82 protein-coding genes, 2 tRNA genes and 1 pseudogene are annotated in these 99,029 nt (G+C 50.0%); 70 read left to right on the top strand and 15 right to left on the bottom strand.

Going from position 1 to position 99,029, the window contains the following annotated elements:
- Positions 1–198: 198 nt before the first annotated feature.
- From DW949_RS08100 to pckA, 5 genes and pseudogenes are all read right to left on the bottom strand, one after another.
- Positions 199–464, bottom strand: a pseudogene (locus tag DW949_RS08100) (type II toxin-antitoxin system YafQ family toxin).
- Entirely contained in the window at positions 454–735 is a 282-nt protein-coding gene (locus tag DW949_RS08095) for a type II toxin-antitoxin system RelB/DinJ family antitoxin (RefSeq protein ID WP_118022724.1), read from the bottom strand. The pseudogene DW949_RS08100 and the gene DW949_RS08095 overlap by 11 nt, the downstream one beginning before the upstream one ends.
- 1,140 nt (positions 736–1,875) lie before the next feature.
- Positions 1,876–2,364: a CBS domain-containing protein gene (locus DW949_RS08090; protein WP_118022723.1), complete on the bottom strand. Its 489-nt coding sequence runs from the start codon at positions 2,362–2,364 to the stop codon at positions 1,876–1,878.
- Positions 2,365–2,591: 227 nt separating this feature from the next.
- Positions 2,592–3,020: a hypothetical protein gene (locus DW949_RS08085; RefSeq protein WP_118022722.1), complete on the bottom strand. Its 429-nt coding sequence runs from the start codon at positions 3,018–3,020 to the stop codon at positions 2,592–2,594.
- Positions 3,021–3,041: 21 nt separating this feature from the next.
- A complete protein-coding gene (pckA, locus tag DW949_RS08080) occupies positions 3,042–4,625 on the bottom strand; it encodes a phosphoenolpyruvate carboxykinase (ATP) (protein WP_118022721.1) in 1,584 nt (527 codons plus the stop codon).
- 234 nt (positions 4,626–4,859) lie between these two features.
- Here pckA and htpG point away from each other — a divergent pair, with 234 nt between their 5' ends.
- From htpG to DW949_RS08055, 5 genes are all read left to right on the top strand, one after another.
- A complete protein-coding gene (gene htpG, locus DW949_RS08075) occupies positions 4,860–6,809 on the top strand; it encodes a molecular chaperone HtpG (protein WP_118022720.1) in 1,950 nt (649 codons plus the stop codon).
- Between the two features lie 270 nt (positions 6,810–7,079).
- Entirely contained in the window at positions 7,080–8,060 is a 981-nt protein-coding gene (locus tag DW949_RS08070; RefSeq protein ID WP_118022719.1) for an asparaginase, read from the top strand.
- A gap of 93 nt (positions 8,061–8,153) precedes the next feature.
- Complete coding sequence (locus DW949_RS08065; protein ID WP_118022718.1) at positions 8,154–9,185, top strand: S-layer homology domain-containing protein; 1,032 nt, start codon at positions 8,154–8,156, stop codon at positions 9,183–9,185.
- A gap of 13 nt (positions 9,186–9,198) precedes the next feature.
- Positions 9,199–10,371, top strand: a complete 1,173-nt coding sequence (locus tag DW949_RS08060; RefSeq protein WP_118022717.1) for an S-layer homology domain-containing protein — start codon at positions 9,199–9,201, stop codon at positions 10,369–10,371.
- Between the two features lie 29 nt (positions 10,372–10,400).
- A complete protein-coding gene (locus DW949_RS08055; protein ID WP_118022716.1) occupies positions 10,401–10,988 on the top strand; it encodes a hypothetical protein in 588 nt (195 codons plus the stop codon).
- 134 nt (positions 10,989–11,122) lie between these two features.
- Here DW949_RS08055 and DW949_RS08050 read toward each other — a convergent pair whose 3' ends face one another.
- Positions 11,123–11,776: an HAD family hydrolase gene (locus tag DW949_RS08050; protein ID WP_118022715.1), complete on the bottom strand. Its 654-nt coding sequence runs from the start codon at positions 11,774–11,776 to the stop codon at positions 11,123–11,125.
- A 164-nt stretch (positions 11,777–11,940) separates the two neighbouring features.
- Here DW949_RS08050 and DW949_RS08045 point away from each other — a divergent pair, with 164 nt between their 5' ends.
- From DW949_RS08045 to DW949_RS08030, 4 genes are all read left to right on the top strand, one after another.
- Positions 11,941–14,139: an LPO_1073/Vpar_1526 family protein gene (locus DW949_RS08045; protein ID WP_118022714.1), complete on the top strand. Its 2,199-nt coding sequence runs from the start codon at positions 11,941–11,943 to the stop codon at positions 14,137–14,139.
- Between the two features lie 15 nt (positions 14,140–14,154).
- Positions 14,155–15,024: a UTP--glucose-1-phosphate uridylyltransferase GalU gene (galU, locus tag DW949_RS08040; protein WP_118022713.1), complete on the top strand. Its 870-nt coding sequence runs from the start codon at positions 14,155–14,157 to the stop codon at positions 15,022–15,024.
- 144 nt (positions 15,025–15,168) lie between these two features.
- Positions 15,169–15,591 (top strand): SoxR reducing system RseC family protein, encoded by a 423-nt coding sequence (locus DW949_RS08035; protein WP_118022732.1) that lies wholly within the window; start codon positions 15,169–15,171, stop codon positions 15,589–15,591.
- 230 nt (positions 15,592–15,821) lie between these two features.
- Entirely contained in the window at positions 15,822–17,078 is a 1,257-nt protein-coding gene (locus tag DW949_RS08030; RefSeq protein WP_118022712.1) for an ATP-binding protein, read from the top strand.
- A 28-nt stretch (positions 17,079–17,106) separates the two neighbouring features.
- On the opposite strand, the gene DW949_RS08025 is transcribed toward DW949_RS08030, so the two are convergent.
- Entirely contained in the window at positions 17,107–18,147 is a 1,041-nt protein-coding gene (locus tag DW949_RS08025; RefSeq protein ID WP_118022711.1) for a hypothetical protein, read from the bottom strand.
- A 145-nt stretch (positions 18,148–18,292) separates the two neighbouring features.
- Here DW949_RS08025 and DW949_RS08020 point away from each other — a divergent pair, with 145 nt between their 5' ends.
- The 3 genes from DW949_RS08020 (at position 18,293) to rpmF (ending at position 20,751) form a co-directional block, all read left to right on the top strand.
- On the top strand, positions 18,293–19,933 hold the full coding sequence (locus tag DW949_RS08020; protein WP_118022710.1) for a nucleoside kinase: 1,641 nt from the start codon (positions 18,293–18,295) through the stop codon (positions 19,931–19,933).
- A gap of 90 nt (positions 19,934–20,023) precedes the next feature.
- Positions 20,024–20,530 (top strand): DUF177 domain-containing protein, encoded by a 507-nt coding sequence (locus DW949_RS08015; protein ID WP_118022709.1) that lies wholly within the window; start codon positions 20,024–20,026, stop codon positions 20,528–20,530.
- Between the two features lie 35 nt (positions 20,531–20,565).
- Positions 20,566–20,751 carry a 50S ribosomal protein L32 gene (rpmF, locus tag DW949_RS08010; RefSeq protein WP_014016180.1) on the top strand — a complete coding sequence of 62 codons (186 nt, stop codon included), beginning with the start codon at positions 20,566–20,568 and terminating at the stop codon, positions 20,749–20,751.
- A 514-nt stretch (positions 20,752–21,265) separates the two neighbouring features.
- Here rpmF and DW949_RS08005 read toward each other — a convergent pair.
- Both DW949_RS08005 and DW949_RS08000 read right to left on the bottom strand, forming a co-directional pair.
- Positions 21,266–21,496, bottom strand: a complete 231-nt coding sequence (locus DW949_RS08005; RefSeq protein ID WP_118022708.1) for a hypothetical protein — start codon at positions 21,494–21,496, stop codon at positions 21,266–21,268.
- Positions 21,497–21,965: 469 nt separating this feature from the next.
- Complete coding sequence (locus tag DW949_RS08000; protein ID WP_147349051.1) at positions 21,966–22,190, bottom strand: hypothetical protein; 225 nt, start codon at positions 22,188–22,190, stop codon at positions 21,966–21,968.
- A gap of 1,414 nt (positions 22,191–23,604) precedes the next feature.
- Here DW949_RS08000 and DW949_RS07995 point away from each other — a divergent pair.
- From DW949_RS07995 to secF, 15 genes are all read left to right on the top strand, one after another.
- Positions 23,605–29,085, top strand: coding sequence for an ESPR-type extended signal peptide-containing protein (locus DW949_RS07995; protein WP_118022706.1), 5,481 nt, complete (start codon positions 23,605–23,607; stop codon positions 29,083–29,085).
- Positions 29,086–29,951: 866 nt separating this feature from the next.
- Positions 29,952–32,822: an ESPR-type extended signal peptide-containing protein gene (locus DW949_RS07990; RefSeq protein WP_118022705.1), complete on the top strand. Its 2,871-nt coding sequence runs from the start codon at positions 29,952–29,954 to the stop codon at positions 32,820–32,822.
- Positions 32,823–33,509: 687 nt separating this feature from the next.
- Positions 33,510–33,854, top strand: a complete 345-nt coding sequence (locus DW949_RS07985) for a molecular chaperone Hsp90 (RefSeq protein ID WP_118022704.1) — start codon at positions 33,510–33,512, stop codon at positions 33,852–33,854.
- Positions 33,855–34,020: 166 nt separating this feature from the next.
- Positions 34,021–35,397, top strand: a complete 1,377-nt coding sequence (locus DW949_RS07980; protein ID WP_118022703.1) for an MATE family efflux transporter — start codon at positions 34,021–34,023, stop codon at positions 35,395–35,397.
- A gap of 93 nt (positions 35,398–35,490) precedes the next feature.
- Positions 35,491–37,152 carry an AAA family ATPase gene (locus tag DW949_RS07975; protein ID WP_118022702.1) on the top strand — a complete coding sequence of 554 codons (1,662 nt, stop codon included), beginning with the start codon at positions 35,491–35,493 and terminating at the stop codon, positions 37,150–37,152.
- A gap of 128 nt (positions 37,153–37,280) precedes the next feature.
- Positions 37,281–37,781: a crossover junction endodeoxyribonuclease RuvC gene (gene ruvC / locus DW949_RS07970; protein ID WP_075582054.1), complete on the top strand. Its 501-nt coding sequence runs from the start codon at positions 37,281–37,283 to the stop codon at positions 37,779–37,781.
- Positions 37,778–38,380 (top strand): Holliday junction branch migration protein RuvA, encoded by a 603-nt coding sequence (ruvA, locus tag DW949_RS07965; RefSeq protein WP_118022701.1) that lies wholly within the window; start codon positions 37,778–37,780, stop codon positions 38,378–38,380. The genes ruvC and ruvA overlap by 4 nt, the downstream gene beginning before the upstream one ends.
- Positions 38,381–38,382: 2 nt before the next feature.
- Positions 38,383–39,414, top strand: a complete 1,032-nt coding sequence (ruvB, locus tag DW949_RS07960) for a Holliday junction branch migration DNA helicase RuvB (protein ID WP_118022700.1) — start codon at positions 38,383–38,385, stop codon at positions 39,412–39,414.
- Positions 39,415–39,422: 8 nt separating this feature from the next.
- Positions 39,423–39,638 carry a DUF2905 domain-containing protein gene (locus DW949_RS07955; RefSeq protein WP_118022699.1) on the top strand — a complete coding sequence of 72 codons (216 nt, stop codon included), beginning with the start codon at positions 39,423–39,425 and terminating at the stop codon, positions 39,636–39,638.
- A 15-nt stretch (positions 39,639–39,653) separates the two neighbouring features.
- A complete protein-coding gene (locus tag DW949_RS07950) occupies positions 39,654–40,892 on the top strand; it encodes a SpoIID/LytB domain-containing protein (protein WP_118022698.1) in 1,239 nt (412 codons plus the stop codon).
- A 21-nt stretch (positions 40,893–40,913) separates the two neighbouring features.
- A complete protein-coding gene (gene queA, locus DW949_RS07945; RefSeq protein WP_118022697.1) occupies positions 40,914–41,933 on the top strand; it encodes a tRNA preQ1(34) S-adenosylmethionine ribosyltransferase-isomerase QueA in 1,020 nt (339 codons plus the stop codon).
- A gap of 12 nt (positions 41,934–41,945) precedes the next feature.
- Positions 41,946–43,052, top strand: a complete 1,107-nt coding sequence (gene tgt, locus DW949_RS07940; protein WP_118022696.1) for a tRNA guanosine(34) transglycosylase Tgt — start codon at positions 41,946–41,948, stop codon at positions 43,050–43,052.
- Between the two features lie 51 nt (positions 43,053–43,103).
- Positions 43,104–43,430, top strand: coding sequence for a preprotein translocase subunit YajC (gene yajC / locus DW949_RS07935; protein WP_233539539.1), 327 nt, complete (start codon positions 43,104–43,106; stop codon positions 43,428–43,430).
- A 30-nt stretch (positions 43,431–43,460) separates the two neighbouring features.
- The gene (gene secD / locus DW949_RS07930; RefSeq protein ID WP_118022730.1) at positions 43,461–44,696 is read left to right on the top strand and encodes a protein translocase subunit SecD; all 1,236 of its coding nucleotides are present in this window, start codon (positions 43,461–43,463) and stop codon (positions 44,694–44,696) included.
- Positions 44,693–45,625, top strand: coding sequence for a protein translocase subunit SecF (gene secF, locus DW949_RS07925; protein ID WP_118022695.1), 933 nt, complete (start codon positions 44,693–44,695; stop codon positions 45,623–45,625). Before secD ends, secF begins: the two co-directional genes overlap by 4 nt.
- A 158-nt stretch (positions 45,626–45,783) precedes the next feature.
- Here secF and DW949_RS07920 read toward each other — a convergent pair whose 3' ends face one another.
- On the bottom strand, positions 45,784–46,959 hold the full coding sequence (locus DW949_RS07920) for an MFS transporter (RefSeq protein ID WP_118022694.1): 1,176 nt from the start codon (positions 46,957–46,959) through the stop codon (positions 45,784–45,786).
- Positions 46,960–47,093: 134 nt separating this feature from the next.
- Between DW949_RS07920 and DW949_RS07915 the strand changes: the two genes are divergently transcribed.
- The 7 genes from DW949_RS07915 (at position 47,094) to DW949_RS07885 (ending at position 51,790) form a co-directional block, all read left to right on the top strand.
- Positions 47,094–47,170, top strand: a tRNA-Ile gene (locus DW949_RS07915).
- A gap of 148 nt (positions 47,171–47,318) precedes the next feature.
- The gene (gene deoC, locus DW949_RS07910) at positions 47,319–47,978 is read left to right on the top strand and encodes a deoxyribose-phosphate aldolase (RefSeq protein ID WP_118022693.1); all 660 of its coding nucleotides are present in this window, start codon (positions 47,319–47,321) and stop codon (positions 47,976–47,978) included.
- Positions 47,965–48,954: an MBL fold metallo-hydrolase gene (locus DW949_RS07905; protein ID WP_118022692.1), complete on the top strand. Its 990-nt coding sequence runs from the start codon at positions 47,965–47,967 to the stop codon at positions 48,952–48,954. Before deoC ends, DW949_RS07905 begins: the two co-directional genes overlap by 14 nt.
- Positions 48,951–50,066, top strand: a complete 1,116-nt coding sequence (locus tag DW949_RS07900; protein WP_118022691.1) for a S1C family serine protease — start codon at positions 48,951–48,953, stop codon at positions 50,064–50,066. Before DW949_RS07905 ends, DW949_RS07900 begins: the two co-directional genes overlap by 4 nt.
- Positions 50,063–50,542: a 23S rRNA (pseudouridine(1915)-N(3))-methyltransferase RlmH gene (rlmH, locus tag DW949_RS07895; RefSeq protein WP_059075742.1), complete on the top strand. Its 480-nt coding sequence runs from the start codon at positions 50,063–50,065 to the stop codon at positions 50,540–50,542. The genes DW949_RS07900 and rlmH overlap by 4 nt, the downstream gene beginning before the upstream one ends.
- Before the next feature lie 238 nt (positions 50,543–50,780).
- Complete coding sequence (locus tag DW949_RS07890) at positions 50,781–51,251, top strand: CBS domain-containing protein (RefSeq protein ID WP_118022690.1); 471 nt, start codon at positions 50,781–50,783, stop codon at positions 51,249–51,251.
- A gap of 14 nt (positions 51,252–51,265) precedes the next feature.
- Positions 51,266–51,790: a CBS domain-containing protein gene (locus tag DW949_RS07885; protein ID WP_118022689.1), complete on the top strand. Its 525-nt coding sequence runs from the start codon at positions 51,266–51,268 to the stop codon at positions 51,788–51,790.
- An 86-nt stretch (positions 51,791–51,876) separates the two neighbouring features.
- On the opposite strand, the gene clpB is transcribed toward DW949_RS07885, so the two are convergent.
- On the bottom strand, positions 51,877–54,468 hold the full coding sequence (clpB, locus tag DW949_RS07880) for an ATP-dependent chaperone ClpB (RefSeq protein ID WP_118022688.1): 2,592 nt from the start codon (positions 54,466–54,468) through the stop codon (positions 51,877–51,879).
- A 216-nt stretch (positions 54,469–54,684) separates the two neighbouring features.
- Here clpB and DW949_RS07875 point away from each other — a divergent pair, with 216 nt between their 5' ends.
- Positions 54,685–55,509 (top strand): tetratricopeptide repeat protein, encoded by an 825-nt coding sequence (locus DW949_RS07875; protein ID WP_233539538.1) that lies wholly within the window; start codon positions 54,685–54,687, stop codon positions 55,507–55,509.
- Here the strand turns inward: DW949_RS07875 and gltS are convergent.
- A complete protein-coding gene (gltS, locus tag DW949_RS07870; protein WP_118022687.1) occupies positions 55,493–56,755 on the bottom strand; it encodes a sodium/glutamate symporter in 1,263 nt (420 codons plus the stop codon). The genes DW949_RS07875 and gltS overlap by 17 nt on opposite strands.
- Before the next feature lie 116 nt (positions 56,756–56,871).
- The gene (locus DW949_RS07865) at positions 56,872–58,059 is read right to left on the bottom strand and encodes a nucleotidyltransferase family protein (protein WP_118022686.1); all 1,188 of its coding nucleotides are present in this window, start codon (positions 58,057–58,059) and stop codon (positions 56,872–56,874) included.
- 191 nt (positions 58,060–58,250) lie between these two features.
- Between DW949_RS07865 and DW949_RS07860 the strand changes: the two genes are divergently transcribed.
- The 7 genes from DW949_RS07860 to DW949_RS07830 all read left to right on the top strand — a co-directional run bounded on the left by DW949_RS07860 (position 58,251) and on the right by DW949_RS07830 (position 68,557).
- The gene (locus DW949_RS07860; protein WP_147349050.1) at positions 58,251–58,781 is read left to right on the top strand and encodes a hypothetical protein; all 531 of its coding nucleotides are present in this window, start codon (positions 58,251–58,253) and stop codon (positions 58,779–58,781) included.
- 29 nt (positions 58,782–58,810) lie between these two features.
- A complete protein-coding gene (locus DW949_RS07855; RefSeq protein WP_118022684.1) occupies positions 58,811–60,004 on the top strand; it encodes an acetate/propionate family kinase in 1,194 nt (397 codons plus the stop codon).
- A 109-nt stretch (positions 60,005–60,113) separates the two neighbouring features.
- On the top strand, positions 60,114–60,794 hold the full coding sequence (locus tag DW949_RS07850; protein ID WP_118022683.1) for an HAD family hydrolase: 681 nt from the start codon (positions 60,114–60,116) through the stop codon (positions 60,792–60,794).
- 826 nt (positions 60,795–61,620) lie between these two features.
- Positions 61,621–61,998 carry an endonuclease domain-containing protein gene (locus DW949_RS07845; protein ID WP_118022682.1) on the top strand — a complete coding sequence of 126 codons (378 nt, stop codon included), beginning with the start codon at positions 61,621–61,623 and terminating at the stop codon, positions 61,996–61,998.
- A 1,147-nt stretch (positions 61,999–63,145) separates the two neighbouring features.
- Positions 63,146–64,459: an S-layer homology domain-containing protein gene (locus tag DW949_RS07840; protein WP_118022681.1), complete on the top strand. Its 1,314-nt coding sequence runs from the start codon at positions 63,146–63,148 to the stop codon at positions 64,457–64,459.
- Between the two features lie 1,575 nt (positions 64,460–66,034).
- Entirely contained in the window at positions 66,035–67,375 is a 1,341-nt protein-coding gene (locus tag DW949_RS07835) for an S-layer homology domain-containing protein (protein WP_118022680.1), read from the top strand.
- A gap of 390 nt (positions 67,376–67,765) precedes the next feature.
- The gene (locus DW949_RS07830) at positions 67,766–68,557 is read left to right on the top strand and encodes an Rpn family recombination-promoting nuclease/putative transposase (protein ID WP_199595814.1); all 792 of its coding nucleotides are present in this window, start codon (positions 67,766–67,768) and stop codon (positions 68,555–68,557) included.
- Positions 68,558–68,789: 232 nt separating this feature from the next.
- Here the strand turns inward: DW949_RS07830 and DW949_RS13870 are convergent, their stop codons facing one another.
- Positions 68,790–68,921, bottom strand: coding sequence for a hypothetical protein (locus DW949_RS13870; RefSeq protein WP_255417808.1), 132 nt, complete (start codon positions 68,919–68,921; stop codon positions 68,790–68,792).
- Positions 68,922–69,322: 401 nt separating this feature from the next.
- On the opposite strand from DW949_RS13870, the gene guaA reads away from it, so the two are divergent.
- On the top strand, positions 69,323–70,858 hold the full coding sequence (gene guaA / locus DW949_RS07825) for a glutamine-hydrolyzing GMP synthase (protein ID WP_118022679.1): 1,536 nt from the start codon (positions 69,323–69,325) through the stop codon (positions 70,856–70,858).
- Positions 70,859–71,133: 275 nt separating this feature from the next.
- Here guaA and DW949_RS07820 read toward each other — a convergent pair whose 3' ends face one another.
- A complete protein-coding gene (locus DW949_RS07820; RefSeq protein ID WP_118022678.1) occupies positions 71,134–72,234 on the bottom strand; it encodes a hypothetical protein in 1,101 nt (366 codons plus the stop codon).
- Between the two features lie 160 nt (positions 72,235–72,394).
- Here DW949_RS07820 and DW949_RS07815 point away from each other — a divergent pair, with 160 nt between their 5' ends.
- The 27 genes from DW949_RS07815 to carB all read left to right on the top strand — a co-directional run bounded on the left by DW949_RS07815 (position 72,395) and on the right by carB (position 98,782).
- Complete coding sequence (locus DW949_RS07815) at positions 72,395–73,414, top strand: ATP/GTP-binding protein (RefSeq protein ID WP_118022728.1); 1,020 nt, start codon at positions 72,395–72,397, stop codon at positions 73,412–73,414.
- A gap of 292 nt (positions 73,415–73,706) precedes the next feature.
- Complete coding sequence (coaE, locus tag DW949_RS07810; protein ID WP_118022677.1) at positions 73,707–74,321, top strand: dephospho-CoA kinase; 615 nt, start codon at positions 73,707–73,709, stop codon at positions 74,319–74,321.
- 3 nt (positions 74,322–74,324) lie between these two features.
- Entirely contained in the window at positions 74,325–74,900 is a 576-nt protein-coding gene (locus tag DW949_RS07805; protein ID WP_118022676.1) for a lytic transglycosylase domain-containing protein, read from the top strand.
- A gap of 12 nt (positions 74,901–74,912) precedes the next feature.
- Positions 74,913–74,997: transfer RNA gene (locus DW949_RS07800), tRNA-Leu, on the top strand.
- 24 nt (positions 74,998–75,021) lie between these two features.
- The gene (locus DW949_RS07795; RefSeq protein WP_233539537.1) at positions 75,022–75,699 is read left to right on the top strand and encodes a hypothetical protein; all 678 of its coding nucleotides are present in this window, start codon (positions 75,022–75,024) and stop codon (positions 75,697–75,699) included.
- 133 nt (positions 75,700–75,832) lie between these two features.
- Complete coding sequence (gene rimP, locus DW949_RS07790; RefSeq protein ID WP_118022674.1) at positions 75,833–76,291, top strand: ribosome maturation factor RimP; 459 nt, start codon at positions 75,833–75,835, stop codon at positions 76,289–76,291.
- 15 nt (positions 76,292–76,306) lie between these two features.
- Positions 76,307–77,485, top strand: a complete 1,179-nt coding sequence (gene nusA / locus DW949_RS07785; RefSeq protein WP_118022727.1) for a transcription termination factor NusA — start codon at positions 76,307–76,309, stop codon at positions 77,483–77,485.
- Between the two features lie 8 nt (positions 77,486–77,493).
- Positions 77,494–77,754: an RNase P modulator RnpM gene (gene rnpM / locus DW949_RS07780; RefSeq protein ID WP_118022673.1), complete on the top strand. Its 261-nt coding sequence runs from the start codon at positions 77,494–77,496 to the stop codon at positions 77,752–77,754.
- Positions 77,751–78,077 (top strand): ribosomal L7Ae/L30e/S12e/Gadd45 family protein, encoded by a 327-nt coding sequence (locus tag DW949_RS07775; RefSeq protein ID WP_118022672.1) that lies wholly within the window; start codon positions 77,751–77,753, stop codon positions 78,075–78,077. The genes rnpM and DW949_RS07775 overlap by 4 nt, the downstream gene beginning before the upstream one ends.
- Entirely contained in the window at positions 78,074–80,548 is a 2,475-nt protein-coding gene (infB, locus tag DW949_RS07770) for a translation initiation factor IF-2 (protein WP_118022671.1), read from the top strand. The genes DW949_RS07775 and infB overlap by 4 nt, the downstream gene beginning before the upstream one ends.
- 17 nt (positions 80,549–80,565) lie before the next feature.
- Positions 80,566–80,913 carry a 30S ribosome-binding factor RbfA gene (rbfA, locus tag DW949_RS07765; protein ID WP_059075762.1) on the top strand — a complete coding sequence of 116 codons (348 nt, stop codon included), beginning with the start codon at positions 80,566–80,568 and terminating at the stop codon, positions 80,911–80,913.
- Positions 80,914–80,918: 5 nt separating this feature from the next.
- Complete coding sequence (locus DW949_RS07760) at positions 80,919–81,863, top strand: bifunctional oligoribonuclease/PAP phosphatase NrnA (protein WP_118022726.1); 945 nt, start codon at positions 80,919–80,921, stop codon at positions 81,861–81,863.
- Positions 81,860–82,741, top strand: a complete 882-nt coding sequence (gene truB, locus DW949_RS07755) for a tRNA pseudouridine(55) synthase TruB (protein ID WP_118022670.1) — start codon at positions 81,860–81,862, stop codon at positions 82,739–82,741. The genes DW949_RS07760 and truB overlap by 4 nt, the downstream gene beginning before the upstream one ends.
- A gap of 11 nt (positions 82,742–82,752) precedes the next feature.
- Positions 82,753–83,682: a bifunctional riboflavin kinase/FAD synthetase gene (locus DW949_RS07750; RefSeq protein ID WP_118022669.1), complete on the top strand. Its 930-nt coding sequence runs from the start codon at positions 82,753–82,755 to the stop codon at positions 83,680–83,682.
- Positions 83,683–83,839: 157 nt separating this feature from the next.
- The gene (locus tag DW949_RS07745) at positions 83,840–85,039 is read left to right on the top strand and encodes a PLP-dependent aminotransferase family protein (protein WP_118022668.1); all 1,200 of its coding nucleotides are present in this window, start codon (positions 83,840–83,842) and stop codon (positions 85,037–85,039) included.
- Positions 85,040–85,198: 159 nt separating this feature from the next.
- Positions 85,199–86,386, top strand: coding sequence for a PLP-dependent aminotransferase family protein (locus DW949_RS07740; RefSeq protein WP_118022667.1), 1,188 nt, complete (start codon positions 85,199–85,201; stop codon positions 86,384–86,386).
- Positions 86,387–86,462: 76 nt separating this feature from the next.
- The gene (gene recQ, locus DW949_RS07735) at positions 86,463–88,289 is read left to right on the top strand and encodes a DNA helicase RecQ (RefSeq protein ID WP_118022666.1); all 1,827 of its coding nucleotides are present in this window, start codon (positions 86,463–86,465) and stop codon (positions 88,287–88,289) included.
- Between the two features lie 5 nt (positions 88,290–88,294).
- On the top strand, positions 88,295–89,086 hold the full coding sequence (locus tag DW949_RS07730; RefSeq protein WP_118022665.1) for a thymidylate synthase: 792 nt from the start codon (positions 88,295–88,297) through the stop codon (positions 89,084–89,086).
- Complete coding sequence (locus DW949_RS07725) at positions 89,086–89,574, top strand: dihydrofolate reductase (protein WP_118022664.1); 489 nt, start codon at positions 89,086–89,088, stop codon at positions 89,572–89,574. Before DW949_RS07730 ends, DW949_RS07725 begins: the two co-directional genes overlap by 1 nt.
- 127 nt (positions 89,575–89,701) lie before the next feature.
- Positions 89,702–89,899 carry a cold shock domain-containing protein gene (locus DW949_RS07720; protein WP_059075770.1) on the top strand — a complete coding sequence of 66 codons (198 nt, stop codon included), beginning with the start codon at positions 89,702–89,704 and terminating at the stop codon, positions 89,897–89,899.
- A gap of 203 nt (positions 89,900–90,102) precedes the next feature.
- On the top strand, positions 90,103–91,044 hold the full coding sequence (locus DW949_RS07715) for an ornithine carbamoyltransferase (RefSeq protein WP_118022663.1): 942 nt from the start codon (positions 90,103–90,105) through the stop codon (positions 91,042–91,044).
- Positions 91,045–91,189: 145 nt separating this feature from the next.
- Entirely contained in the window at positions 91,190–92,365 is a 1,176-nt protein-coding gene (locus DW949_RS07710) for an iron-containing alcohol dehydrogenase (RefSeq protein WP_118022662.1), read from the top strand.
- A 70-nt stretch (positions 92,366–92,435) separates the two neighbouring features.
- Positions 92,436–93,404, top strand: coding sequence for a D-2-hydroxyacid dehydrogenase (locus DW949_RS07705; protein ID WP_118022661.1), 969 nt, complete (start codon positions 92,436–92,438; stop codon positions 93,402–93,404).
- A 13-nt stretch (positions 93,405–93,417) separates the two neighbouring features.
- Positions 93,418–94,293: an NAD(P)-dependent oxidoreductase gene (locus DW949_RS07700; RefSeq protein WP_199595812.1), complete on the top strand. Its 876-nt coding sequence runs from the start codon at positions 93,418–93,420 to the stop codon at positions 94,291–94,293.
- Between the two features lie 163 nt (positions 94,294–94,456).
- Complete coding sequence (locus tag DW949_RS07695) at positions 94,457–94,939, top strand: MarR family winged helix-turn-helix transcriptional regulator (RefSeq protein WP_118022660.1); 483 nt, start codon at positions 94,457–94,459, stop codon at positions 94,937–94,939.
- On the top strand, positions 94,936–95,454 hold the full coding sequence (locus DW949_RS07690; RefSeq protein ID WP_199595810.1) for a GNAT family N-acetyltransferase: 519 nt from the start codon (positions 94,936–94,938) through the stop codon (positions 95,452–95,454). Before DW949_RS07695 ends, DW949_RS07690 begins: the two co-directional genes overlap by 4 nt.
- A 118-nt stretch (positions 95,455–95,572) precedes the next feature.
- The gene (gene carB / locus DW949_RS07685) at positions 95,573–98,782 is read left to right on the top strand and encodes a carbamoyl-phosphate synthase large subunit (protein WP_118022658.1); all 3,210 of its coding nucleotides are present in this window, start codon (positions 95,573–95,575) and stop codon (positions 98,780–98,782) included.
- Positions 98,783–99,029 lie beyond the last annotated feature (247 nt).

Genomic DNA, 99,029 nt, shown 5'->3' with positions numbered 1-99,029 from the left:
AAAATTGGACTAGGGGTGACCACACCACAAAATCTGGACTAATACCAGAAAAAACTGCTCGCAAGGCCTGATGTAATGGGCTTTGTGAGCAGTTTTAATTTGGAAATGATATGTGCTATATTTTTTTCATTCAAAGTGAGGCTATTATATGATGACCATAAGCCGATGAGTATAGAGCAGAACAACAAATTATAAATATTAAAATAGATCAGAATGAGACCCTGTGCGAAAAAGAAATAGTTCTAACGCGTTAAAATCCTGCCGGTATATCAGAATCCAGTCAGGTTCAATATGACATTCACGAAATTTTCCGTAAGTGCATGATCACGGTATTTGGCATCAAGAGAAATCTGGTTTGCCAATGCTTCTACAACAGTTTCTAAATTTTTCAGATTCAGACCTCGTTTTCTAGCGACTTTTAAATCTTTTTTGAATCTGTTGGAGGCAATAATATCAAGCTTCATTATCTACATCCTTTACTAAGTCTGAGAAGCTATGATACCGTTTATAGTTTTCTGGATGTGTTTTCATTTCATCATATTCAGCCAGAGCGTTGCGGGTTTCTGCATTGAATGAATTACGACGGACGTCAAAGGGAATTCCATCGTACCGGACGGCACTTTTTAAGAACATGGTGATGGCTGAAGACATATTCAATCCTAGGTCATTAAACAATCCTTCGGCCTCTTTTTTTAGATTTTCGTCTACTCGGACATTGATGTTAGCAGTAGCCATTACAACTCACCTCTTTCTTCGCTTATCAATTCAATTATAATTCATAAAAAAGAAAAATGCAACATAATGCATGATAATGCTTTACATTTACTACACAATTTATCGGGATTTAGGGATGTTATCAATCTTTGCAGTACTTTTTCCCATGACTGCCGTCCATTGAACCGGGAAATCTGGAACAGGTATCTATGAAAATTGTAGGAGATGCAGAGTAAGAATTACTAACTGCTTGTTTTGACATATTCCATTTTACGTGTTATAATTATGTTATGTAATTACATAATTGAAACAAAAAATACTAAAAAGAAAAAAATTCTGATACCATCATAGGGCAGAATGATGGTATCAGAATTATTTGGAGACACACATGGCATGAGAGTGGCGGCGGCTCGTTATGACGATGTGCTAAATTTTTTTGCATTTTTGAGTATGGATATTGAAATTAGATAATACAAATTGATTTAAATTTAGCGTGTAGGAGTAGAATTACAACATATGAAGTTTTAGAAAATGCTGTCATGACAGGGGTCCAAAACAGGGGGCCACATTGGTATATATATAATGTGGACACCTGGCCCCCTCAAAACTGGCAGCCAGTCCCGACCGGGAAGAGCGGGGAGCTTGAGACTCCCCCGCTCAAACACGGTCACAGGAACTGGCCCGCGCGAGGGAAGGGCGGGAAAAGATAGTTTGGAGTTTGAAGTTTAGAGTTTGAAGTTTGACGAAGCCGGTTCGACGGACAGGGTATCTTTGCCGTCCCTGTGAAGGGAAGGTGCCCGGTAGGGCGGAAGGGTTCTTACTCAAATCCAGAGTTCCATCATGAGTCCGCTTTCCGCATATGGTGATGCAGCCGGTTCGACGTGCTACATCCTCGGACTCAGATACTGGAACTCGGATGATGTAAGGAACCTTCAGTCAGCAGAGCTGACAGCTTCATCTCTGCTGTCCGTTTCGGCGGCCGCCTTGCGCTTCCTTTCAGTCAGCACCTTGCGGGCCGAAAAGGCCCTTCATAGGGACGCCATGCTACACGGTGCTTCAAACCGGCATTTTTCACTTGTCCGCCATAGCACACAAGAGGCCGCCCCTCGAAGCGGTTGCTTCGTGGGACGGCCTCTGTCTCAAGCGGTGGGACGTACCCTGTCAGGTGGTCTGCTGTTTTGGATCGTCTTCTCCGTATTCTGTATAGAGTTGTTTCAAAATGCATTTCCGTTCGACCATGCCCAGGAGTTTCTTGTCTTTGACGATAGGGATGGCTTTCAGGTGTTCGGCGACCATGACGCTGGCCAGGTCTTCCATGGATGCATCCGGTCCGGCCATGACGACTTTCTGGGTCATGAGCTGTCCGGCTGTACAGGCAAAGAGTTTTTTGAATCCCTGTTCGTACTTTTTGAGGTTGCCATAGTATATGTTGGCTCCCAGGAGGTTGACGTATTGCGGAACGTGGGGCTTGACTTCTTTATACAGGAGGTCAGCATCGGTGACAATGCCGATGACGGCGTTGTCATCGTCTACGACGGGGATAGCCGTTATGTTGTGTTCGACGAACATATCGACGAGATCAAAAATCGTCGTATCTTTTTTGGCCGTAATGACATTTTTTTCCATGATATCTGCTGCTGTTTTTGTCATGGTGATCAACTCCTTTGTTATGTCGTCTCCCTTTGTCTATATTTATTATAGCACGTTTATGCTGGCATGGCAGGAAAAGACCGGTACGCTGGAGGGAAATCCCTTTTGCTCATAGCAACAGCCCTCGTCAGGCCATGGACGGGCCGGTTGACAAGGGCTGCTCTTTTATATGAAATTGTCATGAGACTCAATACCGATACATGGTTTGCTGAAAGGAGTTCTACCTGTCAGAATTTGAAGTCGATGATGGCCGAAACGCCGACACCCTGCACGCGGCTCAGGTTGGTCACATCCGTTGTCGCCACCGGGATGAGTGCCTTGGCACGGGCAATGTTGTTGAATTCGCCTTCAATCTGGGCTACGGCCTTGACTTTATCTACCTGGCCGGACGGTCCGACGACCTGGACGGCACCGATGTATTTTCCCGTGCCGCCGCTCAGGATGGGAACGACTTTGGTGGCATAGTCGGTGCCGACGCCGTTTTTCATGAGCAGTTTATTCAGGAACGTGTTGATTTCATCGCCGTACTTGGACACGAGGACGGAAATACCGCCGACTTTCAGGATAGAGCCGAGATTAAACGCCTGGACGGCGCTGCCGCCGGCAAAGCCCAGCAGGGATGCGACGGTAACGGCTGCAATGAGTTGTTTTTTCATAGAGACCTCCTTGGGGAGTACTTATGGCTGTGGTCCGGCATTGATGATATCTGCCGGCATATGAGGATATTTTTCGTGGAAATTGTCGAAAAACATCTTTGCCACTTTCTTTGCCATTGTATCATAGGCGTCGGGACTTGACCAGGTATCGCGGGGATTGAGGATCTGTGGCGGGACACCCGGGCAGGACTGGGGGATATCGACATTGAACCGCGTATCGTGGACGAAGTTCGCTTTTTTCAGTGTACCGTTCAGGGCTGCCGTGATCATGGCCCGCGTGTATTTCAGTTCCATGCGGCTGCCGATGCCGTAGGGGCCGCCCGTCCAGCCTGTGTTGACCAGGTAGACGCTCGTGTTGTGATGTTCAATCCGTTCGCCGAGCATGCGGGCGTAAATATCCGGATCCAGCGGCATGAACGGTTCGCCGAAGAGCGTCGAGAATGTCGGTACCGGCTCGGTGATGCCCTGTTCGGTGCCGGCGACCTTGGATGTAAAGCCCGTGACGAAGTGGTACATGGCGGCTTCCTTGCTCAGCCGGGAAATGGGTGGCAGGACGCCGAAGCTGTCTGCCGTGAGGAAGATGACCACCGTCGGGATGCCGCCGATACCGGGGATGGCCGCATTGGGAATATACTCGATGGGATAGCCGGCCCGGGTGTTTTCCGTGATTTTATGGTCAAAATAATTGGGCTTGCGCGTGTCCGGGTCGAGGATGACATTTTCTACCAGCGTGCCCGAACGGATGGCCTGATAAATATCCGGTTCCTTGTCGGGGTCGAGGTCTATGCACTTGGCGTAGCAGCCGCCTTCGAAGTTGAAAATGCCCCGGTCGGACCAGCCGTGTTCGTCATCGCCGATGAGTTTGCGGTCCGGATCGGCCGACAGAGTCGTCTTGCCTGTGCCGGAAAGGCCGAAGAAAATAGCCGTTTCCTTGGTGATGGGATCCATGTTGGCCGAACAGTGCATGGGCAGGACGCCTTCACGGGGCAGGAGGAAATTCATGACCGAAAAGACGCTCTTTTTGATTTCCCCGGCATACTGCGTGCCGGCAATGAGTATGCACCGCGTTTCGTAATCGACGAGGATGGCCGCTTCCGAATGGACGCCGTCCGCCGTAGGGTTGCATTTAAAGCCCGGTGTGACGATGATGGTGAAATCCGGGTCGCCGTACTGCAGCAGCTCTTCCTGGCTTGGCCGGATGAGCAGATTGCGGATGAACAGGTTTTCACTGGCCAGTTCCGTCACGACGCGGAACTTCTTGCGGCACTTCTTGTCAGCGCCGGCAAAGCCGTCAAAAATAAAGACTTCGCGGTTCTGCAGATAGGCCGTCATCTTGTCTTTCAGGGCGCGGAACTTGTCCTTTGTGATCGGGCGGTTGACGCTGCCCCAGGCGATGAGGTCGTGGATCCCCGGCGTATCGACGATGAATTTATCCTTTGGCGCCCGGCCTGTGAATTTTCCCGTTTTTACGACCAGTGCCCCTGTATCGCTGAGCACGCCTTCGCCGCGGCGCAGTGCCGCTTCCGTGAGGCATGCCGGGCTCAGATTGCGGTATACGGCAGACGGATTAATGATACCCGTACGTTCCAGTCCAAATGTTTCCATACAAAATCCCCCCAATGTATAATAGGTAATAAATGAGTAAAATGAAATACAAGTATGCCGTAAAGTGTACAATCTTATTATAAACGGAATTTGTAAACCGTTCAATGGTCTATTTCTCCTCTTGACACTTTGACTTTTTGATGTATTATAAAGAAAGAGAATTAGCACTCCTACAAAAAGAGTGCTAATAAAAAACTAAAGAAGCCGGGAGCTTCTGTAAAGGAGTATATAACTATGGCGAAAGAAACGTTTGAATTCCAAGCGGAAACGAAACAATTACTGGACCTGATGGTTCATTCTATCTATACCAATCATGAAATTTTCCTCCGTGAACTCATATCCAATGCATCCGATGCAATCGATAAGCTCCACTACGAATCGCTGACCAACCGCGATATCCTCGAAGGGGATACAGCTTTTGAAATCCATCTGACACCCGATGCCGATGCCCATACGCTGACCATTTCCGATAATGGCCTGGGCATGAATAAAGAAGACCTGGTGCAGAATCTGGGGACCATTGCCAAATCGGGTACGAAAGCTTTCCTGGAAAAATTGAAGGAAGCCCAGGACAGCGACTCGACGGACAAAGACCTCATCGGCCAGTTCGGCGTCGGTTTCTATTCGGCCTTCATGGTAGCCGATACGGTGACCGTCGTCACCCGCAAAGCCGGAGAAAAACAGGCATACAAATGGGAATCGTCCGGCGACGGCACATACAGCCTGGAAGAATGTGAAAAACCGAAACACGGCACGACCATCATTCTCCACCTGGGTAAAGATTTTTACGGTGACAAGAGCGAAGAAAATTACACCGACCAGATGACTATTTCCGGCCTGGTAAAGAAATATTCCGATTACATCCGTTATCCCATCACCATGGATTATGTGACCAAGGAAAAGCCGAAAGACGCTGATGGCAAGACCATCGAAGATGCGCCGGAAGAAGAAAAAGTCGAAACGCGGACCCTCAATTCCATGCAGCCCCTGTGGACGCGGAATAAATCGGACATTAAGCCGGAAGAATACAAGGATTTCTTCAAGCACCAGTTCTACGAATGGGAAGACCCCATGGAAATCTTCCATACCAAAGCCGAAGGGGCCGTCGAATATACGGCACTGCTGTTCATCCCCGGCAGCGCTCCTTTCAATCTGTATTATACGGACTATGAAGCGGGCCTGCAGCTGTACAGCCGCCACGTCTTCATCATGGATAAATGCAAGGACCTCCTGCCCGATTACCTGCGCTTCGTCAAAGGCCTCGTCGATTCGCCGGACCTGTCCCTCAATATTTCCCGTGAACTGCTCCAGCAGAGCCGGGAACTGAAACTCATCGGCCGCAATCTGGAAAAGAACATCCTCAAGACGCTGACCCGCACCCTGGAAAAAGACCGGGCCAAATACGAAAAGTTCTGGGCTGAATACGGCAAGTCCCTGAAAATCGGCGTATACAGCGGTATGATGACCGGTGAAAACAACGTCGATAAACTGAAAGACCTGCTGCTGTTCATGAGCTCCAAAGACGGCAAGCTCTGCACGCTGAAAGAATACGTGGGCCGCATGAAAGACGGCCAGCAGAAGATTTACTTTGCTACCGGCAAGGATAAGGCTGCCATCGATGCCATGCCGCAGATGGAACTGCTCCGCGACCGCGATCTGGAAGTCCTCTATATGCTCGACCCGGTCGATGAATTCGCCGTACAGGCCATCGGTGAATACGACGGCAAGAAATTCCATTCCATCAGCCAGGGCGATCTCGACCTCGACGATGACGAATACAAGGAAGAAAAGAAGAAGGCCGAAGACCTGGCCAAGAGCAACGAAGACCTGCTCAAGGATATCAAAGATGTCATTGGTGACAAAGTGGCCGACGTCCGTCTGTCGAACCGCCTGAAATCCGGCGCTGTCTGCCTCGTCGCCGACGCAGCCGGCCCGTCCATCGCCATGGAACAGGCCTTTGCCGCCGCCAATAACCCCATGCTCAAAGCCCGCCGCATTCTGGAAATCAACCCGAACCACGACCTCTTTGGCCGTCTCCAGACGCTCCATGCTGCTGGCAAAGATTCCCAGGATTTCAAGGATTACTGCAAACTCCTCTACGATCAGGCCCTGCTCCTGGAAGGTATCCTGCCCGATGACCCGGCGGCCTTTGCCAATAAAGTCGCCCAGATGATGGCCAAATAAAAAGCCTGTAAAACGCCGGGAGGCGCGTAGAACGACAATAGAAATATCATAGAATTAAAAGGAACGGAGAGACTGTCCCACAGAGCACCCGGTGCTTTGTGAGGCGGCCTCTCCGTTTTTGTTGATATAACGGATTTTTCAGCATAAAGTCCGTCATATATTTCTCTATATAGTATATCCTCGCTTTAAAGTAAAAATAGGAAGACTATGGCGAATATGGTATAATGAATGAAGTAATTCTGTATCATTTTATGACGGGGGGAAATCACTATGCTACCTGCTGTATATATTATCGGATGCGGCGGAACCATTGCCGGCCGGGCCGCATCCCAGTCTGAACTCATCGGCTATCAGGCCGGAGAAGTTTCTATTGACGATCTTATCCAGTCGGTACCGCAGATGACGGACTATGCGTCCATACGGGGGGAACAGTTCTGCAATATCGACAGCTCCAGTATGACCGAAGAATTGCTGCTGCAGTTGGCGCGCCACGTTCAGGATGTGGCAGACCGGGATGACGTAGACGGCATCGTCATCACCCATGGCACGGACACGATGGATGAAACGGCTTATTTTCTCCATCTCACGGTCCACACCCATAAGCCCGTCGTCCTCGTCGGGGCCATGCGTCCGGCTACGGCCATCAGTGCCGACGGTCCCATGAACCTGTTGGAAGCGGTGCGGCTGGCGGCGACTCCCCGAGCCGGGGAGTACGGCGTCCTGCAGGTCATGAACAGTACCATCTGTTCGGCCCGGTTCGTGGAAAAGACCGATACGACCCATGTCCATACCTTTACAGACGGCCAGTTGGGGGCTCTGGGATTTATGCAGGACGGAGTGCCCGTCTTCTACCAGAAGCCACTGCGCCGCCATACGTATGACTCCCGCTGGACCTGCCCGTCAGAAGACAACCTGCCGCCTGTCTGGATTCTGTACTGCCATATCGGCATGACCGGTGCTATCATCGAAACGGCGATGGAACGGGGCATACAGGGCATCGTTCTGGCCGGCATGGGCCACGGCAATCTGCCGAAATATCTCCTGCCAGACATCAAAGAAGCACAGCTCAAAGGGCTGGTCTTCGTCCGGGCGACGAGAGCCTCCGGCGGTATCGTCAGTCCCGTCCCCCTGTGGCCTCATATGATAGGGGCAGATAACTTATCACCGCAGAAAGCGCGGCTGCTACTGCAGCTGGCATTGCAGGAAACGAGTGATGAGGAACAAATCCAGCGCTGGTTCGGCGAGTATTGACCGGCTGGCTTGTGACATAGAATGGCATATGATACAATAATACAGATAGTGAGATTGCTACCTGTACATACTACATGGATAGGAGAGACGAACATGAAAAAATATACAAAGATTCTCATAACGGCAGCCGTAGCTGCTGCCATCGGAAGCAGTGTCCTGGCTGCCGGTACGACGAGCGGCCTGCGCGATATCGATAACTACTGGGGGAAACAGGCCGTAGAATATTTCTACGATAACCACTATGTCAGTGGTGCCAATGGATATTTCCATCCCGATGACCCCATTACCCGCGAAGGCATTGCCTCCATCATCAACAACATGCTCAATGAAAGCCCGGCCGTTCCCAAGACCAGCTTCAAAGATATCCAGGGCCGCTGGTCCCAGCGGGCCATCGATTCCCTCGTCGATAAACAAATCATGAACGGCTACAGCGACAATACCTTCCGCCCGACGCAGAACATCACGCGGGAAGAATTTGCCGTCATCGCCTATAATTATATGAGTTATAAAGGCATTACCGTCCAGGATACGGCCGTCCCCTACGACGATGAAAATGCCATCGCTCCCTGGGCGCGCAAAGCCGTCGATACCCTGGCTGCGGCAGGCTACATGAAAGGGGCCAACAATACGTTCCAGCCGAAAGCGGAAATTACCCGCGGTGAAGCCGTCAACGTCCTCTACCGCATCCTCACCAACGGCAAGGGCAGCTCAGCCAAACAGAATACCCTGGAAACACAGGTATTCAAAGACGTCACCGACGTCTACGGCTCCATCAAGAACTTTGCCAAAGACGGCATCATGTACTGGCAGGGCAATAAACTCCACGTAGGTGTCAAGACTCAGGCCAACCGGGACAAGCTGGAACAGGCTCTGGCCGAAGATTCCCAGATCGAAGGCGGCACCGTCATCGTACAGCGTTCGACCTACAGCTATAATGACTATAAGAATATCATGGCCCGGGCCGAAAAAGTATACCGCGCCAACGAACCGACCGGCTCCTTTGTCAAGACCGATGTCGATTATCTCAATGAAAAGGTATTGCTCACCGTAAACTCCATTTCCAAAGACACACAGACAGCACTGAATAAGGAAATCGGCGGTGTACTGCGTATCATCATTCAGTAGCAGGAGGGATATGATGAAACAGAAGAAACTGGCAGTCCTGCTCGCTGCCTTCAGCCTGTTTTCCGGTGTGACGGCTCTGGCAGAAGCGCCGTATACAGACTTGGGAAGCCTCAAGAGCCGTGCCGCCATCGATTATCTCTACGATAACCAGTGCCTGGATTTTGCCGCAGGAAAGACCTTTGCTCCCCAGCAGATCCTGACGCGGGGAGACCTGGCACAGCTCATATACAGCGTCGCTCTGAAATTGCCGGAAGCTCCGCTCGTTTTCAGCGATGCGCCGACACCGAAGGCCAATGATGCCATGGCAGCCGTAGCAGCTCAGGGCATACTCAAAGGCTATGAAGACGGATCCTTCCGTCCCGATGAACCGGTGACACGGGAAGAATTTGCCGCCGTTCTCTACCGTTATCTGAAATACTGCGGTCTGGAAGATATTGAAAATCAGGTACAGCCCTACGGCGACATTACGGCCGTTTCTCCGGAAAACCGCACAGCTGTGGAATATCTGCAGAAAAAAGACCTCATGACGACAGAAGATCATCTGTTCCATCCCCAGGAAGGCATGACTCGTGCGGCCGCTGCCGAAACGATGTATCACATGATGCATTCCGGCGCCGACTACGTATCCCACGTCGATGTGGAAAGCCAGGTCATCCGGGCCCTCAATGCCGAATACGGCAGTATGCCGGCCTTTTTCCAGCAGGGGACCCTGTACTGGGACGGAGATAAACTGGTTCTCGGGTTCAGGGGCTCGCCGCGCATGTTCCTGAAGCAGCGCCTGAAAAAAGATGTGACCCGCAATGACGTACTGGAACTGCGTCACGTCCGCTTTGCCCGTGTCGATTACGACCAGCTCATGACGAGAGCCATCAACTGCATCGTCTCCGAAGAAGGCGTGCAGAACTACGTCGGTTCCGTACCGGACTATAAGAATGAAAAAATCGATGTCATCGTACGCCGGCCCCTGGCCGATACGACCATACAGAAACTGGATGAACGAGTAGGCAAAGGCGTCGTGCGGATCCATGACGTGCGTACGGCGGCCATGCGTCCCCAGCCGGCAGGCACGGCGGGCGATACGAAAAAAGCCGATGCGGATACGGAAAAGGACCTGTCCCATTCGCCGCTCTACGATAAAGCGACCAATGCCGCCGTCGATGCAGTTATCCGCGATGCCATGAATTAACGAGAAGGGAGACGTGAAGTCAGTTGAAGATGCTCAAAAAACTTGCTATTGCAGCCTGCACCATGACCTTTATGGTATGCAACCTGGCCTTTGCCAAATTCGTTGTCCTCGACGATGTTCATTTTGATAAACAACATTCTGCCAAAAATTATAAAATCGTATCCGTCGATAACGGAATACCTACGGAAATCCACCTCAAAGCGGGCGATTATGGCTATACCCGCATGACGGTAAAGCAGAATAAAAAACTCGTGTATATCACGGACCTCCTGACAGAGGATGAAATCCATCACATGGAACGGGTCCGGGACGAAGACAGCGGGCGGATTTTTTACCTGTTTTCCCAGTCCAGGCACGCTACGGCTTTTGGCTATGACCCGGTCAAACGGACCTGGCAGGAATACATCAATTCAAAAAACTATTATGCCGGGTATGACAAACCCCATGCGAACCTGATTGTCAATAAAGACAACGAACTGGAACTTTCGTTCTTTGTATTCGGTGACGGTGTTCAAAACCATATCTATCGCTTCTTCTGGGACGACAAGGCCAACTGGTTCGGTTACCGCGATTTAGGTTATTACGTCTTCAAGGACGGTAAAAATCAAAAAGTATAGCCGTAAGCAGGCGTCATTTTCCTTAAATACAATAAAACAGGTACATACAGGCTGGTCACATTGCAGTCTGTATGTACCTGTTTTTGGCTTCCCAAAAGAGAAGACGATGAATCCGATAGGAAAAAGGTCCCGGCTTACTGCCCCAGGAGCAGGCGGGCCAGTTCATCGGGGTTCTGGACGAGATAATCGGGATGGAGCCGTTCCAGCTCGTCTTTGTCGCGGAATCCCCAGGTCACGAGAATGACGTCGAGACCGGCATTGCGGGCCGTCATGCTGTCTACTTCCGAATCGCCGATGTAGACGGCATCTTCTTTGGCACAGCCCAGCCGTTTCAGCGCTTCCCATACCATATCGGGTTCCGGCTTTTTCTGGTACTTTGGCGATTCGCCCATAGAAAAGGATACGAGATGGGAGAAGAATTCATCGTGGAGCTCACTGACAGCACCCTGCCCTTTGTTGGACACGATAGCCGTCTTGCGGCCTCCGGCCTGAAGGGCCGACAGCAGGGGAACGATGCCGTCATAGGGATGAGTATGGCCCTGGCAGTGGCTGCTGTACCAGTTTTTGAATTCCTCTGCCAGTGCCTGCTGCTGAGCCGGGTCCAGATCCGGCGCCGTCCGCCTGATGAGCCCGGTGTAGCCGTATCCCAGTGCGGCGCGGACTTCCTGCCGTGTCCGGACAGGCAGATGATGGGCCTCATAGACATGGGCCAGGGAAGTCGTCAGTTCATCCAGTGTATCGAGGACGGTGCCGTCCATATCAAAAATGATTGCTTTATACTGTTTCATATATACCGCCGTAATGGCGCAAAGCCTCCTTTAAGTAAGTTCGACCCATATTATACCATATTCTATTTCTTTCTGCTCTTTTCAGGTAAAACTGGAAGTTAAATTCTATCTATGATAGAATAGGAGCTAGAATTATTTTTTCAGTCACAGAGGGAGAGGATGAGATGTCTAGTTATTTGCCGTACATTATTGTGGCAGGGATTGGGGTAATCTTTTTCATTATTTGCATGATTCTCTTTTCCGGGAACAAAGCGGAAAAAAATCATCAGAAACAGGAAAAGGCAGAGCAGCAGAGTCTGGCTCAGAAGCGGGCAGAAGAAAAAGCAGCCTGGGCACAGATCGAAGCGCTCAATGATGAACGGGAAGCGAAACGGCGGACGAGCCATTCGCAGACGGCCCCGGTATCACGGATTTCTACAGTGACGGTCAGGGAACGCGCAGAAAATCCCGATGAAACGGCGTTTGTCACGACAAAAGGAGAAGCGGTACGGCGCAATGGGCAGATTGTCTATGAAGAAGCTCCGCAGAAAAACCGCAAGAAGAAGGAAAACTTCGATGCCACACGGGTCCTGTCCCGCGATGAAATCATCGAAGCCATGGATAAGGTAGATAAGGAAGAAGCGGCGGCCTACAAGGCAGAAACCGAAGAAGCCAAGAAAAAGAGAGAAGAAGAAGCGGCCCGTGAAGCTACGCAGGAAGAAGCGCAGCGCAAAGCCGCAGAAAAAGAAATGATACGCCAGAGGGAAGAAGCGACCCGCAAGCGCCGGGCGGCGGCTGCGGCACAGCACGCGCGCCTGGTCAGCGATGAAGAACCGGAAGATACGACCCTGGCCCAGATGGCGGCTGTCGTGTCGAAAGACCTGGCAGAAAAAGACCAGCCGGCCGGCAAAAACGCCCCGGCAGGCGATGCCGATGCGACGACGGTCATCCCGGCCGCTGCCGTAACGGCTGCCGCGGCGGCTGCTTCCGGAACAGCAGCGGCGGCAGCAACAGCTGCAACAGCTGCTGCTGCCCCTGCGACGGACCAGACTACGGTGGTCCGGACGGCTGCGGCTGTCCGCAAAGGCGCCGCGGCCGTTCATACGGCTCCGGCTGATGAAGGAGAAGGCAGTGCCCTGTCGGATAAAACGCAGATCATGAAACCCATCAAAACGCAGAAGCACGATACGGCCCCCGGCACCCTCGGCGATGAAACGCGGCGCATGCAGCCGCTGCAGGTCGATACGGCGGCAAAAGACACGGAAGGCCGGACGGCTCCGGCCGTTGCTCCGGCTTCGGCCCATACACGGCAGGAAAACAGCCGCGGCCGCAACAAGAGCCCCTGGGGCAATGACTTGCAGCCCGGCACGTCCTCGACAAAACAGGGACAGGAATCCATCTGGGCCAAAGATGCTGCCGCCAATTCGACGGTCGTGCGGGACTGCGCCTATCACTTCCTGGGTCAGTACGGCATTGCCGGCGACGCCTTCCAGCAGCACGTCAAAAACATCACCGCTGCCGCCTTCAACCGTCTGGGCTGCCGGACTGACGACGAACGGGAACGGGCTGTCGCACCCCTTCTGGTACAGGAAGCTCTCCAGAACGTACAGAAGACCTATGCGGCCCAGCCGGAAGACTACGTAGCTACTATGGCTCTGCGCGCCTTTGAAGATATCGTCCGCTGCCCTGTGGCCTCGACGCGCCATCTGGTCGCCATGGATGCCCTGAAGGTCATGCCTTATCTGGGCCGCGGCCATTATCAGATTCTGGCCATCCTGCTGCTGTTCCTCTATTCCCGCAACTCCCACAACGTCGATAAGACGACGTTCTGCCAGTATATCGACAAGTATGTCATGCCTTTCCTGGACCATTTCCCGACGGAACGGCCCTATTACCAGCAGCTCGATTATCTCCACTGCACGGCTCTGGAAGCCAAGGAAACGCGGTTCCCGGAAATCCTGTCCGATTCGTATCCGCTCCTGTTCCGGTACCGCGGATTTACAGAAGAAGAACTGCGGAAAGCCCTCAAAGGCCATCGCATCCCCAGAGAATATGTGGTGCGTTCCTTCAACTCGCCGCTCATCAAACTGGCTCTGGTCGATGATTCCATGGCCCTGCGATTCTTCCGCGTCACCGGTATTACCGACCGGGAAATGCAGGACCGTCTCATGCGGCTTGCAAAAAAACGCCCGGCCAACTTCAGCGGCGAAGAAGCACTGGACATCATGGAAGATATTTCGCCAATCCTGGCGGATCTGGGCGACATCTGGGACAGCACACTCCTGCGCGTCTCCACATTATCCCTCCTGGGCCTCTACCTGGCACAGGGCTATGTAAAAGAAATGATTGGCGAGGAATTTGATTTATCCCGCTGGTTTGAATAAAAGGTGGTATAATACATGAAAAAGATTCGTAAGGCTGTCATCCCCGCAGCCGGCTACGGGACGCGGTTCCTGCCGGCAACGAAGGCGACGCCGAAAGAAATGCTGCCCATCGTCGATAAGCCGACAATCCAGTACATCGTAGAAGAAGCTCTCCAGAGCGGTATTGAAGAAATCCTGATCATCAGCGGCCATGCCAAACGGGCCATTGAAGACCATTTCGATACCAATATCGCCCTCGAACTCAATCTGGAAGAACATCACAAAACAGATTTGCTGCGCATGGTACGCAGTATATCTGAAATCAATATTCATTACATCCGGCAGAAACACATGCGCGGCCTGGGCGATGCCATCCTCTGCGCCCAGTCCTTTATCGACGACGAACCCTTTGCGGTCCTCCTCGGCGATGATGTCGTATATAACGAAACCAACCCGGCTCTGCAGCAGATGATTGATATCTATAACTCCCTGGGCACGACCATCCTGGGCTGTCAGGAAGTGCCCCAGGAAAAAGTTTCCTCCTATGGCATTGTCAAAGGCGTACCCACCGATGACCCCCGTCTCATGCGCGTTGTCAACATGATTGAAAAACCGTCCGTTGCCGAAGCGCCGAGCCGGACCGCCGTTCTGGGCCGCTACATCATCACGCCTGACGTCTTTGAAGTACTGCGCCGGACCGAACCGGGGAAAGGCGGCGAAATCCAGCTGACCGATGCCCTGCAGACCATGGCAGCCCGGGAAGCGGTCTATGCCTACTGTTTCTCCGGCAAGCGCTATGACGTAGGGGATAAACTGGGCTTCCTGAAAGCTACCGTCGAATATGCCCTGCGCCGTCCTGACCTGGGCGACCAGTTCCGGGACTATCTGAAGAGCCTTTCGCTGTAAGAATCAGATAAAGTCAAAAAATCAAAGCTATCATGCAAAAAGAGTACCATTAAGGTATTGATTATTGGAAAGGGTCATGCTATACTTAGGATGAAATCATAAAGAATGATTATTTCTTTTAATAGCATGAAAGAAGGAGTCCGTATGAAAATAGAAGAAGGTACCGTTGTAGGGTTAAATGATAATGGTCTCGTCGATGTCAAAGTCGGCCGTCATTCCGACTGTATTTCCTGCGGTGCCTGTGATGGGGCACAGCACATCGTCGTCCAGGCGCTGAATCCTGTCGGGGCGAAAGTCGGGCAGCATGTCAAGTTCGAAATGCGGGAAGTCAATATCGTCATTGGCGCATTCGTCTGCTTCATCATGCCGCTCCTGGTGGCCGCTGCCGGTGTCTTCATCGGCCGTCTGGTGGCCCAGTCCCAGGCGATGGATGTAGTCAACCTGGAAATTGCCGGCGGCATCATCGGCTTCCTCATCGGAGTCGTAGGAGTCAAACTGTTTGACCGCAAGATCACAAACGATGCCAACGCCCGCCCGAAAATCGTAGAAGTCGTGCAGGGCAGGTAACGAAGGTAACAAAGACAACAGAGAAGGGACTATGGCATGAAATATCTGATTATGCCATAGTCCCTTTTTTTGTATCGTCAGGGAGAAAACCGCTATTCCGGTCAAGCATAGTGAAAAAAACCTGTCCAGTGACAGCTTTTTTTCACTATTGCTCCACAAACGGGACGGTTCTATGCTATAATATTGAAAAAAACCTGTCCTATGACAGCTTTTTTTCAATGGAGGATCCTATGAGGATAGAAAGAAATATCTATGTACAACGGCTGATTGACCGCATGGGAAATGGCCTGATCAAAGTCATTACCGGCATCCGCCGGAGTGGAAAATCGTATTTGCTGTTCAATCTGTTTCAGGAATATCTGCACAAACAGGGAATTCCTGCCGACCATATCATCAGCATGGCCTTTGATACCCTGGAAAACCGGGAATACCGCAATCCGGAAACACTCATGGCCTATATCCGGCAGCGTCTGGGAGATAGTGGCGTGTACTATGTGCTCCTCGATGAAGTCCAGATGCTGGATCATTTCGAAGAAGTCCTGAATTCGTTACTGCATAAACCCAACGTAGATCTCTACGTGACGGGAAGCAATTCCCGGTTTCTATCGAAAGATGTCCTGACGGAACTGCGGGGACGTGGCGATGAAATCCACATATTTCCCTTGTCGTTTCAGGAATTCATGCAGGCCTACCCGGGAGATATGTATCATGGATGGGCCGAATATGTCATGTATGGAGGATTGCCGCTGACCGTTACGATGAAGACCGATGAGCAGAAGTCCCAATATCTGGAACATCTCTTTCAGGAAACGTATCTCAAGGATATCAAAGAACGCAATCATATTGAACGGGAAGCGGAAATGGAAAATTTGCTGGATGTACTGGCTTCTTCCATCGGTTCGCTGACCAATCCGTCGAAGATACAGGCAACGTTTACCAGCCGCCTGAAATCATCGATTAGTGTCAATACGGTGCATCGCTACATTTCCTATCTGGAAGATGCCTTCCTTATCCATGAAGCCAAGCGATACGATGTAAAGGGCCGCAAATATATCGGGACGCCCATGAAATATTATTTTGAAGACGTCGGCCTGCGCAATGCCCGGCTGAATTTCCGTCAGGTCGAAGAAACTCATCTCATGGAAAATATCCTGTATAATGAACTCCGGATGCGGGGGTATCATGTCGATGTCGGTTCTGTTTTCCAGCGGTATCATGACGACGATACGGGAAAAAGGCTGTCGAAGCAATTAGAAATCGACTTCGTGGCCAATCTGGGCAGCAACCGCTATTACATACAGTCGGCATACCAGTTGCCAACGGAAGAAAAAATCCGGCAGGAAAAGGCTTCGTTGCTGGCGTTGGACGATTCCTTCAAAAAAATCATCATTGTCCGGGACATCGTGAAGCCCTTCCACGATGAGCACGGCATATTGACCATCAGCCTGTTTGATTTTCTCATGAAGCCCGGCAGTCTGGAATATTGAAAAAAACCTGTCCAATGACAGCTTTTTTTCAGTTTGGCAGCCTTTCAGCCAGGGACAGAGTCGTCCCGTCCTGACGGGTGATGCTGGTGATGCGGAGCTGGCTCCTCGTGTCATTAAGGTTTTCGCGGCTCATGAGGGCGTACTGGCTGGGAATGAGGGGATTGAGCAGGAACTGGCTGGTATGCGGCTTGCCCGACGCCGCCGGCGTCAGCCGCAGGGTCCCCGAATACAGCACGGCGTGGTCCCCGGCGCGCTGCAGCTCATAGACACCGCGGATTTCCCGGATTTCTTCCGGCCTGCCTTCAAACACCGGCGTGTAGGTGATGCGCAGGAAGGTCTGATGATTGGACCCGCTGACGAGAGAGGCCGATACGTCCCGGATTTTGATGAGTCCGTCCAGCTGACGCTGGATCGGGCGGTTGTATGCGGCCAGACGCTGGCTCCAGGCGTCATTGATTTCATTGATGAAGGCTGACGCATCGGCAAGGCCCGTCACGCGCCACTGCTGCCGGCCCGTGCGCGTCAGCTCGATGGTGCAGGTCAGATTCGTATCGAGCCGTTCATTGTACAGCGTGACCTCCATCTGGGCATGGCTGCTGTCCGTCTTATGAGCGTAACGGGAAGAAACATAGTGCCAGCCTGTGACCGGGAAGGGGAATCCCAGTGCCTGCAGGCGGATGCGTACATTTTCGGCTGCCCCGGCGCGGTCCGTGTCGTCTTCCCCTTTTTGTATGGACAGATGGAACAGGCGGCTGCTGTCACGGATGAAATCATCCCGCAGCGGTGCCCAGGCCAGCTGCAGCACCGGCAGCGAATCCATGCCACCGCTCCGTGAAGCCATGCCGTCGAAGAGCCCGGCGGCTATGCCCTTGTCATCGACGAGAGCCGTGACCGTATCCTCATCGCCGTTCTGGATGGCCTCCGTAAGGATGCGGACAGAATAATCGGGCGTTGCCTTGTATACGTGTTCATAATTGAGTACAGCCGCTTCCAGGCAGAAGAGCAGGATGAAGATAGCTGCCAGTATGGATACATCCGGTTTTGGTATTCTATACGAATTCCTATACATTCTTATACATTCCTTCTTTGCGTGCTGGACAAAAACATGATAACTTAGCATTATTATACCATTTCTAAAAAAGGAAACGTATCTTTTTTGTAGAACTATGTATAGTAAGGCATAAAATTTTACAAATACAGTGAGGAGTGATACTGTGATAACCATACATGATAAGACCCACAATACAGACTATACCGTGGAAAAAGGAACGACCCTGCTCGCCCTGAGCCGGCAATGCTGTCCCAAGGCCGACCCGCCGGTGGCAGCCGCCCTGTACAATAACGAACTGGCCGGCCTGCAGACGAAAATAGAAGAAAACGGAGACGTCGAATGGTACCAGCTGAATACACTGGAAGGCAACCAGTGCATCATACGCACGGCCATCCTGCTCCTCGTGCGGGCTGTGGCCGAACTCTATCCCGACGGCAAAGTACTGGTCAAGCACGCCCTGCGCAAATCTCTCTACTGTGAACTGGAAATCGGCCACAACGTGACCATTCACGATGTAGAAGCCATCAAGCGCCGCATGGATGAAATCGTCGAACAGGACGAAGTCATTACCCAGGTCAAAGTCAGCGCCCAAACGGCACTGGCCATGTGCCACAACCGGGACCTCAAGCACGAAGCAGAACTGCTGAGCCATGTCGATGTGCCTTACGTCCTGGCCTATCAGTGCGGACAGATACTGGATTACTACATGGGACCTCTCCTCCCCAGCATGGGATACCTGACCTGCTTCAACCTGCGCCTCTATGCGCCGGGCATCATACTGGAATACCCGAAAGTAGAAAACCCCAATGAACTGCCGCCGTACAAGGAAATCCCGAAAATGGCCCGCCTCTTCCTGGAAGCAGAAGAATGGGGCCGCATCGTCCGCTGTGAATACGTATCGGACCTGAACCGGTATATCCAGGACGGAACCATCCAGGACATCGTCGATATGGCCGAAGCCCTGCAGGAAAAGAAACTGGCTGAACTGGCCGATTATATCGTAGCCCAGCGGCCAAAAATCAAAGTCGTCCTCATCGCAGGCCCGTCTTCGGCCGGCAAGACGACATTCTGCAAACGCCTGACCACCCAGCTCCGCGTCGATGGACTGCGGCCGGTACGGATTTCCCTGGACGACTATTTCTATAATAGAGAAGATACGCCGCGCAATCCCGACGGCAGCTACGATTTCGAATCACTGCGCGCCATCGACGTGCCCCTGTTCAACCAGCAGATCGATGACCTCAATCAGGGCAAAGACGTCCACCTGGCCCGTTTTGAATTCGTCGAAGGCAAACGCTACTTCGATGAAAAACCGACGCGCCTCGAACCGGGCCAGCCCATCGTCGTAGAAGGACTCCATGCCCTGAACGATTCCCTGACCTATATGCTGCCCCGGTATGAAAAAGTAAAAATCTCCCTCGGCGTCCTGACACAGATTCGCATCAACGACCACAACCGCATTTCCACGTCGGATACGCGCATCATCCGCCGCATGGTCCGGGATCACCAGTTCCGCGGCCGCGGTCCCGAAGCGACCATGGAAATCTGGGGCGACGTGCGCCGTGGCGAAGAAAAAAATATCTACCCCTATCAGGAAGATGCCGATACCATATTCAACACGGCCCTGCCGTACGAACTGGCCGTCCTCAAGCCCTATGCCGAACCGCTCCTGGAATCCATCGGCCAGGACAGCCCTTACTATGCAGAAGCCCAGCGCCTGGTCAAATTCCTGAAACCCTTCAAACCCGTAGATTCCTCCGTCGTCCCCATGAACTCCCTCCTGCGGGAATTTATCGGCAAATGACAGACTGCGCGCGGCGTCCGCAAGGTATACGAATTTATCATTGACAAAGCCTGAGCGGATAGATATAATAGTATAGTCGAGGTAGAAATAATGAAACTACAAGTCGAAGAAGCACTCAAAGAAATGGGGAAGTCTTTCCCTTTTTCGTTTGAACGTCCGGCTGCCGAGCTCGGTGATGTAGATGATTTCCCATGGAAAGATGCTACCGTAGCTGTGGAAGGAACGTATTGTTTCGATGGCAATCATCTCCTTGTAGAAGGAACGATTCGCACATCGGGCATGTATCCCTGCAGCCGTTGTCTGACACCGGTATCGGTGGATCGGAATGAAACACTGTCTGAAGTCTATGGTACGGAAGCAGAGCTTCCCGAGGACGTATTGCCCTATAACGGGGAATACATCGATTTGACGGAGACAATTAGAGAAACCTTGATCCTCAGCGAACCCATGAGGGTGTTGTGCCGGCCTGACTGCAAAGGGCTTTGTCCGCAGTGCGGTGCAAACCTGAATGAAGGACCCTGTAGTTGTCCTACCGACAAGATTGACCCGAGGCTTGAAGCCCTGGCTCAGTTATTACGATCCAAAGAAAAGCACTAGAAACACGTACCATGTGATTTAAGGAGGTGCAGAACATGGCAGTACCAAAGAACAGATTATCCCAGACTCGTCAGAAGATGCGTCGTGCAAACTGGAAATTGACAGCACCGGGTTACGTAGAATGCCCGCAGTGTCACGAAGCAATGATGCCTCATCATGTATGCCCGACTTGCGGCTACTATAAAGGCAAACAGGTTGTCAACAACACAACAGCTGAATAAGAGTTAACATAAAAAGCGTCCCGAAAGGGACGCTTTTTTTGGATTCCAGCAGGGTAGAAGAACAATAGAGAAGCGGACAGGCTTCCAACATAGCAAACCGGCTATATCACCGCACGCGGAAACGGACTCAAAAATAGGACTCAGTATATTGATAAAGCCCCTTCCACCGCTAACGCGGTCCCATCTCTGCTGTCCGTTTCGGCAGCCGCCTTGCGCTTCCTTTCAGTCAGCCCCTTGCGGGCCGAAAAGGCCCTTCCACCTCACGGGGACGGCTTCCAACGCGGTAAACCGGCTATATGCATATTTAGCAGGTTTAAAGTGCAGTGTAGCATGGCGTCCCCGTGAGGAGAAGCTGTCAGCTTTGCTGACTGAAGGGGCTTTATATAATCTGAGTTCCAGTATCTGAGTCCGAGGCGTAGCACGTCGGACTGATTCCAACCTTGCAAACCGGCTTCAACGAATAACCTAAGTAATAAGTAAACAGGAATTTATGCTATTCATAAATGAGGCCGAATTATTGCTTTAACGCTGTAATTATATCTGGAGAAAGGCCTGTATACTTCGCTATTTTTTCCACCGCTACTCCGTCTTTTAACATCTCTAATGCATCTTCCAACTTTCCTTTTTGCGTTCCCTTTTGTAACCCTTTTTCTAACCCTTTTTCCATGCCTTTTTCCATTCCTTCACGAAATCCGGCTTCATGACCAATCTTACGTTCTTCTTTTAATTTCAAAGTATAGGTCATATATCTCACCCTCTCTTGTCGAACCCACGGCCGGCGACTTATTTCCCTGCCTCGCCAGCGTGACCATCATCTACTGCGTCGTCGTCGGTCAACGTAGCCCTTTACGAACTCACGGCTGGAAGCTTGTTTCCCCTGCCTCGCCGAAAAGAGCGCCATCTGCTTCGTTGTCATCAGTCACCATAGCCCCGCTATGGCTCCTTCTTCCGCCTTGCATCTGACACCCTTTCCAGCGATTCAGGACAGAAACCGCTTACAGTCGTGAGTTCTGTGTTACTGATTATTTTTGGGGTAAAAATAGCCGGTTCGACAAACAGTGTAATATGGCGTCCCCGTTGTGGAATGTCGGTTTGAAGCACCGTGTAGCAGGGCGTCCCCGTGAGGGGAAGCTGTCAGCTTTGCTGACTGAAGGGGCTTTATATCATCTGAGTTCCAGTATTTGAGTCCGGGAAGTAGAACGACGGACAGGTTATCAGATTTGCAATCCACTTTTTTCTGCGGCTTCTTTAATAGCAGAAGGGGGAAGGTTTGTACATTTTAATACTATTTCCATGGATATACCATTTCTTAGCATCTTTAATGCAGTTTCCAACTTTCCCTTTTGTGTTCCCTTTTGTAAACCTTTTTCCATGCCTTCACGAAATCCTGTTTCATGACCAATTTTACGTTCTTCTTTTAATTTCAATGTATAGGTCATATATCTCACCCTCTCTTGTCGAACCCACGGCCGGCGACTTATTTCCCCTGCCTCGCCAGCGTGACCATCATCTACTGCGTCGTCGTCGGTCAACGTAGCCCCGCTACGCCTCCCTCCATCCTCCTTGCATATGACGGCCCCGCTGACGATTCAGGATGGAAACCGTCACCGGTCGTGGGTCCTGTATTGCTGATTTTAGGGGTAAAAAAACAGTCGGTTCAAAGCACTGTGTAGCAAGCCACCACTGTGAAGGGGTGGGGGACCGCTTGCGGTGGCGGGGTCTTTTTATCATTTGAGTTCTAGTATCTGAGTCCGTTTCCGGCTCATGATGAGTTTGAACATGTAATCGTCCTGAATGGTCAGGTCCTGCCAGTCTTTGATTTGGTACATCATTGTTCATCCTTCCTTTCTATTATATCATAGAAATAAAAGAACTCGTCCGCCAGAAAAGAAAGTTCTTCCGTAGAGAATCCCCCTCTGATGAACGAGTCTGTTCTATACACGAATAGTATGAATTTAGTATATCATAGAACGTATATTCTGTCTATGGTATATTTTTGATGTCAGACATAAAATCTACAATCCAGCAATAAGAAGATAGGCAAACCGGCGGCATCACCGCATGCGGAAACGGACTCAAGATAGGACTCACGAAAAGGACTCACTATTGCAATAAGAACCCTTCAGTCTGCTGCGCAGACAGCTTCCCTTCGCAGGGACGCCTTCTAACGTAGCAAACCGGCTTATGGGTACAGTATACTTTCATCAAACTAACCACTAACCACTAACCACTATCCCTTCCCACTATCCCTTCCCCCTTCCCGTTGCACCTTTTGTGCAGCAGATTTTTTTATAACCCGGTTCTATGGGTAAACTGACTTGCCATAAAAGTTTTGCATGAAATGCAGGCGGATTGTATCGGGTTAAAAATATAATTCGTAAATACAAACACGAAAATTTGTGTAATGTAAGACGAAACAAATGACGTAGTGAAATTATAGGAAATAGGTAAAAGAACGGATTGTAGTGTCCTGGTGTCCTGATTGCAGATAGAGCGTTAAATAGTGAGAACATAGCGTTTTTTGTAAAATAGAGACGGACTGATACCTGTATTATGTTATTTCGTGTCATTTTATGTTTGTCAGAATTTTGTCCAGTTATAGTGAACATAGTATAAAATTTGTATAAATACATAGATGGATATAAATATACAGAGCACTCTCATTTTGCTATTTTATATATCAGAACAAAATAACATATATCATAAGTAAATAAACATAAAAATAATAAAATATCGCCGTTATTGTCGTTTAATTGCAATATAATTGTGACAAAATGACATTTGATGGTATAATATTAAGTAAAACACGACTATTTTATGTAAGCAAAATAATCATAATACAGGAGGCTATTTATGAATAAAATATACAAAGTCATCTGGAGTCATGTAAAACAATGCTATGTCGTCACATCAGAACTGGTCAAAGCTCATGGCCGGACGTCCACCAGAGGGAGAACTTCGCGATTAGCCGTCGCCGCCCTCACCGCCTTCATCCTCACAGCTGGCGTCACCAGCGTAGGACTGGCAGATACTGTAACCGATAATAGTGGCAATACCATTACCAGTACGGATTCGAAAAAAGCTACGGAACTTAACGCGAATATTACTGGCAAGAATAATAAAGTCACAGATAGCAGCAATGCAGAAATCGTCGGTGATACAAATACGGTTACCAATAAAGCAGTAGGCGAAGATGGTAGCGTCAGATATGTCAGAAGCAACGATGCGCGTATTCATGGTTCGGGTAACACTATCTCTGCCAGCCGTAATCAGCAGGTCGTTGGTGATAATAACACGATTATGGGCAGGGATGATGGAACGGTCACAGATTATCAGCATCCGGAAGGACGAGAACCTAATGTATCAGATTTGACAATAGGCCGCGGTAATTTCATTCGATCAACAGATACGTATCGCAATGAATGGGATTCGCTGAAGGTTATTGGCAATAATAATCGAGCTGATTTTAACATCGAGAGTGCTGGTGGCCCGGCTGCTGGTATTGTCATTGGTGATAATCAGAATATCGATGGAATTCAAGACTCTATCGTAATAGGCTCATTATCTCCATCTGAACAACAACTGTCTCCATCTGGTAAACCAAAGGAAAAAAATGAAATTGGTGACTTATATTCAGTTGGAGCCAATAGTATTATTATTGGTTATCATACAAAAATTAAACGGTATGGAGAAGGTATAGTCGTTGGTAATCGCTCACAAGGAAGCGGTGTATATCAGACGATAATGGGCTCTCGTTCCATCATCGGCAGTGACACCAGCGATCCATATTCAGGATCAGGGGCCATAGCATCTATTTATGGTGCTTTCAATAAAATAGAAGATGCAAGTGGCTCAGTTGAGAGTGCCGCTGATGTCGATGGAGTGGGAAACAGCATCAATGGCAGCTTGAATATTACATCGAATGCCAGAGGCACGATGATTATGGGTGTCGGCAATACGGTAACCCATGCCAAAGGGCCGGATATTCTTGGAAAAGACGAAGATACACCTGGCGCAACAGGTTATTGGGTTGCATCTGGACTTTATGGTGCCAGCTATTATGCACAGGGAGCAGACACCGAAGCTGAAGGAAATAATTTAAACATCTATTTTGATGAGATGCGTAATTCCTGGCAGAAGTATATGGAAACCAGTGGCGGTGCTGTATCGGTCTTGGGCAACAGTAATAATGCCGATTATGCTATTCGGTCGCAGATTCTTGGTACTGGTAATACATTGCAAGGCTCTGAAACGGACATGAGTGCGTACAATACCGTGAGTGGTTTTGCAAACACCGGAACGAATATCAAACGGAGTGCTATTGTCGGTACAGGAAACACCCTGAGAAATGGTGAAGACAACGTTGTCATCGGCGATTATCATAACTTGGAAAACGGGAAACACAACGTTATTCTCGGCTCTATGGATTCTACGGAAAAACAAGTTACAAAGCAGTCGAAATCCGCATGGGCTATGACGGATGAACATCCTGATGGTACGTTTGAATATACCGTCACCGAACAAGTCCCAGTCAAGGAACACAAAAACGATATCGAAAATGCCGTCATGGTCGGCTATAATACAGATGTCACGCAAAATGGCGGTGTAGCCCTTGGCTCGGATTCCATAGCCTCTACCGAAGCCGGGAAAACCGGTTATGACGCAAAAGGCAAAACCCATGCCGCATCAGATAAAGATTATACTACGTGGGTATCTACTGACGCCGCTGTTTCCGTAGGTCGGGCCGAAGAGAAAGATGAAAAAACAGGAGAAGTAACTTCTAAAGCAATTACGAGACAGATTACTAACCTGGCTGCCGGCACACAGGACACTGATGCCGTCAACGTAGCACAGCTCAAAGCTATCAGTAATACCGTTGATGCTTCGAAGACGAAGTATTACAGTGTCAATGATTCTGCACCAGGTGCGATATTTGACAATGAAGAGTTTGAAAAACATTATACAAATAAAAATAATGATGGCGCAAAATCGTATTATGCAATGGCTGCGGGATATGGTACATATGCGGCTGGAGACGCAAGTACTGTTATCGGCTCGTATTCTGTAATTCAAAATGATAAAGTTAAAGATGGAGACGATGAAGATTTATCCCCTCAAGGGGCTACTGCTGTATCTGTAGGATCGTTTAATTTCAACTTAAACACCACTCCTCAATCAGCTAACGATTTTTCAAAATGGTACAGTGGGACAGCTAACAGTATTGTTGGACAGGGAAATCTGACAAAAGATTCTAACGGGGTTTTGATTTACGGTGCTGGCAACAAGATCACTAACTCGTACAGAGGCGATGTACCGATTAATATGTTGGTTACTTCCATGAATCCCGATGTTTATCAGAATCCGGAATCGTTCATGGATAAAGTCGGCGAAGCTGTTTTGCAGAGTGGTGGACAGGTCATGGCCATTGGTGGTGGCAACGTAGCAGATAAAGCCTATATGACGCAGCTGATGGGTGTGGGCAATAAAGTACAAGGGACTGATATCACTTTTACTCCTCCAGAACTACAGAATGATGAGGAGAACTATGAACGTTATATTACGGCCTTTAATAGTGCATTTAATACACAGGCGACAAGACTGAACTATGTAGATGGTTTCTATAATAAGCTCACAAATGCAAAGAATGATTATGTTATTGGTATGGCAAATGACATTTCTGGTGATGATGTAAGCAGCAATAAATCGAATATCGTCATTGGTGACTTCCATCAGATGAGGAATGGTAGTAATAATGTCATTTTAGGATCACAAGATGGAAATTTAACTCAGAAGAGATATAACACAGATGGAACGCTGGTTACAGAGGAAAGTGTAAATCGTTTTACACATCAAGAAAACCTCGAAGATGCTGTCATGATTGGCCATAATGCGGATGTACTGAAAAATGGCGGTGTAGCCATCGGTGCCGGTTCCGTAGCTGTTATCGATAAGGATCAAGTCGGTTATGACCCGGCAAATGGTGACCATCAGGCTGATACCACTGGCACCTGGAAGTCGAAAGCTGCTGCCGTTTCCGTCGGTGATGCCTCGAAGAACATTACCCGCCAGATTACTAACGTCGCAGCTGGCACGCAGGATACGGATGCCGTCAATGTGGCACAGCTCAAGGCTGCGAGCAGTACGATTAGTAATAATATTACGGCTTCGAAGACAAAGTATTACAGTGTCCAGAAGATACCGTTTACAGAAACTCAGTTAGGCTCCTACGCTGGATACACTAATGAAGCAAATGACGGAGCCAAGGAAATGGGAGCTCTGTCGGCTGGGTATATGACCTATGCCGGCGGCATTGCTTCGACGGTAACGGGTTCTCTATCTGGTATCATTAACCGGGCAGCTGCTCCGGGCAGTAAAGATTTCCGTGGGGCTACGGCCTTGTCTTATGGTACTTTTAACATCAACAATAATTCGGATAAGTCCGGAGCCTTCAGCGGCGTGGCCAACAGCATCGTCGGTCAGGCCAATATGACGACGGATTCCAATGCAGCTCTTATTTATGGGGCAGGCAACGTCATTTCTAACTCCTACCGTGATATTGATATCTCGAAAATGGGAGCCATCACTAGCAACTTGAAAGATCCGAAAGCACTGGGTGAAGCCTTGCAGGCTGCTGTTCCTACCAGTGGTGGACAGGTCATGGCCTTTGGTGGCGGTAACGTCGTGGACAATGCCTACATGACCCAGGTCATAGGTGTTGGCAATACGGTCAAAGGAAATCAGAAGAAAAATGATGATGGCACAGCGGACGATACCTCTTCGCAGCTCAACTATGTCGATGGCTTCTACACGACGCTGATCAATGGCAAGAACGATTATCTCATCGGTGCCCACAATACGGTAACCGGTGACAGTGTAGAAAATAATCATTCCAATATCGTCATCGGCGATAATCACACCTTGGAAAACCAGAGCAACAACATCATCCTCGGTTCGGCAGCCAGTGCCCTTCCGACAACAGCTTCCCAGGTTACCATCCTTGGCCATAATGCCAATGCTACTGTCGATGGCGGCGTAGCCCTGGGCTATGGCTCAATAGCTTCGACTGATAAAGAGGTGGCTGGATATGATCCTTTGACAGGTAATCAGAGCACTTTAACTGATGATATAAAATGGAAATCGAACTGGGCAGCTGCTTCCATCGGTGATAGTGCTCATACCCGTCAGCTTACTAATGTAGCTGCCGGTTGGGCTGACACCGATGCTGTCAACGTGGCACAGCTACGGGCCGTGATGAATCTGCCTGTTCACATCTATAACGGCGGTAAATTTGCAAATAATGTGTATAAAGACGGCGACCAGATTGCAACAGACATGACAATCAGCAATCTGCAGTTTGACTTTGGCGATGGTCTAAAAGCACAGGAAGTCGGTAGTGAAGGCGACAAACGAGTACTTGTTACGTTGGACAAAGATGCTCTGAAAGATGATCCGGACTTCAAAGGCCCGAAAGGTGACAAGGGTGATACGGGTGCCCAGGGTCCGAAGGGTGAAAAAGGTGATACTGGCGCACCGGGCAAAGATGGCAAGGACGGCAAAGATGGTGGCGTAGGAACTGTCGTTGGTGATGAAATGAACATCACTGTTGCCAATACCGAAACCGACCCGGCAAAACCGGCTAATTACAAAGTATCCCTCAATAAGGAAATCACTGTCGATAAGGTAACGGCTGGAAATACCACCATTTCCAGTGATGGACTGACTATCACTGGAGGCCCGTCGATTACTAAGAGTGGTATTGATGCAGGCGGCAAGAAAGTAACTCACGTCGCCGATGGAGAAATCGCAGCCGATTCGAAAGATGCTGTCAATGGCAGCCAGCTCTATCGCGTCCAGAAGAACGTAGAATCGATTGAAAACAACGTGACCAACCTGGCTGGAGACGTAACCAACCTGAATGGCCGTGTATCCGATCTCGATAACCGCGTCAACAAAGTCGGAGCCGGTGCAGCGGCTCTGGCAGCCCTCCATCCGCTGGACTTCAATCCTGATGACAAATGGAACTTTGCTGTCGGATACGGCAACTATCGCAATGCTAACAGCGTAGCAGTGGGAGCATTCTACCAGCCTAACGAAAATACCATGTTCAACGTGGCAACCAACTTCGGCAACGGCGAAAACATGATCAACGCCGGTGTCAGCTTCAAAATCGGCAAAGGAAACTCCTACGCCGGAATCAGCAAAGCGCAGCTGGTAGCAGAAAACCAGCAACTAAAAGAAAACGATGCCCTGCAGGATCAAAAGATTCAGAAACAGGATCAGGAAATCCAGGAACTGAAGAAAGCCTTGGAAGAACTGAAAAGCCGCATCAAATAACAGAACTATCCTATCTGATTGATACAAACAGAACACCCCGCATCAGAAAATCCCCCCAAACTCTGATGCGGGGTGTTCTGTATCTGTGCCGGTTAGAAGTACAATGTAGCATGCCTCCCCGGGGACGTGGGAGGGGGACCGCTTGCGGTGGTGGGGTCCTTACATAATTTGAGTTCCAGTATCTGAATCCGAGGAGTAGCACGACGGACAGGCTTCCGACGCGGCAAACCGGCTGCATCACAACACGCGGAAAATGGACTCAAGATAGGACTCAGTATTGAAATAAGAACCCTTCCGCCACTTTGTGGCCCTCCTTCCCTTAGCAGGGACGGCTTCTAACGCAGCAAGCCGACTATATGCATATTTAGCAGGTTAGAAGTACAATGTAGCATGCCTCCCCGGGGACGTGGGAGGGGGACCGCTTGCGGTGGTGGGGTCCTTACATAATTTGAGTTCCAGTATCTGAGTCCGAGTCCGAGAAGCGTAGCACGACGGACAGAATTTCAATGCAGAAAACCGGCTTTCTTGCTGACCACTAACCACTAACCACTAACCACTATCCCTTCCCTCCCTACGTTTTTCCATCATCTGCGCCCGATTGTTTACAATGGATTTTTTTTACGACTGGAATATATAAATATATTTAAATAATAGTAATAAATATGCTTTCGGTAACAATCATGTCGTTTTACAAAACAAAAAGGAATAAATAATATCGCAATAATTTAGATATAAAAATTAAAATTATTATGTATTAAAATATAATTATAACAATTTATTTGTTACAAACAACTGTTTGTAGTATAATAATAACAAGAAGTCACATTGTCTTATTATTAATGATTATACTATGAGGAGGGTATCCTATGAATAAAATATACAGTGTCATCTGGAGTCATGTGAAACAATGCTATGTCGTTACGTCCGAACTGGCCAAAGCCGATGGACGGACGTCCATCGGAGGAAGGACGTCGCGATTAGCCGTCGCCGCTCTCACTGCATTCATCCTCACAGCCGGCGTCACCAGTGTGGGACTGGCGGCGGCCCCTGCAACAGATGCTAATATCCATTATTATAGTATAAAATTAACCCAGGAATCTGCCGAAGGCAATGACAGTAATTATAACAATGATGGAGCTAGAGGGGAAGGCTCGATTGCTATCGGACCTTTTGTTTCAGCAAAAGGGAATCATTCATTAGCATTGGGATATCGTGCTGAAACAACTCATTTAGAAGGTGGAAATGATCAGGATGATAATACGGCGGTCGGCTATAGAAGTCAGGCTGGTTATCGTTCGACAGCCCTGGGTTATAACAGTAAGGCAACTGGCTGGTATGATGTTGCACTGGGGACGGATGCTCTTGCTGAGCAAAATAACAGTACAGCTGTTGGCATGAATGCACAGGCTACAGGAAAGCAGGCAACCGCATTGGGTTCGCTCGCCAAGGCTAATGGGGAATCCGCTACTGCCGTAGGTGAAGGTGCGTCTGCTCTGTCTGATTACTCGTCAGCTGTTGGATTAGGAGCGTTAGTAGACACAGGTGCGTCTAAGGGAACGGCATTGGGATATCAGGCAAAGGTTTTGACCGGCGCAGAAAATAGTATGGCCTTAGGTGCAAGCAGTCAGGTAAGTGGGGCAAATAGTATTGCTATAGGTACAGGGGCAACGGTTTCAGTAGAAAATTCCGTTGCCTTGGGCCAAGGCTCGGTTGCTTCGGGTAACTTGAATGATTACAATGTTATGTCTCTTACGATTCCGAATCTTGGCAGCTGGTATAGTGTAAGTGGTGGGTATCCAGACGGAATTGTTAGTGTAGGTAATAATGTGGGTAATAATGTGGGTAATAAAAAAACGGTACGGACTATTACGAACGTAGCCGCCGGACGTGTTACGTCCGATAGTACAGATGCTGTCAATGGGAGCGAGCTTTATGCCGTAGCGACAGAGGCTGCAAAGCATGCGACTGTCAAAGCGGCTGCAAACAGTCGTATTACAGTAGATAATAAGAGTGTAAACAAAGGCCTGGGCATCGAATATACGATTGACTTAAATACGGCCGGCTTGGCTAAAAGTACGGACGGTTTAACATTTGCTGGTGACGACGGACAGTTAGATAATAGCAAAGTCATATCGAGAGAACTGAATAAACAGCTTAATATTATCGGAGGAGCGATTGATCCCGTTGACGCTAATAACATTGGCGTAGTAAAAAAAGATGACAATACGTTGAATATTCGCCTTGCAAAAAATATTACAGGACTTACAAGTCTGCAAGCCACCACCGTTATTTCTGGTACTGTGACTGTAGACGGTCAGAAAAATGTGATTACAGGATTGTCTAATACGACCTGGGATAAAACGAAAAATTATTTAACATCCACAAAGGCTGCTACGGAAGCTCAGATTCAAAAAGCGATGGAACAGGTTGCAGCCGATGCCAATGATACACATATCAAGGCTGGAGATTATGCCGTTGGTACTATTACGGACAAGGATGGCAAGTCAGTGCAGGGAGTATCGATGGACGTTGTAGATAAGACGGGAACAGTTAGTACCGTCCGTATTACGGATGTAGCAAAAGCCAGTGATGTAGGCGATGTCACGAGTTTAAATGCAGATATTAAAAATGCTACAGGTAAAACGACCGTAGTGGATGCTGTCAATCATGTAGATAACAAAGTGGGGAATCTTGACTACAGCAGCACGAAGTATGTTACAAAAGGTGAAAGTGTCACGACTTCCATCGGAAAACTCGACGAAGCCATTAAGAATGCTTCCGAAGCTGCGGACAAGCATACTATTGTATCAACGGAAGATTCTAACCTCTCTGTTAAAAATATTGCCAAAGAAGGAGAAGCTGCAAATTATCAGATTTCCCTGAATAAAAATCTGAACGTCGATTCGGTTACAGCAGCTAATAAGATCACAACAAAAGACCTCGAAGTGACAGGTTCCGCTACCATTGGCAAGGTCACCATCAACAAGGATAATAAAGGCACGATTGGTGGATTGACTAACAAGACTTGGGATGCCAAGAACATTACGTCCGGTCAGGCCGCTACGGAAGACCAGCTGCAGGCTGCGACCAAGAACGCTGTCAACTATGACGGTGACGAAAGCAAGACCGTTACGCTGCGGGAAGATACGACCATCAAGAATGTAGCCAACACGACGATTGAACAGGCGTCTACGAACGCCGTCAATGCCGGTACGGTCTATAACGAAACACGGGTCGAAAAGGACGGAATCTTTATCAGGAAGGACAATACGGCTGGCCAAAACATAACGGCTTTGGATCATCAGTTGGCGGCCAACACGGAATCTATTTATAACATCAATAACCGTGTATCCAACCTGGATAACCGCATCAACAAAGTAGGAGCCGGTGCAGCTGCTCTGGCAGCACTCCATCCGCTGGACTTCAATCCTGATGACAAGTGGGACTTCGCTGTCGGCTATGGCAATTACCGCAATGCCAACAGTGTAGCTTTCGGCGCATTCTATCGTCCCAATGAAGACACCATGTTCAGCCTGGGCACGAATTTCGGCAATGGCGAAAACATGTTTAACGCCGGCATCAGCTTCAAAATCGGCAAAGGAAACTCTTACGCCGGAATCAGCAAGGCCCAGTTGGTAGCAGAAAATCAGCAGCTCAAAGCAAACGATGCCCGGCAGGACCAGGAAATCCAGGAGCTGAAGAAAGCACTGGAAGAACTGAAAAGCCGCATCAAATAACAGAACTATCCTATCTGATTGATACAAACAGAACACCCCGCATCAGAAAATCCCTCCCCCAAAAAAACTGATGCGGGGTGTTCAGCATCTGTGCCGGCTTGAAGAACAGTGTAGCACGACGGACAGGATTCCAACGCAGCAAACCGGCTGCATCACAGCACGCGGAAACGGACTCACGAATAGGACTCAGTATATTGATAAAGCCCCTTCCACCCTGACGGGCACCTTCCCCTCACGGGGACGGCTTCCAACGCGGCAAACCGGCTAGTTAGCATATTCAGCTGGCTAAAAGAACCGTGTAGCATGGCGTCCCCGTGAGGGGAAGCTGGCGCCAACGGCGTCTGAAGGGGCTTTACATAATCTGAGTTCCAGTATCTGAGTCCGAGGAGTAGCACGACGGACAGGCTTCCAACGCAGTAAACCTGCGGCATCACAGCACGCGGAAACGGACTCACGAATAGGACTCAGTATATTGATAAAGCCCCTTCCACCCTGACGGGCACCTTCCCCTCACGGGGACGGCTTCCAACGCAGCAAACCGACTTTCTTGCTAACCGCTATCCCTTCCCGGCCTGCGGCCTTTCTCCTTCCCGATAAAATAAAAATGTAACTATTGACATTACAACTTGAATGATATATGCTTATAGATGTAAGGACGATATTTGTTACTACAAGGAGGAATGATTCATGGACGCAAAAACGATAGAAGCCGTTACGGCCAAGACCAATGATTTACTGGCAGCACCGAGCTGCAATCCGAAACTGAAAACTGCTGCCAATGCATGGCTGGCTGCTGCTGACAAGGATGCCGAAACGCCGGCATATATCGATGCCCTGAAAAACGGCGTATCTACTATTGACGAACTGCTTGGCTTTGCCGGTTCCGATCTTGCCAAAAAGATTCTTGGCGAAGAAGGGGCCAAAGGCCTCCTGGCTCATGCCAAAGATATTCAGGCCAAAGGTGCCAAGTATTGTGACTGCCCGGCCTGTACGGCTGCGCTGGCTATATTGGATATCCTCCACGCTATCTGATAGGCCGGACTACTGCGTATAGGATGCATAGAGGGCTGTGACAGATTCATTTCTGTTGCAGCTCTTTTTTGCGCTGTTCTGACACGGGATGACTGCCCGGCGGGATAGCGGGACTATGTAAAACGTGTTACACTGAAATCATGGGAAGGAATAAAGGAGGTGCCCTATGGAACAGACAAAACGGAAACAGGCCCGCAAGGGGATGGATATGCTTCATGGTTCTATTGCCGATAAATTGTTTTTCTTTGCTATGCCCGTCGGGCTTATGGGCATGTTTGAACAGCTCTTCAATAGTGCTGACGTCTTTATTCTCGGGCGGTTTGTCGGGAAAGATGCCATGGCGGCTGTCGGGAACAATATGCCTGTCATCGGCCTTCTGGTGACGCTCCTCATGGGGATTTCCCTCGGTGCCAATGTCGTCATTGCCCAGTATCTGGGAGCCCGGAAGGATGAGAAAGTGGAAGCAACGGTGCAGACGGCTATTCTCCTTTCTCTGGGCATGGGACTGGCGCTCATGGTCATCGGAGAACTCATCGTGTCTCCTGCACTTATGATTCTCGCCGTGCCGGACGACGTGTATCCCATGGCAGAATTGTATCTGCGGATTTTCCTCCTGGGTCTGCCGTTCCTTTCTCTGTATAATTTTGAAGCGGCCGTGTTCCGCAGTTGCGGTGATGGCCGGACGCCACTGTACAGTCTGGTGGCAGCCAATGCGATCAATATCGTCCTCGACCTGCTTTCTGTCACCGTGCTCGGTCTGGGTCTTACGGGCGTTGTCGTGGCGACGGTCCTTTCTTTTGCTGTCAATGCAGGTATCTTATTTGTCTTATTGTGCCGTACCGCCGACCGGATCCGCCTGCAGCGGCATCATATGTGCTTTTCCCGCAGTGAACTGCGCCGCATCATGCGCATCGGCCTGCCGGCAGGGCTGCAGGGCATGGTCTTTGCCCTCTCCAACGTGCTGATCCAGTCGGCCCTCAACAGTCTGGGGACGGAAGCTATGGCAGCTTCGACAGCGGCCTTCATCATAGAAAATAATATGTACTGCTTCGTCAATGGATTCAGTCAGGCGGCGACGACCTTTGTCGGACAGAATTACGGGGCACGGAATCTGCGCCGCTGCTTCCGCATCACCAAGGTAGCCTTTGCCGTAGAAGGGGCGTTTCTCCTGGTAGTGGTGACGCCGGTGCTCCTTTTTTCAAAACCGCTCATTGCCCTGTTCAACAGTGATCCCGTCGTCGTGCAGCTCGGGTCGCTGCGGTTGTTCTGCATTGCCGGTACGTTTTATCTCAACGGCATCATCGACATCATTTCCGGGTCCCTGCGGGGCTACGGCTATTCCCTGCCACCGGCTGTCGTCGTCCTGGTCGGCATCTGCGGCGTCCGTATCCTCTGGCTCTACACGGCATTTGCCGCCCACCGTGATTTCGTTACCCTCATGCTGGCCTATCCTGTGAGCTGGGCCGTGACTATCGTCGTACTGACCGTCGTATACCGCATGTGCCGCAGACATATCGTCCTCGGGCTGCTTGCCGACCGCTGATGAGGAGAGGGGGAAAGGACTCTTCCCTTTGTCCGCCCTTTCCCGTATACTATAGACAGGATATATGGAATTTTTTGAAAGGAGGGAGCGGTCATGCAGAGACTGCCTGTTGGTATTGATGATTTTGCCAAAATCCGCGAAGGGAATTATTACTTTGTCGATAAGACCATGGCCATCGGGGAGCTTCTCGACAATCATGGGGAAGTGCTGCTGCTCACGCGGCCGCGCCGCTTTGGCAAGACCTTGTTCTTGTCCATGTTGTATTATTTCCTTGCTTCCGCCCGTGGAGCTGATTATCGTAACCTCTTTCACGGCCTGGCCATTGAACGGGCTGATGGTGGATCGTATATGGCGGAGCAGGGCAGGCGTCCTGTCCTGTTCCTGTCCCTGAAGGACGTCAAGCACCGGACCTGGCCGGATATGGTGGAAAAGTTCCGCTCTCTCCTCAGCGATGTCTATGATCAATATACGTATTTGATGGAAGGAACCGGCTTTTCCCAAGTGGAACGGCGGTATTTTCAGCGCGTCCATGACGGACTGGCGTCGCCAATCGAGATGGAAGATGCCCTGCGACGGCTGATGGATATGATGAAACACTATCATGGGCAGCCTGTCGTCCTCTTGCTGGATGAGTACGATATTCCGGTCCAGCAGGCATGGGAGCACGGCTTCTATGATGATTGCATCGCTTTCATGCGGAATTTCCTCAGTGCCGCACTGAAGACGAATCCGTCTCTCGATTTTGCTGTATTGACGGGTGTTCTGCGGATTGCCAAGGAAAGTATTTTCAGCGGACTCAATAATCTGGAAGTCAGCAGTGTCATCAATGGGACTTATGCCGGCTGGATCGGATTTACACCGGAAGAAGTGCGGGTTCTGGCCCATGCGCAGCAGCAGGACGATGCCCTGCCTGTTCTCCATGACTGGTATGATGGGTATCAGTTTGGCAATCAGGAAATGTATAATCCCTGGTCGGTACTGTGCTTTTTCAAAGAACAGGGCCAGCCCCAGCCGTACTGGGCCCATACGTCGGGAAATGTGCTGCTGGGAGAACTGCTGAAACAGACCGATTCTGTCCAGGAAGATAATCTGCTGCGTCTCATTCAGGGTGAGACCGTGACGGCGGTCCTTACGGAAAATACGATTTATCCGGAAATCGTGGATAATCCCGATGCGCTGTATACGGTTCTGGTGCTGTCGGGGTATCTGAAAATCGTGTCCCGCCGGCTGATTATCGATACGTGGGTGTACGTATTGGCCATTCCCAACCGGGAAGTCCGCAGCATTTACCGCAGTGAAATCCTGAGCCGCATGAATCCGGGAAGAACGACGTCCTATCTGATGACAACTATGGAAAACCTTATGGCCGGGAATAGTAAGGCCTTTGCCGACGGCCTGCAGGAAATCCTGATGAAAATGGCCAGTGTATACGATACGGCAAACCACGAGACTTTCTATCATGGCCTGCTGTTAGGGATGACGACACTGCTGGTGCCGGAATATGAAGTGAAATCAAACCGGGAAAGCGGACTGGGCCGGTACGACCTGGCCATTTATCCGGCTCAGAAGGGGCAGTGTGGCGTCATTCTGGAATTCAAGGTGGCAGACTCTCCACATGAGCTGCTGGAAAAGGCGCAGGAAGCCCGCCGTCAGATTGATGAAAAAGGCTATGATACAGATTTCAAGGCCCGGGGCATTACGAACGTATGGAAATACGGCGTTGCCTTTTATGGAAAACGGGTTGCCTTAGTGTAAATTTTGAGTCAAAAGAGGCCGGTAGCCGAGGGGAAACCCTTTGTGCAACGGCCTCTTTCATGTTATAATGAACGTTAGTCTGTTTATTTCTATTTTTTGCTATTTCATAAAAAAAGGAGACGGCAGCGATGCGGGCAATGGGAATCGATCCGGGGACGGCTATCTGCGGTTTTGGCGTCGTCGATGCCATGGGAAGCCGGCTGAAACCGGTGACATACGGCACGGTACAGACGACACCGGAGTATACCGATGCCGAACGGCTGGTTATGCTCTACGATGGCCTGAACGAGCTCTACGACAAATACAAGCCCGATGTCATCGGTGTGGAACAGCTCTTTTTCAATCGCAACGTCACGACGGCTATTACCGTCGGCCAGGCCCGGGGAATCATTCTCCTCACGGCCCAGCAGGCCCATATCCCGATTCTGGAATTTTCCCCGCTGCAGGTCAAGCAGGGCGTCACCGGATATGGCCGGGCGACGAAGGAGCAGGTCATCGATATGACTATGCGCCTCCTCGGCATACGGGAGAAGATTAAGCCCGATGATGCGGCCGATGCGCTGGCTATGGCGATTTATACGATTTATTCCCGTCATTCCCTGAGTTTGAAAAGGACGGTCCAGTTATGATTGGTTATCTGAAAGGTACCATTACCCATATTTTTGAAAACTCCTGCTTCATCGATGTCCACGGTGTCGGCTACCGGGCGATTGTATCCGGCTCGACACTGGGAAATCTGACTATCGGCAAAGATACCATGCTCTATACGTATATGAGTGTCAGTGAAAATGATATCACCCTCTACGGGTTCCTGACCCAGGACGAGTATGAATTGTTCCTGCTCCTCATTACGGTCAACGGCATCGGCCCCAAGCTGGCCGTGAATGCCCTGGGAGCCGTCACGCCGGATCAGATGCGGCTGGCCATCAGCCAGAGCAATATGAGTGTCCTGACGAAACTGCCGGGTATCGGCAAGAAGACGGCCAACCGTCTCGTGCTGGAGCTGAAGGATAAGGTAGGAACGCCCGGTGACGGCGATGTCATGGCGATTACTGTAGAAGACGGGACGGCGCCCAGTGGCATGGCCGCCGAAGCGCTGGCCGCCCTTCAGTCCCTGGGCTATTCCGAGCAGGAAGCGCTGCCGGTCATCCAGAAACAGGCTGCTGCCTGCGATAGCGTAGAAAGCCTCATCAAGGCGGCTCTGCGCAGCCTGGGCAGCGGGAGGTAAGAATGGAAGAACATCGCATCATTGAGACGGCCGACCTGCCGGGAGATTCCTGGCAGTACAGTCTGCGGCCTCATTATTTAAAGGAATATATCGGCCAGACAAAGGCCAAGGAAAATCTGCGCGTATTCATCGAGGCGGCGAAACTCCGCAAGGAAGCACTGGACCACGTGCTCCTGTACGGGCCGCCGGGCCTGGGCAAGACGACCATGGCCGGCATCATCGCCAATGAACTGGGCGTCAATCTGCGCATTACGTCCGGCCCGGCCATCGAACGGCCCGGCGATCTGGCAGCCCTGCTGACCAATCTGCAGGAACGGGACCTGTTGTTCATCGATGAAATCCACCGCCTGTCCCACAGCGTAGAAGAAGTGCTCTATGCGGCTATGGAAGATTATGCCCTCGATATTGTCATCGGCAAGGGACCCAGTGCCCGGTCGGTGCGGATCGACCTGCCGCCGTTTACCCTCGTCGGGGCGACGACCCAGGTCGGCCGTCTGGCGCCGCCTCTCCGGGACCGCTTTGGCGTCATCTGCCGCCTGGAATTTTATAAGCCCGAAGAGCTGGTGCTCATCATCCGCCGGACGGCACAGATCCTCGATATTGAAATAGAGGAACAGGGAGCGCTGGAAATTGCCCGCCGCAGCCGGGGCACACCGCGTATTGCCAACCGCCTTTTGAAACGGGTCCGCGATTTTGCCCAGGTAGCCGGGGCTCCGGCCATAACCAGCGAGATTGCGTCGTCGGCACTGGACCGGCTGGAAGTAGACCGCTGCGGACTGGACCGGACGGACCGGCGGGTGCTGCAGGTCATCATCGAGAAGTTCGGCGGCGGCCCCGTCGGGCTCGATACGATTGCGGCGGCTATCAGCGAGTCCGTCGATGCCGTCGAAGATGTCTATGAACCGTTTCTCATGCAGCAGGGATTTTTAAACCGCACGCCCCGGGGACGGGTCGTGACGGCTGCTGCCTATCGTCATCTCGGCCTGCCCGAACCGGGACGGGAAGACAACGCCAAGAGTACGTCACTCTTTTAGGAGATATTATGGCCAAAACACTGATTTACATCGGAATCTTTTTCATCATTGCCGGTGTGGCCTGGATGGGACTGGACCAGCTGGGACTGTCCCGGTTCCTCGGTCATCTGCCGGGAGATATCCGTTTCACCAGAGGCAGTACGTCTTTTTATTTCCCCATCGTGACCTGTATCGTCATCAGCGTCGTCCTTTCTATTATCCTCAACTTTTTTTCCCGCCATTAAGAGAGGTGCTCCCCTATGTGGATTAAAAAGATTGTCTATCTCGTCATTGCCGCCTTTTGTCTCTTTTCCTTTGGCGGGACGGCTGCCGCGTCGGGCATGGGACAGACCGTGCGCATCGGTATCCGCGAAGGACGCGGTTCCGTCGCCCTCACCAGTGACAGTGGCCTGGGCGTCTGGAAAAACGGATCCCTGTGGAAAAAATTTCCCGCCCGCACGCCTCTGCAGATTGCCCTGAAGGGAAATGCGGTGACCGTCGGAGGTGCAGCCGCTGCTGGTGCCGTCGAAGTACGGCCTCTTTCGTCGGCCGGTTCGGTGAAGATTACCGACGGCTACGCCTACCGCGGTGCTATAAGAGTCATGAAATCGCCCCAGCGATGGGGCCTGACCGTCGTGAATGTCGTCCCCGTAGAAGAATATCTCTACGGTGTCGTCGGCAAGGAAATGTCGCCGTCGTGGCATCGGGAAGCCCTGAAGGCCCAGGCCGTCGCGGCGCGTACCTATGCCATTTCCCATAAGAATTATTTCGCCAGCCGCGGGTTTGATATGACCGATGATACATCCAGCCAGATTTATGCCGGAATCAACGGCGAATCGCCGTCGGTTATTGCTGCCGTCGATGCGACGCGGGGAGAAATCCTGACGTACGGCGGCAAACCCATCGATGCCTTTTTCTGCTCGACAGCCGGCGGCTGGACGGAAAACAGTGAAAACGTGTGGGGCTCGCGCATCCCCTATCTGCGCGGCGTGTCTGATGACAGCAGCCGCATGCCGTCGTACCGCTGGTCGGTGACGACGACGCCGGAAAAACTGGCAGCCAATCTGACGGCCGCCGGCAAAGGCGTAGGCAAGGTCAGATCTATCACGCTGTCACCGCTGGGCAAACGGCCTATGGCCGTTTCTGACCGGGGCGTTTCCGGCCGGGTACTGTCCATGACGGTCAATGGGTCGGCCGGTTCGGTCCGCGTGACGGGCAATGCCTTCCAGTCCATTTATGGCCTGAAGAGCACCCTCTTCGATTTCAGCCAGGGCGGCGCCGTACCGGATCCGGACAGCGGATGCAAAGGAAGAAGCGCGACCATGACGGTCAAAGCCGGCGTTCCCATCACGATTTATGGATATGGATGGGGCCATGGGCTGGGGATGAGCCAGTACGGAGCCTATCAGATGGCCCAGGAACACGGCAGTGCCGATACATATTACCGCACGATCCTGACCCATTATTACACTGGGACCAGGCTTGAAAAATTATATTGATTTAAGACAGGAAGGATTATTTTGAAACTGACTGATTTTTCATATGAATTACCAAAAGAATTGATTGCCCAACATCCGGCAGAACCGCGGGATCATGCCCGCCTCATGCTGTATGACCGGAAAACGGGTGCCGTGGAACACAAGCATTTTTATGACCTCGTCGATGAACTCAGAGCCGGCGATGTCCTCGTTTTCAACGACTCCAAAGTCATTCCCGCCCGCCTCTATGGAAAACGGGTGCCTACAGGCGGCAAGGTCGAAGTCCTGCTCCTGACGCCCGTCGGGGAAGACCGCTGGGAAGTGCTGGTCAAGCCGGGAAAGAAGGCCCTGCCGGGGACGACCATCGAATTTCCCGGAGGACTGCAGGCAGAAGTCCTGGACCGTACCGACTTCGGCGGCCGCGTCGTCCATTTTACCTATGACGGCGTATTTGATGATATTATCGATAAAATCGGTGAAATGCCCCTGCCGCCGTATATCCATGAAAAAATGGAAGATCCTAATGAATACCAGACAGTCTATGCCCGGGAACGGGGCTCGGCAGCGGCGCCGACGGCAGGCCTTCATTTTACAGATGAACTGCTGCAGAAAATCCGCGACAAAGGGGTAGAAGAAGTCTTTGTTACCCTCCATGTCGGCCTGGGTACATTCCGTCCTGTGGAAGAAGAAAATATCGAAGACCATCAGATGCACAGCGAATTTTACAGCATTACCCCCGAAGCGGCCGATGCCATCAACCGGGCAAAAGCCGAAGGACGGCGCATCATTGCCGTAGGGACGACGAGTATCCGCACCCTGGAAAGTGCCGGTACGACGGGGAAGCTCAAGGCCGGGTCGGGCTGGACGAATATTTTCATCTATCCCGGCTTCACCTTCCATATCGTCGATGCCCTGGTCACCAATTTCCATCTTCCCGAATCGACGCTGCTCATGCTCATCAGTGCCCTTTCGACGCGGGAACAGATTCTCCATGCCTATGAAATCGCCGTGAAAGAGAAATACCGTTTCTTCAGTTTTGGCGATGCCATGTTTATTCACTAGAGGAGGAACCTTATGGTCATTACCTACGAACTGCAGGCTGAATGTGACGGCGCCCGGGCAGGTCTCCTGCGGACTCCCCATGGCACGTTCCAGACGCCTATGTTCATGCCCGTCGGCACGCAGGCCACGGTCAAGACGCTGACGCCGGAAGAACTTTACGATATGGGAGCCCAGGTCATCCTGAGCAACACCTATCATTTATTCCTGCGTCCCGGCGAAGATCTCATAAAAGAAGCCGGCGGCCTGCACAAATTCATGAACTGGAAACAGGCCATCCTCACGGACAGCGGCGGCTTCCAGGTGTTCAGCCTGGGGCAGATGCGGAAGATAAAAGAAGAAGGCGTAACCTTCCGCAGCCACCTCGACGGCTCGAAGAAATTCCTGTCGCCGGAAGTGTCCATGGATATCCAGATGGCCCTCAATTCCGATATCGCCATGGCCTTTGACGAATGCATCCCCTATCCTTCGGACTATGATTACACGAAGCTTTCGACAGAACGGACGAGCCGCTGGGCCCAGCGCTGTCTCGACCATCATCACAGCGATACCCAGGGATTGTTCGGCATCGTCCAGGGCGGCATGTATGAAGACCTGCGCCGCAGGAGCTGTGAAGACCTGGTGGACATGGATTTTGATGGATATGGCATCGGCGGCTTGAGTGTTGGCGAGAGTAAGGATATAATGTATGAAGTGCTGGGTTATACGACGAAGCACCTGCCCCGGGAAAAAGCCCGCTATCTCATGGGAGTCGGCACGCCGGATTGTCTCGTCGAAGGGGTGGCCCGCGGCGTCGATATGTTCGACTGCGTATTTCCTACCCGCGTCGCCCGCAACGGCATGGCCATGACCCATACGGGACGCCTGACCGTGCGCAACGCCCGCTATGCCCACGATTTCCATCCCATTGAAGAGGGCTGCCAGTGCTACACGTGCCGTAATTATACGCGCGCCTATATCCGCCATCTCTTCAAGGCGGAAGAACTCCTGGCCTATCGTCTGGTAAGCATTCACAACCTGTATTTTCTCCTTGACTTTATGCGCCAGATGCGTCAGTCTATATTGGATGGCACGTTCCGCACATTCCGCGAAAATTTCTGGAAACGGTATCAAGATGGGTAATTCTACACATCATGTACATATATTATATTTATTCACTAGGAGGTAAAAACTGTGGATTCTATTGCTAATTTTTTTAATGGCCTGACTAACTATGACAATCTGGGTTTTTTAGGTGACCTCGGTCAGATGTGGCCGCTGCTCTTTATGGTCATCTTATTCTACTTTATCTTGTATCGTCCGCAGAAGCGTCAGCAGAAACGGCGTCAGGAAATGTTTTCCAATCTGAAGAAAAACACCAAAATTGTTACCGTTGGCGGCCTCTATGGCGTAATTACGGATATCAAAGACGACTATGTCCGCATCCGCATTGCCGATAAAGTGGAAATCAAGCTGAAGAAAGAATCCATCAGCGCGATTGCCGGCGACGAAGAAGACTAAGGGGAGGGACTTCTCTTGCGGACCCGCAATATGATTAAGTTTTTCGCTGCCGTCATCATTATCCTGGCAGCATTTGTCACCTTTATCTATCCTCTGGCCAATTCCATCAAGCAGGGGCTGGATTTGCAGGGTGGCACCCATATCGTACTGGAAGCCGTCGATACACCGGAAGCACCGGTTACAGATGACTCACTGAACCGGGCTGTTTCCATTGTCGAACGGCGTATCAATGAAATGGGTCTGACCGAACCGATTGTCCAGAAAGAAGGGGCACGGCGTATCATCGTCGAACTGCCTGGGGAAAAGAACCCGGAAAAGGCGATTGAAACCATTGGCAAGACGGCTGTCCTGGAATTTAAAGACGAATCGGGCACGACGCGCATGACCGGGAATGATCTGAAGACCGCCAAAGAACAGATCGACCAGGGCAAGAAGAACGTCGTAGCCATTGAATTTACCGACGAAGGGGCCAAGAAATTTGCTGACCTCACGGCATCCAACGTAGGCCGCAAAATCGGCATTTACCTCGATGGGGCACCTCTTACGGAACCGGTCGTCAATGAACCGATTACAGGTGGCAAGGCAGTCATCACCGGCAGCAAGACGCTGGAAGATGCCAAGAACCTGGCCATCCTGCTCCGTTCCGGTGCACTGCCAGTCAAGCTCCAGGTCATGGAAGTCCGTACCATCGGGCCGAGCCTGGGCCAGGACTCCAAAGTGAAATCGGAAAAAGCCTTTGCCATCGGCATCGTGCTCATCATGATTTTCCTGATCATCATCTACCGGATGTCCGGTGTAGTAGCCAATATCGCTTTACTGGTCTACGTCCTCATCCTGTTGTCCATCCTGAAATATCTCGATGCTACTCTGACCCTGCCGGGCATCGCCGGGGTCATCCTGTCCATGGGCTTTGCCGTCGATGCAAATATCCTTATTTTTGAACGATTTAAGGAAGAAGTGCTCATCGGCAAGAGTCTCAGGACCTCCATGGAGGCCGGCTTTAAACGGGCGTTCAACACGATTCTCGATGCCAACGTATCGGTCATGATTGCGGCTATCGTCCTCATCGTCATGGGCAGCGGCACCGTAAAAGGCTTTGCTGTCAACCTGGCACTGGGGATTATCGTCAGCATGTTTACGGCCATCATCGTCAGCCGTTCGCTCCTGACGTGGTTCATCAATACGGGGCTCATTACCAATCCCTGGTTCTACGGGCTGAACCGCAAGGTACCGGAACATATGAAGAATAAGGGGGGACACAAATGAGATTCAACATTGTAGCTCATAAAAAATGGTGGTTCACCCTGTCGTCCGTGCTGGTCATTTTCAGTGTCATTTCCATTTTCATCAATGGATTCAACTTTGGGATTGACTATACAGGTGGCACGATTCTGGACATGCAGTTCAATCAGCCCGTCACCGTCGCCCAGGTGCGTGACGTCGTGGACCAGTCCAATATGGATCTGGAAAACAGCGTCATCCAGCTTTCCGGCGTCAGCGACCAGGATTCGTCCCAGGATGTCATGATCCGCATGCGCAACCTGTCGTCTGATGAAAGCAAGGCGATTGCCGACCAGCTCAGCAGCAAACTGGGCGGGGCAGAAGTGAAGCGGACCGAATCCGTCGGGGCTGTCATCGGCTCGGAAGTCACGAAGAATGCGATTATGAGCCTGGCTGTAGCATTTATCGCTCTGGCAGCGTATATTACCCTGCGGTTCGAATACAAAATCGCTATTTCCGCGCTGGTTTCCATTCTCCATGACTTGATCATGGTACTGGGCTTTTTCTCCTTCTTCCATCTGGAAATCGATGCGACCTTCCTGGCCGCTATCCTGACCGTCGTCGGCTATTCCATGAACGAAGCGGTCGTCATCTTCGACCGTGTCCGTGAAAATACGCGGACTCACCGCCGTACCGACACGTATGAAAAGCTGGCCTATGATAGCATAGCCCAGAGTATCCACCGCAGTATCTACACTCTGACGACGGTACTCTTTGCCTGCGGTGCTCTCCATTTCTTCGGCGGGGAATCGACAAAGAATTTCTCCCTCGTCATGCTCATCGGCTTCATCAGTGGGGCCTACAGCTCTATCTGCGTCGATACATCGCTGTGGGTTGTCTGGAAGAACCACACGAGCAACCGCCGCGGCCCGAAGGCTGTCAGCCATGATGAAGCGGAAGAAGAACCGGCGTAAGAGCGTAGTTAGGAAAAACATAGTTTGTAGTTTGTAGAAATATAGTTTGCAGAAATGCATAAAAAAAAACGGCTTGTCTAGAGACAAGCTGTTTTTTTTACATCAAACATCAAACATCAAATTGCCAGCCGCCAGCCACTAACCACTAACCACCAGCCTCACGCTTTCTCTTTCCATGCTCTGGGAACAGGAACGAGGAAGGTGAAGATGCAGCCGATGGCGGCACAAATCCAGAGTATCTGCAGTGCTGTCTGGACGCCCCAGAGGTCGGCTCCCCAGCCTACGACGGGGGAGAGCAGGCCGCCTACAGTCGTGCTCAGGCCCAGTGTGACGCCGGAAGCAAAGCCAACGTTTTTGCCCAGGTAGGTCTGGCCCAGGACGACGATGGGACTGTACGGAGCAAAGAGGGAAAAGGCGACGGGCAGCAGGAGCAGCGTAGCCAGCCAGAGCTGGGAGCTGTTGACCAGGAGGAACATGGCCGGGACCATGATGAGGAAAGAACCGCGCATGACCCGGATGAAACCGAAGCGGTCGGCCATGATACCGCCGAGGAAGGTAATGACGACGCCCATGGAAAACAGGATGGACAGGGCCATGCTTCCCGTAGAAGGCGTGGCCCCCAGTACGGTAATCCAGTAGATGGGGATGAAGGTGTTGCAGAGCGTAAATCCGATGGAACGGGCGAATATGACGACAGTCAGTTTGCTGAAGGCTTTCCAGTCGTTTTCATGGGAAGCTCCCGGATGGGCTTTGGCTTCAGCTTTATCGGCGGCAGCGGCCATGGTGAGCACCGTGGGCATAGCGTGATAGAGGACGGCGGCGATGATCAGATTGACTATGCCATAGAGGACCAGACCGTGGATGTCAAAGGTATAGGCACTGAAGCCGGCTACCATGGGGCCGATGGCAAAACCGGCATTGCCGCCGACGGAAAAGCTGCCCAGAGCCTGTCCTTTGAGCGGGCCGGCGATGCGGTTGACCATGCGGGCTGCTTCGGGATGGAACAGGCTGCCACCGAGGCCGCTCATCATGGAACAGAACAAGATGACCCAGTAATTGGTCGTAAAGGCCAGTGCCGTCAGGGACATGCCGCAAAGGACCGATCCGAGAGGGACCAGCCAGGGCTTGGAAATCCGGTCGGAGTAGTATCCGATGAGTGGCTGTGTTACCGACGACAGGAGAATGTTGGCAAAAATAATGCCGGCAGCCTGCTGGTAATTGAGCTGGCAGGCTGTGATGAAATAGGGAAGCAGGGCCGGGATGCCGCCCTGGGCCCAGTCTACCGAGAAATGCCCCATAGTAAACAGATAGACATGGGGATCGAGCTTTTTCATGAAAATCCCTTCTTTATGATAATATTTATATATATGTCAATAACTATCATTGTACCATACAGGGCGCATAATGGATAGAAAAATTTCTTGACAAGATGTCTTTGTGTGATATACTAAGGAAGTCGCTAGGACATGGGCCTATAGCTCAGCTGGTTAGAGCGCACGCCTGATAAGCGTGAGGTCGGTGGTTCAAGTCCACCTAGGCCCACCACAAAGAACACCGTACGAGATTCGCTCCGTATGGTGTTTTTTTCTGCTCTTTTTCCTGTTTTTTTGGTATGGAACTTTTCCTGTTTTGTGTTATAATTAAAAATCACAGGATTTACATTTTTACTGGTGCGTTTAAAGGAGGGCATGTCATGTCTATTGCAGCCTGTATTGAACACACGAATTTAAAACCCGAAGCGACTCCTGAAGATATCCGCAAGCTTTGCCAGGAAGCCCGCACGTACGGATTTGCCGCCGTCTGTGTCAATTCGTCTTACGTAGAACTGGCAAAACAGGAACTGGCCGGGACATCCTGCCTGGTGACATCGGTCGTCGGCTTTCCTCTGGGGGCCATGGCCAGCAAGGCAAAGGCTATGGAAACAGCCGAAGCCGTTTCAAGCGGGGCCGATGAAATCGATATGGTCCTGGCTATCGGTCGGGCCAAAGCCGCCGACTGGGAATATGTTTATCAGGATATCCGCCTCGTCGTGCTGAGCGCAGCCAGCCGTCCTGTCAAGGTGATCCTGGAAACAGGGCTCCTCACAGATGAAGAAAAGGTAAAGGCCTGCCAGGTGGCGGTCGAAGCCGGTGCAGCCTATGTCAAGACTTCGACGGGCTTCGGCCATGGCGGTGCGACCGTCCACGATGTGGCCCTCATGAAACAGGCCGTAGACGGCAATGCCAAAATAAAGGCGTCGGGCGGCATCCACGATTATGCTTCGGCACGGCAGCTCGTAGAAGCCGGTGCCGACCGCCTCGGTGCCAGTGCCGGCATTGCCATCGTACAGGGAGAACTCTATGACGGAAAGTGAAATCCGGCTGGCACAACTGGCCCAGTCCATCGGAAGGGCGCGCCGTATTGCTGCCGGGGAGGATTCCAGAGAGGAAACGGAAAATTACTCGTCCCTGGTGCCTGATTTCGGCCAGCCGGCGATGGAATCCGGTGCCGGCAGGACCGGCGATTTCCTGAAAAGTCAGACCATCAGCCACAAGGGAGACTGCCTGGTCAGCCTCCTGGCCAGCGGCAGCAGCGGCAATGCTGCTTTTATCCGCTGTGGCCGGACCTGTGTGCTCATCGATGCCGGCATCAGCTGCCGGCGCATCGAAAAGGGACTGCGCCGGTTTGGCTATGCCTTATCTGACCTCGATGCCGTCCTCATTACTCATGAACACACAGACCATGTGAGCGGTCTGCCTGTCCTGCTGAAACGGACCCATATGCCCGTCTATACGACACAGGAGACATGGCAGGCCATAGGTAATAAAATTCTCCCTTTTATGGACCGCTTTGTCCGCCTGCCGCGCCGCCTGTCTCTCGGCGAGATGCAGATTGTTCCCTTTGCGACCAGCCATGATGCGGCCCGGTCTGTGGGCTATTCCCTGTATCACGGTGACTGCAAGATTACCCTGGCGACGGACCTGGGTTGTATTACACCCGATGTCATGACGGCCGCTTCCTGGTCGGATATCCTCATTCTCGAGTCCAATCACGATGAGACGATGCTGCGCAACGGCCCCTATCCCTATGCCTTGCAGCAACGCATACTGGGTAATCTGGGTCATCTGTCCAACAAGACGGCAGCGGGATTTCTCAGCTCCCTGCCGCGGCGGGGCATGATCAAAGTCCTTCTGGCCCATCGCAGTGAACATAATAATACGCCGGCGCTTACGGTGCAGACTATGCGCGACGTCCTTACCAGCCATGGACTGGTCATCGGGCAGGATATTTTATTGCGCCTCGCCTCAGCGACGGGATCCGTGCGCTTTTTGAACGGAGGTACTTTATAATGACACGAAAAAAATGGCTGACAGCGCTGGTAGCTGTTCTCCTGATTGGCGCCGGTATTGCCGGTGGCTTCAAAATCCATGAAACCTTTTTTGGCGGCCAGACCTATTCGGGCAATCTGAACCAGCTGCAGGAACCGGCGAAGAGTGAAGCTATATCCGACGCCCGCAATACGGCTGTCGTACAGGCCGCCAAAAAGGTGGGCCCCGCTGTCGTCGGGATTACGACTAAAGTATATAACCGGGATATTTTCAACCGTAAAGTCCTCGTCGGCGAAGGCGTCGGGTCCGGCATCATCTTCGATAAATCGGGATATATTGCGACGAACAACCACGTCGTCGGGACGGCGAAAACGGTCATCGTTTCTCTGGCCGATGGACAAAGTACAGAAGGTACTGTCGTCGGCCGCGATGAAAAGACGGATTTGGCCGTCGTCAAAATCAATGTAGAAAACCTGCCCGTTGCCGAATTTGGTGACAGTGATTCTTTGCAGGTCGGTGAAACGGCCATCGCCATCGGCAATCCCCTGGGGCTGGAATTCCAGGGAACCGTAACGGCCGGCGTCATCAGTTCTCTCAACCGGACCATCGGTGTGGAAGGGGAAGGGATGAAACTGATCCAGACTGATGCGGCTATCAATCCCGGCAACTCCGGCGGCGCTCTCGTCGATGCCGACGGCAAGGTCATCGGTATCAACAGTGCCAAGATTTCCAAGGAAGGCGTAGAAGGCCTGGGATTTGCCATTCCTATCAATACGGCCCGGCCCATCCTGGAATCGCTCATCAAGAACGGTAAAGTTTCCCGCCCCTATCTCGGCTTCTACGGTCTCGATAAGAAGATGGCTGCCCGCTTTGGCATGAAGCTCGATGTGAGCGGCGTCTACGTGTACAAGGTCATTGCCGGCGGTCCCCTCGACCAGGCAGGCCTGCGTCATGGCGATGTCATTACCCAGGTCGGCGATACGACGATTGAAGCTTTTACGGATCTGCAGGATGCCCTCTCCAAGGCCAGACCCGGCGATACCGTAACGGTCACCTTCAACCGCAATGGCTCAAGCCAGAGCGCCAATGTCGTCCTTCAGGAAGCACCAGCCGATGAAGAGGATAACCAATGAAATACCACATCATAGCGACGGGTAAAATCAAAGAGGCCTATCTCACGGCGGGCATTCAGGAATTTCTGAAACGCCTGCGTCCGTACGGACAGGTGGAACTGACGGTCCTTCCGGAAGAAAAAATGCCCGACCACCCTTCACCGGCCCAGAAAGAGCAGGTACTGGAAAAGGAAGGGGAGAAGATGCTTTCTCATGTGCATCCCGGTTCCCATTTGTTCGTTCTCGATGTAGCTGGGAAACTCATTTCCTCGGAAGAATTATCACAGCGATTCTCCGACCTGGCCCTCTACGGTACGAGTGAACTGACCTTCATCATCGGCGGCCCCTTCGGCCTTTCTGAGTCCCTGCGCCGCCGTGCTGATGAACGCATATCCTTCGGGCGCATTACCCTGACCCATCAGATGATCCGCCTCATTCTGGTGGAACAGATATACCGGGCTATCAAAATCGCCCGCCATGAACCGTACCACTTATAAACGGAAATGGCCCTGTGGACGGGATGTCCGCCATAGAGCCGTTGAAATAAGCAGAACCCCCGGATGCCTTGCTGTATATGGAACAAGGTGTCTGGGGGTTTTATCGCAATTTTACCAAAGTATTCTTCTATATCGGGCAGGAAATTGGAGTTATGTGTCAAATTATATATAATAGGAAATAAAATCATAACCAGCAGGCATCCACGGGAAAAAGCCTGCTTATAAAGGAGTGATTTATATGGCACAGCATATAGCATCAGAAATCATGGAAAAAGCCTTTGTGACAGCCGGTCCGGATACGTCGGTCTTTGAACTGGTCAATTTGTTTGTGAAGAATAAGGTGACGGCCATTCCCATCATCAATGATGACCAGGAACTGGTCGGTATCGTCACCGATGCCGATCTGCTGTACAAAAAGGTAAAACCCCATGTACCGCACTATGTCAATCTCCTCGGCGCCAGCATCTACTACAGCGGCATCAGCGCATATAACCGGGGATTCAAGAAACTTATGGCCGGGACGGCAAAAGAACTCATGACCAAAGACGTGATCATCGCCGCACCCGATGCGCCGGTCGAACAGATTGCCGGCGTCATGGTGGCAGAACATCTGAAAGTCATCCCTATTGTAGACAATAAACATGTGGTGGGCATCGTTACCCGCGGCAACATCCTGGATGAATTGTATCAGGAATATGGGGAATCGTAGAGGAGGCGTGCTATATGGATGAAGCAGAACTGAACAAACAGCCTGGCAGGGAAGAAGAGGAAAAAAAGAAGGCGCCAGTCGTACCGGTCCGCGATGTCATGTACAAGATGTTTGTCTCTGTCACGCCGGATACGCCAGTGCGCAAATTATTCCGCCTTTTCGTCAAACACCGCCTGCTGGCTGTACCTGTCGTCGATGATGAAGAACATCTCATCGGCATCATTACCAGTGCGGACCTCATGTACCGCAGTTCCAAGCCCCACATTCCCCGGGCGCTGCCCATTATCGGGTCCAAAATCATGACCAGCCGCATCAATAAATATGCCAAGGAATTCCGGACCCTCATGGATGAACCCTGTGAAAAACTGATGACCCGCGACGTAGTCATCACGACGCCTGATACGGACATAGAACAGGTAGCGGCGGCTATGGTCATCGAACATCTGAAAGTTATTCCCGTCGTCGTCAACAAACGGGTCGTCGGCATGATTACCCGGGCCAATGTATTGAAGCAATTATATAAAGAATATAATGATTGACAAGACATAGAAAAAGCGGCTGGTGCATTACGTAATCACACGTAATGCACCAGCCGCTTTTGTCATTTAACCTCAAACCTCAAACATCAGGCTTCTTTCTGCTGTCTGTACGGAGTGAAGGTGAATTGCTGTCCATCGTAGTTGATGGAGACCGTATCGCCTTCGCGGACGACGCCGCTGATGATATCGCGGCTGAGGGCCGTTTCTACGGTGTGGACGATGAGGCGGCGCAGCGGACGGGCACCGAACTGCGGGTCATAGCCCTGGTCGGCCAGTGCCTGCAACGCTTCGTCTGTCCAGGTGAGGTGGATCTTGACCTGTTTTTCCAGACGTTCGCTCAGACGTTTGAGCAGGATGGTTGCGATGTTGCGGACCTGATCTTTGCCCAGTGCCTTGAAGACGATGATGTCATCGACACGGTTAAGGAATTCCGGACGGAAGTACTTCTTGAGCAGTTCCCGTACGGCTTTTTCTGCCTGGGCGAAATCTTTCGTTTCCAGGATTTCATGGGAACCGAGGTTACTGGTCATGATGATGATCGTATTCTTGAAGTTGACGACCCGGCCTTTGCCATCGGTCAGGCGGCCATCATCGAGAATCTGCAGCAGGACGTTGAAGATATCGGGATGAGCCTTTTCGATTTCATCGAGGAGGATGACGCTGTAGGGGTGACGGCGTACGGCTTCGGTGAGCTGACCGCCTTCATCATAGCCGACATATCCCGGAGGCGCACCAATCAGACGGGATACGGTGTGCTTTTCCATGTATTCCGACATATCGATACGGATGATATTGCGTTCGTCGTCAAAGAGGGCTTCTGCCAGTGTCTTTGCCAGTTCGGTCTTGCCGACACCGGTAGGTCCGAGGAAGATGAACGAGCCGATAGGACGATTGGGGTCCTTGATACCGGCACGGGCACGGATGATGGCATCGCTGACGACGCGGACGGCTTCATCCTGGCCGACGACACGCTGATGGAGGGTATCGTCGAGGTGGAGCAGTTTTTCCCGTTCGCCGGTCATCATCTTGGAAACGGGGATGCCTGTCCAGCGGCTGACGACGCCGGCAATATCTTCTTCGCCGACTTCTTCTTTCAGGAGCTGGGAATCTTTATGGGCATCCATGAACTTTTCCTGTTCTTCCATCTGTTTCTGCAGTTCCGGCAGTTTACCGTATTTCAATTCCGAAGCCTTGCCCAGATCGTATTCCCGTTCGGCCTTTTCCATTTCATTCTTGGTAGCATCGATTTCTTTCTTCAATGCCTGAGTCCGGGTAATAGCGGTCTTTTCTTTTTCCCACTGTTCTTTCAGGGCGTCTTCTTTTTCTTTCAATTCATTCTTCTGGGCCGTGATTTTTTCCAGACGTTCTTTCGAGGCGTCATCGGTTTCCTTGCTCAGGGACTGTTCTTCGATTTCCAGCTGCATGATCTTATGTGTCAGGTCATCGATCGGTGCAGGCATGGATTCGATTTCCGTACGCAGTTTGGCGGCGGCTTCATCGACCAGGTCGATGGCCTTATCGGGCAGGAACCGGTCGGAAATATAGCGGTCGGAGAGGACGGCTGCCGCGACCAGGGCTTTATCACGGATGCGGACGCCATGATGGGCTTCGTAGCGGGATTTCAGGCCACGGAGAATGGTAATCGTGTCTTCTACAGACGGCGGATCGACCATGACCGGCTGGAAACGTCGTTCCAGAGCGGCATCTTTTTCGATGTATTTCTGATATTCATTCAGTGTCGTTGCCCCGATGCAGCGCAGATCGCCGCGGGCGAGCATCGGTTTGAGGATGTTGCTGGCATCCATGGAGCCTTCGGAGGCACCGGCGCCGACGACCGTATGGATTTCATCGATGAACAACAGAATCTGACCATCCGATTTCGCGATTTCATTGAGAACGGATTTCAGTCTTTCTTCAAATTCACCACGGTATTTCGCACCGGCAATGAGCGAGCCCATATCGAGAGAATAGAGAGTTTTGTTCTTCAGCGATTCCGGCACGTCGCCGGAGACGATACGGCGGGCCAGCCCTTCGACGATAGCCGTCTTGCCGACGCCCGGTTCACCGATCAGCACCGGGTTGTTTTTTCTCCGGCGGGAGAGGATTTCCACGGTACGGCGGATTTCATCATCACGGCCGATGACCGGATCGAGTTTGCCTTTGCGGGCAGCGGCTGTCAGGTCGCGGCCATATTTTTCCAGTGCCTTGTAATTGCTTTCCGGGTTATCGCTGTTGACATTCTGTTTGCGGTTGGTGCGGATGATGGACATAATCTTGTCCTTGGCCAGACCGAATTCACGGCACAATGTCTGTACGTCGCTGTCGCTTTCTTCGACGATGCCCAGCAGCAGGTGTTCTGTGCTGATGTATTCATCGTGCATCGATTCGGCATACTGCTGTGCCTTGCCGATGACACGGGCCATTTCTACGGCCATGGTCAGTTGGCTCTGTCCCTGGACGGACGGAATCTTTTTCAGAAGCTGTTCCAGACGGGCCTGGAGCATAGGCACATCGGTGCCGCATTCCTTAAAAATCGTAGCCAGCAGGCCTTCCGGTTCCTTTACCAGTCCCATGAGCACGTGGACGGACGTGATTTCCTGATTGTAATGCAGAGCGGCTATCTGCTGTGCTGTCTGGAACGCTTCGATGACCTTCTGCGTATATTTTTCATTTCCCATACTAAGACCTCCTTACGTAGGGCGTAAGTTGCATGTAAAAGTAGTGAACAACTAAGTTCAATTATCATTATATCCATAAAAGTCAAAAAGTCAATAAGACAAAAAGAAAAAATTGAACTTTTTTTTGCGTCCTGCCAGCCGCCAACGCCCGGTACATTGACAAGGAACGCCATTGTCCGTACAATCAGAAACAGAATAAGAAAGAGGAGCGATACGATGGAACAGACGTTGTGGCAATGGGAAAAACGGGCTTTTCGGGGTGATGTACAGGCCCAGCGTGAAGTGGGCGACCAGTATTTCTTTGCCGCCTATGAGGAAGAAAAAGAAGAATTGCTGCAGCGGTCTCTGTACTGGTACGGAATGGGTGCCCGGGCGGGCGATGCCGGCTGCCAGTACGATCTGGCCTATCAGTATGAACATGGACTGGGAACGGAGCCGGATATCCGTAAGGCGGCGTATTGGTATGCCCGGGCGGCAGTCCAGGAGCTGCCAGAAGCGGAAAATAATCTGGGCCATCTCTACGAAACGGGGTGCGGCGTCGTGCAGAATTATGAGCTGGCCGTATACTGGTATGGACGGTCTGCCCGCCATGGAGATGCCGATGGACAGTGTAACCTGGCTATCATGTACCAGTTCGGCTATGCCGGGGAAGCAGACTATAAAAAGGCCGCCATGTGGTATACACAGGCGGCAGAGCAGGATAATGCCATTGCCCAGAATAATCTGGGATATTTGTATGAAACGGGCAGAGGCGTAGATCAGGATTATACAGAAGCGGCCTATTGGTACCGGCTGGCTGCTGAAGCTGGGGACGGGCCGGCAGCCAATAATCTGGGCCAGCTCTATGAACAGGGCCTGGGCGTCGAAGAAGACCCGGAAAAGGCTGCCGTGTGGTTTGCCCGCTCGGCTCGGACGGGATACACCGAAGGCATCCGCAACTATATAAGAGTGCTGGAGGCGGGACAGGGGCTTTGTCAGGACAAAAAAGCTGCCGCGTACTGGCGCAGGCAGCTTGAGGAAGACACTAATGGAAAAGGTTGATGAAAATGGTAATGACCGAGGCATTGACCGGGTCGATGATGAGGGAGCCTATGAGGGGGATGACGAAGAATGCTGTCGGTGCCGGACCGAATAATTCCGTCATGGCCGTCATATTGGCGATGGCGTTCGGCGTGGCCCCCAGACCAAAGCCGCAGACACCGGATGTCATGACGGCCGCTTCATAATCCCGGCCCATAGCACGGAACACGACGAAATAGGCAAAGAGGGCCATGATGACGGCCTGGCTCAGGAGCATGACGACCATGGGGACGGCCAGATCGCTGAGCTGCCATAATTTGAGACTCATGAGTACGCAGGTCAGGAAGACTGTGAGCCCCAGATTGCCCAGAACTTCACTTTCTCTCTGATACACTTTATATACATGAGTGAAATCGGCAATATTGCGGATGACGGCAGCCACCACCATGGAGCCGATGTAAGCCGGGAAAATCAGGCCCAGACTGTTCAGTAAACCGCTGACCAGTGTTCCCAGCCCCATGGCGAGAAACAAATGGGCCATGGCGTTCATGAAATGATGGTTGTTGATGGACTGGCCGATGATGTGTTCCTGCTTGATGACTTCTGCCGCCTTTTCTTTGCTGCTGGCGATGGAAGCCAGCTTATCTACTTCTTCCTGGCTGACCGACGGGTCGAGACGTTCCGTATCGGCCTGACTGTGGAGATGATGCTTTTTTACCAGTTGTTCCCCTACAGGGCCGCCGATGAGGCCGCCGGCTACGAGGCCGAATGTCGCGGCGGCGACGGCAATGGTAGCGCCGCTGTCAAGGCCCATTTCTTCCAGGAGAGGACCAAAGGCGGCGGCTGTAGCATGGCCGCCAACCATGGGAATAGAACCGGTCGCCAGCCCCATGTAAGGACTGAGTCCGAACAGGGAAGACAGGCTGATGCCCAGGATGTTCTGGATGACAATGAGTACCGTCGTGATGACAGCCATTTTAAACACCATGATGCCGCCACGGCGGATCAGACTCAGACTGGCCGTATAGCCGACGCTGGTAAAAAAAAGCATCATACAGACATTCTGCATGACCGCGTCCTGTTCATAGGTCCAGATGCCCTGCGTATACAGCAGGCAGTTCAGGGCAGCAAACAGGATGCCGCCGATGACCGGGGCGGGGATGCAGTATGTCCTTAGAGCGGAAATTTTCATACGCAGAAAAACACCGGCATAATACACCACCATGGCCGCAGCCAGTGTCTGATAAATATTGAGTTGTATAGACAACGAAACATTCCTCCTTTGCGCAACGTGAAATCGATTTGCTGGTATAGAAAAAACAAGTTTAATCATATCAGAAAATGTCCACATTGACAACATGGCTTCCGGGAGGAATGTACGGGTCAGACAATTTGTGGTGGCTGGTAGTAATCCTGCCTCGACAGGCGGGCCTGGGTGCTGAAAAAGCAGTAGTATTGCATATCCGTACAGCGCAGATCCAGTGCCAGCTGCTCCCGGCCCAGGGCGGAGAGAGAACCGGCGGCGGTGATGCGGGTGATGACTGGCAGCCGGTTTTTTATTTCTTTTATATAGGGCGATGCATTCCGGGATAGGGCCAGCAGCCGGGCATACTGGGGACCCTGCTCATACGACTGGTCCATGAGGTGACGGCTGGGTGAAAGGAGCGTATAAGCTCCCATGCGGCACAGGCGGCTGTAGGCGTAGCGACGGGTCTTGATGGCAGCCAGTGCCTCTTCGTACGTGACCGATTCCTGCATACAGCGATGCCAGCGGTTTTCCAGTCCCTCGTTGAAGGCCGGGAGATTCCGGAGCTCATCTGGTGTCAGCAGCCGGTTCTGGAGGAGGATGAAATCGCCATAGCGGTCATAATCGGCATATGCTCCCCGTGAAAGGAGGGCGTCTATATCTTCCACGGCCTCAGGCGTCAGATAGCGCCGGAGATGCCGCAAGCTGCCACTCTGCAGTAGTTCCCGGCGCAGGGCCGAGGCGCTGGCAAAAGGCTGCAGCAGCGACGGGTCGTCATGACTGCCCTGACGCAGGACCGGCCAGAACTGCAGGGAAAGGTCCTGCTGCACGATGGCTTTTACATAGGCGGCTGCCAGCAGGGCATTGGGTTCTTCCAGCAGGGATGCCGTTTCTTCCGGAATCCGGGAAGCCATGGCCATCGTCTGCATCCGACCGGCCGTTTCCCTGCCCGTGCAGGGCCGGACTTCCTTTGCGGCCCGGGCCAGAGCATAGAAATCGGCAGCCGTACCCCGCTCGACACCGCAGGCCAGATGAGTGCAGCCCAGCCGGGCAGCCAGTGCCACGCCGCCCTGGGCGAATCCATCGGCACTGGACAGACTGTAGACAGCGGGCAGCTCAAAGACCATATCGGCACCACCCTGGACAGCCCAGGCGGCACGGTGCCATTTATCGAATAATGCCGGTTCGCCCCGCTGTACAAAGGAACCGCTCATGATGACCATGATCAGTGACGGGGAACCGGCCTGCTGGCGCACCTGGGACAGCAGCCAGGCGTGGCCTGTATGAAAAGGATTAAATTCTGCAATGACGGCAATACGTTTCATGGAATGCTCCTCGGATATATACGTCCTATATATTATGCTATTTCTTCTTTGACACTTTAATCATAACGTATCCATGGGAAAAAGAAAAGGAATCAGGCGATTTGCCGGGAGATTGACAAATTAACCTTTTTCTCTTATGGAGAATATGCTATAATGAAATCAGTCTGTGAGAAAGTATAATAGGTGATAGCATGAAACGAATGAGAAAGTTCCTGATGACGATCCTTGCGGCTTCGACGATACTCATGACTGGCTGCGGAAATACGTCGGTTCTGGAAGAATATAGCTTTGGCTATACACAGTTGAAGAGCGGTAATTCCGAAGTGTACCTCATGTCTCCTATGGAAATGGGGAAATCCCAGAATAATGATGGAACCGTATTGTATGGCGCCAACGACTCCCATTGGTGGATGGCTGCCGAATCGCGTCCGGCCAGTGAAATCACTGTACAGCAGTGGGCCGAAAAGCCTATTTCCTTACTGGAACAGACTCATTATTCAGATCTGCAAACGAAGGTCTCAGAAACGACTGTCCTCGACAGGCCGGCGACAGAAGTCCGCTGTACGTTCAACCTGAATGTACAGGGTCATGCCGTTCAGATGGTCGGCCAGAGTCTCTTCTTTGAAGATAATGGTCAGATATGGGATATTACCTACTTGTACAATCCGGCCGATCCCGTAGGCAAGGAAGTCATAGACCATGTATTTGGCCAGATAAAATAATTTAGTAAACATGAAAGAGGGTAAATTGCATGATCGTATTGGTTGTAAACTGCGGCAGCTCGTCCTTGAAATACCAGTTGGTAAACATGGACAATGAAGAAGTCATGGCAAAAGGGTTGGTAGAAAAAATCGGTCTTCCCGATTCCCAGCTGACTCACAAATGGAATGGCCAGAAGAAAGAAATCCAGCAGTCGATTCCGGATCATAAAGTCGCTGTAAAACTCGTTCTCGATATTCTGACCGATGCCGAATGCGGCGTTATCAAATCCATGGATGCCATTGATGCTGTAGGCCATCGTGTTGTTCATGGCGGCGAAGCCTTTGCCAGCTCCACGGTAATTGACGACGAAGTCATGAAAGCCCTGGAAAAATGCTCGGCCTATGCACCCCTTCACAACCCGCCGAACATCATCGGCATCAACGCCTGCAAAGCTATCATGCCGGGCGTACCGCAGGTCGCTGTCTTCGATACAGCATTCCATCAGACCATGCCGCCGGAAGCCTTTATGTATGGCCTTCCGTACGAACTCTATAAAGAAAACGGTATCCGCCGTTATGGCTTCCATGGCACAAGCCACCGCTATGTAGCCGGCCAGATTGCCAAAGTCATGGGCGTTCCCGTTGAAAAACTCCGCATCATCAACTGCCATCTCGGCAACGGGTCTTCCCTGGCTGCCATCAAATATGGCAAATGCGTAGATACGACTATGGGCTTCACACCGCTTGCTGGCTGCCTCATGGGTACGCGCTGCGGCGATATCGACCCGGCCATCGTAACGACTGTTATGGAACAGAAAGGCCTGTCCACGAAAGAAATGGATACACTCATGAACAAGAAATCGGGTGTACTCGGCATTTCCGGCGTTTCCAGTGACTTCCGCGATCTCGGTGAAGCTGCCAAAAAAGGCAACGAACGGGCGAAACTCGCTCTCGATATGTTCCATTATCAGGTACGCAAACTGATTGGTGCACTGGCTGCTGCTATGGGTGGCGTCGATGTCATCACCTTTACGGCCGGCGTTGGCGAAAACGGTATCGAAGACCGTGCCGCTATCTGCCAGGGCCTGGAATACCTGGGCGCCAAACTTTGCCCGACCCGTAACAATGTCCGCGGCAAAGATGCAATGATCAGCACGGATGACTCGACGGTAAAACTCTATGTCATCCCGACAAATGAAGAAATCATGATTGCCCGTGATACGAAGGAACTCGTTTCCAAATAACACGGCACCTGTCATAAAAACTGGCTGAGGGGGCTGGGCATGCAGTGTAAAACAGCATTGGCTGTTTTGCGCCGCTGCCCGGCTCCTTTTTCGTTAGGGGGAAATCAGTATGGACATAGTATATTGGGATATAGATGGGACACTGGTCAATACAGGAATGGCCGGCATGCACGCCATCCATGAGGTATTTCACGAACTGCAGGGCGATGACCAGGCCGTGCCCAAAATCGCCGCTGGCGGCCGGACGGATAACTACATCTGCCAGCAGCTTCTCTATCAGGCTACAGGCGTTATGCCCACCGATGAAGAAGTAAACCAGTTCTGCCGGAACTACGAAAAAAAGCTTATGAAATGGCTGAAAAAAATGAAAGGCGAAGTCATACCGCCGGCCCGGGAACTCCTGCCCTTCCTGGCAGAGACCGAAGGATATCGTCAATGTCTGCTCACAGGAAACAGTATCTATGGAGCGAGACTGAAACTCGATTTCTTCGACCTGTCCCGGTATTTTGACTTTGACCACTCCGGATTTGCCTGTCAGTTTTACTATCGCGATGACATGGCCCGCCACGCCTACGAACTGGCAAAAAAAGCCTGGGGCGATACCATAGGCACCATGTACGTCATCGGAGATACCCCCTACGACATCCAGTGCGGCAAAGCCATCGGGGCAAAAACCATCTCCGTCGCTACCGGGCGCTATACCTACGACCAACTGGCAGAACACCACCCCTGGCGCCTCCTGCATCGCCTGCCCGGCCCGGAAGGATTCATGCAGATACTGAAAGGATAGGTAAGGATAGTTTGCAGTGGGAAGTTTGTAGTTTGCAGGAAAGGGCCAGTTTGCAACGTTGGAAGCCGTCTATGAAATAAGGAGATAGGCGGACAGAGTATCTTTGCCGTCCCCGTTAGGTGGAAGGGCCTTTTCGGCCCGCAAGGTGCTGACTGAAAGGAAGCGCAAGGCGGCTGCCGAAACGGACAGCAGAGATGGGCCCACGAAGTGGTGGAAGGGGCCTTACTCAAATCCAGAGTCATATTTATGAATCCGCTTCCACGTGCAGTGATGACGTCGGTTCATAGGAAAAGAATCGTAGTTCGTTCGTCGTTGGTCGTTTATTAAAAGTGGCGACTTGCTACGTTGGCACCTGTCCAACGTGCCGCGTTCCTCGGACTCAGATACTGGGACTCAGATTATAAAAGGCCCCTTCAGTCAGCAGAGCTGACAGCTTCCCCTCACGGGGACGCCCTGCTACACTGTGCTTTGAACTAATTGATTGTATAGATAGGCAGATGGACGGACAGAGCATTTTTGCCGTCCCTGTGAAGGGCCTTTTCGACAGCCGCCTTGCGCTTCCTTGCAGTCAGCACCTTGTGGGCCGAAAAGGGCCACCCCTTCACAGTGGTGGCTTGCTACACGGTCCTTCGAACCGACAGCAAACATAGCCGGCTTGATGCGTTAGAAGGCGTCCCCGTGAGGGGAAGCTGGCGCCGTAGGCGTCTGAAGGGGCTTTACTCAAATCCAGAGTCCTATTTATGAGTCCGCTTCCACGTGCAGTGATGACGTCGGTTTGCAAGGTTGGATTTTATTCATCATCCTATTATTTTTGCAGGAGAGATATATGCCGGGGAATTATGTTGACAAAAATATACGCTTAGCACGTACATTGAGAAAATCCATGACGCCAGAAGAACGACATCTGTGGTATGATTTTCTGCGTACTTATCCTGTGAAATTTTATCGGCAAAAATGCATAGATCGATATATCGTTGATTTCTATTGCCGGCAGGCAAGCTTAGTCATAGAAATAGACGGAAGCCAGCACTATGAAGAAAAAGGGATAGCAGATGATGCACGAAGAACAAAAATCTTACAGTCGTACCACTTATCCGTCATGAGATTTACAAATTTAGATATCCGGCACCATTTCTTGGATGTGTGTACAGCCATTGACCAATATGTGAAACAAAAAGTTCACAATGTGATATGGAGTAAATAATTGAGTTTGCCAGGATAGGATAGTTTGCAGAAAAAGTCAGTTTGCAAGGTTGGCACCTGTCCGACGTGTCACGTTCCTCGGACTCAGATACTAGAACTCAGATGATATAAAGCCCCTTCAGTCAGCGGAGCTGACAGCTTCCCTTACCGAAACCACGAAATTTCTACCTCTCTGACAGAGGACTTCGATAGGGCACTGCGTTTCGGTATAAGCGATTCACACACATTTGTGCGTCGCTATGCTCCTTCAAATGTGGTTCTCTGCTTATCGCGGGGACGCCCTGCTACACTGTGCTTTGAACTAATTAATTGTGTAGATAGGCAGATGGACGGACAGAGCATTTTTGCCGTCCCTGTGAAGGGAAGGGGGACCACGAAGTGGTGGAAGGGGCCTTACTCAAATACAGAGTTTTATCATGAGTCCGCTTCCACGTGCAGTGATGAAGTCGGTTCATAGGAAAAGAATCGTAGTTCGTTCATCGAAAGTGGCGACTTGCTACGTTGGTACCTGTCTGACGTGCCGCGTTCCTCGGACTCAGATACTGGGACTTAGATTATAAAAGAACCCCTCAGACGCCTACGGCGCCAGCTCCCGCTTCCCAGGGGAGCCATGCTACACAGCACTTCGAACCGACAGCAAACATAGCCGGTTTGATGCGTTAGAAGGCGTCCCCGTGAGGGCCCTTTTCGGCCCGCAAGGTGCTGACTGCAAGGAAGTGCAAGGCGGTTGCCGAAACGGAGAGCAGAGATGAAGCTGGCGCCGTAGGCGTCTGAAGGGGCTTTACTCAAATCCAGAGTCCCATTTATGAATCCGCTTCCACGTGCAGTGATGACGTCGGTTCATAGGAAAAGAATCGTAGTTCGTTCGTCGTAGGTCGTTTATTGACAGGGCCGGCCGCCGCTGCGCTATTATATTCATGCATTTAATTATGATAATATAAATCAATAACGTTGACAACAAACTTTATCTAATAGTATACTATGTATGTCCTCATTATGTGCTTTTTGGTACATAGGATAGATGAGAGTACTCACAATACTGTCTAAGTCAGTAAAAGAGAGGAAACTAGGAACACTCGCCAATGAGCTCTTGGACAATGGAAGTATTCTCATCAGACATACGTTTCTATTAGAAAAGAGGTTACCAAATGAAAAAGAAAATCATTGCATCTCTCGTAGCAACCATGGCTGTTGGCGCTACCTGCGCTTTTGCAGCGAACCCGTTTGTCGATGTACCGACCGATTCCTGGGCTTACAAATCCGTAGTAGAACTTGCTGACGCTGGCATTATCCAGGGTGTAGACGGCTCCTACTTCCAGGGCGACCGCAACATCACTCGTTATGAAGCAGCTGAAATGACGGCTAAAGCTATGGCTCACATGGACAAAGCTTCCGTTGAACAGCGTGCCCTCATCAACAAACTGGCCGACGAATATGCTGACGAACTGAACAGCCTCGGCGTCCGCGTTGCCAACCTTGAAAAGAAAGTGGGCAATGTCAAACTTACCGGTGATGCCCGTATCCGTTTCCAGCATCAGAATGGCAATGATGATTATCGTAACGATCATTCCTGGGATTATCGTTTTCGCGTCCGCGCCAATGCCCAGGTCAATGACCGTACGACCGTAACCTATGGCATCAGCACAGGTGACCTGAATTTTGGCGATAATGGTGCAGCATCGGGCGCCGATGACGACAATGGCGATACCTTCACCGATGATGCCAAAGTAGATTACAATTTTGGCGGTGACCACTGGAATCTCAGCGTCGGCCGTACCGATACGTATATTCTCGGCGGTGACAATGCCTATGGATTCCAGTATGGTGATGTATTTGACCGCGCTGAACTGAAGTACACCAGCGATCATTTTGCCGCTACCGCTGGTTATGGTAAATTTAAAGAAGGCTATGCAGCTGATGATGCCGATGCAGAAGTGGTAGGCAATGGCCTCCTCGGTGTCAAGACCGGCTATGGCGAATTAGAAGGATTCTTTGGCGGTGGCCGTGCAGCTGGTTCGGCTGTTGGTGTATATTACAATGATTTCAGTGGCGGCGCGAAAGGCTTTAAAGCCGATGACCTCTGGGGAGCTTATGCCAGCCTGAATCTCGGTAAATGGAATGCATTTGCAAACTATGAAAAAATCAGTAATGACGTAACCGATGACCCGGAAGTATGGATTGGCAAACTGACCTATGGCAGTGCCGACAGCGAAACCCGCGGTACCTGGGATGCCTGGGTAGAATACATCAACTCCGACAGAGGAGCTCTCCTTGGCGGTGCGACCAACTCCTGGCGTGACGACAGCGTCCTCGACAACGTGAAATCGTGGGGCGTAGGCATCGACTACACACTGGCTAAAAACGTAGTCCTCACAGCTGCCCAGACCTTCGGGACAGAAGCCAAACATGGTTCTGACGATCCCGATGAATTTACCGATGTAGAAATCAACTTCTTCTTCTAAAAGAAATAGTGAACAAGCCGTGTGCTGAAATGGTGCGCGGCTTTTTTTTTCGCAGGGAAAGGGGAAGGATAGTTTGTAGTTCCGGGTTTATAGTTTGCAGAAAAAGCCGGTTTGCCGTGTAACATTGCCGTCCTTGCGAAAGGAAGGGCCTTTTCGGCCCGCAAGGTGCTGACTGAAAGGAAGCGCAAGGCGGTTGCCGAAACGGACAGCAGAGATGAAGGAGGGCCACGAAGTGGCGGAAGGGTTCTTACTTTCATCAAGAGTCCTATTTTTGAATCCTTTTCCACGTGCAGTGATGAAGCCGATTTGCTATGCTGGAACCCTGTCCGACATGCAATGTCTTTCGGACTCAGATACTAGAACTCAGATGATATAAAACCCCTTCAGTCAGCAAAGCTGACAGCTTCCCTTACCGAAACCACGAAATTTCTACCTCTCTGACAGAGGACTTCGATAGGGCACTGCGTTTCGGTATAAGCGATTCACACACATTTGCGCGTCGCTATGCTCCTTCAAATGTGGTTCTCTGCTTATCACGGGGACGCCCTGCTACACGGTGCTTCAAACCGACGATATACACATATAACTGTTTGACGGACTGGGAGTCTTTGCCGTCCCTGCGAAGGGAAGGGGGACCGCTATAGCGGTGGAAGGGTTCTTATTTCAATTTAGAGTCTTATCATGTCATGAGTCCTTTTCTACATTCGGTTATGAAGCCGGTTTGCGAGGTTGGAGCCGGTTTGATATGCAACGTCCTCGGACTCAGATACTGGAACTCAAATGATAAAAGGACCCTTCAGACGCCGTTGGCGCCAGCTTCCCTTCGCAGGGACGCCATATTACATGTCCGTCGAACCGGCTATTTTTTATTCCACGATACGAGCAACACAGGACCCACGACCGGTGACGGTTTCCATCCTGAATCGTCAGCGGGGCCGTCATATGCAAGGAGGATGGAGGGAGGCGTAGCGGGGCTACGTTGACCGACGACGACGCAGTAGATGATGGTCACGCTGGCGAGGCAGGGGAAATAAGTCACCGGCCGTGGGTCCTAATTTATACGTTTAACCTCAAATCGATATGATATAAATTCATATCTATGCAAAATTGGCATAAGCAATTGGGGACGTTCAAAAAGTACGTGAAAAACGAGCGTTTTGTCATAGGGCATGAACGGCGTAACGGTGGGAAAGAGAGCGTTTTTTTAACAGTTTATTTTACTGCCGGTTTTTGTTACAAATCCGATACAAATTTAAGAATGATTGAGACAAAATTTAATAAATTTTTAACCGCAGGGTTTACATTTACCTTGTAAAATGCCTGTAAAGCCCATGGTTGACACATTCTTTACGCCATTTTGACAAAAAAACAATCTTGGGGTATAATGTCATCAAGGTCGCAGGTGGGAATGTTCCCAGGCAGTGACCGAGATTGAGAGCATACAAACTTATAGAAACCAGGGTAGTAAAAGAGAGGAAACTAGGACAACTCGCCAATGAACCCCTTGTGGAAATAAGTACAATGCTCGACCGTAATGAGTGGTAAAACTTATTTTTAGAAAAGGGGTAATTCACAATGAAAACAAAAGTTTTAGCAGCTTTAGTTGCAACCATGGCTGTTGGCGCTACCTGCGCTTTTGCAGCTAACCCGTTCGTTGATGTACCGACCGATTCCTGGGCTTACAAATCCGTAGTAGAACTCGCTGACGCTGGCATTATCCAGGGTGTAGACGGCTCCTACTTCCAGGGCGACCGCAACATCACTCGTTATGAAGCAGCTGAAATGACGGCTAAAGCTATGGCTCACATGGACAAAGCTTCCGTTGAACAGCGTGCCCTCATCAACAAACTGGCTGACGAATATGCTGACGAACTGAACAGCCTCGGCGTTCGCGTATCCAACCTCGAAAACAAAGTTGGTAACGTAAAACTCACTGGTGATGCTCGTATCCGTTATCGTTATCAGGACGACAACGCTAAGAGAGAAAATGATAATTCTTGGGATTATCGTGTTCGTCTCCGTGCTAATGCCCAGGTTAATGACCGCACGAAAGTAACTTATGGTATCAGCTCCAACTCCTATTCTTTTGGGGCAAACGATGCAGCAAGTAAAGACGGCAATGATACCTATACGGATCTTGCTAATGTCGATTACAACTTCGGCGGCAACAACTGGGATCTCTTGGTAGGCCGTTATACTTATATCCTCGGTGATAAAGTTGGCTACCAGTTCGGTGATGCTTTCGATGGCGCTCAGTTACAGTATAAGAGCGATAAATTCAAAGCTATCGCTGGCTATGGTAAATTCAAAGAAGGCGCTGGTACCTTCAAGTCTACTGATAAAGATACTTTACACGATCAGGAATCCTATGCTAATGGTGGCGAAGGTATCCTCGGCGTTAAGACCGGTTATGGCGAATTAGAAGGCTTCTTCGGCGGCGGCCGTCTGGCTGGTTCTTCTGTAGGTGTTTACTACAACGATTTCTTTGGTGCTAACAAAGATAAACATGCTTCCTTTGCTGACGATCTCTGGGGCGCTTTCGCAAGCTTCAACTTCGGCCAGAAGTGGAATTTGACTGGTAACTATGAAAAGATTAATGCTAACGATTCCAAAGCTGATGATCCGGAAGTATGGTATGGCAAACTCCAGTATGGCACAGCTTCCTTCGCAGCTCCGAAATCCTGGGATGCCTGGGTTGAATACCTCAATGCTGATCAGAATGCATTCCTCGGCGGTTCCACTAACATGTGGAGATTCTCCGATATGGACAATGTCAAATCTTGGGGTGTAGGCGTTGACTACACGTTCGCTAAGAATGCTATGTTCTCCGTAATGCAGACATTCGCTTCCGAAGCTAAAAATAACGCAACGGATCCGGAAGAAATGACTCGTGCAAACTTCGTATTCGTATTCTAATCCATACGGTACGGAATCAAAAAGACCACTCGAAAGAGTGGTCTTTTTTTTGGTTGGGAAAAGGGAGGGAAGAGCCGTAGTTCATTCGTCGTAGGTCGTTCATCGAGGCCGGAAGGCCGCAGTTCGCAGGTCGGTTTGACGGACAGAGTGTCTTTGCCGTCCCTGCGTGTCATAAAAATATACTATAGACAGAATATACGTTCTATGTTATACTAATTTCATACTATTCGTGTATAGAACAAACTCGTTCATCAGAGGGGGATTCTCTACGGGAGAACTCTCTTTTCTGGTGGACGAGTTCTTTTATTTCTATGGTATAATAGAAAGGAAGGATAAACAATGATGTACCAAATCAAAGACTGACAGGACCTGACCATTCAGGACGATTACATGTTCAAACTCATTATGAGCCGGAAACGTATCTGCAAGAAAATGTTGGAAAAGATATTGCGTATTTCCATTGATGATCTAGTGTATATCGAGGACGAAAAGTCTATGAAGGCCAGTTATGACAGTAAAGGTGTCCGGCTCGATGTCTATGTCAAAGATGATAAGCACACCGTATACAATATCGAAATGCAGGTACGCAAGCCAGAAAATGAGGGATTGTATAAGAGGACGAGGTATTACCAGTCCATGATAGACGGGGATCTGCTGAAAGCAGGAGTCGATTATGATGAACTAAACCCGACGTACATCATATTTATTTGTCCTTTTGAACCGTTCCATGAAGGGCGGCATATGTACACATTCAGGAATTACTGTACGGAAGATAAGGATATCGAACTACAGGACGGAACGGTGAAACTGTTCCTGAATACGAAAGGTACCATGGATGACGTAGAACCAGATGTAAAAGCATTCCTGGAATACGTAGACGGAGTCATGAGCCCGGATGAATTCGTACAAGAAATAGACGAAGCCATCCGGAACGTCAAGACGCAGGAGTCGGAGAGGGTGAGATATATGACCTATACATTGAAATTAAAAGAAGAACGTAAAATTGGTCATGAAGCAGGCTTTCGTGAAGGCATGGAAAAGGGAACACAAAAGGGAAAGTTGGAAGATGCATTAGAGATGTTAAAAGACGGAGTAGCTGTGGAAAAAATAGCGAAGTATACAGGACTTTCTCCAGATATGATTACAGCATTAAAACAAGCCCCCGGATTTGTTCGTGAATAGTATATATGTTCATTTGCTGTAAGTAGTTCATCAAAAGGACCGTTTGTAATGTAAGAATCTTGTCCGACATGCAACGCTTCTCGGAGTCAGATACTGAAACTCAGATGATATAAAGCCCCTTCTGCCGAAACTGCGATATTTCTACATCTCTGAAAAGGGGCTTAAATAGGGCACTGTGTTTCGGCATAAGCGAGGGCTCACGGCCGGGGGCGCTTTGCATCGGAATCATCGGCTATGGTGTCAGATACAAGGCGGAGGAAAGAGGCGTAGCGGTGCTACGTCGATAGACGACAACGCCGTAGATGATGCCATAGCCGGTGAGGCAGACAAAAGAAGTTCCCCGGCCGTGAGCCCCTACACACATTTGCGCGTTGCTACGCTCCTTCAAATGTGGTTCTCTGCTTATCACGGGGACGCCATGCTACACGGTGCTTCAAACCGACGATATATACTGATAGCTGGTTCGTCGAACCGGCTATTTTTTATGCCACAATACCAGCAATACAGGACCCACGACCGGTGACGGTTTCCATCCTGAATCGTCAGCGGGGCCGTCATATGCAAGGAGGATGGAGGGAGGCGTAGCGGGGCTACGTTGACCGACGACGACGCGGCAGATGATAGTCACGCTGGTGATTCAGGGGAAATAAGTCATCGGCCGTGGGTCCGACTACTAGTCACCATATGTTACCTATGGTATAATAAAAAAATAATAAAACAGAAACGGTTCCAGCTGTTTCTATGAATAGATAAGAGGAGGAAGTAATGGATAACAAAGAACTTGTCATTGTTGTCGATTTTGGCGGACAGTACAATCAGCTCATTGCACGTCGTGTCCGTGAAAATCATGTATACTGTGAAGTATATCCGTATCATAAAGCCGTAGCAAAAATCAAGGAGCTGCAGCCGCAGGGGATTATTTTTACAGGCGGCCCGGCTAGTGTGTATGAAGAAAATGCTCCTAAGATAGAAGCGGATGTATTTGAACTGGGAATCCCTGTACTTGGTCTTTGTTATGGCATGCAGTTCATGGCCCAGACGCTGGGTGGGGAAGTGCGTCATGCCGACCGCCGCGAATTTGGCAAAACGGAAACTGACGTAGATACATCGTCGCCGCTTTTCAAGGGACTGGCGGCAAAAGAAATCGTCTGGATGAGTCATCAGGATTATGTAGCCAAGTTGCCGGCTGGATTTTCTATCGTTGCTCATTCGGAAAACTGCCCTGTTGCGGCTATGCAGAATACAGAACGCAAGCTGTACGCCATGCAGTATCATCCTGAAGTGCTGCATACGGAACATGGCAAGGAAATGCTTCACAACTTCCTCTTTGAAGTCTGTGGATGTACGGGTTCGTGGACGATGGCCAATTATGCCAAGACGGCGATTGCCCACATTAAAGAAACGGTCGGCGACGGCAAAGTCGTACTGGCTTTGTCTGGCGGCGTCGATAGTTCCGTTGCTGCTGCCCTGATTTCGAAGGCCGTAGGAAGCCAGCTGACATGTATCTTTGTCGATCACGGCCTGCTCCGTAAAAATGAAGGTGATGAAGTAGAAGCGGCTTTTAAAGACAGCGGAATGAATTTTGTCCGCGTCGATGCTTCTGAACGCTTCCTGGGGAAATTGGCCGGTGTGACCGATCCGGAACGGAAGCGGAAGATCATCGGTGAAGAATTCATCCGTGTATTTGAAGATGAAGGCCGCAAAATCGGAGCTGTCGATTTCCTCGCCCAGGGAACGATTTATCCGGACGTCATCGAATCCGGTGCCGGTGATGCAGCCGTCATCAAGAGCCATCACAATGTAGGCGGGCTCCCGGCTGTTGTCGATTTTAAAGGTCTCATTGAACCCCTTCGCAATCTCTTTAAGGATGAAGTCCGCGAACTGGGAGCCGAACTGGGCCTGCCGGAATATCTCGTGTGGCGTCAGCCGTTCCCCGGTCCGGGTCTTGCTATCCGCATCATGGGTGAAATTACAAAAGAAAAACTCAGCATTCTGCGCGATGCCGATGCCATATTCCGGGAAGAAATCGCCAATGCCGGCCTGTCCCGGGATATCAACCAGTATTTCGCCGTACTGACAAACAACCGCTCTGTCGGCGTCATGGGTGATTTCCGTACCTATGATTACACACTGGCACTGCGCGGCGTTACGACGACGGACTTTATGACGGCAGACTGGGCACGCATCCCCTATGATGTACTGGATAAAATCTCCAGCCGTATCGTCAATGAAGTAGATCACATCAACCGTATCGTGTACGACATTACGAGCAAACCACCTTCCACCATTGAATGGGAATAATAGCAAAAAATCCCCACAAACCGCTAGTAAGCAGCTTGTGGGGATTCTTTTTTGCATCTAAGAGAAGAAGAATAAAAGACGTTTCCCCCTTCTTCCCGTCCTTGTTCTATTCCTTCCCGGCGTTCCTGTGCTAATAGTGCTGTCAGTTTCATATACTCCCGCCTCGTTTCTCTTTACTTAAAAATGATTATACCATGAATGGTTTAGCCTTGTGAACGGCCCGGGATCACCAGCAGGTGCATATACTCGATTAATCAATCATCTTAGACTATTGGCTATTTGCAAGGGTGTTCTTTAATTTCTAGTCGGCTTTCACTGGCGAATTTTATGACGTAGTTTTCCGTTATGTTTAGTATCTTCATGATTCTTTCTGTTTCCAAATGCTCTTTTAAACACCGATATAGAACATCTTCACGACTTTTTATCAGCCCGGTCATGAAGCTATAGACATATCCTTCGGCTTCTTCTCCTACTAGTCCCTCTTCAGCAGCATTTTTTTTGATTTCGTCCAGTTTGCCGCTACGAACCAGATGACGAATTAACATTTCCCGGCTTGCCAGTTCGTCGTCGCTTGGCAGCTTATCTTCCTGGATATTATTCAGACAATTCTGAACAATTGTGTAATCAATTGTAAGAACCAGATTGTCCATATTTGGCCGGTTCTTTTTGTTTGGTGTATACCAGTCGCATGTTTCCAGTCGCTCCGCTTCTGGAGCCCGGGGCCTCATATAGATATTCGTAATTTCTTGATAGTTTTCATCACAATCGACGACAATCCAATCATCAAAATAATTGAATACAGGTCTGTGAAGTTCGTACAATTCATGTAATGGATAGTCTGAGTCTAAAATAGCTTTTTTTACTTCTTCTGCGTTTATCCCAAGGTCTGATAAATAGGGAAGGAAATCAGGATCTGCATCTGGATATTTATCAAAAATAAATTTACCAATTTCATGCTGGACTGCTGAAAGATAGACAAATTCAAATAAGTCATCATCTAAATGATTGTATACCAGAAATAATGGTATTTTAACGCGAAACGAGCTTGGGATGACATAATACCAATCTCCGTCAGGTTCACGGAAATATCCATAGTCTATAAAAGCAATTTGACTGAACATCCACCTTTCACTTTTATTCCGGTTCATGGGGGAATTCGCCGGAACCGTACTCCAGATCCAGCTTTTAAAATGTTCGCTTCCTGGAATACCCAGATGGCTTATTTCGCCTAAGGCAAATAATCTTTCTACATCTTCATCATCCTGATACGTTAGAGCGGATATGCCGACGTTTTTGAAATATCCTCCATTTCCGCTCCAGCCATATTCGATTCCTTTATCGGGCAACCTCCGGGCAATTATTGATATATCACCCATGTAATTCCACCTCCTCGTTCCTGTTTAGATGTTTGTTATTCTATTATATCGGATATATGGGATTGCATCAAAACATTCCTTTCTTTACGCGCAGGATGTTGCGGTATTGTCTGAAATTAGGTATGATGGTAATAAAGTTACGAAGAAAGAGGCGAGGACGGTGCTTCAACAGATAATATTAGAAAATTTTTGTCAACATGAACAATTACAGTGGCAGTCATTGCAAAATATAAATTTGATAATCGGCGAAAATAGTAGTGGAAAGACGATTTTACTAAAAGCGATATATTCTGCTTTACGGGTTTTGGAACAGTTTGGCAAGGGAAATGATAAGCGTGAATTGGCAGATATTTTGGCAGAGAAATTGTACTGGACTTTTCAAGTAGAAGCACTAGGAGACTTGGTTGAAAAAGGGAAAAGTGCGCTGAATTTTTCTATGATTGAGGACTCAGCCGAATTTTGTTTTACTTTCGGCAAAGATACGAATATGAAAATCAGTAAAATTCGAAATACCTTTGATACACCTCGTCAGAATAAAGCTGTTTTTATTCCTGCGAAAGAAGTCTTATCGTTATTTAATATCATCCTAAAATCGCGAGATCAAGATTCACTCTTTGGATTTGATGACACATACCTTGATTTAGTTAAAGCATTGCAAATTGCCCCGCAACGAGGACGTAATTTTGATGCATTTGCTGATGGACGGAAAAAACTGGAACAGGTCATCAAGGGAAAAATAGAATATGATGATCAAAAGAATGAATGGTACTATAAACGAGGAAATGCGCGTTTTACGATTGGTATGACTTCGGAAGGCGTAAAAAAGATTGCTATTTTTAATCGCTTACTCTCTAATCGTTATTTGGATAATCATGCAGTTATCTTTATTGATGAATTGGAATCAGCACTTCATCCGAAAGCAATTTCCGATTATTTGGATATGATTTTTGAATTGTCTCAATCGGGTGTTCAGTTCTTTATTGCCACTCATTCATATTTCGTCATAAAAAAATTGTACCTTTTGGCTAAAATGCATAATCTGTCTGTTCCTGTGTTATCTTTGACAGTCGATGGAAAGCCCGCTTATGACGATATGGCCGATGGGATGCCTGATAATTCCATTATTGGTGAATCCATCCGATTGTACCAGCAAGAGGTAGATTGGTCGTTAGGGGGATAGATATGCTTGCTTTTATAGTGGTGTACAGGCTGTGGAAGGAAATATTGTATTAGGAACAAAACTTCAAAGGTGCTTATATTCTTGCCCGAAAATTCAATTCATCTTAATTATTAAGAATCATCAGAAAGAATGGTGCAATTCAGTACAAGATGCTTTGCAGAAACGATTGCATGCTCTTTTGAAAATTTGGAAAGCAGAAGTTATAGTAATCAATGAAGTTCAAGCATTAAAATATCATTTATGCCAGGAATGACACATAAATAATAAATATGTGGTGAAAGGGGAGGACGGTATGTTACAGATTGGGCTTACGGGAGGTATTGCTTCGGGAAAGAGCACGGTTGTAGCCATGCTGCGTCAGCTGGGAGCGGGGATTATCGACTGTGATCAGCTTGCCCATGATGTCGTGCGTCCCGGATCTTTTGGGCTGAAAGAGGTAGCAGAGGCATTCGGGCCGCAGGTTTTGTGTGCAGATGGTTCGATGGACCGGGCTTATATGGGCCGCGTTGTGTTTGGAAATAAGGAGAAAAAGGCTCAGTTGGAAGGTATTTTATTTCCTCTGATCCAGCGGGAAATTGATAACAAAATTGAAATAATTAAAACAAAAAAAGAAAATCCTGTTATTTTCCTTGACATGCCATTGCTATTTGAGATAAAATACGATTCGTACGTTGATGAAGCATGGCTCGTATATGTGGATCCGGCAACACAGCTTTCGCGGCTGATGGCCCGGAATCATTACACCAGAGACGAAGCAATGGCACGCATCCATGCTCAACTTCCTATTGATACAAAACGGTCATTGGCTCAGGTAATCATCGACAATACCGGTTCTTTGGAAGATACAGAAGAACAGGTGCGGTACGAATGGCGTGAACTGATGAAACGAATTCAATCTGGGGAGTAAGCAGTGAGACGGAGACATAATACAAAGGTAAAAATTATTGCAGCTGTATTGGTTGCCTGTTTCTCGGCATCGTATTTCTTTGGATGGAAAGACGATGTGATGCGTAAAATCGTATATCCTCTGCAATACGACTACATGGTTAGGCAGTATGCCTATGAAAACCATATTGATCCGGCGCTGGTAGCGGCGGTCATTCTGGTGGAAAGCAAGTTTGACCAGTCGGCTTCTTCTCATCGCGGCGCCAGTGGTCTGATGCAGATTATGCCTCAGACCGGGAAATGGATTGCTGAAAAGATGGGGATGGAGAATTTCCAGCCGGCTCAGCTGAACGACGTACAGACGAATATCAGGATGGGTACCTGGTATCTGGCATATCTTCTCAAAGAGTATGATGGCAACAAGGTTTTAGCTCTGGCTGCGTATAACGCTGGCCGCGGTCATGTCGATTCCTGGATGGAAGAATATGGCTGGGACAAAAACTTTGAAAAAGTTGAAGAAATACCCTTTACAGAAACGAGAGAGTATGTTAGAATAGTCTTGTTGAACGAAAGGCAATACAAAAAACTGTATAACTTTTAATTTCTTTTTTATGCGGTTGTGGCGGAATGGCAGACGCGCTGTCTTCAGGCGGCAGTGATCATCGATCGTGTGGGTTCAACTCCCACCAACCGCACCATTTTTTTGCCCTATGGATGATACATTGATTGAAACAGTCAAACAATGGAATATCACTTCGAGTCTCCCACTTCAGGTGGGAGATTTTAAGTTAACGGCAGAACAGCGCATGATACGGGAGAAGGAAAAGGATAAAGAATATCTGATCTTCCTGTATACGAATGCAGATAATGGCTGGACTGTGCGGGGAACCATCAATCCGGAAACGAATGAATTGTTTGTCCGTACGGATATAGGCATGCTGGAGTTTGCGCTGATTGAATTTATTACGGAAGATTTTAACAGCTTCCGTAATATGATAGAGTCCCGGCTTCCGGAACTGATTCGTACGTATTATGTAGACCGGGAAGAGAATTTCAGTGTCCTTTTGAAAAACAAAGGAATCACTACGGTGGACTGGGATTCGTTCCTGCCGGAATCATATGCTGGTTTCAGACGACTGATCCGTCCCAATGATGCCGTGCGGATCATCAACGGTTCCTACATGATCCTGGCTTATTATGATGCAGCGACACGCAGCGGGCTGTCTCTTATGTACAACATACTCCGGGATGATTTTTTCGCCGAACGGCGTATCCATAATTTCCCCAATCTGGTACATGATTTTGACAGCAGTGACCTGAAAGTACTCAAACGGGCATTACAGGAGCGGCTCTTGTCCGTACTGGACGCTATTGCTGCTGATTTAAAAGCGGCGGAATGAGTGTTTTTCATTGTCAGAAAACGCCGTTGGTGGTATACTTTAGTTAATTAGATGTAAACTTTTCTAAGAGTGGGTGTGAGCCCACTCTTAACTTTTACTTACATAGTTTCGTCGGGAAAGATACAGGTGAATTATGAGACGCGAACATATTGAAGAACTGGTAGCTGCGGAAGTAGAGAAAATCATTGCCGGTACGGCATTGGAACTCGTTGATGTGGAGTACGTCCGTGAACGTAACTGGTATTTGCGGGTCTTTATTGACAAACAGGGCGGCGTCGATCTGGAAGACTGCCAGGCCGTCAGCGAAAAGCTCAGTAAAATACTGGATGAAAAAGATCCCATCAGCGACAATTATCTTCTGGAAGTATCTTCCCCGGGATTGGACCGGGTCCTGAAAAAAGAAAAAGATTTTGTCCGTTACCAGGGCCGTGATGTCGATATCCATTTCTTCAAGCCCCATAATGGAACAAAACTTCTGACAGCTGTACTGAAAGGCCGCGATGGAGATGTCCTGACGGTCAGCCATGATGAAACGGAAGAAACGCTGGACATGAAAGATATATCCCAGATCCGGTTACATATTGATTTTTAGTGGAGGTACATGAAAGTGAATAAGGAATTACTCAATGCAATTGCCTATTTGTCCAAGGAAAAAGGCGTTTCTGCCGATGTCATCTGTGATTCGCTGGAAGCGGTCCTGATTACGGCTTATAAAAAAGAACCGGACGCCAATCCCAACGCCATTGTCGAATTAAACCGCCAGACCGGCGATTACAAAATCCTGGCTCCGAAAACGGTAGTGGAAACGGTAGAAGATGAAGATTCTGAAATTTCTCTGGCTATGGCACAAATCCTGAATCCGGAATATTCGGAAGGGGATGTCATCAACGTCAATGTAACGCCGAAGAATTTTGGCCGTGTTGCGGCCCAGGCTGCCAAGCAGGTCATGATCCAGCGGCTGCGCGAAGCCGAACGGAGCATCGTCTATGATGAATTTTCCAACCGCCAGGATGATATCATTACGGGGATCATCCAGCGCATCGAACAGCGGAATGTCTATGTCGATTTGGGAAAAGCAGAAGCGGTCCTGCCTGTTTCGGAACAGATTCCGACGGAAACGTATGCCATTGGCCAGCGCATCAAGTGTTATGTCGTAGAAGTGCGCAAGACGACCAAGGGTGCCCAGATCCTCGTTTCCCGGACTCATCCGGGCCTGCTCAAACGCCTGTTTGAACTGGAAGTCCCGGAAATTTATGATGGCGTTGTAGAATTGAAATCCGTCGCCCGTGAACCGGGACGCCGGTCGAAAATTGCCGTCTATTCCCGTGATGAGAATGTAGACTGTGTCGGCGCCTGTGTCGGACCGAAAGGGACACGGGTGCAGAATATCGTGACAGAACTGCAGAATGAAAAGATAGACATTGTAAAATGGGATGAAGATCCGGCAGTCTATATTGCCAATGCACTGAGTCCGGCTACGGTAGTTTCGGTAACAGTGGATGAAGCAGAAAAGACTTCCAATGTCGTCGTTCCGGATTATCAGCTTTCCCTGGCCATTGGCAAGGCCGGACAGAATGCCCGTCTGGCAGCCAAACTGACGAACTGGAAGATTGATATCAAGAGTGAAAGCCAGGCAGCGGAACTGGCGGAACAGAAAGTGGATGAACCGGCAGGTGAAGAGCTGGACGGCGATGGTCTGTTAGCGGATCTGGCTATGCCGTCTGCTCCGGAAGCGGAAGATGCAGCAGCTGGTAATGTGGAAACGGACCAGCATACAGAAGAGTAGGTGAAGCCATGAAAAAGAAAAAAATTCCGTTGCGGGTCTGTGCCGGCTGCCAGGAACAGAAGAGCAAGAAAGAGATGATCCGTATTGTACGCACGCCCGAAGGAAATGTCGAAATCGACAAGACAGGGAAAAAATCGGGACGTGGCGTGTATATCTGCCAGAATCCGGACTGCCTGGAAAAGGCATACCAGGAACACCGTCTGGAACGCTCTTTGAAAACGAAAGTATCTCCTGATATTTATGAAGAGCTCCGCAAGGATCTGGAATGACAGAGAAGGAACGGATCGGCAATCTTCTGGGTCTTGCCTGTCGGGCACGGAAGACGGTGTGCGGCGATTTTGCTGCAGAAACGTATTTGAAGAAACGTACCGTACCGCTTCTGTTTGTAGCCAGTGATGGCGGTGAAAATGCAGAAAAATACCGCCGCGTGGCTGCGCGCAGGAATATAGTGGTAGTAGATATATATACGAAAGAGGAACTGGGCAGAACTGTCGGGAAGTCTCAGAATGTAGTTGTACTACTGACGGACCGGGGATTTGCAAAAGCGATAGATGACGTGATGAAGGCGACGAAGAAGGGGGCAACCAGATGACGAAACGAGTATATGAAGTGGCAAAGGAACTGGGCGTATCGGCCAGCGATATCATAAAGACTCTGGGAGAACACAATATTAAAGCAACGAATTTTTCCGGTGTGGATGACCAGGCAAAGCATGTACTGGATAAGGCGTATGCACCGAAAAAGGAACATGCAGATGCCCATGGTGCAAGAAAAAAGGCGGCCATGCAGGCAGGGAAAAATAACGGTCAGAATGCCCGTAAAAATGAACAGCGGACAGAAAAGAATAACAAGAACCGGAATGCCCGTCCGCAGAATAATCAGGGACACCGGCCGGAAACTGAAAAGGGCAATGCAAAAAAAGAAGCACAGCCCCGCAATAATTTTAATCGCCAGCAGCAGAATATGAAGAAAAATCAGCAGGCAAACCAGAATAATCAGGGCAATCAGAATACGAACCATAAAGCGAACGGGAATGGTAAGAATGGCAGTCAGCCAGCCCATGAAACGGATACGAAACGGACGAAGTATTTCGGTCACAGCCAGCAGAACAATGCAGGCCGTAATGACAGCCGTAAGAACAATAAACATGGCGGATCTGCCGGTCATAATGGCAAAAACGGGTCGGGCAGCCAGAACCGGCCTCATACGCTCCTGTCCAATGTCCTGAATAAAGGCAAGAATAAGAACAAACGGAATAAGAACCAGCACGGCGGCCAGCATGCGGCCATGCAGGAAGCTCCGTCGAAAAAGAAGAATTATCCTACGTCTATCGAACTTCCGGAAACGATTATCGTCAAAGATTTTGCCGAACGGCTGGGCCGGGAAGTCAGCGAAGTCATCAAAAAACTGCTCATGGGCGGTATTATGGCTACTATCAATCAGGAAATCGATTATGATACGGCTTCTCTGATTGCTGATGAATTTGGTGTGGCTGTTACGAAAGAAGCACCGCCGGAAGATCCTACAGAAATTGAAGAAATCATCGATCCGCCTGAATCCCTTCAGCCGCGTCCCCCTGTTGTCACGATTATGGGGCACGTTGACCACGGCAAGACGAGTCTGCTCGACGCTATCCGTCAGAGTCATATTACGAGTCATGAAGCAGGCGGTATTACCCAGCATATCGGGGCGTATCAGGTCCGCTATGAAGGCAAGAAAATCGTATTCATGGATACGCCGGGGCATGAAGCCTTTACGGCAATGCGTGCCCGCGGTGCCCAGGTAACGGATATTGCCGTCCTCGTCGTCGCCGCCGATGATGGCGTTATGCCCCAGACGATTGAATCCATCAACCATGCCAAATCGGCAGGAGTTCCGATTATCGTGGCCATCAATAAAATCGATAAAGAAAGCGCCAATCCCCAGCAGGTCATGCAGCAGCTGACAGAATATGGCCTGATCAGTGAAGAATGGGGCGGCGATACGATTATGGTCCCCGTTTCGGCCCATAAAAAAATCGGTCTGGATGATTTGCTGGAAAATATTCTGGTCCTGGCAGAAGTGCTGGATCTGAAAGCCAATCCGAACCGTCCGGCCCAGGGTGTCGTCATCGAAGCCAAACTGGATAAAGGCCGTGGTCCTGTAGCTTCGGTACTGATCCAGAAAGGGACTCTCCATGTAGGGGATACGATTATCGTCGGCTCCTGCTACGGCAAGGTCCGGGCCATGACCAATGAACGGGGAGAACAGGTCAAGAAAGCAGAACCGTCTATCCCGGTTGAAATACTGGGCCTTAATGATGTACCGGAAGCCGGGGATATCCTCGATGCAACGGATGAAAAGACAGCCCGTTCTGTGGCAGAAAAACGACTGGAAAAGAAACGGTCTTCTGAATTGCACGTCAATGCCAAGGTTACTCTGGATGATCTGTTCAATCAGATCCAGCAGGGCGAATTGAAAGAATTGTCCCTCATTGTCAAAGGCGATGTACAAGGGTCCGTAGAAGCTCTGAGCCAGTCGCTCATGGCCATCAAGAGTGATGAAGTCCGTATTTCCATTGTCCATGCCGGCGTAGGTGCTATCAATGAATCGGATATCATGCTGGCATCGGCATCGAACGCCCTCATCATCGGTTTCAATGTCCGTCCTGATGCATCGGCCCGCAAGGCTGCTGAACATGAAAACGTCGATATGCGTACGTACCGGGTCATCTATGATGCCATCAACGATGTCGAAGCGGCTATCAAAGGGATGCTGGAAAAGAAATACGAAGAACATATTACCGGCCGGGCGGAAGTACGCAAAGTCATTACAACTCCGAAGGTCATTGTCGCCGGTTCGTATATTAAAGAAGGCAAGATCACCAGCACGTCCAAAGTGCGCCTGATCCGCAATGGCATCGTCGTCCATGAAGGCGAAGTAGACGGTCTGCGCCGCTTTAAAGATGATGTCAAGGAAGTCGCCGAAGGATATGAATGCGGTATTACACTGGAAAATTACCGTGATATCAAGGAAGGCGACGAAATCGAAGCGTACGAAATGGTAGAAGTCGAACCGGAATAAAGTGAGGGAAGACAACTATGGGAGAATTACGAGTACGTAAAATACAGGAATTTATCAAACAGGAAGTTTCCAATATCATCTTGCGGGAGCTGAAAGATCCGCGCATCGGGTTCATTACGGTAACCGATGCACGGATTACGGGCGATTTGCGGGAAGCGACGGTATATGTCAGCCTGTTTGGCAGCGATGCCGAAAAGGCCGATACGCTGAAAGCTCTCAAAAGCGCAAACGGGTATATCCGTTCCGAGGTCGGGAAACGGCTGGGAATCCGCTATTCTCCGACTATTGAATTCAAGGAAGATACGTCCCTGGATTACGGAATGAAAATCGATAAGATTTTGCGCGATATAGAAAAGAAGGACTGATGTCCATGACTATTACACCAGAAGAAATCCGGCATCTGCTGCAAGGCTACAGCCATATCCTGCTGACAGCCCATGTCAATCCCGATGGTGATGCCATTGGTTCCCTGGCTGCCATGCAGGATTATCTGGACCGCCTGGGCAAACAGGTCGTCACGGTCGTAGACGATGACATTGACGACAAGTTTTTCTTCCTGCCCGGTGTCAGCCGGTTTAAAAAGCCGTCTGCTGTCCATACGGATGATTCTTGGCTGACGGTTATTCTCGATGCGACGTCAGCTGACCGCTGCGGTGCTGCTGAATCCTTGATTCATGGTGCCGTGCTGAATATCGACCATCATATCTCCAATGCCCATTTTGCCCGGTATGAATATGTCCGGCCCGAATGTGCAGCGACGGGTGAAATCCTGACACAGCTCTTCCTTGCCTGGGGAGACGGATTGAATCAGGCGGAGGCTATGGCCCTGTATATGGCTATTGCCACAGACAGCGGGTTCTTTAAATTCAGCAATACGACGGGACAGACCCTGCGTATGGCAGCGGCTCTCGTAGACGCCGGTGCTATGCCCCATGTCATTTCGGAACATCTGGAAGCCCAGTCTCTGATAAAGCTTCATGCCTTGTCGGAAGTGCTGAAACATATAGAATTGTTCGGTGATAACAAAGTAGCCGGTATTACTTTTTCTCCCGATGTCCTGAAGTATACAGGAGAACACACGGGCGGATATATTGATTATGCCCGTACGGTCAAAGGGGTAGATGTAGCCTTTACGGTAAAGTATATCAGCGATGAGGAAACCAGGGTCAGCCTCCGTTCCAAAAAGGCCGATGTCAATGCCATCGCTGCCGTCTTTGGCGGCGGCGGTCATGTTCGCGCGGCAGGATGTACCATCGGGGCGCCTCTGGAAAAAGCAAAGAAAATGCTCATAAAGGAAATTTTAAAGACCGTATGATACAAGGAATTGTCAATGTGTTAAAACCGACTGGCATGTCCAGTCATGATATAGTAAGTCAGATGCGCCGTATCTATGAGATGAAAAAAATCGGTCATGCCGGTACGCTGGATCCATTGGCGGCAGGCGTACTGCCCGTATATCTGGGGCAGGCAACGCGGCTTATCGAATATGGAGACAGCGATACAAAAACGTATCATGCAGAATTCCTGCTGGGAATTGCGACCGATACAGAAGATATTACCGGCCAGGTCGTAGACCGGAAACCCGTTCCCGCTGTGAGCACTGCAGACATGACAGCGGCTCTGCAGCATTTCAAGGGCACCATCAGACAGACGCCATCACGGTATTCTGCCATCAGCATTCATGGTGTGAAGGCATATAAACTGGCCCGGAACCATCAGGATTTTACCCTGCCGTCCCGGGATATCACCGTGCATGATATACGGCTCTTATCCTGGCAAGGACACCGCGGTACCCTGGCCGTGACCTGCTCCAAAGGGACCTACGTCCGCTCTCTGATCCGTGATCTCGGTGAGTACCTGGGAACCTGTGCCTGTATGTCGTATCTGGTGCGCGTACAGGCCGGCGTATTCACCATCGAGGATGCGGCGACACTGGAAGAACTGACCCGTGACCCGCTGCGCTATGTCCTGCCATCCGATGCGTCCATGGGAGCCGTGAGAAAAGTGACGCTGCCCCGGGAAAAATGCCTGTATCTGCTGCAGGGCCGGCCTGTCCCCTTTGCCGGCCGGCAGATGACGCACGGTGAAATCCTGCGTATTTATACGGAACAGGGCGGGCTTACGGGAATTGCCCGGTTCGATAAAGAACATCATGTCATCCGTCCGCACAAAATGTTTGCGGATTCATTGTGAGGTAATTGACGATGCAAGTATTTCATTCTTTTGAAGAAGCGCAAGACTATACGGCGACGGTAGTGGCTCTGGGAACGTTTGATGGCGTACATCTGGGACATCAGATGGTCATGAAGACGGCCATTGATACGGCACGCAAGATGCAGGCCAAAGCCGTAGTCGTGACCTTTGCAGCTCATCCGCTGTCCGTACTGTGTCCGGAAAAGGAACCGGTACGTCTGGCTACGGTGCAGCAGAAAGAGCGGTATATACGAGAACTGGGGCTGGATGGTCTCGTGCTTCTGCCCATGAATCGTCATCTCATTGATGAATCGCCGGATGAATTCTGCCAGCAGTTGCTGGATTATCTGCATCCCCGGTCGGTCGTAGTGGGGGCCAATTTTACCTATGGTGCCAAAGCAGCAGGCAATACGGAAACGCTGAGGGCTTTTATGGATGCCCATGGGGTGCCGGTCCAGGTACTGCATCTGCTGGAACGGCCCGGCAGGGCAACTCCTATCAGCAGCACGGTCATCCGCAAACTAGTCCTGCTGGGACATATGGAAACAGCGGCCGGTCTGTTGGGCAGGCCCTTTGAAATCGAAGGTCTGGTCGTAGATGGAGATCACCGGGGGCGGACTATCGGGTTTCCGACGGCCAACATGGAAATCGATCCCTGCATGGCCATACCGCCTGATGGTGTATATGCAACTGATGTATTTGTCGATGGAGCCTATCGGCCTGCTATGACCAATATTGGTGACAATCCGACTTTTACCAATCAGACCCGCCGGATAGAAACGCATATCATTAACTGGCAGGGGACCGTTTATGGACGATCCTTGTGTGTCCGCTTTTATAAGCGTCTGCGTCATGAAATCACCTTTCAGACGACGGAAGCATTGCAGCGTCAGATGATACAGGATCAGGAAGAAACATTGAACTATCTGAAACGGATATAACCGGGTCTGCCCGTCAGGGCAGGCTCTTTTTTTAATCTGATTTTAATGTTATTTTAATTTAATTCTCATCCGACTTAAATTGAATTTATAGCATAACAATGATATAATTAAAGCATAGATAAAGGTTGCGTTCAGTTTTGCGAAGGAGTGGTAGAGTATGGAATACAAATTTTCAGATCTTGCAAATGGATTAAAAGCTTCGGAAATACGTGAACTGTTAAAATTGACAGCCCAGCCAGAAATTATTTCGTTTGCCGGCGGTCTTCCGGCTCCGGAATTATTCCCTCTGGAAGAATTAAAGAAGGTAGACATTGAAATTATTGATAAAGACGGGAAAGCGGCTGTACAATATGGCACGACTGAAGGTTATGTACCACTGCGGCAGCATATCTGTGAACGGATGAAAAAATCGTTTATGGTCGATTGCGGAGTCGATGAAGTTTTTATTACATCAGGGTCACAGCAGGGCCTGTCCTTTATCCCCCAGATTTTTATCAATCCGGGCGACATCATGCTGGTTGAAAGTCCGACCTATCTGGGCGCTCTCAATGCATTCAAACTGTGCGGACCGAAGTTTGTAGAACTTCCGACCGATGACAAAGGCGTCATTCCGGAAGAATTAGAAAAAATCCTGAAAAAATATGGCGATAAGATCCGCCTGGCCTATGTCATTCCGGAATTCCAGAATCCGACAGGGGTAACGTGGCCTATCGAACGGCGTAAAGCGTTCATGGAACTCATCAACCAGTATAACTTCCCGGTTATTGAAGATGATCCGTACGGCGAACTCCGCTATGATGGCGACAAAGTTCCGTCTCTGAAATCAATGGATACGAAAGGCAATATTATATTCCTCGGTTCGTTCTCGAAGATCATGATGCCAGGTCTGCGTGTAGCCTGGATGGTAGCAGATCCGGCAATCATCGATAAATGCGTCAAATACAAACAGGCAGCGGATTTACAGACGTCGTCCTTTGCACAGCGCCAGGTATCTTTCTTCCTCGATATGTTTGATATCGATGCTCACATCAAAGATATTTGTGCCCTTTATGGCAAACGCCGCACCCTCATGCTCGACAAGATGAAAGAATACTTCCCGGCTGAATGCAAATTCACCTATCCGGAAGGCGGTCTCTTTACCTGGGTTGAACTGCCAAAAGGCATGGATGCCAAAGAATTGATGCCGAAAGTACTGGAAAAGAAAGTTGCCTACGTACCGGGCGGCGCTTTCTATCCGAATGGCGGCGGAGAAAACCATTTCCGCATGAACTATTCGTGCATGCCGGAAGATAAGATCATTGAAGGCGTAAAACGTCTGGGCGATGTACTGAAAGAAGAAATTGCCAAGATGAAATAAGGACTGAACGCAGAGAGCAGGGCAAGGAGAAAATTCCTGCCCTGTTTTTGTATGCCGCACAATTTTGTGCCATTGGGAGACTATTGTTATTTGCAATCTCTTTATGTTAGTGTTATAATTTGACCACTGGGGAGTAATATTAACATAGGGGTGATTTACATGACAAAATTTTCTGATTTTGCAAACACATTAAAGGCTTCTGATATTGCGGAACTGCTGGAACTTACGGAAAAACCGGAAGTGATTTCATTTGCAGGGGGGCTGCCGGCACCAGAGTTGTTCCCGATTGAAGAAATGAAACAGGTCGATCAGGCAATTTATGAAAAAGAAGGCCGCAAGGCTGTTCAGTATGGTACGACAGAAGGGTATGTCCCGCTGCGTGAAGAAATTGCCAGACGGATGAAGAAGTCTTTCTTTGTAGATTGCCAGCCGAAAGATATTGTCATTACGACGGGGTCACAGCAGGGGCTGTTCATCCTGTCACAGATTCTGGTCAATAAAGACGAAACGATTGCTATGGAAAGTCCGTCTTACATGGGTGCTATCATGGCTTTTAATCCTGTAAGACCTAATTATATTGAAGTACCTACGGATGACAAGGGGATTATTCCGGAAGAACTGGATAAAATCCTTGCTACAGACAAAAGCGTCCGCATGATTTATGTTATTCCTGAATTCCAGAACCCGACAGGTATTACCTGGCCGGTAGAACGCCGGAAAGCATTTATGGATGTCATCAACAAGTATGATGTGGTAGTCGTCGAAGACGACCCTTACGGTGAAATCCGCTATGACATCGAAAAGCTGCCGTCCCTGAAGTCCATGGATACGCAGGGGAAAGTCGTATTCCTAGGCTCATTCTCGAAGATTTTCATGCCGGGCCTGCGCTTAGGCTGGACAATTGCTAATCCGGAAATTATCGATAAATTCGTCAAATTCAAGCAGGCCGTCGATCTCGGCACTTCGACGTTTGGCCAGCGCCAGGCCGCATACTACTGCCAGATGTTTGATATGGATGCTCATATCAAAGAAATTAACGCTTTGTATGCCAAACGCCGCGATCTCATGTGCGAATCGATGAAAAAATACTTCCCTGCGGAATGCAAGTTTACGTATCCCCAGGGCGGCCTCTTCACATGGGTTACCCTGCCGGAAGGCATGGATGCCAAAGAATTGATGCCGAAGTGCCTGGCAAAGGATGTAGCCTATGTACCGGGCGGTATTTTCTATCCCAATGGCGGCAATGGCAATCACTTCCGCCTCAATTATTCCAATATGCCGGAAGACCGCATCGTAGAAGGCATCAAACGGCTGGGAGAAGTACTCAAAGAAGAATTATCGAAATAATCTGTGAATGTCTGGAAGATTTCATGACAAAGGGCGTGCCGCTGGCATGCCCTTTTTTTAGAGAGGAGAGTTAGTTTTGCAGCCTTTAGATGTCCTGAAACAGTATTTTGGCTATTCGTCTTTCCGGCCTGGCCAGAAAGAGGTGATTGCTACGCTCATGGAGCATCGCGATTGTCTGGCTATTATGCCGACTGGTGCCGGTAAATCACTTTGTTTCCAGATACCAGGATTGCTCATGTCCGGTCTGACGCTGGTTATTTCTCCGCTCATTTCGTTAATGAAAGATCAGGTAGATGCACTCCTGGCACAGCATATACCGGCTGTATTCATTAACAGCCAGTGCACGCTGGAAGAGTCGAGACAGCGGTTTTCCGAGATCCGCAGCGGCCGGGTCAGGCTCGTCTATATTTCTCCGGAACGTCTGCAGAATGAGTTTTTTACGAGTTTCATGCAATCGATGCCCATCGATATGGTCGTCATCGATGAAGCTCACTGTGTATCCCAGTGGGGGCATGATTTCCGGCCCGGATATTGTGCTATCCGTCCCTGGATTGAGGCCCTGCCCCGCCGTCCTGTGGTGGCAGCGTTTACGGCAACGGCGACTCAAAAAGTCAAAGAAGATATGATGACACTGCTGGGCCTTAAGGATGAACGTGTCTTCATCGGTGGATTTGACCGGCCGAATCTCTATTTCCGCGTCGTCCGCGACGTGGACCGGGATTCTTTTGTCCTGTCCTATCTTGCCCGCAATAAAGGGGACAGTGGCATCATTTATGCGGCTACGCGGAAAGAAGTGGATCGTCTGTACAAGGAAATAAAAGCACGCGGATATGCCGTAGGCCGGTATCATGCCGGCATGACCGATGGGGCGCGTAAAAAGGTACAGGAGCAGTTTACCTTTGATAAAATCCCGGTTATCGTTGCGACCAATGCCTTTGGCATGGGCATCGATAAGAGCAATGTCCGCTACGTCATTCACTATCAGATGCCTAAAAACATCGAAAGTTATTATCAGGAAGCGGGCCGGGCAGGCCGGGACGGGGCACCCGGTGAATGCATACTGCTGTATAACCGCCGGGATATCATGATTCAGAAATTTCTTATTGAAAATTCTGTCCATTCGCCAGAACAGCAGGCAAAAGAACTGAGGATGCTGAACGCTATGGTGGAATATTGTGAGACCCGGCACTGTCTGCGCCGGTATATTCTCCAATATTTTGGCGAAAAACCGTCGTGGGACCGTTGTGAAAATTGCGGTAACTGTGACCAGGAAGTTGTTAAAGAGGATACGACCCAGATTGTACGACCTATTTGCGTCTGTATTGATGAAGTAAAAGGCCGTTTTGGAATGACCATGGTCTGTGATATACTAAAAGGGAGTATGACCGCCCGGATCCGTCATTATGGTTTCCAGCGGTGTACGAGTTTTGGCATGCTCAGCAACTATACAGCCAGAGAAATCCGCGATATGGTCCGGCAAAGTCTGGAAGACGGGTTTGTCCAGCAGTCGGAAGGCCAATACCCGGTCCTTTCCCTGACAGCCGATGGACGGGACGTATTGAAAGGGCGGAAACGGGCCATACAGGAAATTGCCGTTGCGGCAGAAAAAGAACCGGCGGCCCGGCTGGTACGGAAGAAAAAGGCTGTATCGGAATCGATTGACGAAGAAGCCTGCCGGCCTCTCTTTGAGGTTCTCCGGTCGGTACGCATGGACCTGGCCAAAAAAGAACATATTCCGCCCTTTGTCATTTTCTCTGATGCCACGCTGTGGGAAATGGCGGCCAGCCGTCCCGTATCCGAAGAGGCGATGGCCCGGATCAAAGGCGTGGGTGAGTTCAAGCTGCACAAGTATGGCCGGGTTTTTTGCCAGGCTGTCCAGAATTTTCAAACTACACAGGAGTGATGTACATGAGTTCAGCTGATACACAGTATCTGGATATGGTAGAACGGATTTTAAAACAGGGATATTATTCCAATAACCGCACGGGAATACCTACGTATAAACTTCCTCACCAGATATTTCAATTCGACCTGGAAAAGGAATTTCCGATTCTGACTACCAAGTTCGTTGCGTTTAAAACAGCCGTCAAGGAAATCCTCTGGATCTGGCAGCTTCAGAGCAATGATGTACGGGAACTGCAGAAGATGAACTGCCATGTCTGGGATGAATGGATGCGCCCTGATGGCACCATCGGAAAAGCCTATGGATATCAGATACGAAAATACAAGCAGGTGGACCATCTGCTGGATATGCTGCGGCACGACCCGCAGAACCGGAGGATGATTGTCACGTTGTGGAATATAGAAGATCTGCCTGATATGGCATTGCAGCCCTGCGCCTTCCAGACGTTGTGGGATGTCAGTGACGGACGGCTCAACTGCATGCTGGTGCAGCGCAGCGGCGATATGGGACTGGGAGTACCGTTCAATATGACGCAATATGCCGTACTCATTCACCTCATTGCCCAGACGGTCGGCCTGAAGCCGGGACTGTTTACCCATGTCATCAATAATGCCCATATCTATGAAAATCATGTAGAGGCCATGAAAACGCAGTTGGCACGGCGCGGTCAGGCGTTTCCGGCGCCCCGCCTCTGCATCAATCCTGATATCCATGATTTCTACCAGTTTACCATTGACGACATTGCCCTTGATGGGTATCAGCATCTGGGGAAACTGCCGATGGAGGTGGCTGTCTGATGCTGCATATGATTGCTGCCGTAGACAGGGCCCGGGGAATCGGAAAGGATAATCACCTGCTCTGTCACTTGTCTGCCGATTTAAAGCATTTTAAGAATCTGACCATGGGGCACACGATGATTATGGGGCGGAAAACCTTTGAAAGTCTCCCGGGACTGCTACCGGGGCGGCCACACTGGGTCCTGACAGGACAGAAGGGCTACGAGGATACGCATCGCGGCATTACGGTATTTCATGATATGGATGATATGATGGGAGCTGTCCTGGACGATGAGGACTATTTCATCATTGGCGGCGCCTCCCTCTATACAGAATGTATGGGATGGGCTGACAGCCTGTATCTCACGGAAATTGATGCAGAACTTCCGGCTGATACATTTTTTCCCGAGCTGGACAGGACACGCTGGCAGGAAGTCGAACGGGAAACCCATGGGGCAGACGAACGCAATGCCCATCCGTTCTCTTTTGTACATTATTTGCGTAAATAAGGATTTTTATTATGCTTTTGTATCATGATAAAAATAAGAAATTGGTTGACATTGAATGTTTGGTATGATACACTACCTATTAGAGCTAGAGAATAGCTGCATTTGTTTTTTTTAGGAGGATTTTGTTATGCACGGTAAAGTAAAATGGTTCAGCGCAGAAAAAGGTTATGGCTTCATTGAAAGAGAAGATGGCGGCGACGTTTTCGTACACTTTTCCGCTATTCAGGAAGACGGCTTCAAATCCCTGACAGAAGGTCAGGAAGTTGATTTTGATATCGTAGATGGTGCACGTGGTCCGCAGGCTGCTAACGTAGTTAAAGCCTAATCGAGCGCTTTCAGGATATAGACCTTTTAACCGGTAACCTCATGGTTGCCGGTTTTTTTTTCGGAAAACGGGAAATAAAAATATTAGTGAATTTTACTGCATATTTATTGCATAAAAACTTGAAATATACACTTTCGTGTGCTATGATATACACATATTCAAGAGAATATACAGGATTGATTGCATATGGAGGGTGAATATATATGAAACACGTCAACAGCTTTGCCGATTATACGGCCGATGAATTAAAAGGAATATTACTTCTGGCAGAAAAAATCAAACAGAACCAGCAGGCTTTTTCTCATTTACTGGATGGGAAGAAACTGTATACGTTGTTTGAAAAAACGTCGAACCGGACGTATTTATCGTTCAATATCGGAATGGAAGAACTGGGGGGCAAGTCCTATAACCAGCTCTGGAAAGACAGTAATTTTACGATTGGTGATCTTCCCAGTGAAGTAAAATACGTAGGCCGCAACGTGGACTGCATTATGGGGCGGTTTAAAAAATCCGAAACGACCCATGGTTTCATGGATGCGTCCATCGTCCCGGTCATCAACGGCTGCGATAATACATTCCATCCGACGCAGGCATTGGCCGATATGCTGACACTGTACGAAAAGACAGGTCATTTCGACGTCAAGGTCCTGTATATCGGCGCAAAAAATAATACGTACAACTCTCTCAGCGAAATCGTCACTATGCTGGGCGGTAAGATGTATGGACTGACTCCGTTCAGCCAGGTCATGGGTGTCGGCGATGAGTTCTACGAAGGACTCAAGGCGACGGGTCATTATGAAGAACTGCCGGACAATATCAGCAAGGAAGATTTGAAGAAAGTAGTGGCTGATGTGGATTGCGTCTATACGGATACCTGGGTCGATATGGAATTTTTCACCAATCCCGACTATGCGGATAAGAAAAACAAGATTATCAGCATGATGATGCCGTATCAGATTGATGCGGATCTGATGGCTGGTACAGATACGATGGTCTTCCATGATATGCCGATTCATCCGGGTTATGAAATTACCCAGGATGTAATGGAACAGCATCTGGAAACGATTCTCGATGAAGCCGAAAACCGTCGTCATGCCGAAAAAGGTCTCCTCGTGTATCTGATTACGGGTAAACTGGACTGGTAAAATTTTTGTGGGCAGTGCCTCTATAAACCGGAACTTATGGTTTTGGGTTATAGGGGCATTTTTCTTAGAAAATGCTTGCAGAAATGACAGGGGATAGGTACTATTTGAATAGAGTACCATGACAGCGGTATAAGGAGTGATGTCGATGTATGATTTTGAGTTTTATGCTCCCACGCGGGTTGTTTTCGGCAGAGGAACGGAAAACAAAGCGGGGGCACTCGTGAAAGAATATGGCGGAACATCCGCATTGATTCACTATGGCGGAGGCAGTGCCGTCCGTTCCGGTCTGATCCAGCGGGTCAGGCAGTCCCTGGAAGAAGCTGGCATTTCCTATGTCGAACTGGGCGGAGTCGTTCCCAATCCTCATTTGTCGCTGGTGTATCAGGGCATTGAACTATGCCGGAAGGCCCATGTTGATTTCATTCTGGCTGTTGGCGGGGGCAGCGTCATTGATTCTGCGAAAGCCATTGCCTATGGGCTGGCAAATGATGGGGATGTCTGGGATTTTTACTGCGGAAAGCGCAAGCCCCGGGCCTGCATGCCGGTAGGCTGTATATTGACGATTGCTGCAGCAGGCAGTGAAATGAGCAACAGTTCGGTTATCACAAAAGAAGACGAAGGACTGAAGCGGTCCTGCAATACGAATCTGGCACGGGCCCGGTTTGCCATTATGAATCCGGAGCTGACCGTGACCCTTCCAGACTGGCAGACCCAGGCCGGGTGTACGGATATCATGATGCATACGATGGAACGGTATTTTACACAGGGCGGTAATATGGAAATCACCGACCAGATTGCCGAAGGATTGCTCCGCACAGTTATGAAATATGCGGTCATTCTCCATTCGCAGCCGGATCAGTATGAAGCGAGGGCGGAAATCATGTGGGCCGGCAGCCTGTCCCACAATGGCCTCACGGGATGTGGCAACGATGGCGGTGATTTTTCCTGTCACAAGCTGGAACATGAACTGAGCGGCATGTTCGACGTGACCCATGGTGCCGGGCTGGCAGCTATCTGGGGAACCTGGGCGCGGTACGTATATGGCGATTGCCTGCCCCGGTTTGTACGTTTTGCCAGACAGGTCATGGATGTACCTGAAGGGGCTGATGACATGATGGCCCTTGCTGGTATTGAAAAGATGGAGTCGTTTTATCATTCAATCGGCATGCCTACGTCTATTCACGAATTAGGTATCAGTCCTACGGATGATCAGCTAAGGCAGATGGCCCATCTGTGTGCCCTGGGATGCGGTGGTCATCAGGGATCGGCAAAAGTCCTGAATGAAGAAGATATGTACCGCATTTATAAAGCGGCCCTATGATCTGACCGGAGGCACGGTCAGAATTGATAACTTCACATTATACTAGTATAGCCTGCAAGGAGGATAATCTATGAAAATAGTAGTAGCCATGCCCGTAACGGAAGAACATAAAAAGTGGCTGAATGCAGCCGCCGGGGATTACCCGGTTTATTTTGCCGATAATCAGGCGGCAGTAGGAGTACAGGTGCCTGAAGATGTATTGTCTGATACAGAAATCATCATTGGCAATCTGGATCCGGAACTGGTGAAAAAAGCGCCGCATCTGCGCTGGATGCAGCTGAATAGTGCCGGGACCGGTGCGTACATAAAAAAAGGGGTCCTGCCGGAAGGGGCAGTCCTCACCAATGCGACCGGAGCCTACGGACTGGCCTTGTCAGAACACATGCTGGCCCAGCTGCTGGCGATGATGAAGAAATTATATGCCTATTATGATAACCAGAAGCAGAATCTGTGGAAGGATGAAGGCCCTGTAACGTCTGTGTATGGAGCCCGGGCGCTGGTTATCGGGTTCGGCGATATCGGCAGTGAGTTCGGCAAGCGCCTGAAAGCACTGGGAGCCCATGTAACCGGTATCCGCCGCCGCAGTACGGCCGTACCTCCGGAAGCGGACGAAATGGGAACGATGGATAAACTGGACGATTATCTGGCCCGGGCAGATATTGTGGCCACCAGCCTGCCTGATACACCGGCTACATATCATCTCTATAACAAAGACCGCTTTGCGGCAATGAAACAGGGCGCATGGTTCCTCAATATCGGGCGCGGCAACTGCGTCGTCCAGGAAGATCTGATTGAAGCTGTGAAATCGGGGCATCTGGCAGGGGCAGCCCTGGATGTGACCGATCCGGAACCGCTGCCGGCCGATGATCCTATGTGGCAGGTGCCGGGGATTTATATCACACCTCACGTTTCCGGCGGATATCATCTGAAAGAAACGCATGACCGGATTGTGCAGATTGCCTGTGAAAACTTAGAAGCGTATTTCTATGGCGGCAAGATGAAAAATATCGTAGATTTCCAGACGGGGTATAAGAAATAGGGAGGCGGAACATATGATTCAGACGATTGCTTTTATCGGTGTCGGCATTATGGGAAAGCCAATGGTACGGAATCTCATGAAGGCCGGTTTTTCTCTGCACATTTTTGCGCGGCATAAAGAAAAAGTCGAAGACGTCATAGCCGAAGGAGCTGCTTTTTATCCTTCAATTAAGGAATGCGTGCAGGGATGTGACGCGGTCATTACCATGGTCGGGTTCCCAAAAGATGTGGAAGAAGTATATTATGGAAAAAATAATATCTTTGATTCTGCTGAACCGGGAGCGTATTTAATCGACTGCACCACATCCAGTCCGTCTCTGGCAGTCCGGCTCCATGAAGATGGCAGCAAAAAAGGATTCCATGTCCTGGATGTTCCCGTCACAGGCGGTGAAAGCGGGGCAATCAAAGGTATTTTGTCTATGCTCGTTGGCGGGGACAAAGAAGATTATAAAGCCTGCATGCCCATTTTCCAGGCAGTGGGGACTAACATTAATTATCAGGGCAAAGCCGGGAATGGCCAGCATGCCAAAATGGCCAACCAGATTCTCGTAGCCGGTGCGCTGAGCGGAGTCTGCGAAGCACTGGCCTATGGGAAAGCCCGTGGCATGGATCTGCAGGTTTTGTTTGATTCGCTGTCCACAGGAGCCGGCGGCAGTGCCCAGTTTTCTGCCCTCGGTCCTAAAATTCTGGCAGGCAATTATCAGCCGGGATTTTTTATCAAGCATATTATCAAGGATTTGAAACTGGCTTTACAGGAAGCGGATACCTTGGGGCTGAAGCTGGATATGGTACCGGAAGTGCTGGCTGATTTTGAAGACCTGGCTGCCAAAGGCCATGAAAACGAAGGATCCCAGGCACTGATTAAGCATTATATTGATATGGAAAAATAACCGGGTCTGATGATACAGACGATAGGAGGCAGAGCTGCAGCGGAATGAGCGTTTTATTTATTCTGCTGCAGCTTTCGCTATTTTCTGATGGTACTTGACAAAATTCCCGGTTCTTTATATACTTCACTTAGTTGAACTTTCAACTAAGATAGGAGGAGACAGGATGCCATCATTACGAAGTCCTTTGTTGAGGGAGATAGGTGCTATATATCGTAGTATCCAGTCTATTATGGAGCTGCGGTTTCGCAATAAGCAGCTGCAGCGCGGACAATTTATTTTTTTAACACGTATTTGTGAACACCCCGGCATAAAGCAGGTTGAGCTGACCCGGATGTGCCGCGTCGATAAAGGCACGACAGCCAAGGCTGTACGCAAGCTGATGGAAGCCGGATATGTTCTGCGCAAACCCGATTCCCGTGACGGACGGGCGTGGAATCTGTTTCCTACAGAAAAAGCCGGACAGGTATATAAAGAGATTCTGGCAGAAGAAAACCGCGAGCTGGAGGTCTGTGTCAAGGGCATGCCGGCGGAAGAACAGCGCCTGCTTTTAGGTCTTATTGAACGTGTCCAGAATTCAGTTGAAACGGACTGGCTTTTATTTCACGAACACAAGAATCCTTCTGATATGAGAAAGGAGACAGAATGATGGAATTTAGAAAAGCGGAGAAAAACGATATGGTACGTATTATGGAACTGATCCGGCAGGCCAAGGCGTTTTTAAAGGCAAACGGCGTCGATCAGTGGCAGGATGGATATCCGGAACAAAGGGATATTGAAGGAGATATCCGGGACGGAATCGGCTATGTTCTGACTGATGATGATGTAATTATAGCGTATACGGGAATTGATTTCCGCGGTGAACCGGCTTATAAGTCTCTGCGCGGCCAGTGGCTGAATGAGGAGCCGTATGCCGTCATTCACAGGACTGCTGTGGACAATGCTGTCAAAGGCAAAGGGCTGGCACAACATTTGTTTGCACAAGCGGAACGGATTGCCCGGGAAAGAGGAGTCTATAATATCCGCATTGATACGGATGAAGACAATAAAGTCATGCGTCATGTCATTGAAAAAATGGGATTTGTCTATTGTGGCGTTGTCATTTTTGCCAACAGTCCTAAGATTGCATTCCAGAAATGTGTCCATCCGTCCCAGGACCGGTAACGGCTTATCGAGAAATAGGCGGAGATGCCTGTTTGAACGTTGCTTATCAGGATAGAATATGATACCATTAATGTGAATTAGACATAATCATGTGCTATAACTGTGGGGAGAGATGAATATGGCCCAACGAAGAGATATTCACAAAGTGTTACTTATCGGCTCCGGCCCGGCAGTCATCGGACAGGCTGCTGAATTTGATTATGCGTGTTCTCAGGCATGCAGTGCCCTGCGCAGCCTGGGGTATGATGTAGTGCTTGTCGATTCAAACCCGGCAGCCGTTGCGACGGACCCGTCTGTGGCGGATCAGACGTATATAGAATCGCTCAATGAAGAATGTCTGACCCGGGTGATTGAGAAGGAACGCCCTGATGCGCTGCTGCCTGCTATGGGTGGACATATGGCAATCCACGTATGTGCCGGATTAAATAAAAAAGGCATCCTGGCACAATACGGGGTTCGCGTCATCGGCATACCGATGGATGTTGTCGAACGCGGGGAAAACCACAATGCTTTTAAGAAAGCCATGGATGAATCAGGCCTTACGACTGCCCGCAGCATTGCTTGTTCCAGTGCGGAAGAAGCCGCTGCGGCAGCAGAAAAAATAGGATACCCTGTCGTGCTCCGGCCGGCGTACACTTGTGGCGGCAGCGGAAGCGGCATTGCGGAAGATGAACCATCGCTTCGTGCCCTTTGTGCCCGCAGTCTGCAGCCCGGTCAGGTTCATCAGGTCCTGGTAGAAGAAGCGCTGACAGGATGGAAAGAGCTGGAACTGGTATTGCTGCGGGATGCGGAACGTACAGTAGTACCGGTATGCTTTATTGAAAATATAGATCCGGTGGGCATCCATTCGGGAGATTCTGTTTCTACTATTCCTATGATGACTGTGCCGGATGATGTGCAGCAGGAGCTTTTGCGTCAGGGTAGCATGATTGCCGGGCATATGGGAATTATCGGCAGTGCAGATATAAAATTTGCCTGGAACCGGCACGATGGCCGGATTGCGGTCCTTTCCCTCAATCCCCGTATGTCCCGTTCGTCTGTACTGGCTTCAAAGGTGACTGGCATTCCTGTTGCCAGCGTTTCAGCCAGACTGGCAGCAGGCCTGCTGCTTCGTGAAATCCCATGTGCTGTCTGGGGGACGATGGACCAGTATCAGCCAGACCGGGATACTATCGCCGTGAAATTCCCACGCTGGGATCTTGAAAAATATGATGGCGCAAACGACGTACTGGGAACGCAGATGCGGTCTGTAGGCGAAGTCATGGCCATGGGCAAAACCTTTAAAGAATCATTGCAAAAAGCAGTCCGTTCTCTGGAACAGGGCCGGTATGGGCTGGGGCAGGACAAGATATTCCTGCCAATGACTTCCGATGAACTGATGCAGCGGCTGGCAGTGCCTTCGTCAGAACGGTATTTTATGATGTATGAAGCGCTGCGCAAAGGAGCTGCCCTGGAAGAAATACAGAATAGTACACACATTCATCCCTGGTTTATTGAACAATTTAAAGAACTGGCCGATGAAGAAAATGCCCTGGAAAAATCGAAGGGGACGATGCCGGCTGATACGGTTCTGGTACAGGCAAAGAAAGACGGCTTTGCTGATGCCTATCTGAGCCAGATTCTGGAAATACCGGAAGATACTATCCGCACGCGCCGGCAGTCTCTGGACCTGACAGAAAAATGGCAGGCCGCCGCTGTCAGCAGTGCTATGCGGCAGACTGGCTGTTTCTCTACCTATAATGGAGAAAACCATTATGCCGTACGTCAGGGGAAACCTAAAATTGTCGTACTGGGCAGCGGCCCTGAACGCATTGGCCAAAGTCAGGAATCCGATTATGGATGTATCCGGGCGATAGCTGCACTCAAAAAATCGGGATTTGAAACGATTATGGTCAATTGTGATCCGGCAGCTGTATCTACAGGAGCTGATGCGGCAGATACGGTGTATGTGGAACCACTGACTGTCGAACACGTGCTGGGAATCTGCCGTCTTGAAAAGCCAATCGGTGTTATTGCCCAGTTTGGCGGCAGTGCTGCAGAAAAACTCATTCCGGCTCTACAGGCAGAAGGCATCCATATTTTGGGAACGAACCCGGATAGTCTGAAACTTGCCGGAGACTGGCACCAGTTCCAGACCATGATGAATAAGACGGGTATTCCTATGCCGGAGTCCGGTTCTGCCACGAGTGCGGAAGACGGGCTGACCATAGCAGGACAGATCGGGTATCCGGTAGTGCTGCATATGGGTACTACGAAGAAAATTGTTCATGATGCGGCCACACTGGAAATGATACTGCAGAAGGCAGATATTACGCCGGACCGGCCGGCATACATCGACCGTTTCCTGCATACGGCACTGAAATGTGAAGCCGACGCTGTCAGCGATGGCAGGCAGGTCTTTATACCGGCGGTCATGGAACATATTGAACTGGCAGGAATTCATTCCGGGGATAGTGCCTGTGTTATTCCAAGCCGTCATATTGCCGGGGAAGCACTGAATCAGATTCAGGAATATACGAAGCAAATAGCGTCAGCCTTTCATGTTACAGGATTAATGAACATCCGCTATGCTATTGAAGATGACCAGGTATATGTCCTGGAAGTCAATCTGGGAGGCTCCCGCACGATGCCGCTCGTTTCCAAACTGTGCCATATCCCGTTGCCGGAAGTGGCGGCGGAAGTTATGACATTGCCGCTTACGGGAAAGGCATCGCCCGTTCCTTCGTTAAAAGAAAGACATGTTCCTTTTTATGGAGTTAAAGAAGCCGTATTCCCATTCGATATGTTCCCTGAAGTGGATCCTGTACTGGGGCCGGAAATGCGTTCTACCGGTGAAGTATTGGGGTTGGCAAAGACATCAGGAGAAGCTTTTTATAAGGCTGAAGAAGCGGCAGGAGGAACATTGCCGCTGGAAGGAGCCGTACTTATATCTGTCAGTGATGCTGACAAACCCTATATTGCAGCCATTGCACAGGAATTTGCCGAAGATGATTTTGCTATCTATGCGACAGATAAGACTTTTGAATTGTTGCAGGCTGCCTGCATTCCGGTAAAACGAGCCAATAAGCTGGGAGAGGGCAGTCCCAATATAGAAGATCTCATTGCAGATGGAACGGTACAGATGGTAATCAATACACCATCTGTGCGTAAAGATGTAGCCGATGATGACGGCGCACTGCGAAAGGCTGCTGTCCGGGCTCATATTCCCTATGTAACGACCATTGTCGCTGCCAAAGCCAGTATGGAAGGCATTCATCGCATGATTACCCATGGCCGCAGCCCTGTATTATCGTTACAGGAATGGCAGCATAGCATTACAGATAAATAACAAAAGTCACAATCCGAATTTCCCGTAATGGAAGAGGTCGTTGTATTCTTTATGATACAGCGGCCTCTTTTGCCGTGTAACGGCCTTATAATGAATAAATCGAAATAAATGTCAAAAAAATCAGGATTTTTACTTGACATTACGCAAGGGATTTGGTAAAATATACAAGTCGTCGGGAGACAACAGAAACGAAAACGACAAGATGACCTTTGAAAACTGAACAATGCAACATACGAATGAACGCCAG

Source organism: Megasphaera sp. AM44-1BH, assembly GCF_003467125.1.
GTDB lineage: Bacteria > Bacillota > Negativicutes > Veillonellales > Megasphaeraceae > Megasphaera.
This window is presented reverse-complemented; position numbering and strand designations above follow the sequence as displayed.

Coding starts and splice junctions, on each gene's coding strand:
- DW949_RS07875 (WP_233539538.1), top strand. CDS start 54,685: ATGGAACAGACGTTGTGGCAATGGGAAAAACGGGCTTTTCGGGGTGAT.
- DW949_RS07995 (WP_118022706.1), top strand. CDS start 23,605: ATGAATAAAATATACAAAGTCATCTGGAGTCATGTAAAACAATGCTAT.
- DW949_RS07745 (WP_118022668.1), top strand. CDS start 83,840: ATGGAATACAAATTTTCAGATCTTGCAAATGGATTAAAAGCTTCGGAA.
- DW949_RS13870 (WP_255417808.1), bottom strand. CDS start 68,921: ATGTGTGTAGGGGCTCACGGCCGGGGAACTTCTTTTGTCTGCCTCACC.
- rimP (WP_118022674.1), top strand. CDS start 75,833: ATGAGACGCGAACATATTGAAGAACTGGTAGCTGCGGAAGTAGAGAAA.
- DW949_RS07885 (WP_118022689.1), top strand. CDS start 51,266: ATGGATGAAGCAGAACTGAACAAACAGCCTGGCAGGGAAGAAGAGGAA.
- DW949_RS07715 (WP_118022663.1), top strand. CDS start 90,103: ATGAAACACGTCAACAGCTTTGCCGATTATACGGCCGATGAATTAAAA.
- DW949_RS07865 (WP_118022686.1), bottom strand. CDS start 58,059: ATGAAACGTATTGCCGTCATTGCAGAATTTAATCCTTTTCATACAGGC.
- DW949_RS07835 (WP_118022680.1), top strand. CDS start 66,035: ATGAAAACAAAAGTTTTAGCAGCTTTAGTTGCAACCATGGCTGTTGGC.
- DW949_RS07855 (WP_118022684.1), top strand. CDS start 58,811: ATGATCGTATTGGTTGTAAACTGCGGCAGCTCGTCCTTGAAATACCAG.
- rnpM (WP_118022673.1), top strand. CDS start 77,494: ATGAAAAAGAAAAAAATTCCGTTGCGGGTCTGTGCCGGCTGCCAGGAA.
- secF (WP_118022695.1), top strand. CDS start 44,693: ATGAGATTCAACATTGTAGCTCATAAAAAATGGTGGTTCACCCTGTCG.
- guaA (WP_118022679.1), top strand. CDS start 69,323: ATGGATAACAAAGAACTTGTCATTGTTGTCGATTTTGGCGGACAGTAC.
- DW949_RS07860 (WP_147349050.1), top strand. CDS start 58,251: ATGAAACGAATGAGAAAGTTCCTGATGACGATCCTTGCGGCTTCGACG.
- DW949_RS07820 (WP_118022678.1), bottom strand. CDS start 72,234: ATGGGTGATATATCAATAATTGCCCGGAGGTTGCCCGATAAAGGAATC.
- DW949_RS07750 (WP_118022669.1), top strand. CDS start 82,753: ATGCAAGTATTTCATTCTTTTGAAGAAGCGCAAGACTATACGGCGACG.
- DW949_RS08035 (WP_118022732.1), top strand. CDS start 15,169: ATGAAAATAGAAGAAGGTACCGTTGTAGGGTTAAATGATAATGGTCTC.
- DW949_RS07690 (WP_199595810.1), top strand. CDS start 94,936: ATGATGGAATTTAGAAAAGCGGAGAAAAACGATATGGTACGTATTATG.
- DW949_RS07760 (WP_118022726.1), top strand. CDS start 80,919: ATGACTATTACACCAGAAGAAATCCGGCATCTGCTGCAAGGCTACAGC.
- DW949_RS07710 (WP_118022662.1), top strand. CDS start 91,190: ATGTATGATTTTGAGTTTTATGCTCCCACGCGGGTTGTTTTCGGCAGA.
- DW949_RS07985 (WP_118022704.1), top strand. CDS start 33,510: ATGGACGCAAAAACGATAGAAGCCGTTACGGCCAAGACCAATGATTTA.
- DW949_RS08015 (WP_118022709.1), top strand. CDS start 20,024: ATGAAACTACAAGTCGAAGAAGCACTCAAAGAAATGGGGAAGTCTTTC.
- rpmF (WP_014016180.1), top strand. CDS start 20,566: ATGGCAGTACCAAAGAACAGATTATCCCAGACTCGTCAGAAGATGCGT.
- DW949_RS08050 (WP_118022715.1), bottom strand. CDS start 11,776: ATGAAACAGTATAAAGCAATCATTTTTGATATGGACGGCACCGTCCTC.
- ruvA (WP_118022701.1), top strand. CDS start 37,778: ATGATTGGTTATCTGAAAGGTACCATTACCCATATTTTTGAAAACTCC.
- DW949_RS07830 (WP_199595814.1), top strand. CDS start 67,766: ATGTTCAAACTCATTATGAGCCGGAAACGTATCTGCAAGAAAATGTTG.
- coaE (WP_118022677.1), top strand. CDS start 73,707: ATGTTACAGATTGGGCTTACGGGAGGTATTGCTTCGGGAAAGAGCACG.
- secD (WP_118022730.1), top strand. CDS start 43,461: ATGATTAAGTTTTTCGCTGCCGTCATCATTATCCTGGCAGCATTTGTC.
- DW949_RS07890 (WP_118022690.1), top strand. CDS start 50,781: ATGGCACAGCATATAGCATCAGAAATCATGGAAAAAGCCTTTGTGACA.
- DW949_RS07955 (WP_118022699.1), top strand. CDS start 39,423: ATGGCCAAAACACTGATTTACATCGGAATCTTTTTCATCATTGCCGGT.
- DW949_RS08070 (WP_118022719.1), top strand. CDS start 7,080: ATGCTACCTGCTGTATATATTATCGGATGCGGCGGAACCATTGCCGGC.
- DW949_RS07905 (WP_118022692.1), top strand. CDS start 47,965: ATGACGGAAAGTGAAATCCGGCTGGCACAACTGGCCCAGTCCATCGGA.
- DW949_RS07695 (WP_118022660.1), top strand. CDS start 94,457: ATGCCATCATTACGAAGTCCTTTGTTGAGGGAGATAGGTGCTATATAT.
- DW949_RS08005 (WP_118022708.1), bottom strand. CDS start 21,496: ATGACCTATACTTTGAAATTAAAAGAAGAACGTAAGATTGGTCATGAA.
- DW949_RS08090 (WP_118022723.1), bottom strand. CDS start 2,364: ATGACAAAAACAGCAGCAGATATCATGGAAAAAAATGTCATTACGGCC.
- DW949_RS07775 (WP_118022672.1), top strand. CDS start 77,751: ATGACAGAGAAGGAACGGATCGGCAATCTTCTGGGTCTTGCCTGTCGG.
- DW949_RS07705 (WP_118022661.1), top strand. CDS start 92,436: ATGAAAATAGTAGTAGCCATGCCCGTAACGGAAGAACATAAAAAGTGG.
- htpG (WP_118022720.1), top strand. CDS start 4,860: ATGGCGAAAGAAACGTTTGAATTCCAAGCGGAAACGAAACAATTACTG.
- DW949_RS08060 (WP_118022717.1), top strand. CDS start 9,199: ATGAAACAGAAGAAACTGGCAGTCCTGCTCGCTGCCTTCAGCCTGTTT.
- DW949_RS07950 (WP_118022698.1), top strand. CDS start 39,654: ATGTGGATTAAAAAGATTGTCTATCTCGTCATTGCCGCCTTTTGTCTC.
- DW949_RS07730 (WP_118022665.1), top strand. CDS start 88,295: ATGAGTTCAGCTGATACACAGTATCTGGATATGGTAGAACGGATTTTA.
- rlmH (WP_059075742.1), top strand. CDS start 50,063: ATGAAATACCACATCATAGCGACGGGTAAAATCAAAGAGGCCTATCTC.
- DW949_RS07725 (WP_118022664.1), top strand. CDS start 89,086: ATGCTGCATATGATTGCTGCCGTAGACAGGGCCCGGGGAATCGGAAAG.
- DW949_RS07975 (WP_118022702.1), top strand. CDS start 35,491: ATGCAGAGACTGCCTGTTGGTATTGATGATTTTGCCAAAATCCGCGAA.
- DW949_RS08000 (WP_147349051.1), bottom strand. CDS start 22,190: ATGACCTATACATTGAAATTAAAAGAAGAACGTAAAATTGGTCATGAA.
- DW949_RS08095 (WP_118022724.1), bottom strand. CDS start 735: ATGGCTACTGCTAACATCAATGTCCGAGTAGACGAAAATCTAAAAAAA.
- DW949_RS07700 (WP_199595812.1), top strand. CDS start 93,418: ATGATTCAGACGATTGCTTTTATCGGTGTCGGCATTATGGGAAAGCCA.
- DW949_RS08030 (WP_118022712.1), top strand. CDS start 15,822: ATGAGGATAGAAAGAAATATCTATGTACAACGGCTGATTGACCGCATG.
- rbfA (WP_059075762.1), top strand. CDS start 80,566: ATGGGAGAATTACGAGTACGTAAAATACAGGAATTTATCAAACAGGAA.
- DW949_RS07720 (WP_059075770.1), top strand. CDS start 89,702: ATGCACGGTAAAGTAAAATGGTTCAGCGCAGAAAAAGGTTATGGCTTC.
- DW949_RS08085 (WP_118022722.1), bottom strand. CDS start 3,020: ATGAAAAAACAACTCATTGCAGCCGTTACCGTCGCATCCCTGCTGGGC.
- tgt (WP_118022696.1), top strand. CDS start 41,946: ATGGTCATTACCTACGAACTGCAGGCTGAATGTGACGGCGCCCGGGCA.
- DW949_RS08025 (WP_118022711.1), bottom strand. CDS start 18,147: ATGTATAGGAATTCGTATAGAATACCAAAACCGGATGTATCCATACTG.
- deoC (WP_118022693.1), top strand. CDS start 47,319: ATGTCTATTGCAGCCTGTATTGAACACACGAATTTAAAACCCGAAGCG.
- DW949_RS07990 (WP_118022705.1), top strand. CDS start 29,952: ATGAATAAAATATACAGTGTCATCTGGAGTCATGTGAAACAATGCTAT.
- truB (WP_118022670.1), top strand. CDS start 81,860: ATGATACAAGGAATTGTCAATGTGTTAAAACCGACTGGCATGTCCAGT.
- DW949_RS07845 (WP_118022682.1), top strand. CDS start 61,621: ATGCCGGGGAATTATGTTGACAAAAATATACGCTTAGCACGTACATTG.
- ruvC (WP_075582054.1), top strand. CDS start 37,281: ATGCGGGCAATGGGAATCGATCCGGGGACGGCTATCTGCGGTTTTGGC.
- DW949_RS07920 (WP_118022694.1), bottom strand. CDS start 46,959: ATGAAAAAGCTCGATCCCCATGTCTATCTGTTTACTATGGGGCATTTC.
- galU (WP_118022713.1), top strand. CDS start 14,155: ATGAAAAAGATTCGTAAGGCTGTCATCCCCGCAGCCGGCTACGGGACG.
- DW949_RS07980 (WP_118022703.1), top strand. CDS start 34,021: ATGGAACAGACAAAACGGAAACAGGCCCGCAAGGGGATGGATATGCTT.
- pckA (WP_118022721.1), bottom strand. CDS start 4,625: ATGGAAACATTTGGACTGGAACGTACGGGTATCATTAATCCGTCTGCC.
- infB (WP_118022671.1), top strand. CDS start 78,074: ATGACGAAACGAGTATATGAAGTGGCAAAGGAACTGGGCGTATCGGCC.
- DW949_RS07740 (WP_118022667.1), top strand. CDS start 85,199: ATGACAAAATTTTCTGATTTTGCAAACACATTAAAGGCTTCTGATATT.
- clpB (WP_118022688.1), bottom strand. CDS start 54,468: ATGGGAAATGAAAAATATACGCAGAAGGTCATCGAAGCGTTCCAGACA.
- DW949_RS07840 (WP_118022681.1), top strand. CDS start 63,146: ATGAAAAAGAAAATCATTGCATCTCTCGTAGCAACCATGGCTGTTGGC.
- carB (WP_118022658.1), top strand. CDS start 95,573: ATGGCCCAACGAAGAGATATTCACAAAGTGTTACTTATCGGCTCCGGC.
- DW949_RS08055 (WP_118022716.1), top strand. CDS start 10,401: ATGCTCAAAAAACTTGCTATTGCAGCCTGCACCATGACCTTTATGGTA.
- DW949_RS08065 (WP_118022718.1), top strand. CDS start 8,154: ATGAAAAAATATACAAAGATTCTCATAACGGCAGCCGTAGCTGCTGCC.
- DW949_RS07850 (WP_118022683.1), top strand. CDS start 60,114: ATGGACATAGTATATTGGGATATAGATGGGACACTGGTCAATACAGGA.
- DW949_RS08045 (WP_118022714.1), top strand. CDS start 11,941: ATGTCTAGTTATTTGCCGTACATTATTGTGGCAGGGATTGGGGTAATC.
- ruvB (WP_118022700.1), top strand. CDS start 38,383: ATGGAAGAACATCGCATCATTGAGACGGCCGACCTGCCGGGAGATTCC.